This is a genomic window from Streptococcus ferus DSM 20646, from assembly GCF_000372425.1.
GTDB classification, from domain to species: Bacteria; Bacillota; Bacilli; order Lactobacillales; family Streptococcaceae; genus Streptococcus; species Streptococcus ferus.
On the sequence record NZ_AQVD01000002.1, the window covers coordinates 229,103 to 344,445 of the forward strand.

Below are 115,343 nucleotides of genomic sequence, written 5' to 3' on the forward strand. Positions count from 1 at the left end.
TTAGATGGTGTATTAAGGAGAAGCACCTTTGTTTTAGCTGTTCTGGCTTTTTCCAACTGGTCAACCGTAACCTTAAAGCTATTATCCTCGGTTGTTTGGACAAAAACAGACTGGCCTTCTGCCATTTTAATTTGGTCCGCATAAGAAACCCAATATGGCGTTGGGATAAGAACCTCATCACCAGGATTGAGCACAGCCATAAAAAAGGCAAATAAGATATATTTAGCACCTGAGCCCGCAACCACTTCCTTTGGGCCAATCTCATAACCATAAAAACGCTCAAAATAAGTTTTTACAGCTGCTTTTAATTCCGGCAGGCCACTTGCGACAGTATAAAAACTTGCCCTCCCATCTCTGATGGCAGCAATCGCTTTATTCTGGATATGCTCTGGTGTTACAAAATCGGGTTCTCCCAAGGTTAGGGCTAAAATATCGCGCCCTTGAGCGGTCAGTTCCTTAGCTCTAGCTCCCGCAGCCAGAGTAACAGATTCTTCCATTTCAAGCACACGTTTTGATAATTTGGTCATTTGGTCTCCTTTTAACTGACTTTACGATTGCTCAACAATAATAGTCCTCAATATTATATCAAAAATTTCGCTATTTCAGACATAATCTGGTCAAAATTTTGACTAGCTAAATGGGCTGTTTCTGACAGCGATTTGTAGATTATTTTACCGTAAGATTTTTTCATTAAGCGGCTGTCTAACATAACAACTGCTGACTTTTGGTTTTCTCGCCGTTTCGTCCTACCAATCGCCTGCTTGAGTCTGAGGATAGTCACAGGCAACGTATAGTCATAAAAAGGGCGTTTTCCTGATTTTTTTAAAAAGTGATTGATTTTTTTCACCATAAAATCTTCAGGATTGTCAAAGGGCAGACGCGTAATCACTTCAAGAATTTTATCCTGCTGGATAAAATCAACCCCTTCCCAAAAACTGCCTGTTCCAAGAAGAAAATGGCTTTCCTCACGGTCAAATCGCTTTTTAACATTAAAAGCTGTTCCGTTTTTATCCTGCGTCAGATGTGGCAGATGAAGCCGATCCAACCCGTCAGAAACAGCCAGCATCGTTTTTTTAGAATTAAATAAGACTAGCGTGGGCTGATGCAGTTTGTAAAGCTGAGAAAGGCGTTGGATAAGCTGTGTTTCATACTCTATCTCATCCAAATGATCTACTGGAGGCATGGATTGGTCTACCCAGATAGACTGACCTTGGCTTGGCTCTTTTTCTAAACTGTCAAAAGTAAATGCTTTAAACCCCAATAAGTCTGCCAGACTGACCTGTGAACTCATCTGCAGCGTTGCTGACACTAGAAAAGTTTTTCTAGTCTCCGGCAGAAAAGCTGAAAAATCCATGACATCCATACTAGCCGATTTTAAATAAATCTGCCGATGCTGCTCAAAGTAGTCTTCTTCAAACCAAAATAAAGAAAACCGCTCATCTAAGGCTTTTGCTAAATCCAGAAGCTGCTCGCAATCCAGCTCTTTCACATCTTGCCGTAGGCGTTGAACCAGATTGGCCTTAAGCTGAGGAGAAACTTGTTTATGAAACTGCTCCAGCAAGTGATTCAGCTCAAACTGCAGACTTTCAAGTAGCCTTCTTTGGAGAATGGGCGGGTCCTCATCTAAAAGGGAGCTAATCGTTTGCAAGGTCTCTCCCATATTAAGCTGCGAGCGCGTAAACTCTTCCCAAACCAAAAATAATTTCTGTGCTTCATCAAGCACCAGATACTTCCCTTTAACAAAGGCTTGGTCATCCTCAATGCGTGTCAGAAGATAGGCATGATTGGTAATTAAAAGGCGGCTCTGCTGAGCTCTTTGGTGAGATTTTTGCCAGAAATCCACGTCTTTGAAAAGCGAAGTCTGACTTAAGCTGCCATCATGCTTGAGCTTATCAAAATAAGCTGCGTAACGCTGTTTTTGCTGAATTTCATCTAGGTCACCCGTATCCGTCTCTGTCAACCAAACCAGAAGCTGCATCTTATAGCGATTGACGAGACGATTATCCTCATGATTCTTTAGAGAAGCGTAGAAGGTATCTAGTTTGAGGTAGTTACGGGGACTTTTTAGGCTATGTGCATTGATATGGAAAGTCTGGGCTAACTTTCGAGCCTCATTGGCCATAATCTGGTCCTGCAACACCTTGGTCGGTACAGAAAGGATGATTTGTTTTTCCCCCTCCTGTTGGGCTAAGAGCGGGAGGAGATAGCCAAAAGTTTTGCCAAGTCCAGCCTGAGCCTCAAGGAAACTGACCCGGCCGTCATCTATATGCTTTTCAAGAAAGCTGGCAAATGCCTCTTGTTTTTTCCGCCGGTCTAGACCCAAAAGAGCAATATTCGTCGCAAAATCAGCAGACAGGCGGCGCTCTTGCAAAAGCTGCTTGGGTTTTCGGAGAACGATGCCGCCTACCTCTTCAAAGCAGTCTTCTAACAACGGCTTGGCAGCTTCGAAAGCTTCCTCAATCACCAAGTGCGACTCAAACAGCAAATTATCAGACAAGGCTAATAGGTTTTCCAGAGTCAGCTTGGGAAGACGAGCCATTTTGTCTTGAAGTTTCAGAAAAAGCTGAGCCGTTGCCCTGGCGTCAGCTATGGCTGTATGGGCATCAGACAAGTCTAGTTCCAACTGTTCGGACAGACTGCTCAAACTGTATCTTTCAAACTGGGGATAAAAGACTTGCGTCAGCTCAACCGTATCAACCCTAGGCGTCAGCAGCTCATACCCCTCTAAAAAAAGATGCTCCGCCAAAAGATTGGCATCAAATTTGACATTATGAGCAACGAATACACAGTCTGAAATTAAACCAAAAATGTGAGCGGCAACCTGAGAAAAATCAGGAGCCTTCTCAAGCTGCTGGTCGGTAATCCCTGTTAAATCACTAATATGCTGAGAAAGCGGCTCATGTGGATTGACATCCGTTTCATAGCTTTCTATTACTCGGCCGTTCTCAAGAATGACAATCCCCACCTGAATAATAGAGGCTGTCTGATGCGCACCGGTCGCTTCCAAGTCAACGACAGCATATTTTCTAGTCTTTTTTTCCGTCATAACACTAAAATTATATCATATTTTATCAGAAAATTAAGGGCTTCTGCCGTGGACAAGTCCGTGGGGGAGACAGAAAATACTACCTTCGTCTTTTTTTCTGAGACTTCTATGTTATAATAAGATTATCCTATGACAAAAAGAGATACTGATGTGAAAAAGACGAAATTGAACAATTACTATCTTGATATGAAGGAACACTCGCTCTATATTCCTTACTACGACGAAGATCGCCGTATCCGTGTCCTACTTCCTAAAGATTATGACAAAGAAGACTGGGCCAGCTACCCCGTTCTCTATATGCATGATGGGCAAAATATTTTTTACAGTAAAGAATCCTTTTCGGGTTATTCTTGGAAGATTATCCCTACCATCAAAAAACACAAAGAGCTGCCGAAACTCATTATTGTCGGTATTGATAATGCCGGTGACAATCGGCTGAATGAGTACGCGCCATGGATGACTGATGTCGGAACCACCCCTGAAACGGCCAGCGTCGGCGGAGATGGCATGGCTTATGGTAAATGGGTCGTTGAGGTTGTCAAGCCTTTTATTGACAAAACCTATCGTACCAAGCCTCAAGCAGATGATACGCTTCTGGCAGGATCTTCTATGGGAGGCATTATTACAGCCTACATGGGAGCAGCCTATCCAGATGTCTTTGGCAACCTGGGTGTCTTTTCCTTAGCCTCTTGGTTCAGCGAACGTGATTTTCTTCGTTTTACGGATCATCATCCGCTCGCTAAAGACAGCAAGGTTTACATTCAGGTCGGTACCAAAGAAGGCGATGAAGTCGATGAAGAATTTGCACCTGATATGAACCAAGCTTATATCGACTGCAGCCTGCATTACTACCAGTCACTGCTCCGAACTGGGCATCCTATGGAACAAATTGATCTTCACATCATGGCTAATGAAATCCACCACGAAAAACATTGGGCAGATCATTTTGTAGAATTTCTGCAATTCTGTCTAAAAGATTGAAAAAACTGGGCTTAAGCCCAGTTTTTTAGATTATTAAAGCCTACCTTCTTCGGCTAGTTTTCCTAAGAAGTAAGGCATTTGTACACGCCACCAGTCCCAATCATGGGCCACATCATGTCCCCAATAATCAAACCAAGCCGGAATCGATTTAGCTTCAAACGCCTCCTGCAGACGGCGGGTATCAGCTATATGGGGTGCTTCCCAAGCCCCTTGACCGACAGCTACAATGAAACGGTTTTGACGGTAGCGATCCAAGAACCATGGATCCTCCTGATTCCAAAGGTAATCAATGGGAGAATTGTAATAAACAGCTTCATCTCCATAAAATTCTCCGGTAAAGAAACGTGCATCATAAACTCCTGAGAGAGCAATCGACACGTCAAATAAATCGGGATGGCGAAGAGCAAAATTGACCGCATGAAAGGCTCCCATTGAACAACCTGTTGCAATCATCGGACCTTGCCAGTTTGCTTCATAGCGAATCAGGGGAACTAATTCATGAATAATATAGCGATCATAGGCTTCATGAGCCAAGGCCATATCATGGCCTGACTTCCATTCCGCCAGCCAAGATTCTTTATCCAGCGAGTCTGGCGTATAAAATCTGACCCGACCTTGATCAATCCATTCCTGACAGCTGGCAATCATGCCGAAATCACCATACTCATCCTGGCTCCCTCCAGATGATGGAAAAACAATAACAGGTTTGCCAGCATGTCCATAGACATTAAAAGACATCTCGCGTCCTAATTCTCCGCTCCACTGGCTTCTTCTTTCAAAATGCATGACTCACTCCTCTATACTTTCTCATGTGCAAACTGGATAATGTCTCTCATCTGAGCCAGACTTTCTGTCCGTGCCAAAATCCCAACCTCGCCCATAATTTTCGCAAAGATTCCCGGAACAGAATCAATGCTGATGATCTCCTCTCCATACCTAGCTTCAACCTCTTCAATCGAATGGACGTAGTTTTGATTGGCTTTTCGGGAAATATAGACCACGTTATAGGGGTGGGTAATCTGGGTGTCAAAGCGATTATCCTTGACGATATGAGCATATTCATTGAAGACATCAAAGTCATTGGCGTAGTTCCACATATCAATGGTCAAGCCTCCCGGCGGACGGCAGTTGACTTCAAGCGCCATAAGTTCCTTGGTGCTTTTGATTCTGAAAAATTCAAAGTGGAAAAACCGTTCCTTGACATTAAAGGCTTCAACACATTTCTTGCCCAGTGCCACCAGTTCTGGGGCAATCTCACGGGGAACATAATAGAACATGTCCCCGTCTTTTTCAACGGTATCAAGAACAGCTTCTGAATATTCCAGACTAGCGTAGAAGACGATCTTACCATCATGATCCGTCAAACCGTCAAAGGTCACAATATCACCATCGATAAATTCCTCCATAATATACTCCACACCTGGAGTCTGATAAGTAAAGAAATCTTCTAGCTCTTTTGGCGATTTAATCTTATAGGTGTCTGATGCTCCGACACCCGAATTCGGTTTGATAATCACAGGAAAACCCAATTCCTGAGCTAGTTTTCTGGCCTGATCGTCTGAATGAAAGACCTGACCGCGGGCCACTTTCAGACCGGACTGGCGGAAAATTTCCTTCATCTTAGCCTTGGTTTTGATGGCCAGCATGTCTTCATTTTTGTAGCCGAAAACGTTAAAGTCTGTCCGCAGACGGGCATCCAGTTCCAGCCAATACTCATTGTGAGACTCAATTCGGTCGATTCTGCCGTATTTAGAGGCGAAATAAGCCACCGCACGATAAACCTGATCATAGTCTTCCATATTGTCCACACGGTAATACTCTGTCAGATGATCCTTCAGTCCCTGACTGAGCGCCTCATAGGGAGCATCCGCAATCCCTAAGGTATGGATACCATTTTCTGACAGCCGATGGGCAAAGGTCTCGAAATTTTCAGGAAAATGGGGCGATATCATTACAAAATTTAAAGGTCTAGCCATTGTCATCATTCCTATTCTTTAGTAATCATTACTAGTCTAGCACATTTTGGGGGAATATTCTATCTTATTGACTAAATTTTCTGATTATTCAAGCTATTAGGGACTTGCCCAGACTTTAAGCTTGTTCTCGGTTAAGAGCTCATTTCAAAAAAAGTGACTTTTTTCTTACCAGAAACCATCATTTTTGGTAAACTGATAACTATGGAAGTATTAAAAATTTTAAATGACATTGCTCGTGAAAATACCTATCTTATCAGCAACGATCAAGCTGTCCTTGTTGTGGATCCCGGATCAAACGGCCAGAATATCCTGGCCAAACTCCAAGATATCAATAAGCCGGTTGCCGCTATTCTCCTCACTCACGCGCACTACGATCATATTATGAGTGTTGATCTTGTTCGCCAAGCCTTCAACCATCCGCCTGTCTATATTGCTGAAAAAGAAGCCTCGTGGCTCGGTAGCCCTCTTGATAACCTATCCGGTCTCGATCGCCACAGAGATATGGAGGATGTCCTCGTGGCACCTGCTGATCATTATTTCAACTACCAGCAAGACTATGATATAGCTGGCTTTCAGTTTAAGGTGGTGGAAACCCCCGGCCATTCTTGGGGCGGTGTCTCCTTTATCTTTCCGGAAGAAGCCATGGTTTTTTCAGGAGATGCCCTATTCAAAGGAACTATCGGACGGACCGATCTGCCGACCAGCAACTATGAAGACTTAATCAGCGGCATTCGGAGACATCTGTTTTCCTTACCTAACCACTATACCGTCCATCCCGGCCACGGTCCCAATACGAGCATCGGACATGAAAAAAATAGCAACCCCTTTTTCCAGTAACATAAAAAAGCCTGTTAAGGCTTTTTTTATATCTTAAGGAAACGTCTCATTGACAGAATAGACCCCAGAGCTCCAATCAAAATACCGATGACAAACATTCCTCCGATTAAATAATAAACAAAAGGATGCGGTGAATAGATGCTTAAGTTTTGCGTCAGCAGATCCGGATTAAACTGCTTAAAGACGAAATCGTAAAGGAAATAAATGGCAAGCGCCGGCAGAATAGTCCCTAAGAAACCAACCCAAGCCCCTTCAAAGAAGAAAGGTGCTCTGATATAACCATTTTTAGCCCCTACCAGACGCATGATCTGAATTTCTGTACGACGGGACAGAATGGTGATGCGGATGGTATTAGAAATCAGGAAGATGGCTACAAATACCAACAAACCTGTCCCAACTAAGCCCCAAGTCCGAACAAAGCTAGCCAGATTGAAAATATTTTCAGACTCGGCACCGCCGTAGGTTACTGAATCAATACCGGCAATTTTTTCAATCTGCTTGGCAACACTTTTCACTTTGGACGGTGACGTCGTCTGAACGATGTAGACATCGTAAAGCGGATTGGCATCGCCGTCAAAAAGATTCCAGTCCTCGCCGTAGGTTTCTTTGAGTTTGGCTAACTGCTCATCCTTACTGGAAAAGGTGATACTCTTGACATTCGACAATTTTGCAATCTGATCATAAACCTTATGATAATCTGGATTGGCAATCGTCTTGCTGGCATCATTGGGATCAACATAAGACTCAACAGCATCTTTTGAATCAACCTGCAAATAGGTATTGATCTGAATATTCTTTTCGATTCCCGAGGCTAGTTTTTCAGTATTGAGCAAGAAAGCTGCAAAAATACCAACTAACGTTAAAGTAATAGTAACTGAGCTGACCGCAGCCAGTGTCATCCAGCCGTTACGTTTTAAATTTTTAAGAGACTGCCAAATATGACGGAAAAATCTTCTAATCATTATAACCGTATTCTCCTTCCTCTTCATCACGCACTAAACGACCATCTTCAATCGCAATGACACGATGACGAAGGGTGTTGACGATGTGACTGTTGTGAGTAGCCATCAGAACAGTTGTTCCCTGAAGGTTGATGCGTTCCAACAGCTGCATGATTTCCCAAGAAATTTCTGGGTCAAGGTTACCCGTTGGTTCATCCGCAATCAAAACCTTGGGATTATTAACGATAGCACGCGCAATCGCCACACGTTGCTGCTCACCTCCAGACAACTGATCCGGGAAAGAGCGCATCTTGTGCTTAAGTCCTACGAGGTCCAATACCTCTGCCACACGCTTTTTGATGACCCGTGGTTTTTCACCGATAACTTCCATCGCAAAGGCGACATTTTCAAAAACCGTTTTATTAGGAAGCAGTTTGTAGTCTTGGAAAACCACGCCAATACTGCGGCGAAGCAGGGGAATTTCCCGCTTCTTCAATTTGGCAAGGTTAAATTTACCAACTTTCAAAGATCCTTTGGTTAATTTTTCTTCACGGTAAAGGAGCTTGATAAAAGTTGATTTACCAGCCCCTGATGGTCCAACAATGTAGACAAACTCACCTTGGTCTACTGAAATAGACATATTTCTCAAGGCAGTTGTACTGCGGTGATATTTTTTATTAACACCTTTCATTTCAATTAGTGCCATTAAATTTTATTTCCTCTCTAATATCATTAAGTCATACGCCATTTAAGAAAGGCGTCAATAAAGCCATCCAGATCGCCATCCATCACCTTGTCAACCTGGGAAACTTCAAAATTGGTCCGATGGTCTTTGACCATAGTATAGGGTGTGAACACATAGGAACGAATCTGACTGCCCCAGGTGATTTCTTTTTTGTCTCCCTTAAGCGCGTCTACTTCCTGAGCTTTCTTGTCTTGCTCTAACTGGTAGAGCTTGGCCTGAAGCATCTTCATCGCGCGGTCACGATTGCCATATTGGGTTCTGTCTACGGTCGAGGAGACCACAATACCCGTTGGAAGGTGGGTCAGCCGAACACCGGTTGACACCTTGTTGACATTTTGTCCACCAGCTCCGCCAGATCGAAAAGTATCCATCTTGATATCATCATCTCGAATAGCTACCTCAATCGTGTCATCCAGTTCAGGCATGACTTCTACAGAGGCAAAAGAGGTATGTCGGCGTTTGGCTGAATCAAACGGAGAGATGCGCACCAGACGGTGAACCCCCATCTCAGACTTTAGAAGGCCATAAGCATTCGGTCCCTCAAAAGAAAGGGTGACACTCTTAATGCCCGCTTCATCTCCAGCCTGATAATCCAGAACTTCTACTTTAAAACCTTTGGCATTACCAAAGCGGGTGTACATCCGCAACAGCATGTCCCCCCAGTCCTGAGCCTCGGTACCACCTGACCCTGGGTGAATTTCCAAAATCGCATTGCTGGCATCGTAGGGCTCCGATAAAAGGAGAGTCATTTCATAACTGGTCATCAGCCGATCCAGTTTGGCCAGACTTTCCTCCAACTCAGCCTGCAAAGAGTCGTCTTCCTCCAGCATCTCAAATAGGAGCTCCGCTTCCTCTGCCAAGGCATCCATGTTATGGAAGGTATCGTATTTGACTTTCAGCTCGTTTAACTCCTGTGACGTTTTTTGAGCTGCATGGTTGTCATTCCAAAAGTCAGGCTCTGTCATCTGATTTTCCAACAGAGCAATATCTTCTTCCAGACGGTCTAAGTCAAAGAGACCTCCTGAAGCCAGTCAACTTCACTTTGTTTTCTTCTATTTTTTGGCGTATTTCTGCCAGATCCATATCTACTACCTCATTTCAATAGTCCACTTATTCTACCACAGATAGCTTAAAATTGCCATTTATTCAGAAGATTTCTCTTCTCTGTCAGAACATTGTCATCTTGGGAGTCAATTCCTTCAATAAACCGAACCAGGTCTTCCGTAGGCTGTTTGACTAGCTCCCCCAGTGACCAGAGAGCTGTCGCGGCGTGAATAGGATTTTGCCCTTTATCAATAATTTCCAGCAGTTTAGCAACAGCTGTCCTATCGTTCGCATTTGCCAGAGCAATAATCGCGTTACGCTGCAAGATATTTTTGCCCCGCCAAGAAGCCGCTATCAAGCCAAATTTTTCCTTGAATTGTCTATTAGACAGGTCTAAAAAGGGTAAGAGTTCCGGTTCAGCCAATTCTGGGTCAATCTGACTGGCCAAAGGATTGTTCAACCCCTTATTATAAGGGCAGCAAATCTGACAAATATCACAGCCATAAATCACTGTCTTGATTTTCTTGCGAAACTCTAGATCCATCATCCCTTTATCCTGCGTCTGAAAACTGAGACAGCGCCTAGCATTCATGCTGCCGTCACCCATCAGACAGGAGGTAGGGCAGGCATCCAGACATCTTCGGCAGTCCCCACAGTCGTAATCAACAGGACGATCGGGTTCAATTTCTAAATTGGTAATCAGCTCCCCCAGATACATATAAGAGCCAAATTCTTTTGAAATGACCAAGCCATTTTTTCCGATAAAACCAATTCCGGCTCTTCTGGCAACTGCCGTATCCACCAAGGCACCGGTATCCACCATAGCCTTATGTTCCAAAGGAAAATCCTGGCAAAGCTTTTCAATCCCCTCCGCCAGCTGTTTGAGCTTATCTTGAAGGACATGGTGGTAATCCAATCCCCAAGAATTAGGTGTGATTTTGCCCCGACGATAAGCTGTTTTGGGAGGTTTCACCGGCAATTTATGAGGGTAAGCAACTGCGATGGAAATAATGGTTTTGGCACTAGCAAGGGACAGTTTCGGTTTTAGTCGTTCTTCAATGACTTGATGTTCAAAGCCCGAAGAGCGGCCTTCCTCAAGAGAAGCCCGCAGTGTCTTTTCCAAATAAGCGAAATCATCAGCAGTTGTGAAGCCAATTTTTGAGATACCGATCTCAGCGGCTAATTTTTTAATGTCTCCCTTAATGTCCATGACCTTATTTTAATGAATTTTGTGTCGGTCTGCAAGTTTTTACGCATTAAGATTTGTAACGTTTATGTCAGCTTCTTTACAAAAAATCATGATAAAATAGGACTATGACAAAATTAGCCCTTATGAGTGATCTGCATATTGATTTAAATCACTTTTCTGATGTTGAAATTCAAACACTTAAGCAGGTCTTGAATGACGAAGGTATTGATCATCTTCATCTTGCCGGTGATATTTCCAATAATTTTAAAGATATTAGCCGCCCTTTTTTAGCGGATTTGGGTAAAGAGGTCAATCTCAGTTTTAATCTTGGAAATCACGATATGCTTAACCTCAGCGAAGACGACATCCGAAGACTGGATTTCCAGAGGATTGATTTGACCCCACAGACCAGCCTCCTTAGTTTTCATGGTTGGTATGACTACTCCTTCTCTAACCAAAGCTTAGAAAAAATCACTCAGCTCAAAAAAACCTTTTGGTTTGACCGCCGCCTAAACCGTTTGAAAAATGATCCGCAAATCTGTCAAGACAGCCAGGACCAACTAGAACACCATTTACAGGAGCTGAAAGAAAAAAGAGTGATTGTTGCCATGCACTTTGTCCCCCACAGCAACTTCACGATGACCCACCCCCGATTTACCCCTTTTAATGCTTTCTTGGGAAGCCAATCCTTCCATCATCTTTTTAGGCAGTATGGGGTTAAAGACGTTATCTTTGGCCATGCTCATAGATCTTATGGAGATGTTGCCATTGATGGTGTCAGTTATCATTCCAGACCTTTGGGCTATATTCGTGAGTGGGATTTGACCATAGACTTCGTCAATCAAAATCCCCGCTATAATCCCAGTGGCAGCTGGAATCTCAGTAAACGTTACAATGCTGTCCGACAGTTGCCTGATTTTCAAAGCCATAAGCAAGAAAAATTAGCAGATGAATTTCGACAGTCGATGACTGTCTTTGACCTATAAATAAGTAAAGGCTGGAAAGACCGTCGGATTCATCATCCTTACGGTTCTCCCAGCCTTTTTGACTGATAGCCTAAGCAAACACATCCTGCAAAACAGCCAGCGCCTGATCTATTTCTGACGGACTGACGGTTATAGGCGGCAGGAGCCTGATAACATCCTGACCAGCAGTCAGGATAATCAGCCCTCTGTCTCTTGCTGCCTGAACAGTCTCATCTAAATTTTTAGAGGTCTGAATTCCCAATAGAAAGCCCAGTCCTCTAATAGCTGATACATTGGTCAGACCGCCTAACTTTTGTTCTGATGCTTCCTTAAGGTAAAGGGCATTGGCCTGAACGGAGGACAAAAAGCCTTCTGCTGCCATCTGGTCAAGCACACAGGAGGCAGCTGATAAAACCAGTTTGTTGCCCCCAAAGGTTGTTCCATGACTGCCATAACCAAAGGCAGACGACAGCTTCCTTTTACCAATCATGGCGCCGATAGGCAGACCATTGGCTAACCCTTTAGCCAGCGTAAAGATGTCTGGTTCAATGTCATACTGCTCAAAAGCAAAGAGACTGCCTGTCCGACCAATTCCTGTCTGAACCTCATCGACAATCAGCAGGATATCCTTTTCCTGACAGAGCTGGGACAGGGCTTTAACAAACTGAACATCAGCAGGGACAACGCCGCCCTCCCCCTGGACTAATTCCAGCATGACAGCAGCTGTCTTATCTGATATTAACTCTTTGACAGAAGCTAAATCATTATAAACGGCATAAGAAAAACCTGGAAGCAAATGCTCAAAGCCCGCTTGAATTTTAGTCTGCCCCGTTGCTGACATCGCTCCATACGTTCTGCCATGAAAGGAATTCTGAAAGCTAATGATATCTGTCTTACCTGTGTATTTACGTGCTAGTTTAATAGCAGCCTCATTGCTTTCAGCTCCGCTGTTGCAAAAAAAGGCGAGATAGTCTCTATCCCCAATGAGCTTTTGTGCCACTTCTTCCTGGAGGCTGTTTTGATAGAGGTTGGGCGTATGCCAAATCTGCTGAAGCTGCTCCTGAACCTGATTTAAGACCGCCTGATTAAAACCTAGATTGGTCACACCGATGCCAGATGAAAAATCAAGATATTTCTTTCCCTGATTGTCGAAGAGATTATGGCCTTCTGCCTTGACAAATTCGATGCTACTGCGTTTGTAATTTTGAAACAGTTTACTCATGTATCAGTTATCCTTTCCCAATAACGGTGCCCGTCAGGAGATTGTCTCCGATTAAAATCTGATTGACACCTGCTAAAACAGTCTCTGCCGCGCTCTTTATTTTAGGAATCATGCCTCCTGTTATGACCTGATTCTCAATCTTATCAGCCACCTGGCTGACCAGAAGTTGTTCTATAACCTCGCCATTTTCCATGACTCCCTTGACATCAGTCATTAGAATGAGTTTTTCTGCCCCTAAAGCAATGGCAAGTGCTGTCGCCACATAATCTGCATTGACATTTAAGAGCTGACCGTCTGACGTATAGCCGACAGAAGCAATAATGGGGATAAAATTATCCTGAAAAAGCCGTTCCAGAGCAGCAACATGCACCTGCTTGATTTGACCGACATAGCCGTAGAGAGACCGGTCTAAGAAATCTGCTTCCAGAATATCCGGCAAGTGCGAACGCAACTGCAAGCTATCAAGACCTGCATTCAGCAATTTTTCCGTCATAGACTGACCGACAATCTCGAACAAGGCATAAGACACCAGCTTCATTGCTTCCTGACTGGTCACTCTAAGCCCATTAACTTTTTCAACAGGGATTTTGGCTTCATCCATCAGTTTCGTAATGGCAAAGCCACCCCCGTGTACGATAACAATTTTTTTCCCTAAAGTCTGCCATGCCTTCACCTGCTCAATAAAACTTTCTGATAGATCCTGACTGGCAATCCCACCAATTTTAATAACAATAACATCTTCCATATTTAAGTCCTATAAAGTGCGTTGATTTTAACATAATCATAAGACAGATCGCATCCCCAAGCCTTGGCTGAACTGCTGCCTGAATGGAGGTTGACCGAAATTCTAATTGTGTCTGCCTGCATCACATCAGCCATATCCTCTTCATCAAAATCGACTGGGGATGATGCCACCATGACAGGAATGTCCCCCAGAGAAATATCAATCTGATCCACAGAGATATCTGCTCCTGCATAACCGACAGCTGCAATGATCCGCCCCCAGTTAGGGTCTTCACCGAAAATAGCTGTTTTCACCAGGCTGGATCCCACGATGGTCTTGGCGATCATCCGCGCATCCAGCTCATTGGCCACGCCCTCGGCTTTGACTTCAATCAACTTCGTCGCCCCTTCGCCGTCTTGAGCAATCTTTTTGGCCAGGTCTGTCATCACAAAGGAAAGCATTTGGCAAAATTGATCAAAAGCTGGTGTCTCCGGTAAGATTTCTTTATTTTTAGTGCAGCCATTGGCCATGACCAATACCATATCATTGGTTGACGTATCACCGTCAATGGTAATCTGGTTAAAGGTGGTTTCCACATTTTTAGAAAGAGCTAGCTGCAGGGTTTCGCTAGAAATATTAGCATCGCAGGTGATGAAAGCTAGCATAGTGGCCATATTAGGGTGGATCATTCCTGATCCCTTAGCAACACCGGCCATAGTTACCTCATCCTTACCAAAATAGTCCGTGACTGCTATCGTCTTTTCCTTCGTATCTGTCGTTAAAATCGCCTTGGCAAAATCGTGGCTGTTGCCGTTGACGACTAGCTTAGAAAGCCCCTTTTTAAGCACAGCCATCGGCAGAAAATCACCAATGACACCCGTTGAAGCAATGCCGACCAAATCAGGAGCAATTCCCAATTTTGTTGCTGTCAGAGCCTGCATTTCCTTGGCATCTTCCAAGCCTTTTTGGCCCGTACAGGAGTTTGCTACCCCTGAATTGACCACGATAGCCTGCATTTTCCCTTCTTTTTGAACAGATGCCTTAGTCACCAGAAGAGGGGCTGCAATGACCTTATTAGTCGTGTAAACACCAGCCACACTAGCCGGAACTTCTGACACAATCCATCCAAAATCTAGTTTTTTCTTTTTAAAACCAGCATGCAGTCCGTCAGCTGAAAATCCTAAGGGGCTGGCAATATTACCTTCTACTACTTTCATTCTTTCACCTCACACATAAGCTGGTACAAGATTAAGACCAGCTGTCTCTTGAAACCCAAACATGAGATTCATATTCTGAACCGCCTGACCTGCGGCTCCCTTGACCAAGTTATCAATAACCGTAACAACTGTCAGCACCTGGGTTCGCTCATTGTAAACAAAACCAATATCAGTGATATTAGAGCCAATCACCTGATGAAGATTAGGAAGCTCATCTTGCAGACGGATAAAAGGTTTATCAGCATAACTTTTCTCATAAATAGCCCTAATATCCGACTCAGATAGAGTCGCTTTTAGTTTACAATAAAGAGTCGCGACAATCCCTCTGTTGACTGGCAAAAGAGAGGTTGAAAACTGGATATGATCCAAATGAGGATCCGCTTTTTTTAACTCCTGCATAATCTCAGGAATATGCTGATGCTGATTGAGCTTATAAGTGACATAGTTATCATGAACATTTACGAAATGGCTGGATTCCGCCAGCTTCTTCCCCGCTCCTGTCAAGCCTGATTTAGCATCGACAATAATTGAATCTCTGTCTACGGCACCAGCTTGCAGCAAGGGAATAAGCGCCAGTTCTGTTGCCGTTGCGTAGCAGCCCGGATTGGCGACAAAGGTCTTGCCTTTAAGACTTGCAAACTCCGACAAACCATATACAAATTGATCTAGAACGGACTGCGAGGCTGGTGATTGTTGATACCACTTCTCATAAAGGTCTGCTGGCAGACGGTGGTCTCCTGATAAATCAATGACCGGAAAACCCATTTTCACAAAGTCTGCTGACAGGTCTTTTGCGATACCACTCGGCGTTGCAAAGAAAACCAAGTCAGCCTTGCTCATAATGACTTGACTGTCAAAAGCCTCAATCGTCAGATCGCAAACACCTTTTAAATATGTATAAATATCAGATAATCGCTTCCCTATATCTTTAGTCGCATGAATGGAAACGACTTCTGCATTCGGATGTCGCTTTAAAATTTTAATCAATTCCAGTCCGCTGTAGCCTGTTACACCAACAATTGATACCCTCATCTTTTGTCCCCTTTTCCTAACTTGTCGACTATTTTATCGTATATTTATGCATTAGTCAAGTATAAATATAAAAAACATCTGAAAAACCAGATGTTTATCATAAAGAGGCAAACCATAAGTTATTGAAAAGCTAGCCATAAGAAGTAAAGAGCCGTCGGCAAATTATGCAGCACATGCAGTAAGATAGCATCTTTAATATTCCCCCGGCGCTGATAGGCTAAATAGAGGACAGCCCCCATAAGACTATACATGATAAATTCCGTAAGGTTGCTCGCATGGGGCAGCCCAAATAAAATAGAGGTCACCAGACCAGTTAATACCTTTAACTTCCCCTCAAAGAACAGTTCCGCCGGAAGAGCCCGATAGGCTAGCTCCTCCATAAACGGGGCAACAAAGGCAATAGCCAGTAAGTAAAGGATGGTGTAAAGCAGGAAGCCCCTATCAAACAGCGAAGTCATACTGGCCAAAGTGGCATCATTGGCACTTGTCGTTTGACCGGTGACGATGTGATTGGTCAAGCTTCCAACAACAGCTATCACTCGGGCAGCTAACCAAAACAAGAGACTAATGCCAAGGTCTCTCCATCCTATCTTTTGCCTTGACCTGTTCTGATGTTCTATTTTTTGATAATAGCGCCAGACCAAGCGCATGCTTAAAATCAGAAAGACGATGTAGAGACCTCCTGAAAGCCATTTAAATCCTAGGGACATATTTCCCTGTTGCCGCAAGAGAATCATTGGAATGACATTGCAAGCTAAAGCCAAACCAATAAAACCAGCTACTTTTAAACCATTAATCACATATTTCATATATCTCTCCCCTTTTCTTTACCTATAATAGGCCTTTGTTATTTTAAACTGCATCAGCATAATATAAAGATGAATAAAAGCTGCTACGAGCATCGCCGTCAGCTCCACACGGCCTGTCAGCAAGACGATAAAAAACAAAATCACATAAATGCTTGGCAAAATTGCGCCACTTAAATTCATCACAATCTCAAAAGCATTTTGGTGTTCAGCTTCTAATTCAGCCTCATCCATCTGCAAAATATTGGACTTCAGCTCCTTGAGATTAGGAAATAAGGGAACTTTAACACCTTTTATCCGTCCGTAAAGTTTCAATAAATAAGCCTGTAACATAATTACCAAAATCAGAACCGCAAAATCCAGAAAGGGTTGAGTGCTTTTAAAACTGAGCATGAGCAGTATGTTCAACATTGTGAGAACGGAAGCGACTCCTGTAAAAATAATGCCATAAGAGTACTTACGGTTTAGTGAACGATAGAGCTCCTCACTGTCATCAGACATATCCTTTTGGTAATGAGGGAGATACTTCCTGATATAAGCAATAACCATCAAGCTTAGAATAATTAATACTAAGACAAGGAAACGAGACACTACATGAATCCCTACGGCCACTTTTTCAGCACTAATAACTGCTGAACTATTTGATAATAAGCTGCTCTCTGATAAGAAACCTGCTACAAATCCAAGAACCCCTCCAAGAAGAGCTCCAATCAGTATCTGTTTCAAAAACCTTACAAAACTGTTTTTTCGTTTGGGTCTATTCTTCATTTTCTTCCTCCTTTAGGCAAAAAACTTTTTCCAGCGGTTCCTTAAAGATAGCCGCTATCCTCAGAGCGATAACAACTGACGGCGTGTATTCCCCACGCTCAATCAGACTGATGGTCTGCCTTGAGACATGGGCCAACCTTGCCAGCTCTGTCTGATTCAGACCTTCTCTCGCCCTTAATTCCTTTAGCCGATTTTTCAATTCTGACATGACTCACTCCTCCATTCGTCTCAAACCAACAAGATACAAGGTTAAATGAAGGCCCATAGCTAGGACACCGAATATAGAAAGGTAACCCAATCGATGAAGAGCGATTGTCAGGAGACCAAGTCCAAATTGAATAACTAGGAAGAAAACTAGTTTTTTCTTAAAACACTTTTCCATAGTCCTCTCTTCCTCCTTTATCATTATTTCCAAATATATTGTAACACTTCTTATTCATTTTGACAACAATAATTGTCAAAATGAATGATATTTTTGTCAAAACAATATAAAAAACCAATGCTAGGCATTGGTTTTCGAGAGATGTTAGACTTGATAAATTGTTGCCCCAAAAGGAAAGAGGCTAATACCTGCCATCTTTATACTCTGCATCGCAAAGGGGATGCCTATAATGGTCAGACACAAGATAAAGGCCGAGCAGAGATGCATGAGAGCCAGCTCCCAGCCCAAAAGCAAAATCCAAATAATATTAAGCAGAAGACTCCCCAATCCTTGGCCAATTTCAATCTGTTTCCCAAAGGGAAACAAGCCAAAGCGTCCAATTTTAAAGCACTGCAGACCGAAAGGAATACCGATAATTGTCAAACAGAGCACGAGCCCGGCAAGTGTCCAGCCAATCCAAGCCCAGAGCCCAGAGGCAAAAAACCAAATGATATTTCCCAATAATTTCATATGACCGCTCCTTCCAAAGTAAAACTAGTTTTATCTTATCATAAAAAGGGCAAAAAACCCAAGTTCAGCTGAACTTAGGTTCTTTTTTACAGGTTATTGGCAACCTCTTCTAAAAGACTGCTAATCTTGCTAGCATCCGAACCGCCTGCCATGGCCATGTCAGGCTTGCCGCCTCCTCGACCAGACACAATTGGCGCCAAAACTTTAATCAGATTGCCGGCATGTACATCTTTGCGCTTACTTGCCACAAGCACATTCACCTTATCCCCAATACTTGCCGCTAAAACAAGCAGATCTGAATAGTCTTTTTGTTTCCATTGGTCGGCAAATGTGCGCAGGGCACCTGCATCAGACACTTGGACTTGGCTGGCAATATAAGTGACACCGTTGGCCTCCTTGATCTCCTTAAAGATATCTCCGGCTGCTGCCGCTGCTGCTTTTTCTTTGAGCTCGGCATTTTCTTTTTGAAGATCGCGCAGCTGTTCTTGCAGGCTGGCCACTTTACTAGGAACCCCTTTTATCTGAGGAGCCTTTAAGATGGCAGCAATTTCTTTAAGTGCCTCTTCTTCCTCGCGGTAAGCTTCAAAAGCCTCTTTACTGGTCACCGCCAAAATACGACGGGTTCCTGAACCAATCCCTTCTTCCTTAACAATCTTGAAGAGACCGATCTCAGAAGTATTGGCTAAATGAGTCCCCCCACAGAGCTCCACAGAATAATCACCAATAGAAACGACACGAACCTCTTTACCATATTTTTCACCAAAGAGCGCCATAGCTCCCATTGATTTTGCCGTATCAATATCCGTTTCGATGGTAACGACTGGAATAGCCTCCCAAATTTTTTGATTGACTGCTTCTTCAATCTGACGCAGTTCCTCGGCTTTAACCGCTTCAAAATGGGTAAAATCAAAGCGCAAGAAACCTTCCTCATTAAGAGAACCCGCCTGAGTAGCATGGTCGCCAACCACATGGTGAAGAGCAGCGTGAAGCAGGTGAGTAGCGGTATGATTTTTCATCACACGGTTACGGCGACGGCTGTCAATTTCCAGCAGATACTTTGTGCCAACAGAGAGAGAAGCTAAGACATCGACCTGATGCAGAGGCTGACCATTCGGTGCCCTCTGAACATCGGTTACCCGTGCGACAATATCTCCCTGATCATTTTTCAAAACACCGTGGTCGGCAACTTGCCCACCCATTTCTGCATAAAACGGTGTCTCAGAAAATACAAGGAGAGCCTGACCTTCTGAGATGGCTTCTGTCCGCTCATTGTCCGCAATAATGACTTCTAAAGTAGATTCCAAAACATCTTTATCATAATTAAAGACAGATTTTTCAGTAATGGCAGACAGGGTTTCATTTTGCATTCCCATCGAACCGCCTTTGACAACACTGGCACGAGCACGCTCCTGCTGCTCCTTCATCGCTGCTTTGAAACCTTCATGGTCAATCTTGAAGCCAGCATCTTCTGCCAGTTCTTCTGTTAGTTCAACAGGGAAACCATAGGTATCATATAATTTAAAAATATCCTTGCCATCCAGCGTCTCTTTACCAGCCGCCTTTAAATCAGCCAGCAGCTGATCTAAGTGAACCGATCCAGCATCAATGGTACGGGCAAAGGTTTCTTCTTCCCGCTTAATAATTTTTTCAATAAATGCTTTCTTGTCAAGTACTTCTGGATAGTAGGAAGCCATAATCTGACCAACCGTCGGTACCAACTTGTACAAGAAAGTCTCTTGAATCCCTAGGCGACGGCCGTGCATAACTGCTCGGCGGAGAAGACGGCGAAGGACATAGCCACGTCCCTCATTACCTGGAAGTGCTCCGTCTCCAATCGCAAAGGCCAGTGAACGAATGTGATCCGCAATGACCTTAAAGCTCATGTTGTCTCCATCTTGGTCATAGGTCTTACCAGAAATCTTTTCGACCTCACGAATGATTGGTAAAAAGAGATCTGTTTCAAAGTTTGTTTTAGCGCCCTGCATAACAGCAACCAAGCGCTCCAAGCCAGCCCCCGTATCAATATTTTTATGAGGCAGTTCTTTATATTCTGAACGCGGCACTTCCGGATCAGCGTTAAACTGAGATAAAACAATATTCCAGACCTCAATGTAGCGGTCATTTTCAATATCTTCTGCCAAGAGACGGATCCCAATATTGTCTGGATCAAAATCCTCACCTCGGTCAAAGAAGATTTCCGTATCTGGTCCGGAAGGGCCTGCCCCAATTTCCCAGAAATTATCCTCAATCGGAATCAAATGACTGGGGTCAACCCCCACCTCAATCCAGCGATTGTAAGATTCTTTGTCTTCTGGATAATAGGTCATGTAAAGCTTATCCACCGGAAAATCAAACCATTCTGGGCTGGTCAACAGTTCAAAGCCCCACTTAATGGCATCATCACGGAAATAGTCGCCGACTGAAAAGTTCCCCAACATCTCAAACATGGTATGGTGGCGGGCAGTCTTTCCGACATTTTCAATATCGTTGGTCCGAATCGCTTTTTGGGCGTTAGCGATACGTGGATTCTCCGGAATCACAGAGCCATCAAAATATTTTTTCAGAGTCGCGACACCAGAATTGATCCATAGTAGGGTTGGGTCATTAACGGGAACCAAATTAGCCGAAGGCTCAATCGTGTGCCCTTTAGATTTCCAAAAATCCAGCCACATTTGGCGAACTTGTGCACTTGTTAATTGTTTCATAAGTATTCCTTTTCTATATCCTTTTAGTGTGAAGCCGAGGAGGCAGCGGCTGCCTGATCAGCTTTGACACAGTCAATCGCGATAACAAGCGAAATGACCAAATCGTTAAAAGCCTCATCATAGACCTCAACATGGTAGGTTGACGTCAGCTGCAGCCATTCCTGCGAGATGCGGGCAATTAACTGGGAACCCTGATAAAGGTCAAAGTTCATATCCCAAAAATCCCCCTGAACAGTCAGATTAAGGTTATCAATCCGATAACGCGCCTTGAAGAAAGTCAGCTCCTTGACAATCTGAAAATGCGTCCCATCAGCAAGTTCAACACTAAATTGAGGCAGCAGTGCCAAAAACTTCTTTGTTATCCGGCTGACGACCTTTCCTGACCTATCGGTCATTAGAAATTCCTTGGGAATTTGAAGGAAGCTGCCTTCTACATGGTATTGAGGGATACCAGACGTGTCTTTAATGGCAAACTTGCCTCCTAAGGAAAAGAAGCCTTGTTTAATCTCAAAAACCTGTGTCATATTGCCTCCTCAAAAAAGACAAGTTCAATCAAAAGAAGGGCGAAAAACCGCGGTACCACCTTCATTCAATGAACTTGTCATTCTTCATTTTTTTATTTAATTCACCTTGAGTAGCATGATTCTTACATCTACATGGCTTGCATCAACCGCCACTTTTCTAAAGTAAATGGGATAAGTATCAATTCTCAATGATTTCATTATACTGTCTTTTACTGCTTTCGTCAACAAAGACAGGTCTTACTCCGCACTGGTTGTCTCAGCATCAGTCGTTTGAGTGGCTGTTGTTGTGTCAGCACTTGCAGTAGTCGTTGTCGTTGTTGAACTGCTGTCTGCTGCAGCGGTAAAGGTAGCCAAGATATCGCTAAAGGTCTTGTCTTTAATCTTAACGTTGGCTTTCTTCAATTCATTGCCGATGACCTTGTTTTGGAAATTGGAGTCACTGGTTCTTGATGCCACAATGATTTCTTTCAAGCGAGACTTATAAGCTTTCCAATCAGCATTTTTCTCAGATTTCTTCGTCACTTTGACGATATAATAAGCGGTCTGTGTACCTGTTGAGTCAGTGGTCGAAATGACGTCTGAAATACCATTTTTATCCAAGGCCAGCGCTGCTGTTCTCACATCAGTTGGTAAATCTGTAGAGCCTGAGTCAAAGGTGTATTCTGTTTTGCTGCCTTTCGTTTTTTCCTTGGCGATTTTAGCAAAGTCTGCACCGTCTGCCTTCACCTCGCTGAGTACAGATTTTGCAGTGTCCTCACTGTCAAGTTGGATGACTTGTGCCGTGATTTCAGGGGTATAAGACTTGTAAGCACTCTTATAGTCACTCGTTGTGATATTCTTTTCAGCTTCTTTCTTAACTGCATATTCAACCAATTTTTGAGAACGAATTTGCGCTTTATAATCGTCCTTGGTATAGCCTTGTTGGGAAAGGACTGTTTCAAATGAATCACCATAATATTCAGCCGCTTTATTATACGCTTCTGTGACTTCCTTATCGGTCACCTTGTCTCCATAGGCTTTTTCAAACACCTGCTGGATAATCATTGAAAGCAGGGCTTGTTTTGAAGCACTGGAACTCTTAACCTTATCGTAGAAATCTCCAACGGTAATCGTATCACCTTTCATGGTCACAATCTTGGTATCAGAGCCGTTTTGAGAGCAGGCTGCCAGGGTAACAACTGACATCAATGTCACTACTCCTGTTAAAATCCGACGTTTTTTCATTACAAATAAACTCCTTTTTGTCATTAACTTAAATATTATACCACATTTTCTTAAAAATAGCTTAATCAGGCAGACGAACCTGGTTACGCTTCTTTCGAAGCATTAAGAGACCGTCTCCTAGCGGGACTAGACTAGCTGTCAAATCAGGGTTGGTCAGGGTTGCGTCAAAAAGTTTATGCAAACCCCGATAGATAGCCCTCTGTCCCCTTGAGATAGCTTCCAAGGGAAGGGTAATATCCCCGCCTTGAAAAACATCATCAATCAAAACCAAACCACCAAGTCGTAATCGTTTCAGCACTTCGGGGAGGAAAACAATGTACTTCGATTTTGCCGAGTCCATAAAGACTAAATCGAACTCTCCCTGAAGCTCTGATAGTTGATCCATGGCCTCTCCCTCTATAAGCCTAATTTGCTTTCTGACATCATATTTAGCAAAATTCTGCCTCGCCAGTGCAATCATTTCAGGATTGCGGTCTATGGTCGTAATACTGGCTTGGGGCGCATTATCTGCCATCAATAAAGCTGAAAAGCCGATAGCTGTCCCGATTTCAAGAATATTTTCAGGCTGCAGGCTCTGCAGCAGGAGACGAAAATAAGCAACCGTTTCGCGTGGAATAATCGGAATGTTTTCCTGGTGGGCAAATTCTTCCAATTCCTTTAAAAAACCAGTAGTTTGCAGCTGATTCTCTCGCATAAATGACAGGACATCTTCTTTGACAACCGGCCGCCGCATGTTGTGATTTGCATGTTTACTATATGATTCAACCATGCTTTCTATTATACAGGCTTGGCGGAAAAAATGCACCTCTTTCGTCATTAAAAATCAGCCAAAACAGGATATTCTTGTCTGACAATCCTTCCAACGCCTAAATCGTCTCACTCCTGAACAATTGGCTGGGATAACTATTATCACTTGTACAGCTAAAAACCAGAATGTTCACCCGCTGTGTCATACATTGACACCTTTTAAAAAGCGAAAGTGGCCGTTTTATCCTAATGTCGAAGTCTTTAAAAGCTAGAATGACTCCCTAGCTTGTACGTTTTACAAAGATCATCTTTGACCTAGCAATAGTCCCTTAATATCTCTCAAATTAGCGATTTTATGATTATCAGTTCCACCTTCTTGCGTGAGGTTAATGCTGCCAATGCCTGCTGATTTTGCCGCCTGCACATCCAGAGAACGATCCCCGATATAATAAGTCGTCTTCCTATCGAGATTATACTTAGCCATTAAGTAATGGAGGGCTTCTGGACTGGGCTTACGCTTAAAGCCACTTTGACTGGTTAAAACTTCTGTAAAATAATCAGCAATTCCTAAATTCTCTAACACCTGAGAGGCAGACGGGCCCTTATGTGTGTAGATAAAATTGCTAATAGCCTGCTCTTTCGTCCAGTCTAAAATAGCCTTCGCAAAAGGCATGAGCTGAATCTGATGATCTCGCTTGCCCTGCTCTTGTGAAAAAAGCATTTTGAGAGCAGATTCATCAAGACCTTCCTGTTCTGCCAGCCGACTCAGCAAAGCGCCTACCGATTCCTGAAGAATAAACTGGCGGATAGCTTCTGCCTTAAACTCAAGACGGTATCTTCGGTAAACCACCTCTAAGGCTGCCATGATGGCATCATAAGAGTCAATCAAAGTTCCGTCCAAATCCCATATAAATGCTGTCATAACTCCCTTTCCTTGCAGCTCTTGAAGCCCAATTCTATCAACCTTAGCCATCAGACTAATCAAAACATCTCCCTTAGAAAGATGTCTGATCTCCTCTCCTTTATACTAACTTAAAAAGTGAAAGACTGCCAGTAGTAATACGTTAAACGAATTAGTATCATTTTATACGAAAAAGGTTTACAATGACCTTATCAAGTAAGAAAAGAGGAATTCACTATGATTAACGTTACAAATGCAAAAGAATTATTCTCTGCCTTAGCCAACCAAGAAAAAGACATTGTCATTACCCGCAGCATGACATTAGCCCAGCCCGTCCTGCTGCCAAGTGGAATCCATCTAAGAGGTAAGGCTCAGGAGAATGGAACGCTTCCCTCCCTTTTCTTCAGTCATACAAATGGACTGATTCTAAGCGGTGCTTCTAAACTGACAGATCTTCAGATTATTTCTCTGCAAAACCAGAAAGCTATCAGTATTTCTTCACAAGCCAATCAAGCTGATATGGGAGAAATCTACCTAGAAAATCTCCAAACAGACGGACAAGTATCGCTCATTTACCGAAGCGGAGTGAAAAAAGCCAAAGTCTTTGCTAAGAATATCCACATCAACAGCAGTGATACAAGATCCTACTTAGAACAGCCTCAGAAATATGGTGTCAATGTCCTGCAAGGAGCTTTTACACTCTATAATTTCAATCCCGACAGTGATAGTCTGGTGACTGCCGAACTCCATAATCTGTCAATCGGAAGACCTAACCATCCTGCTATCGGTTCTGGGGTTTTCATTTCTGGTTTCGGCGATCATGGCGGGCAAGTTGACGTCAATTACCTCTCCACTGGAAATATTTATTCGAGTGGCCTGCTGCCACAAGGGGTTGCCACTCTCATTACTGGGGGCATGTTTATTGTCTTTGGAACTCATGTAAAAAAACTTGTTCAGCATGGTGAGACGGTCACCTATGGTGTCAACGATATGGTCTTAGACACTTGGGGAACCGTTGATGAGTGGATTGTTGAAAACGAAACTACCTCTTACGGACAATCAGGTGTCGGTTTTGTTAATTTCGGTCAAGTCAAACACTTTAAAGCTCAAAAGCCTGTCTCAACCTATGGGGTTGGTGCTCGTGCCTACAATCAATATGACGGCAGCTTGGAGAAAGGAGAGTTTACAGATCTAACAACTTATAATGACGGGGCAGTCGCTATTCAAATTTCTAAAAAAGTTGGCAGTTTAACCGTTTCTGGAAACATCCGCACCTACGGCAGTTTAGGCCAATCCCTTGTGAAAGGGGTTAATGTTGACTTGCCGGCCTACGCTGTTAGTCTCAAAGAGGGTGGGGCCCTTCAATCACTAAAGGTTTCAGGAAACATTGAAACACACGGTGATAAAGTGGTGACCATAACCATGGAAGAGGGTTCCAAACTTGATCAGATTGTCGTTAAAGGAGAGATTCTAGCTCATAGTCAGCAAGCACAAGTCTTTGACTCTGACAAAACCAAAGCATTATTTAAAAACTCATAAGTTTATTTAAATGACTAGAAAAACAAGGGGATATTATTCCCCCTTGTTTTTCATTTGTTATCAACTACCTCTATGAACCCCTTTAGCGACTAAGGCTTCTAGTTCGGTCAAACGTTCTTCAAAAACGGCGAAGGCTGCATCTAGGTAGTCCGTTTTGGTCATATCCACACCTGCTTTGGCAATAACATTGAGGGCATAGTCCGAGCTGCCTGCCTTAAGATAGTCCAGATAGCGATCCTTATCTTCCTGACTGCCGTGAACAATTTTATCAGCCAGATAACTAGCTGCCGCAAAGCCAGTTGCGTATTGGTAAACATAGAAATTGTAATAAAAATGCGGTATGCGGGCCCATTCATATTGAATGTCTGGATTATCTTCCTTGCTGAGGCCATAATATTTTTCATTCAGTTCCGCATAAAGCTGATTCAAGAATTGGCTAGTCAGAACTTCCCCTTCCTGATCTGCCTGATAGATGGCCTGTTCAAATTCTGCGAACTGGGTCTGACGAAAGACGGTGCCTTTAAAGCCATCTAAATAATGATTCAACACAGCAAATCGGGTCTTGTCATCGCTTACTTCCTTCAACAGGCTCTCCGTCAGGATATTTTCATTCGTTGTTGAAGCAATTTCTGCCAAAAAGATAGCGTAGTCACCATAAACATAAGGCTGATTTTCACGTGTAAAGGTCGAATGTAGCGAATGGCCCGTCTCATGCACAAGTGTAAAGAGATAATCAAGTGTATCCTGCCAATTTAAAAGCATAAAGGCATTGGTATCATAAGAGCCGCCGGAATAAGCACCTGAGCGTTTTCCCTTATTCTCACGAACATCAATCCAACGCTCCCTAAAAGCGCGTCTGACCCGTTCAGTATATTCCTGGCCAAAAACAGCTAAAACCGACTCAGCTTTTTCAAGCGCCTGCTCATAAGAGTAGCTCAAGTCAGCCGTTGACAAAGGCGTATAAAGGTCATACATTTTTAAATCATCCAGCCCTAAAATATCCTGGCGAAGCCTGATGTAACGATGCAACAGAGGCAGATGTTTGTTTACAGACACTAGCAAGGCATCGTAAACAGACTCTGGGATAAAATTTGCCGACAGCGCCGCCTGACGGGCACTTCTGTAATGACGCGTCCGAGCCTTAAAATTATTGACCTTGACGTTAGTTTGAAGCGTCTTCGCATAGGTATGCTGGTATTGTTGATAAATACTGTACATGGCTTCATAGGCTGCTTGTCGCACTTTTCTGTCCTTGGATTCCATCAAGGTTATAAAATTGCCGTGGGTGACCTCGACTGTATTGCCTTCTGCGTCTACAATACTTGGAAAAACAATATCAGCATTATCCAAAATGTCAAACGTTTCACTGGCCGCCCCAAATATTTCACTCGCACCAGCCAAGAGCTCTTCTTCTTTCTGCGACAGCACGTGTTCTTTTTGCTTAAAGAGTTTGTCGTAAAAATGAGCATAAGCTTTAAGTTCAGGGCTTTCGCTTAGAAAGGTCTGATAGAGGTCTTCAGACAGGTTTCTAAATTCAGGCTCAAAAAAGGCGAAAGTTTGACTAAACTTGGCATAAATAGCTGTTGCTTTTGCCTGCAATTCCTGATAATAACTGACAGTCGTGTCTTGGTCATTTTTCATAGAGGCGTAGACGTAAAGTTTTTCCAACCGGCGAGCAAGCGCCAGATACAGCTCTGTAATGGTCAGCAGAGAATGGCTGGACTCTAAAAGATGGCCGGCATTCGACGCTGCAAGGTCAAGTGCTTTTGACAGGTCTGACCATTCATTTTCCCATTCCTGATCAGTAGCAAATATAGTGGCCAAATCCCAAGTTTCTTCTTGCTTAAGATGGCTGCGGTTTTCTGACATTAGTTTTCCTCCTTATTCATTCTTATCTTTTCCATTTTATCATAAAATGCCGGCGGGTAGAGGATCTGTACCTTTTGGCTGCCTTGCCTTTGATAGTAGGCCATAAAATGAGCCTGATAGGAAGATAGGTCATGACTAATCTGAGCAAAACCATCCTTTGAAGCTACTGGTCTGACCTGCGGGTAAAAATAAGCCAGATCTTTGGTCAGTAAGTTGTCTCCCTTTCGGTAAGCTTCTGCCTGCAAATGATGCCAGCGAGGAGACTGATAGCCAATTTGCCGGCGAATGTAAGTCAGCAAGTCAGTATCCATCACAACGTCCAGACGGGCCATTTTTTGACTGCGATAAGGAAAATGCAGCAAAGACCATATATCCCCATCCAAACTCACCTGGCGGCTCAAATAATGAACCTGACCCTTCCAGTCCTCATGAATAAGGTAGTGCAGTCTCAGCTGATTCCTTTTCAAATCCAACTCCCAGAGGTGGAAGCCTAAATTTTTAGAAAAATACAGAAACTGCCTTTGCAATGCCGTCAGCCTTTTTTTCAGCCAGAGTTTTTCTCCCAGCAGCCAGAGCACAAAAATCCCTGACTGACGATAAGAATCGGTCCGCTCTTTAAGCCGCTCCTTTGACAGAGGACTGCACTGCACTTCTATGGCTAACTGTTGATTGATCAGCAAATCAGCAATCTGATGAATTTGCGGCAATACCCTTTCAATTTCAACCTGCTGAACAAGGGATAAATTCTGAAAGAGTTTGGCTTTCAGCCCTAAATGTTCGGCGCTCTCATTCTCCTGATAAAAATGACAATCGTCCAAGGTCAGGTGCGCAAAATGAGGTCTTTTAATTTTTCCATTTCGTAACCGCATAGGCTGCCGGCAAGCTGGACAATAAAACGACTGCTTTTGAGGAAGACCGTCCTTTACTAAATTAATCAGCTGACCTGAACCTGAAATCGCAGTTAACATAAACACTCCTTTTTCTAGTCTATTCGAAAAAGGCCGAGCATTTTGCTCAGCCTTAGTCTAAAAATGCTTTTAAGAGATTTTTTTCTTCCTCATTGAGTTGACGATAACTGCCAGGCAGCAGGGATTCTTCTAGAACAAAAGGGCCAAAGGCTACTCTCTTCAGATAAATCACCTTCACTCCGTAAGCCAGAAACATCTTTTTGACTTGATGAAATTTTCCTTCTGAAAGCGTTACATAGGCTGTACTTTTTACTGCAGCGCTTGAAATGAGTTTCAAATGGGCAGGTTGGCATTTATTCCCATCCAAAAAAGAAATTCCCTCTTTAAAAAAACGAACAGCATCTACACCCAATTTCCCATTTACCTCAACGTAGTAGGTTTTAGACACATGGTAGCGGGGATGGAGCATTCTAAACCCCAGAGGGCCATTATTCGTCAGCAGTACCAGCCCCTCCGTGTCACGATCCAGTCGACCAACCGGATAGGTGCCGGGCATTTTGTCATCATCCTCTAAGAGATCCAGAACTGTCGGATGCTTCTTATCCGACCTTGCTGTCACCACACCTTTAGGTTTATTCATGATCAGATAAAGGCTTTCTTGCCACCGGAGCTGCTCACCTCTTACCAAAATCTCCTGCAAACTGGGATCAACATTCATATTATCTCCAAAAGCGATACACCCATCAACAGTTACCAGACGGCTTCGGATTAGTTTTTTCACCTGATTTCGAGAACCAAAGCCCAGTTCTCCTAATAATTTATCTAACCGCATAAGCTCATTCTACCACATCAGTCTCAAAAGAAAAATAGACTGAGAAATTCTCAGTCTATCTCGTTGATTAAATTGCCTTTTTATCAAATCCCAGAGCACGTTGAATGGCTTTGACGATTTCAACAATAACAAACATCAGCAGACTTCCGATAACAACCACCAGCCATTGGGTAGAAGAAAGATGGCTGACATGGAAGAACTGATTGAAGCCTGGAATAACAATGGTTGCCATCAAGATAAGGAAGGCAAGCGGGATTGACCAGTTAAACAGTCTGTTTTTAAAGAGACCCACGGTAAAGATGGACTGGTAAACCGACTTCACATTGTAAGCATGGACTAACTGAATCAATCCTAAGGTCGCAAAGGCCATGGTCAGGGCATCTGCGTGAATCTCCTTGTAGGTCGCATGCTCAGGAGATACCAAAGCCCAAGCGTAGACACCAAGAACAAGGATGGTTTGAAGGATTCCCTGATACAGAATAGCTCCCATAACACCGCCTGAGAAGAAGCTTGATTTCCGTCCACGAGGTTTATGCGTCATAACGCCAGGCTCCGCAGGCTCTACTCCAAGAGCAATGGCTGGCAGGGTATCTGTAACCAGATTGATCCAAAGCAGATGGACAGGCTGGAGCACATCCCAACCAAACAAAGTGGCCAAGAAAATGGTAAAGACTTCTGCCATATTGGCTGAAAGCAGGTATTGGATTGATTTCTGGATGTTAGAGAAGACTTTGCGTCCTTCTTCCACAGCAACGATAATGGTAGCAAAATTATCATCCGCAAGAACCATATCAGAAGCCCCTTTAGAAACTTCTGTACCGGTAATCCCCATACCAATACCAATATCAGCCGTCTTAAGAGATGGGGCATCATTGACACCATCGCCTGTCATGGCAACGACCTTACCATCATTTTGCCAAGCCTTGACAATACGCACCTTGTGCTCAGGTGAAACACGGGCATAGACAGAGTATTGCTTGAAGACTTTTTGGAATTCCTCATCTGACAGTTCATTAAGTTCGGCACCGGTAAAGACATGGTCTTCAGTATCTCCCTCGTTGATAATGCCCAAACGTTTAGCGATGGCTTCTGCCGTATCCTGATGGTCACCTGTAATCATGATTGGACGGATACCCGCTTCCTTGGCAACACGAACCGCATCTGCTGCTTCAGGACGTTCTGGATCAATCATTCCGACCAAACCGGCAAAAACAAGGTTATTTTCAACGATGTCCGTCTCAAGCGTAGGAATTGTATCCTCATATTTATAGGCCATCATGAGAACACGGAGAGCCTGTTTAGCCAATGCCTTATTAGTCGCTAAAATAGTTTCCTTATCGGCATCTGTAATGGGACGAATCGCCCCGTTTTCTTCAATCTGTGTGACACGCTTCAGAAGCTGATCAGGCGCTCCTTTAACAGCCACAAGATAATTACCTGCTGCCAATTTATGGATGGTTGACATCAGCTTACGATCCGAATCAAAAGGCAGTTCTGCTACACGTGGCTCTTCTTTAAGGAAATCACGGACATCAAAACTATGATCAAAACCAAATTGAACAAGCGCTGTTTCCGTTGGATCCCCAATGAGTTTACCGCTAGCATCGACCTTGGTATCATTCGCATAATTCATGACCCGAAGCACTGTATTATCCGAAGCGATATCATCAGTTGCATCCTTAAGCTGACCATTATAATAAACTTTCTCAACAGTCATCTGGTTCATGGTTAGGGTACCAGTCTTATCCGATGCGATAATTTCTGTTGAGCCCAGTGTTTCAACCGCAGGTAGCTTGCGAACGATAGAATTACGCTTAGCAAGCGTCTGTGTTCCCAGAGAAAGCACTACGGTGACAATAGCAGGCAGTCCTTCCGGAATGGCCGCAACCGCCAAGGCTACGGCTGTCATAAGGCCTTCAAGCGGGTGTTCCCCACGAATAAAGACACCAACGACAAATGTAATGGCCGCAATGATAATAACCAGATAAGTCAAAAGCTTCGATAACTGATTTAGGTTTTGTTTAAGCGGTGTGTCTGTTTCGTCAGCATTTGCCAGCATTCCAGCAATATGACCAACCTCAGTAAACATGCCGGTATTGGTCACAACCCCCATACCGCGACCGTAGGTCACATTTGAGTTTTGATAAGCCATATTGACACGATCACCAATACCTGCATCCTCTGTAATCTCAGCAGAGGCATCTTTTTCAACCGGAACAGATTCCCCAGTCAGAGCAGCTTCTTCAATTTTAAGTGAAGCCGCTTCTAAAAGACGCATATCCGCAGGCACAACATCGCCGGCCTCCAACATAACGATATCTCCAGGAACCAGCTCTTTTGAATCTACTTCTGAGACATGACCGTCACGACGAACACGCGCTAACGGACTGGACATAGACTTTAAGGCTTCGATCGCTGCTTCTGCCTGCCCCTCTTGGTAAACACCAAAAGCCGCATTTAAAACAACAACGACCAAGATGATGATCGCATCTGTCAGACCGTGCATGCCTTCAGTAACGACTGACAGGCCTGCTGCAACGAGTAGGATGATAATCATCAAATCCTTGAATTGATCCAAGAATTTCTGAATGAGGGTCTTTTTCTCCCCCTCGTCCAATTCATTACGGCCAAATTCTGACAGGCGCTGGTTGGCCTGCTCAGTCGTCAAGCCCTTCTTGCTGGCTTCTACGGCCTCAAGAACGCTTTCTTTTGATTGCGTGTAAAATGCATCACGTTTTTGCTCTTTCGACAAAGTATTCTCCTCCTTGGTCTTTAAAAATGAAAAAAGACCTGTTTATATGACAAGTCTCGCTGTTTAAGACGAGGCCGGAAATTTCTTTCGTATTGACGGCCTTGTCACGGATAATCCGCTAGCTACTCCCTTAGTACTTTTTACATTATACCATATTCCTAACCCATTTCAAGAAACTGTTCTTTAAAATCTCAAGTTCCGAATCCTCAACCTCTTATCAGTCTTCTGTCCAAGCAATCTTGAGACGATAATCTGCTAAAACGGCTTCCGTCTGAGGGACAAGCAAGGCATAAGCTAAACAAATGGTCTGATTCTCTCTGTCAAGTTCATAAGTGCTGGTCCGAGATAGGAGCCTCTGTATTCCAAGAGGACTTGGGAGCTGAACCTCTGCATCACCTGCGGCTGTAAAGCGCATCACTGTTTTTGGATTTGAGAAACGTGTCATCATTAAGGATGTCGGCTGAGCTTTAATCAGGACGTTTTCCCCTTCCTCATTCGTGAAGGTTAAGTAAATGCTGTCCTGTTTAGCCGTTAACTGAAGCGGAAAGACTTGTTCTATAATCTCTGTTTCATCGCCAAGATTAATTTCATTTTTTAAATATATCTTCATACCAATTCCTCTCCTGCTGGTGTGGCAAGAATATCCGCCCGCCTCTTGCTTCATTCTACCAAAAAAGCCTTGACTTTGCTATAATGAAAACATGAATGAAAAAGTATTTCGAGACCCCGTTCACAATTATATTCCTGTTGATAATCCTATTATTTACGACCTTATCAACACAAAAGAATTTCAGCGTCTGCGTCGGATCAAGCAGCTTGGCTCATCCAGCTTTACCTTCCATGGAGCTGAACACAGCCGTTTTTCTCACTGCCTAGGTGTCTATCATTTGGCCAGACGTGTGATTGGTATTTTTGAAAAAAAATACCCCGACATCTGGAATCCCGAGGAGTCGCTGCTGACCATGGTAACAGCTCTCTTGCACGATATTGGTCACGGAGCCTATTCGCACACTTTTGAAAGTCTGTTTGGAACGGATCACGAGGAATTCACCCAAAAAATCATTACCGATTCCGAGACAGAAGTCAATGCTGTCTTAAAAAGGGTTTCCCCAGACTTTCCGCATCAGGTTGCCAGCGTCATCAATCACAGTTACCCTAATAAACAGGTCGTCCAGCTCATTTCCAGCCAGATTGATGTAGACCGAATGGACTATCTGCTGAGAGACTCCTATTTTTCTGGCGTTAAGTATGGTGAGTTTGACCTTAGCCGTATCTTACGTGTGATCAGACCACTTGAAAATGGGATTGCTTTCTCGAGCGATGGCATGCATGCAGTTGAAGATTATGTGCTCAGCCGCTACCAGATGTATATGCAGGTCTATTTCCACCCTGCCAGCCGAGCTATGGAAGTCCTCTTAAAGAATCTTCTAAAAAGAGCTCAGGAACTTTATTTAGACCACAAGGACTTTTTCCGTCAAAGTTCGCCCCATCTCGTCCCTTTCTTTGAGAATCAGATTAGCTTGGACGATTACCTTAGTCTGGATGATGGTGTCATGAATACCTATTTCCAGACTTGGATGACCGCTTCTGATAAGATTGATAAGATTCTGGCAGACCTTGCCAAACGATACACAAATCGTAAGGTGTTTAAATCCATTAGCTTCGAAGAAGACGATTCAGAAAAGCTGGCTGTCTTAAGAGATTTAGTCAAATCGGTAGGCTTTGAACCTGACTATTATACCGCGGTTCATAATAACTTTGATCTACCTTATGATGTCTATAAACCTGACAGTCAACAATCGCGGACCCAAATTGAAATGATCCAGGAAGACGGGACACTCATCGAACTCTCTCAATTATCTGATTTAGTCCGCACCTTATCTGGAACTATTCACGGTGACCGACGCTTTTATTTCCCAAGAGAGATGCTGACCTCAGGGGGACTCTTTGCCGACAGCAAGACTAACTTCCAGAGTTACATTAGCAACAAGCGCTTTAAAGACCCAAAAGAGGCTGGGCAATAAGTCCAACCCCTTTTTTGGAGTTCGTGATAACATCTTGACGCAGTGGTTGATTGGCAGATTTGTTCATGTTTCACACTCCAAATCTGATCTAATCAACTGTGCGGGGGTGGGAAGACGAACTCTTTTTCGACTTGTCGAGTTCTTTCCCACTCCCTTTTCGCATCATATCCACCATGACAAACCTACTATTTTTTAGTATGATAATAAGGAAAGAAATTACACATCACCCACTATTGGAGAATATTATGGCCATCAAATTAGTTACTGTTGATATTGACGGAACCCTACTAACCAACAAACGAGAGATCACGCCTCAGGTTTTTGAAGCTATTCAAGCTGCCAAAGCGGCTGGGGTTAAGATTGTCCTAGCAACTGGACGACCTATTATCGGTGTCGAAAATCTTCTGCAAGACCTTCAGCTCAAAGATCCTGGAGACCTTGTGATTACCTTTAACGGCGGACTGGTTCTTGACACTGCAACTGGACAAGAAATCATCAAAGAGACCCTCCCTTACGACGATTATTTAGATATTGAACTGCTCAGCCGTAAACTCGGCGTGCACTTTCATGCCATCACAAAAGAGGGCATCTATACGGCAAACCGCGATATTGGCAAATATACCGTACACGAGGCAACCTTAGTCAATATGCCTGTCTTTTACCGGACACCTGAAGAAATGACGGATAAAGAAATCATTAAGACCATGATGATTGATGAACCGGCTCTCTTAGATGCTGCCATTGCTAAAATTCCCCAGGAATTCTATGAGAGATTTACCATTGTGAAATCAACTCCCTTCTACCTAGAGATTATCCCTAAGGCCGTCAGCAAAGGGGAAGCCCTTCTGCATTTGGCCGAAACATTAGGGCTGTCAAAAGAAGAGACGATGGCTATCGGAGATGAAGAAAACGACCGTGCCATGTTAGAAGTTTCAGGAAATCCTGTTGTCATGGCAAACGGCAATCCAGAATTAAAGAAAATCGCCAAATATATCACCAAATCTAACGAAGAGAGCGGTGTTGCACACGCCATCAGAGAGTGGGTATTAAACTAATGTATTCTTATAAAATCGGTATTTCTAAAGAAGAACACGACAGCTTTGTCAAAAAGAGCCAGCAGACGAATCTCCTGCAGAGTGCCAACTGGGCACAGGTGAAAGATGACTGGGGAAATGAGAGAATTGGCTTTTATCAAGATCAAACCTTAGTCGCTTCTGCCTCTATCCTAATCCGTCCTCTCCCTCTAGGCATGACCATGTTTTATATCCCGCGCGGTCCCGTCATGGACTACCAAAATCGGGAACTGCTTACTTTCGTCCTCGACTCTTTAAAAACAGTAGCTAAAGCCAAGCGTGCCCTGTTTATCAAGTTTGATCCCTTCATCTTGTTTGAGCATTTTCAGATTGATGCGGAGCCTGTCTCCAACCCTGATGCACAAGAAATCATCGACACTCTTAAAGCGTATGGCTGCGAGTGGCTGGGCCGCACCAGCGACATGGCGGAGAATATTCAGCCTCGTTTTCAGGCTAATATCTATGCGCAAGACTTTTCAGAAGCTGGACTTTCTAAAAAAATGCGGCAAGCGATTCGAACAGCTAAAAATAAAGGCGTCTCTGTTCGCTTCGGAAGTCATGAACTTTTAGCTGATTTCTCAGACCTAATGAAAAAGACAGAAGACCGAAAAGCCATCCATCTCAGAGGTATCGATTACTACCGCAAACTTTTAGAAACCTACCCGAAACATTCCTACATCACCTTAGCTACCTTAAATCTAAAAGACCGTTTGGCAGATTTAGACCAACAATTAGAGCAAAAACAAAACCTTCTGTCATCCTATGATGATAAGGTCAAACCCGGTAAAATTGACAACACCAAAAATGACATTGGACGTTTAACAGACGAAATCAACTTTCTCAAAGAACAGCTTGCCAAGGGCAAACAAACGGTTCCCCTAGCTGGAACCTTAACCCTGGAGTTTGGCGGAACCTCCGAAAACATCTATGCTGGTATGGACGAGGAATTCCGACGCTATCAGGCTGCACTCTATACCTGGTTTGAAACGGCTAATCATGCCTTTGAAAGAGGCTGTCAATGGCAAAATCTGGGAGGCATTGAAAATGACCTCTCCGGCGGACTGTTCAACTTTAAATCAAAGTTCAAACCTGAAATTGAAGAATTTATCGGGGAGTTCAACCTACCGGTTAGCCCTCTCTATAAACTCTCCAACTACGCCTATACCCTGCGCAAGAAATTTAGGAGCAATCATTAATGTCTTTAACAAGCATCAGCAAGGAAGCCTTTTTAGCACACAGTCAAAAGGCCAGTCAGAAGTCATTTATGCAAACTGCGGAAATGGCGGACTTACTTTCAAAAAGAGGCTTTGATACCGATTATATCGCTCTTCTGGAAGATGATCAGATTCAGGTATCAGCCCTCTTGTTCAGCACTCCCATGACTGGCGGACGTTATTTGGAAATCAATTGTGGGCCGGTCGTTACCAATCCTGACTACCTAGCTCAGTTTTATTCAGAGCTCAAAGAGTATGCTCAGGCAAAGGGAGCTCTTGAATTAGTCGTGAAGCCGTATGATACTTACCAAACCTTTGATTCAGATGGGAAAGCGCAAGATCCTAAGCAGGATCAGCTGATTACCATGCTGACGGACTTAGCTTATGTCCATGACGGTCTTCAGTTTGGCTATCCCGGCGGTGAACCTAATTGGCTTTATGTTAAGGATTTGTCAAGCCTTAGTGACCAGACGCTGCTCAAATCTTTCAGTAAGAAAGGGCGTCCTTTGGTCAAAAAGGCCAAAACCTTCGGCACTAAGATTCGCCGGTTAAACCGTGATGACTTGCATCTTTTTAAAGAAATCACATCCGCAACTTCTAATCGTCGTGATTATAGTGACAAGAGTTTAGATTATTATCAAGATTTCTATGATGCCTTTGGGTCACAAGCAGAGTTCATGGTTGCCAGCCTTAATTTTCAGGACTACCGCAACCACCTAAAAAAAGATCAGGATAAACTAGCCACTAAAATCCAAAAATTACAGAAGGATTTGGAACAAAATCCCTCATCCGATAAGAAGCATAATCAGTTAAGAGAGCTCTCCAGTCAATTTGACACCTTTAGTGAACGGCTGAAAGAGGCTAAAGAACTGATTGCCAAATATGGAAATGACGATATTATTTTGGCAGGCAGTCTCTTCGTCTACACTCCCCAGGAAGCCGTTTACCTTTTCTCCGGTTCCTATCCTGAATTTAATAAATTCTACGCTCCAGCCCTGCTTCAGGAACATGTCATGCTGGAGGCCATCAAACGCGGCATTCCTTTTTATAATTTATTAGGGATTACGGGACATTTCGACGGCTCAGATGGTGTACTTCGCTTCAAACAGAACTTCAACGGCTATATTGTCCGTAAGATGGGAACCTTCCGCTACCACCCAAAACCATTGAAATATAAACTCATTCAAGCACTTAAAAAGATTTTAAGGCGCTAGTCCACTATCACCAAACAATGCAAAAAGAAGCCTCCAGATAAGGGACTTCTTTTTGCATTGTTTGCTAGATTCGACTGCCAAACCCTTCATAGAGGACAAACGAAATTGTTATCTATCCCCCCGATAATGCCATCTATTGTGAATCTACTCCTAATCACACCTCTTTTATTTAGAGAAAAACTTACTTAACAAATAGGGATATTTAGCACTATTCCGCCCGTCCGACCACAAGCATAAAGATCCATAACATGCCTGAAGGTACTCAGATAAGCATAGCTCCTTCTGCAACATGACCATTTAAAGCTGCATGCAAAGCCTGATAGATAAACTCATTTTTTGTCCATCTTCTTATATTCCCTTAACATACCAAATAAAAACAGCAACATACCAATGAAAGCAAATAGCATCTGCACAACATTATTTGAAGTAAAAAGAACCCTAACCCCTAAACATATAATAACCAATGTACAAGGAACGACTAGATATTTTTTCACAGCATTAACTCAGATAATACAATCAATGAACAGTATTGTAACAAAAAGCAGTACTGCCACCTGCAAAACCAGCAGCAGCACCACCTATACCAAAAAGTGTACCGCCCATAATAGTACCCCGACAGTACCTAAGATACATTGAGTACCGTAACCACTACCATTAATCTTGGATAGCGTTTTTACATCAATGACTTCAAATTGTTCTAAAATGTAGTTATTCATAACTTACCTCCATTCCATAGCTACTCTGTTTTCAACTATTCTTACTAAAAACAGAACGTTGCTGCCCCAACCATTGCACCACCAACTAACCCCCAGGACCACCGACTGCTCCAAGTCCACCTGTACTAAGAATTCCCAGTGCACAGTCCGACAATCCTCCTTTAACTGCAGAAAGGGATTCATTATCCATTACATCAAATCGTTCACATACTGTTGTCGTCATATCATACATCCCCCATTTTAATTCTTTGTCTGGCTGGCCAGCTGACAGATTGAGTATAACACTTTTATGCTCAAACCAAAATAAAAAGTCGCAAATGGTATGGATTTTATCCTAAACAGCAAGAAAAAAATTTCAATCTATTTTCGTATGTATTTTCAACATCCTTGCAACAGGTGAATCAGCAACAACAGCAAATGCTCTAATCCCCTTCAACAAAAGCGAGTAGGTAACTTCTGCTTAGTTTAAAATTGCAAGATGAAAAACACGGTTGATAAAATCAACCGTGTTTTTCATCTAAGCTGCTTGACTTATTTGACAAAATCAAGTAAAGCTAAGAAGCTCTCAGCTTCAAGTGAGGCACCACCAACGAGTGCGCCATCAACATCTGGACAAGCCATGTAATCAGCAACATTTTCAGGTTTAACAGAACCACCGTATTGAACGCGAACTTTATCAGCTACTTCTTGACCGAAATCTGCAGCCACAACATCACGAACCGCTTTACACATGTTTTGTGCATCATCTTGAGTCGCAGATTTACCTGTCCCGATTGCCCAAATTGGTTCATAAGCGATAACCAATGACGCAACTTGATCAGCAGACAAGCCTTTCAAGGCTGCAGAGACTTGAGCCCCTACAAACTCAACTGCTTTACCAGCTTCATAGGTTTCAAGTGACTCACCACAGCAAATGATTGGCAGCAAACCATTACGGAAGATAGCATGTGCTTTTTTATTGATGTCTTCATCTGTTTCATGGAAGTAATCGCGACGCTCTGAGTGACCGATAACAACATAATCAACACCCATTTCAGCCAATACTTTTGGAGACGTTTCACCAGTGAAGGCACCCGCATCTTCAAAGTAGCAGTTTTGAGCAGCAACTTTTAATTCAGAATCTTTCGCGAACCATAAGAGAGCATTTAAATCAACAGCTGGGGCTGCGATAGCTGCTTCAATTTTGTCGCCAGCAGGCAATTTACCTTCCAAAGCTGCAACAAATTCTTGTGCTTCTTGAGGGTTTTTGTTCATTTTCCAGTTTCCAGCAATAATTGGTTTACGTGACATTTCACATACCTCTTCTTCTTTTATTTTACAACCATCATTGTAGCACATTTCTAAGAAATATTAAAGACTATTTACTGCATTTTATAAGCGATTATGAAACAACCCATTCTATGTTTCACATCCCATACCATCACAAAAAATAAGTTATAAATACCTCACATTTTTCTTGACAAAGATCTTGTAAAGTGATATATTTATAACAGAAAGAGTTATAAATATATCACTTTGCGTGCATAAAAAAAGATCTTTCCTATAAAACGCGAACCTAAGATTCAATAGTAAGGAGGACGGTTCATGAATAAACAATCTAAATGGACATTCATTATCGGAATGGTTATAACAATTGGTATCTGGCTCTTCACGCCTAATTCACATCCTTTGTGGATAAAGCACACTATTTTAGGTATTTTAAGCCTCTATCAAATCATCATTTTTATCATTTTCGCAAAGATGAAAACACCACCGAAAGAAGAAGGCCATTTCGGTCTGACCGAAAAACTCTATACCCTAACTCTATTTTTAGCTATGGCTATTTACATCAAGGGGCTTTGGGCTATACTACCCTTCACTTGGATGACACATCTTATTTGTGGGAGTTGCCTTTTCACTATGGTTCTTTTCTTCCTCTACTTTGCTTTTAAGAAAGTAGAGGAAAGACCCGATGAGCGCTTCTACGCTGATTTGTCAAAGGCAGCCTGCCTCACACTGGTCGTCCTCTTACTTGGCTTTCTACTTCTCAGTGTCTTCACTTTCTTTATTCCCTTCACTCTGCAGGCTGGTATGATTTTGATTTTCAGTGCTGCTATGATTTTGATCTTTGACTTTGCCTTTTTCGTCTTCGAAAAGAGAGGTGACTAAAATGGCAAATATCATAACCAACCTCAAAGACTGGCGGAAAGAGAGAAAAATGAGCCAACAAGAACTAGCTCAATTAGTCGGTGTACGACGGGAAACCATTGTACATCTGGAAAATAACCGTTACAACCCCTCACTTGAAATGGCATTAAAGATTGCTGACATTTTTAATTGTCATGTCGAAGAACTCTTTCAACTTAAAAAGGAGGCAAAAAATGACTAAAACTATAACTTGCTCATACTGCGGGGCTTCCGATACCATCCTTTGCAAACAACCACACGGCTATGCTGGCGTAACTCCTGCAGACAAAAAAATGGCCTTTAACGGCCAAACCCTCTACCACGACATCTGCAAAACCTGTGGAACCGTGGTCCGCTCCTTTGTCAATGACCCTAAAAAATTGTAAACGATGCAAAAATCCCTAGAACTTCTGTTCTAGGGATTTCCTACTTTACCATCCCACTTCTGTTAGGTAATTCCAAACATAAAAAAACTCACTACCTTGCGGTAGTGAGCCAATTAAGAGTTGTCTGACTCTAATTGCTAGATGGGAACTTAATTTCTTAAGCTTCGATTTCTGAAACGATACCTGAACCAACAGTACGTCCACCTTCACGAATAGAGAAAGTAGTACCTTGTTCAACGGCGATTGGGTGGATCAATTCAACGTCGATAGTCACGTTATCACCAGGCATAACCATTTCAGTACCTGCTGGCAATTCGATTGAACCAGTTACGTCAGTTGTACGGAAGTAGAACTGTGGACGGTAGTTGTTGAAGAATGGTGTATGACGTCCACCTTCTTCTTTAGTAAGGATGTAAACTTCACCTTTAAATTTAGTGTGTGGGTTGATTGAACCTGGTTTAGCCAATACTTGACCACGTTCGATTTCATCACGTTGCACACCACGGAGAAGCACACCAACGTTATCACCAGCAAGACCTTCGTCCAATTGTTTACGGAACATTTCAACACCGGTAACAACTGCTTTAGTGATTTCGTCTTTGATACCAACGATTTCAACTTCATCGTTGACTCTTACAGTACCACGATCGATACGTCCTGAAGCTACAGTACCACGACCTGTGATTGAGAATACATCTTCGACTGGAAGAAGCAATGGTTTGTCAGTATCACGTTCTGGTTCTGGGATGTACTCATCAACGGTTTTCATCAATTCCATGATAACATCTTCTTGAGCAGTATCACCTTCAAGCGCTTTAAGAGCTGAACCTTGGATAACTGGAAGGTCATCACCTGGGAAATCATATTCTGAAAGCAGGTCACGGATTTCCATTTCAACCAATTCAAGCAATTCTTCATCGTCAACCAAGTCAACTTTGTTCATGAAGACGATAAGGTGTTTAACACCTACCTGACGTGAAAGAAGGATGTGCTCACGAGTTTGTGGCATTGGTCCATCTGTAGAAGCTACTACAAGGATTGCACCGTCCATTTGGGCAGCACCAGTGATCATGTTTTTAACATAGTCCGCGTGTCCTGGAGCGTCGATATGCGCATAGTGACGGTTCTCAGTTTCATACTCAACGTGTGCAGTGTTGATAGTGATACCGCGTTCGCGTTCTTCTGGAGCAGCATCGATGGATGCATAGTCTTTAGGCTGGTTAACAGCACTTGGAAGACGACGTGCAAGAACAGTTGTGATAGCTGCAGTCAAAGTAGTTTTACCGTGGTCAACGTGTCCAATGGTACCAATGTTAACGTGAGGTTTACTACGATCGTATTTTTCTTTTGCCATTTTGGGAAAAGCCTCCAATAAAATATATTTTATAGATAGACAGTAGGCAATACAGTCTAACTTTACCTTACTATTTTAACAAATTGTCCAAGAAATGCAAGTACTTTATGTCTTTTTTGAACATTCTTTATTTGGTCAGTCTGTGGTAGGGTAAGATAGCCACCGATTGACCAATATTTGTCGCATAAATCCATGTTTTGCCTTTGAGTTGCGCAAAGTTTTCCGCCTTTCCTGTCAATATTATCCCTGAAAACTTGGCTGTTTGGAAAGTCTTGTTTTCCTTTAAAAAAGTTTTGGCGTCATCTTTCAGTACCAAGTCGTCTCCAAAATTGACATCCAGATACTTTTGGGATACCGCTTTTTTCAAATTTCTCGAAAAGGTCTTGAAATCATAGTTGGATAAGAGACCCGAATCTGATGCTGCCAAGCCCAGCTGATCTTGAGGAGAAAGATAGGACGTATCAAACTTGCTGCTGGTGCCGATCCATAACCAATTCAGCAGTAAATTATCCGGCAGCCTTTCTTTTATTTCTTCATAGGTGTAAGGTTTATCGAAAGTGACTGCTACTTCTACGGCCTGATTTTTCATTTGAGCAAGACTATCAACATCTTGAGTGACTTTTGCGCTGTGCTCGGTCGATTGGTGATTGATATTATAAAAGATGGGTACTTTATATTTATTCTGCTGGGTATAAACCGATCGACGATCGCTGCTCAGATAAGTCCAGTCATTCATATCAACTCTGTCAGAATAAATCAGGGAATAACGCCCCTCCATACTTTCATAAGGAATTTCAATCCCATCAATATTCTTACTCCGATTAGATTCAAACTGACCGGTAAATAAGGAAGTGGGATTAAAATACCAATTTTGGTGGGAAATATTAGGATAAGCAACTTCCGACATCAAAAGGTAGCTGTCTTTGATACGGTTAGCATTGTGATTGGTTACTTCCCTTAAAACCTTGATACCCAGTCCTAAACTAAACATCACCACCAGGCTAGTCAAAACGACCGTTTTAATTAAGGTTCGGCGTTTACTTTTCTTGGCAATTTTTTCAAAATCATTGGAAATCTTCATTATGGTATCCTTCTTTCTCTAAAATTTCGCGCAACTGCCGGCGCCCCCTCATCAGGATGACTTTGACATTGCTGATCGATAAATGAAGCACTTGACTAATTTCATGAACTGACAGCTCTTGGAAATAATATAATTCAACAACCATACGATAGTTTTCCTTTAGGGAACGAACAGCTTGATAAAGTGGTTCATAATCCAAACCATCGATCCTCTGAACGGACTCTTTACCAAAGAATTCTTTTTGCAAAATCTCTTGATATTTCTTATCGCGGCGATATGTGTCAATATAAGTTCTAATAGCTGTTCGGTACATCCAGGCTCTCATTTTTTCAGGCGGGAGAACAATCTCGCTTTCTAGCATCTTGACAAGAATATCTTGGCTGATATCAAAAGCTGTCTCTGGGGCAACACCTGATTTTTTTAAGTAATAAACTATCTCCCTAGCAAAGCCCAGCAGTTCTTTTTCATAATCATCTAGCTTAATCATCCTCACCTCCTTTTCACTTATATAACGATTGAACAGCCTATCTGGTTACAAAAAAAATCGGATCATTCCGATTTTTAGTTATAGTTTGATTGATACCTTTCCTCAACAAAAACATCTTCTGGATCACGCTGAGCTTCATCAGCTTCCCGATAAATCTCTTCACGTTTTTCATTGGCATCAATATTCAGGACAAAACCGATGGCTACTGATAAAACTAAGAGGCTATTCCCACCTTGAGACAGGAAAGGAAAAGTCACCCCTGTCGAGGGAATTAAACCTGAGATACCACCAATATTAACAAAGACCTGCATGAGAAGCATCGCCCCAACACCTAGTGCAATCATGGCATTAAATGGATTCTTCGCTTTAACACCTACAAGGAGAATCCTTAAAATGAGAAAGAAGACCAGAGCTAAAATAAGGCCGGCTCCAATAAGGCCCAGTTCCTCAATGACGATTGAAAAAACAAAGTCCGTTTGCGCTTCTGGCAGATAACCACGTTTTTCAATAGAATTTCCAAGACCGCGACCAAACCAGCCGCCGTTACTCATCGCATAGTAAGAGTTGGCCAACTGGTGACCTGCATCTGTCACATCTTTAAAGGGATTGAAGAAAGCACTGAAACGCTTGGCAACATAGCCAAAGAAGGGAACTTTACTCATGGTTTCCACGCCAACAACACTAATAAGTCCTAGGAATAAAGCTGAGAGGGTCACGATACTGGTCAGTAAGGCTGAAAACCAGCGGTAACCAATCCCACTGATCGAATACATAATCACAGCCGTCAAAACAATAATGGTTGCATTTCCTAAGTCCGGCTGTGCGGCTACCAGAAGAATCAAGAATAGGGCATAGACACGCCAATCTTTCAGATCATCCATCCTTCTTGGAATCCATTTGCGTTTGGTGAGGGCCTGATAATCATACACTTCAATGTCATGCTGTTTCTTAGCAAAGGTATAGGCTAAAAACCAAACCATAATCAGCTTAAGATACTCTGCTGGCTGAAAACTAATGGGCCCTAAAACAATCCATCCGTGAGCCCCATTGACTTCTTTAGTGAAGAAACGGGCAACCAGCAAAAGGACAACTTCAACCAACATAGCAACGGTTAAAGTTGCTTTATTCTTTAAAAAATTTAATCTTAGGTGATATATAAACAGAATGGCTAAAATACTAATTATCCAAAAAACACCTTGGTTGATAACTGATCTGAAGGGATTCAACCCATATTGGATGAGGCTTGCGCTAGTGGTTGAGTAGACTACAATTAGTCCCAAAACAGACAGAATCAAATAAGGCAAGAGAATGGAATAATTGAGCAGGTGCCTTTTGTTAATCTTCATGGGAACCTCTTCACTATTTTCTTGTCAATAACATTAGCATTATATCATCTTTTAGAGGGAAACAAAAGCAAAAGAAAAACTAGGATTTCTCCTAGTTTTCTAACCTGAATTACGCAATCCTGTCGCAATCCCGTTAATTGTTGTATGGATAAGGCTGAGGTGATCCTCAGACAATTCTCCATTCCGCTGACGTTTAATTAACTCGATTTGGACATAATTCAATACATTGAAATAAGGCATACGGAAATCTAGGCTGGCTTTAAGAAATTTATTTTCCTCCAAGAAACTCTTTTGATTTTCAATGGCTAAAATAATATTCTTCGTCAGCTGCCATTCGTCCAAGATGATATTAAAGACTTCTCTGGTTTCCTCGTCCTGACAAAGTTTTGCATATTCAAAAGCAATATTCATATCTGCTTTTGACAGCACCATATCAACATTTGACAAGAGCGAGTGGAAGAAAGGCCAATTTTGATACATATCCTGCAATTTTGATAAATTAGCAGGATCCTTATCAATAAACTGCTTAAAAGCAGACCCTACTCCATACCAGCCTGGAAACATAATGCGGTTTTGTGACCAAGAGAAGACCCAAGGGATAGCGCGCAGCCCACTGATCTCAGTAATTGTTTTCCGAGCAGCTGGTCTGGAACCGATATTTAGACTGGAAATCTCACGAATTGGACTAGCCGAAAAGAAATAGTCATAGAAATGATCATTGCCAAAAACAAGATCCCTATAAATAATGTTACTATCTGCAACGATACCATCCATAATGTCACGGTAGCCAAATAGCTTTTCGCCGTCTACAACCCTCCGAGTAACGATACGATCCAAGGTAGCTGAAACCATCATTTCTAAATTATAATAAGCCACATCCTTGTTGCCATATTTATTTCCGATGACTTCCCCTTGTTCTGTCAGGCGAATACGATCATTGATGGAACCAAAAGGTTGCGAGGTAATTGCTTCATAAGAAGGACCACCACCACGTCCAACCGTTCCGCCGCGTCCGTGGAAGAAGGTAATCTTAACCCCTCGTTCTGCTCCAATGTCAGTCAATTCATTTTGGGCCTTATAAAGCGTCCAACCTGATGACAGATAGCCACCGTCTTTATTAGAGTCTGAATACCCTAGCATGATTTCCTGATAGTTATTCTTAGAGGCAATCCATCTCTTGACAAGGTCATAATCGAGGTATTCTCTCATAATCGCTCTCGAATTATCTAGATCTTCAATGGTTTCAAAGAGAGGAACAACCTGAATACGAGCACTTTGATCATTGAGGAGGCCAACTTCTTTTAACATGATAGCCAGTTCAAACATATCAGAAACACTCTCAGTATGAGAGATGATATGCTGTTTGATAACTTCATCTCCAAGTTTATCTTTCAGCTCACGCGCCGCCTGAAAAATAGCTAGCTCTTTTTGGAGCAATTCAGACTTATCAGCCTGAGATGACGACAGAGTTCTTGGATCCTCCAGCAACTCCTTCAGGAGAACCTGACATTTCTGCTCTTCTGAAAGACTGCTGTAATCTGCTTCAATGTTAGCTGATTTTAAAAGTTCAGCAACACAGGCTTCATGCACGCTTGAGTCCTGACGCATATCAATACTAGCCAGGTAAAAACCAAAAATATCCACGGCTTGCAAAATCTCTGTCAAATCACCTGTAATCAAAGCCTCATCATTATTTTCCAGCAAGGATGCTCGGATTGTTAGGAGATCTTCCTTGAAATCTGCCGCTTTTGCATAATAAGGCTCTACTAAAAGATCCTTTTTGATAAAAGCAAGTGTGTTTTCCAGTTTTTCCTCAATATAATAGAAAGCCTTGCGATAAGGTTCCTTTTCACGGTATTCTGATAAATCCCTCGACAGTTCTGCCATTTTGGATACTCTAGGACTGACCTGAGAAAGACTCGTTGACAGGGAAAATGTTCGATACAAAACAGCAATCTTTTCTAAGTAGTAAGTGAGAATGACTTCGCTTTGAACCGTCGCTGATAATTTAAGGGTCTCAGCTGTCACATAAGGATTACCGTCTCTGTCTCCCCCTATCCACATCCCCATAGTGATGGGTTTCGCATCTTTTAATGTGATTCCCTGATGAGAAGCCAATTCCTTGTATTCGGTGACAAATTTAGTAATCGCTTTAATCAGAGAAGGATTGTAGTATTCCATGACATTAGTGATTTCATTAGTGACCTTAAGCTTTTTCTCCCGAATAATGTCCGTCTGCATGATAATTTCAATATAACGGCGCATATCTTCATACCATTTTTTTCTATTGAAAGAACCCGATTTGACATCGCGATACTTTCGAAGAAGGTCGTGAATCTTATTGGTCAGATCAAGCATGGTCTTACGCTGCACCTGCGTCGGATGGGCCGTCAATACAGGGACAACATTGACATTTTCCAGCAGTTCTTGGGCTTTCTCCTGACCGGAAACCAACTCAATAGCTGATGATAATTTGCCAAGATAGTCTTGATCCGTATTATTCATATAGTTAATTTGATAAGCTAAATCCACATCTTCAGAAATATTGATGAGAAGCGGTAAAATAGAAAAGTATCTGGACACAACTTCCATTTCATCTGTTGAGAGTTTTGCAACCTCTGCTTCCAACTCCTGGTGTTTTCCCTGAACAGAAAGATCTTTCAAAAGATTGATTTTATCAAAGGTGGACGCTTTCACCATTGACTGCGTTGCTTGATTTAACAAATCCGTCAAAATAGTGATTTCTTCTCGGATAACTTCCTTATTTTTACTATTTTCTAAGCGATTGAAAGGCACAAGTTCACTCCTCTTTCTATTTTATTTCTTCTATCATATCACTTTTAAAATAAAAGTAAATGTTAAATAGGTGAGAAGCTTCTTTTACTTTGTCAATTTTCTGATTTTTGTGCATTTTCAATAAAAAAAGACTAGTTTGCCTAGTCTTCATCAGAATATACTTTTTGATAAAACTCAATTTTATCACCGTCTTTGGCTTTGATCTGGTTGGCAGCTTTAGAGGCCAGTTTCCCATTAACCTTAAACATCCAATAAAGCCCGGCCTTTTCATCCTGTTGCTTACCGTCAATAGAGGTAATAAAACCGTTGGTCTCCTTGACCTTGTAATTAGCCTTCAAGACATCCATGACGGTATCTCCTTTTTCAAAGGTAACGACCTCATCAGTTGTATTGGTACCAACAGTCACAATGAGCTGAACTTTAAGCTCTTTGCTGCTCCTGCTGCCAGTCGACTCGGATTGAGCACAGGCTGTCAGTAGCAAAAAAGAGAGAAATAACGTCAAAAAGCTAAAGATTTTCTTCATAAGTGGTAAATCTCCTAAAAATAGTTGTAATGAGGGGGTAAAACAAAACCGTTGATAAACAGTGGGCTAAATTAAAGTAAAGACCCGATATCAACATCGGCCACACCGGACTTCCAAAAAGCACAGCTGAATAGGTATCAATCATGATACCATAAATCAGTGCTGCAAGACCTGCTCCTAGACTCTCCAAAAGCTGCTTCTTTCCAGCCGCCTTAATCCGTCTCAAAGCAGGATGATAGAGGAAAAACCAAAAACACAGAGCAGCTGCATAACTGATGAATTGCCCCAGAACCCATGGGCCGAAACCTAGAACAAAACTAGTGATCAGCATAGTCATGACCATCACCAATAGGCCCTCTCCCAATCCATAAAACAGCGTATAGCTTAAAAAAATGGCTGTTATTGGCTTTATATTTGGAAATAACCCAAAGGCAAGGCGAAGAGCAATGCACAAGGCCGAAAATACGGCAATCCGGCTTATTTTTTTAAGTGTCATCTTATCTCCCAGATTTCTTTCACAATGTCTAATGTAGCCCATTGCTTTTCTTCTGTCAAGTATGACTTTATGACAGCCTCACGCTTGTCATTTTAGGCAGGAAAAAAGAAAAAGAAGGTCATTTAGGGCCGAAAAAGTGCCCTGCTTTGCTTTTTTGCAGACTTTAAGATAAAATAGGACTGATGAGAAGAAGAATTAAGCCTGTGTTTGTACTCGCTTTCTTTGCCCTAGTGCTTTCCTTCGTCATTATTGGTAAAATCAATTCTGACAAGATAAAAAGTAAAGAACTGGCTACTGCCCAAAAGGAGAAGCCTCTGACGGGCCAGACAAAAACGAAAATAACGACAAACTCAGATGACAACGAATTTGTGCTTAATCCGATTATCGATGTCTCCGGTTGGCAGCTGCCAAGTGAGATTGACTATGACACCTTATCCCAAAATATTTCAGGAGCTATTGTTCGTGTTCAGGGGGGCTCAGGGATTTCTAAAAAGAATAATGCTGCTCATAGTTCTGGTATCGATAAATCCTTTAAGACACACATTAAAGAATTCCAGAAACGCAATGTTCCTGTCGCGGTATATGCCTATGTCAGAGGTTCTAGCGTTAAGGAAATGAAAAAAGAGGCACAGACCTTCTATAAGAATGCGTCACCTTTTAATCCGACCTACTACTGGCTAGATGTGGAAGAAAAGACCATGTCTAACATGGACAAAGGGGTAAAAGCCTTTAGGGATGAACTGCGGCGTCTTGGTGCAGAAAATATCGGTATCTATATTGGAACCTACTTCATGGAAGAACACAGCATCTCAACTGATGGATTTGACGCCATTTGGATTCCGACTTATGGAACGGATTCTGGTTATTTTGAAGCCACTCCGAAGACGGAACTGGATTATGACCTACATCAGTACACCTCCCAAGGTTATCTCAATGGTTTCAGCCAGCCGCTGGATTTAAACCAGATTTCAGTCAATAAGGATACCAAAACAACCTTTGAGAAACTTTTCGGAAAAATCAGTAACTAGGCTTAACCAAGCTTGTTCCATTACTTATAATAAGAATATACATTAATATAAAAACACAAGGGAGTGCTTCTTGCTGAGATCGCTACGGCGAAATCCTAAGGACCTGATCTAGTTAAGACTAGCGTGGGGAATTGTGATGACAAGTGACTAAAACATCTAGGCTCCTTTGCTGAAAGGAGTCTTTTTATGTCAAAAAATCTCGTCATTCTTGTCGAAACTGCCCTTTTTGCTGCTTTAGCAATGGCCTTATCATTTATTCCGGACTTTGCCAGCTGGTTTACACCTTCTTTCGGAGCCATTCCACTAGTCCTCTTCTCACTCAGACGAGGCACGAAATATGGCCTGCTGGCCGGTCTGCTTTGGGGACTGCTGCACTTTGTCTTGGCAAAAGTTTACTACCTATCACTTTCTCAGGTTTTTATTGAATATGTGCTCGCCTTTGCTTCTATGGGATTAGCCGGGGTTATATCACCTTATCTGAAAAAGGCCTTGAAAAAAGATGAGATCGGCAGATCACTTGCCTATGCCAGTCTAGGGGCAGCATTCGCTGTCGGCCTTCGTTATTTTTGGCACTATGTTGCCGGCTTTATCTTTTGGGGTTCTTATGCTCCGAAAGGGATGTCTCCTTTTTGGTACTCTTTCACTGTCAATGGCAGCGCAGGTATCTTGACCTTTTTCGCTGTCCTCTTGGTCCTCCTTGTCCTTATTCCCAAACAAAAACAATTCTTTTTAGCTGATTAAGAAAACTCGCAGAATTCCAGTTTTTTTAGTCCAATCATGTTATGATAAAGTCATGGCTAAAAAATATCAAAGACGGAAGAAACGGAAAACTAAAAAACAGGCTATATCTCGAAAATACTGGATTTTTGCCAGTCTGGGCTTATTAGTGGCTGCTCTTTCAGCCTTTATTTATCATGAAAAAATTCACATTAAGACCAGCTACTCTGTCTCAGAAATCGCTACAGTAAATCCAGGGGAAGACACTCTTCTCTATCCTTATCTTTTCAAGGTGCAAACCAAAAAAATCGCGTCCGTCACCAATCTAGCTGTGGAAGGTTACCTTTTGACTTCCTATAAAGGGGAACAAATAACCTTTGCTAAGGTCAGATACGAGGACAAACTCTATTACATCAAGGCAAATCAGCTGAAGATTACTCAATCCAACAGCATCAATGCCTACATTGCCAGTCTTAATTACCCTCATGAACAGATTGACAATCAAATCAATAATGCGTTTGCAAAAAAAGCCTATGCGACTTCAAACGCTAAGCCAAAAGGTGTCCTTATTCATGATACGGATAACGACCGCTCTGATATCAATGATGAAATAAACTATATGGCAAAAAATTACCAGACACAAGGTATTTTTGTTCATGCCTTTATTGACAATACCAGAATTGTCCAAATTGCTGATAACCAATATATGGCACAGGGAGCGGGTCCCAAAGCCAATCCTTACTATATCCAATTTGAAATGACGCGGCTTACTGATGCAGACAGCTTCGCCAGACAGCTTGCTAATGCCGCCTACTACACTGCCTATATGCTCCATAAATATCAGCTCCCCGTCACACTTGCCAGCAAAGACGGCTCGGGCAGTCTTTGGACACATGCACTGGCTTCTGAATATCTTGGGGGAACCGATCATCAGGATCCTGAGGAGTATTGGTCGGCCGCCAGTCAAAATTACTTCGGCACAGACTATGGACTAGAGCAGTTTAGAGATTTAGTCCAAGTCTACTATAACCAATTTTAAAATGGTATAATAGTTTTGTTATACTATTTTTTTTGGAGGAAATTATGATTTCTTGGTTTACAAGACTCTTTAAGGGAGTCATTATTGCACTTGGCTTTATCCTGCCAGGTGTTTCCGGCGGTGTGCTAGCTTCTATCTTAGGACTTTATGAGCGCATCATCTCCTTTCTGGCCCACATGTCCAAAGACTTCGTCAAAAATGTTCTCTTCTTTATCCCTGTCGGCATTGGTGGTATTCTAGGAATTGCGCTTTTCTCTGCTCCTTTGGAATATCTCTTGCAACACTATCAGGTACCTGTCCTTTGGGCCTTTACAGGAGCTATCGTTGGGACTCTACCTTCTCTTTTAGCTGAATCTACCCAAAAATCCAAACGAGATAAGGTCGACCTAGCCTTTCTCGGCCTGACCTTTGTCCTTTCAGGTCTATTGCTTTACTTCTTAAATGATTTAGTCGGTACTATTCCAGCCAATTTTGCCAGCTTTGTTTTAGCGGGTGCTTTAATTGCACTCGGTGTTCTGGTGCCTGGTCTCAGCCCTTCCAACTTGCTGTTGATTATGGGGCTTTATACGCCTATGCTGACTGGCTTTAAGAACCTCGACTTAGTCGGTGTTTTCCTCCCTATTGCCATCGGTGGTGCTCTCACCATGCTACTTTTCTCAAAAGTTATGGACTATGCCTTAAGCCATTATCATTCCCGTGTTTACCACCTGATTATCGGTTTAGTCCTATCCAGCACACTTTTGATTATCCTTCCAAATCCGCGTAATGCCGAAAGTATTTCTTATGCTGGAACTGGGATCGGAACATGGTTAGCAACCCTGATTTTCTTTGTTCTGGGAATCCTGTTGGGAGCTTGGATGAGCAAGCTTGAGGAAAAATACAAATGAGTAAAAAAACAAGGCTGAAAAAAACCTTGGTGGACCAAATTTTGGATAAGGCGGACATTCCTCACGAGAGTCTGGCTTTAAATGCTTTGACCCAACAACTGCCCGAAGGAATTCAACAGGGAGATATTTTCAAAACACTAGCTCTGATAGGAGACAAGACTGGACCGATTATCGGAATTGTCCCTCTAACAGAACATCTGTCCGAAAAAAAACTGGCCAAGATTTCTGGCAATAAGAAGGTCCAGATGATTCCTCAAAAAGATCTGCAAAAAACGACAGGATACGTCCATGGTGCCAACAATCCCATTGGCATCCGGCAAAAGCACCCCTACCCTATCTATATCGACCAATCAGCTCTGGACAAGGGAGATATGATTGTTTCAGCTGGCGAACTCGGACGCTCTATCAAGATTAAAAGTCAAACTTTAGCAGATTTTGTGGGAGCCCGTTTCGCTGATATCTGCCAGCCATCCTAAGTTTGCCATTTAAGCTATTGGTTTGTTATAATAGAGTTAGGAACATGAGATTAAAAGCATTATATGAAGAGGTATTATGAAACTTTACTTTGTTCGTCACGGCAAAACCGAATGGAATTTGGAAGGGCGTTTTCAGGGGGCTAACGGTGATTCTCCTCTGCTTGAGTCCTCTATTAAGGAGACGGAAGAACTGGGACGCTACTTAAAAGCGATTCCATTTGATGCTGTCTATTCCAGTGACCTGGAGCGGGCCTATCGAACCGCAGACATCATCATGAATGAAAATGACTCCCCTGTCCAAATCACCTGCAGCAAAGCACTGCGTGAATGGGATTTAGGGAATTTAGAAGGACAGAAAATCAGTCTGGTCTGCGCTATCTATCCCAAACAAATGGAGGCTTTTCGCCACAATTTAGCACAATTTAACAACTCTATGTTCGAGGCAGAATCTGTTTATCAAGCTACCCAGCGTATCCTCAACTTTGTCAAATCTCTAAAGGATAAAAAAGAGGAAAATGTCCTTATTGTCGGCCACGGAGCTACGCTGACCGCAGCTATCCAACGATTGCTCGGTTTTGAATCGTCTCAGCTGAGACGCGGAGGAGGACTTGATAATTCAAGCCTGACTATTCTTGAAACAGATGATTTCTCTCACTTTAATCTCCTCAAATGGAATGATACGTCCTACCAGCTGACAGAAACCAATGAACCCGTCACAGTACCATAAAAGACCTAGGAAAGCCTAGGTCTTTTTTAATTGGCATATTTCATGCGTAAGATTTTTTCTTGGTGCTTATCAAGCCTTAGAAGAATAACCACCTTATCGATGCTCATATTACTTTCCAACAGCCGCTCAGCTGCCAGCATTAAGCCATTATTGAGACCCATTTGCAGGACTGGGTTCTGCTTGTCATTAGCATCAAAGATAAACTTATTGGTCGGCAGGTCAAACAGTACCTTAACCGCACCATAGAGCTGCTGAAAAGAATCAATCTCAAGATCAAAAACAGGCTTGATACCTGGTCTTAAGCTGCGGCCGCGATGGTTGAACCACATGGAATGCCAGCCGCTGCGAAAGGCTCCTATGATGTCATTATCATAAGAATCCCCAACATAAAGCGTTGTCGCCGGATTCATGTCAAACTGCTCAGCTGCCAGATTGAAAATCTCCTTTTGAGGTTTTTGAAATCCTGTCGCCTGACTGACCAGCACGCGTTTGGGTTCAACATAATCATACAGCCCTAATTTTTTTACCTTCTTGAGCTGATGCTCTGTCGGACCATTGGTAATCACCCCCATGGGAATCTGCTTCTGCTTTAGAAAGTCCAAGGTCAGACGCATCTCATCCAGCATGGTAATATTCTCAAGTTCTTTTTCATAAATATCTTGAAAATAGCGACCCTCTTCCTCATCAATCAGTCGATAGCCAAATTCGGCCAATGTCTGCTGACAGCGCCAAAAACGAAAATACTCGGTCGTCCACTCCCCCGCCATCACACGGGGGAAACCTGTATCCGAATAATGACGAAATCGGATGTAAGCCTGATTCATCTGGCTCATATCAAAATCAGGGAAACATTTTTCCATAGCGATGCGGTAAGGGGCTTGTTGATCATAAATCGTATCATCAACATCAAAAACGATTGCTGTAATCATGGCGCTTCTTTCTCTTTTTTAATCCTTGAAAATTATACTATTTTTTGATGATGATTTCAAATGTCCTCTTGGAAAATCACTAAAGAAATAAGTGCTATCTAGGGGATTTTATGATAAAATAGGAAGAACACGTTATTGGAGGAAAACATGTCAAACGAACATCTGGAAGAATTAAATGACCAAGAACTTGTCCGTCGCGAAAAAATGACGGTTCTGGCAGAAAAAGGGATTGATCCTTTTGGGAAGCGATTTGAACGCACAGCGACATCTGGTCAGTTAAAGCAAAAGTATTCCGATAAAAGCAAAGAAGAATTGCATGACCTAGACGAAAAAGCTACCATTGCCGGACGTATCATGACCAAACGCGGCAAAGGTAAGGTCGGCTTCGCTCATATTCAAGACCGAGAAGGACAGATTCAGATTTACGTCCGTAAAGATGCTGTCGGCGAAGATAATTACGAGATTTTTAAAAAAGCTGACCTCGGCGACTTTATCGGTGTTGAGGGAGATATTATGCGGACCGATATGGGGGAGCTGTCTATCAAGGCCAACCAATTAACCCATTTATCAAAAGCCCTCCGTCCGCTGCCTGAAAAATTCCATGGTCTCTCTGATGTTGAAACCATCTATCGCAAGCGCTATTTGGACCTGATTTCAAACCGCAGCAGTTTTGAAAAGTTTGTGACACGCAGCCGTGTCATTTCTGAAATCCGCCGTTACCTGGATGGTTTGGGCTATTTAGAAGTAGAGACTCCTGTCCTTCATAACGAAGCCGGCGGTGCCGCTGCCCGTCCTTTTAACACACATCATAATGCGCTTGACATGGACATGGTACTCCGCATTGCCCTTGAACTTCATCTGAAACGGCTCATTGTCGGAGGCATGGAAAAGGTTTATGAAATTGGCCGTGTCTTCCGTAATGAAGGAATCGACCAGACCCATAATCCTGAGTTCACCATGCTAGAACTCTATACAGCTTACCATGATTTCAGGGATGTGATGGATCTTACAGAAGGCATCATTCAGCATGTGGCTAAAGCTGTCAAAGGAGATGACAATTTGATCTTCCAAGATCAGGAGCTAGCCATTCATGAACCTTTTAAACGGGCCCACATGCTTGATTTGATTAAGGAAAAGACTGGACTTGATTTCTGGCAAGAACTGTCACTCGATGAAGCTAAGGCTTTGGCACAGGAACACAAGGTTCCGGTTGAAGCTCACTTCACAGTTGGTCACATCATCAACGCCTTCTTTGAAGCCTTTGTAGAAGAGACACTGATTCAACCGACCTTTGTCTATGGGCATCCCGTTGAGATTTCACCTTTAGCCAAGATGAATGATGAGGATAAGCGATTTACCGATCGTTTCGAACTCTTTATCGTCGGTAAAGAGTACGCCAATGCCTTCACCGAACTGAATGATCCAATCGATCAGCTCCAACGTTTTGAAGCTCAGGCCAAGGCAAAAGAACTGGGAGATGATGAAGCAACCGGCATTGACTATGACTATGTCGAAGCACTAGAGTACGGCATGCCGCCAACAGGCGGGCTGGGCATCGGTATTGACCGCCTCGTTATGCTCATGACCGACTCAACCTCTATCCGAGATATCCTCCTCTTCCCAACCATGAAATAATCAACCCCTTTTATTAGACCTTCTAATGGAAAGTATCTCCCCAAGGCCAATTTCTATAAACAAGCTGCAAAATATGATAAAATAAGTTTATCAAGAAATGCTGCTGAAGGAATGAACCCATGATGAAAAAACCGCTGATAACTTTTCTGTCTGCCCTTATTTTACTTAGTTACGGCTTTTTCAGTCACAAATATACCTTTATCGGGCTAGGAATAGTTTTTGTCATCATAGGGCTGGCTGATCTGCTGCAATCTAAAAAGTGAGGTCCGTTTTCTCTGGCCAAAAGAACGAACAGACTGACAACCGTCAGTCTGTTTCTTTATGCTATAATAACATCAGCTAAACTTAGAAACGAGATACCCTTGTGAAAAACCAAACTGACACATTATCGCAAAAATCTCTGCAAGATATTAATCAATCTATTAAGGTACCTAAGAAAGCTTCCTTTTGGAAGACATTGCTCATCTTCTCCGGTCCGGGAAGCCTAGTTGCCGTCGGTTATATGGATCCTGGGAACTGGATAACAAGTGTCGTCGGTGGAGCTCATTACCGCTACTTGCTCTTATCAGTCGTTTTGATCTCTTCCTTAATGGCCATGCAGCTTCAGCAGATGGCTGGGAAGTTAGGCATTGTCTGCCAGCAGGATTTGGCACAAGTCACTGCACGAAACCTTCCCAAATGGCTTCGGTATGGACTCTGGCTGATTGCCGAGCTAGCACTGATGGCGACTGACTTAGCAGAAGTCATCGGCTCAGGAATTGCCCTGCACCTGCTCTTTGGCTGGCCCCTGCTCTTTTCCATCCTCATAACGGTTTTGGATGTCTTTTTACTCTTAAGTCTGATGAAATTAGGCTTTCGTAAGATTGAGGCAGTAGTGTCCACTCTTATTATGACAATCCTCATTATCTTTGCCTATCTGGTTTTCCTGTCAAAACCTAGTCTTTCTGGTATTGTGAACGGCTTCTTCCCGCATAAGGAAGTGCTCGGTATCGGTCTCTCTAAAGGAAATCAGGCGCTGACACTGGCTTTAGGAATCATTGGTGCAACGGTAATGCCCCACAATCTCTATCTGCATAGTTCCATCTCCCAGACCAGACAGGTTAATTATCAAGATAAGGCTGATATTAAGCGAGCCGTCACCTTTATGACCTGGGATTCCAATATCCAGCTGTCACTGGCCTTTGTCGTCAATTCACTTTTGTTAATCTTGGGAGCCAGTCTCTTCTTTGGCCATGCTGATAAAATAGGTGCTTTCTCAAGCATGTACAAGGCGCTTCAGGATAATCAGATTGCCGGTGCCATCGCAAGTCCGCTCTTATCAACCTTATTTGCCGTGGCACTCCTAGCCAGCGGGCAAAATTCAACCATCACCGGTACTCTAACAGGCCAAATTGTGACCGAAGGTTTTCTTCACCTGAAACTCCCCCAATGGCTGATCCGCCTGCTGACTCGGCTGCTGGCTTTGCTGCCTGTCATCATTGTCGCTTTTTTATTCGGTGATCAGGAAAGTACTCTGGATGACCTTTTGGTCTATTCTCAGGTTTTTCTCTCCATTGCCCTGCCCTTCTCCATCTTTCCCTTAGTCTACTTTACATCTCATAAAAAAATGATGGGAGAGTTTGTCAATCGAAAATGGAACTCCATCTTAGCTTATGTGATTGCGGTTATCCTGACCCTCCTCAATCTCAAGTTAGTTCTTGACATTTTTCTAAAATAGGTTATCATTTAGTTACCTTTTTATTTTTTACGGATAACTAAATGATGATGAAAGGAGTTTCTATGTCTAGAAAAAATTTATACCCAATCATTTTGCCAGCCATTGGCGCTGCTATTTTGGCTGTCTTATCACAAATTAGCCTTCCAATCGGCCCCGTTCCAGTAACTTTGCAAACATTTGCCGTAGCTCTTATAGCAACCTTGCTAAAACCTCGCGAAGCTGTCCTAAGTACCCTTCTTTATCTTTTATTAGGTGCTCTGGGGCTGCCCGTTTTTGCTGGTGGGTCAGGAGGTTTTCAAGCCTTATTCGGCCCTACTGCAGGCTATCTATGGGGTTACATTCCCTTTGCCATCATCACCTCTCTATTGACTGACAAAGAGTCCTCTTATTTAAAAACTTTTTTGGCAAATCTTTTAGGAGACTGCTGCCCATTTTTACTGGGAGTTGTCAGCCTCCATCTGGTAGCTGGCATGACTTGGTCACAAGCTCTGGCTGTTGGAGTCCTTCCTTTTATCATCCCTGATTTGATCAAGCTCATTCTTGTCACACTAATCAGCAAACCCCTTTTTCAAGCACTTAAAAATGAGCCTTATTTTAAATAAGACTCATTTTTTAAAAGCTGTCACCAGAACGTCAAACTCTTCATTCGTGAGCGTAATTCCTTTGCCCATCTTACTATGATCAGGGCTCCAAGAACGCAGGTCATACTTGGCCGGCGCACCATTAAAGCTCACTCGGTTAAGCTCCTTGGTCCATCCCTTTTCATTTTCAGACAAAACCAATAATTTCTCTTCGATGTCAAATGTAAATTCTGCCATGATAGCACCTCCTCTTTCTTTATTCGTTAAAAATCAGCTTTTCATTTCCTTGAAAATAAGGTATAATCATTCTATCAATTTTTGAAAGAAAATACCATGAAAAAATTCCTGCAGATTATACTGGGACATCTCACATCCTTTATTGAGTCCAGTCCCAGGCCGCCTATCGTCAACCATAAAATCAAACAGCACCACCGCCTCATTTCTGAGGCTTTGAAGAAACACGAAGCTGTCCATGTCATCTACCAAGAGAAAAGCTTTACAGGGGATATTGTCAAGTATGACAAAGAAGCCGGGAAATTAATTTTAAAGAATTTTAAAAAGAATATGTCTGTGATTATTGCCATCTCAGACATTGATAAACTGACGCTTGTCCCGCCAACCATCAAGCAATCTCAAAAATGGACTTAAAAAGACCAAGTTTTACTTGGTCTTTTTTTGGATTTCTAACACTTTAGAAGCAATCTTTTCCTTACTGTCTGATGAGGTAGTCAAAAGCACCTAAGGCTGCTGTTGCCCCTGATCCCATCGAAATAATAATTTGCTTATAAGCGCTGTCGGTACAGTCTCCAGCTGCGAAAATACCTGGAAGATTAGTCGCTCCGTCTTTGGCAACCTTAATTTCACCTCGCTGATTGAGATCAATTCCTGAATCTTTAAGCCAGTCCGTGCTTGGAACCAGACCAATCTGCACAAAAACACCTTCTAAATCAAGATGATGTTCCTGATTGCTTTCACGGTCAATATAATTAAGCCCTCGGACATGATCATCTCCAACGATATCCTTGGTGGCAACATTGGTCAAGATGGTTATATTTGACAGCTTGGCTGCCCGGTCTTGTAGAATCTGGTCCGCTTTTAAATCAGGCAGAAACTCGAGTACGTAGACATGACTGGCCAGTCCAGCCAAATCAATAGCTGCTTCCAGACCGGAATTACCGCCGCCGATAACAGCCACTTTCTGATTTTCAAAAAGCGGGCCATCACAGTGCGGACAATAAGTCACTCCCTTGGTTAAAAATTCTTTTTCTCCAGGCACATTGATATTGCGCCATTTGGCACCTAGAGCCAGAATAGCTGATTTGGCTTTCAAAATAGCGCCATTGGTCAGCTCAACCTCAACCAAATCTTTTTTCTGAATGGATTTGGCTTTTTGCGCTTTCATAATATCCACATCATATTCTTTGGTATGCTGTTCCACCTGAGCCATCAGTTGGGGACCTTCTGTATAAGGTGTTCCAATCATATTTTCAATGCCGACCGTTTCCATGACCTGCCCACCAAAGGTTTCTGCGACAAGACCTGTCTTAATACCTTTACGAGCAGCATAGATGGCTGCACTGTTACCTGCCGGACCGCCCCCGATAACCAGAACGTCAAAGACGCCTTTATCCGCAAAAGCCTCTTCAGACTGAGGACCTGCCACAAGCTCTAAGAGTTGCTCCAAACTGGAACGGCCTGAGGTCAATGCTTGTCCATCCTTATAGGTTGTTGGAACTGACATGATCCCCTTTTCTTTGACCTCATCCTGAAACATTCCTCCCTCAACCATGGTGTGGGAAATTTTAGGATTTAAGACGGACATGATATTGAAAGCCTGCACCACATCGGGGCAGTTATGGCAGGTCAGGCTGACATAGGTTTCAAAATGCATTGGGGTCTGAATCGCCTTGATACGCTCTGATAGCTCAGAATCAATCTTAGGCGGACGGCCAGACACCTGTAAAAGCGCCAGTATAAATGAGGTAAATTCGTGCCCCAGAGGGAGACCCGCAAATTCAACACCAGATTCTTGACCCTTTTGGGCGACTTGAAAGCTAGGTGTTCGGCTTAAGACTTTGTCTTCCAAGGACAGACGATCAGACATGGCCACAATCTCTTCAAGGAAATTTCTGACTTTTTGAGAATTAGCATCGTCTGCTAAATGCGCCTGCAAGACAATATCAGATTCCAGCAAGGCTAGATATTGTTCTAATTGAGCTTTTATCTCTGCATCTAATGCCATTTGTCTCCTCCTTAAATTTTACCAACGAGATCAAGACTAGGTTTTAAGGTCTCTGCTCCTTCTTTCCATTTTGCTGGGCAAACTTCACCTGGATGCTGACGCACATATTGGGCAGCGTGCACCTTATCAATCAATGTGCTGGCATCACGTCCGATACCATCCGCATTGATTTCCATCATTTGGATAATACCGTCTGGATCCACAATGAAGGTGCCGCGTTGCGCCAAACCATCTTCGCCAAGAACATCAAACCCTTGTGAGATAGCGTGTGATGGGTCGCCAATCATGGTGTAAGTAATGGTTCCCACAACGTCTGAATCATCGTGCCATGCCTTGTGAACGAAGTGGGTATCTGTTGATACCGAATAAACTTCTACTCCCAGAGACTGCAACTCAGCATACTGCTCCTGCAAATCTCCCAATTCTGTTGGGCAGACAAATGAAAAGTCTGCGGGATAGAAACAAAAGACAGCCCATTTCCCTTTGACATCCTCACTGGTTACCTTGATAAATTCACCATTGCGGTAAGCATCCGCTGAAAATGCAATCATTTCTTTTCCGACTAAAGACATATACTATCCTCCTTCTTTAATGTGCCTCCATTATATGAAAACTCTTTCCAAAAGTCCAATTATTTAATTATCAAACAATCTCAGGATATCAAAAGAGCCTAGTATTCTAGGCTCTAATCGTTTCGCTGGACCCATCTTTCTGGTAGAGGTTAATTAAGCCTTCCTTGCAGGCACGAATCATATCACCAGGTTTTACCTCCTGAGGTACTGTGATGGTCAATATCTCCATAGGGTTTGGTGCTCGGTCAATTTTATGGCCTTCCGCATCATGGAGATCTTTGATGAAGGTTTCAAAATGACGGAAACCTGGGCCGTAAAATTCAACCCTGTCCCCTTCCAAGATGACATTCCGCTGACGAATTGTTGCTGTCATATGATCCGGATCAAAGGCCAGTACTTCTCCAACAAATTTATACTGAGGAATTTTCCGGCGTGCGCCAAAGAGCTGTTCGTTTTCACTTGGCGTGCCGTAGTAAAAGCCAGTTGCCAACTCACGCTGGGCCACTTTCCATAATTCATTAATCAGGTCTTCCTTGATTGATTCAAATTTGGCTGGACTCTCCATATAAGCATCAACCGCAGCTTTATAGCAGTTTGTAACGGTAGACACGTAGTGAATGGATTTCATCCGCCCTTCGATTTTTAAGCTGTCTACACCATTGTCAATCATATCCGGTATATGATCAATCATAGACATATCTACCGCAGACATGGAAAACTCTTCTGGGATGCTGCCGGTAATGCTCTGCCGCTCCTGACCAAAAGGCATATCGTAAAGGTCGTATTTCCAACGGCAGGACTGGGAACAGCCACCTCGATTAGCATCGCGCATACTCATATGGTTGGACAGAGTACAGCGGCCTGAGTAAGAAATACACATTGCCCCATGAACAAAGGCTTCAATCTCAACATCTGTCCGACGACGAATCTCAGCTACTTCCTCCATGGAAACTTCTCTTGCCAGAACAACCCTAGTCAAACCATAATTTTTCCAAAACTGGAAGGTCTCCACATTCGTAGCGGAAGCCTGCGTCGACAGGTGAATTTCCAGACCTGGCGCTTCAGTGGCACAAATTTCAATCAGAGCAGGATCTGAAACGATGACGGCATCGATTCCCATATCGCGGAGATTGCAAAACCAAGTGCCAGCCCCCTCTTCATTTCCTTCATGCATCACCATATTAGCGGCTACATAAACTTTTGAACCTCTGGCATGCGCATAGGCCACACCTTCACGCATTTCTTCTTCTGAGAAGTTTCCTGCCCGACTGCGGAGACCATAGGCTTGTCCGCCAATGAAGACAGCATCTGCACCATAATCAACAGCAACCTTCAATTTTTCCAAAGTTCCGGCAGGTGACAGGACCTCCGGACGTTTTTTTACAGTCGTCATTTGTATTTTCTCCTATTTGCAAGATAGTCGATGAACAGTGCCACCCACCGGTTCCTTATTTAACCATGTCGGCATCGTATTCATAAAAACCTGTATCCAATCCACGATTCTGAGGATGAAGCTTACGGATTTCCTGATCGAAAAGAAAGGCTTGATCGCTGGTAAATTCCCCTTTTTCGACTAAATCACGCGCTTTGACAAAATATTGGGCAATCTTTACAAAATGTTCACCCGGCGTGTAGATACCTTCTAATTTCCAATGGTTAAAGCCATGCTGATAGAGCTCCATTAATTTGGTCATCAGATTTAAGTCATTGTTGGCAAAAATATGGGTCCCATGGTTATCCTCAAAGATTGAATAATGGGTTTGCGCATCGTTAGGATCTGCTAAAAACAAATCCCGTTCCCGCGATTTCGCTTCCTCTGTTTGGATAAAATTATAATAATTTTGTAAAAGCGGACGTTTCGAATGGTGGATAACGCTGGCACCGTAAACTAAAACTTCAGCTGGAATTTCCAAAATCTCAGCCATCGTAAAGAGTTCTTCTGAAGGGATTTCACGCGCCAGAACAGCCTCAGAAGCCCCGGCAGTCCGCCCCCAAAAGTTGACCTGACGGCCTGATGTCACCATCGTTGATGCATCATAAATCGTCTTAAAGGAACGCTGATCTCTTTGACAAATATAGAAAACCCCGGCATCTCCTACCGTAATATAGTCTGCCTTTATCTCCTCTAAAAAGTCCAGATAAGCAGGAAGTGCGTCCATCATATCCTGATGCATCAGCGCATTAACTGCTACGGTTAGTGTCTTCCCATAGCGATGAACAAGCTCAGCCATTTCTTTTAACTGATCAAGATTTAAGGCATGCGGCAGACGCAGACCAAAATTCTTTTCTCCGGCATAAATACGATCCACACCAAGTTCTAAGAGCTCCTGAGCCTGCTCCAAGCTCTCCGCTGTGGCAGTAATAACAATTTTTTCCATAGCTTTTATTGTACCAAATTTAGCTGTAAAAATCTCTTAATTTTTGAAAAAGACCTTGTTTTAACATTTTTTAGACAAAAAAATGAGATTTATCGTGACAAATGCTTTGAATTGTGATACTATTAGGTGGAATGTATAGAGGTGTATGAGATGAATAGTAATTTAAAGCGGCAGCTTGAGGAAGATGACCTCGTCTACTCCCAAGAAACTGCTCAACCCAAATATCAAGATTATCAAGTCTATGACGATACGAAAGAAAAAGTTAAAGAACTCATTTTCTTTGCCAAGCTCGCTTTCTTCTGCGTCGTGACCGTTTTAACAGCTTTTGTTCTGCTGTCAGCCAAGCTTTCTCCCGTATTTGCTTTCCCGCTTGCCATGCTGATTAGCTTTGGAGCTACAAACTTAGTTGGTCACTGGGTCAGAAAGAGACAAAACTGAACAGACACGCCGAAACTGAAAAAACAACCTAATCAATAGGTTCTTTTTTGCGTTTGCAAATTCTACCATCATCGATCAGCAATAAAAAACGAGCAGTTAATTAACTGCTCGTTTTTTATTTTTCATCTTCTGTCAGAAAATCTTGCTGGTAGTCAATCACGATGTCATCTACCTGAGCCGAGGATTCACTTGGGAAAAAGGAGGCTGATTTGTTGGCATTTGACTGCAAGGTTCCCTGTTCAAAACCTTGCTTGAATTCAGACAATTTGCTGCTGGCATAGTCTGCCGCCTGATCTGTTTTTTCTTTAACAGCAGTCACAATATCATCCTTTGTGAGTTCGCCTGAGTCAAATCTTTCCTTATAGTCATTGAACGTCTGAACAGCCAAATCTTTATAGGCGTTGGCCTTATCACTGGCATACTGATGATATTCTTCAGGATTTTCCTTATAGTCATCATAGAGATCTTTGGTTTTTTGGACCACTTCCTTACCTTTTTCCGTTGAGAGAAAATAGGCCGCAGCTGCTCCTGCCGCTGCCCCGATAATGGCTGTTTTTAATAATTTACTCATTTTTCTTTCCTTTCTTTTTGCCAAATAATTTTGAAGCTACCTTACCAACTGTATAGGCCGTTCCTGCTTTTCCGGCACTGGCACTGAAGCTGGCTGCTTTTTGTCCAAATTCGCGTGCCTGATAGTTGAGGTCTGAGACACTGGTGGATAAGTCAGCCACAGCCGTAAACAAAGGATCAATGGTTGCTACTTTACCATTGATGTCCTCGACCAGCACATTGGTCTTTGCGAGGAGCTCGTTGGCCTGATAAAGAGTCACATTGACATCGCTGGTCAATAATTTTATCGTCTGGCGCGATTCATCAACCGTATCAGATATTTTTCGCAATAAAAGAACCAGATAAACGACCAAAACTGCAAAGGCAACTGCAATAATTAAAACACTAATCTGCCACATAATAATCTCCTTTATAATTCCTTAACTTTCTTGATAAAAAGGCAGCTGCCCTTTTCTTCGACGGTAAATGATTGCTGCTAAACCGATAAGAACTAAGACGGCCGACAGCCATTGAGAAACACGCAGCCCCATAAACAGCAGGCTATCCGTTCTCATCCCTTCAATGACAAAACGGCCGCTACCATACCAGATGAGGTAAAAGAAGGTTATGTCCCCCTCTTTTAGGAAATGCGGTTTATGACGGACACTCATAATCAGGATAAACCCCAACAGATTCCAAACTGACTCATATAAAAAGGTCGGTATCCGATAATGCCCGTCAATATACATCTGCTCTTGGATAAAACGTGGCAGATAAGCCAAATCCTTCACCGCTTTACCATAGGCTTCCTGATTAAAGAAGTTGCCCCAGCGACCGATAGCCTGGGCAATTAGAACACCTGGAACAGCAATGTCCAGAAAATCGATGGGCTTAATGAAGCGATAATAGGAGAAGACAAGAAGGGTGGCCAGTCCGGTCAGAAGACCCCCATAGATGGCCAAACCGCCATTCCAAACTGCAAATATTTCATTCAGGTGCTGACGATAATAGGACCATTCAAAAATGACGTAATAGAGTCGTGCTCCTAAAATAGATAAGGGAAAGGCAATCAAAATAAAGTCAAGCACATCGTCCGCCTTGATTTTCTTGCGCGGTGCTTCTTTCATCGCAAGGTACACCGCCAAGATAAGACCTGATACAATACAAAGGGCGTACCAGCGAATGGCCAGAGGACCCAGTTTAAAAGCTACGGGACTAATCATTTTCTTCCTCATTTCTATTGATGAGGTCGGTCAGTCTATCTTGGAAAGTTTGAGTGGCATCGTAGCCCATCTGCTTGGCTCTGTAATTCATCGCCGCTGCTTCAATAACCACGGAAACATTTCGACCAGTTGTTACAGGAATGCGAATGCGAGGAATCTTGACCTCAGCCAATTCAATTTCTTCATTGCCATTGCCCAGACGGTCAAAAATTTTACCCTTTTCATAATTTTCAAGGTAAATGGAAAGCTGAACTTGTGAAGAATCCTTGACGGCACTTGCCCCATACAGACTCATGATATCAATGATGCCAACACCTCGAATTTCCAAAAGATGGCGTAAAATTTCGGCCGGTTCTCCCCAGAGCGTCTCTTCATCTTTTGCGAAAACATCTACACGGTCATCAGCAACCATCCGGTGGCCTCTTTTCACCAATTCCAGAGCGGTCTCACTCTTACCAATGCCGGAGTCTCCCTGGATGAGGACGCCCATCCCATAAATATCCATCAGAACCCCGTGAACGGTCGTTCTTTCTGCCAGACAGGAGTCTAGATACCAGGACATTTCTCCTGATAAACGGCTAGTTGGAATATGGCTCTGCAAGATAGCAATGCCTTCTTTTTTAGCAGCATTAAGCATTTCATAAGGAATCGCTAAATCACGGGCCACGATAATAGCCGGTGTTTCCTTTTTGAACATGGCTCTCAAAACCGAGTAACGGTTATGAGAGGTCATCTGAGTCAGATAGGACCATTCTTTCATCCCGACTAACTGGATACGCTCGGGTGAGTAGTAATCAAAATAACCCGTCATTTCAAGACCAGGCCTTGAAATATCAGATGTCGTAATTTCTTTTTGCAAAAGTTCTTCATCGCCGTAGATCACCTCTAATTTGATGCGCTCTACCAACATTTGTACGGTAACTTTCATGCCCCCTCCTTTTAAGGATTATTATATCATAAAAGACTGTAAAAGTAAGCGGACAGTCTTAGGGGCAAAAAGGAAATAAAAGACCCCAAAAAACTCCGCCAAAGCAGAGGTTAGTCTATAATCTGACGGAGGTATTTATCTTTTTTTGGCAATCGATTTGTTTATCTATGATACTACCATTAAATTTGAAACTAAATACTTTACCATCAATTATAATAAAAGGGTTAAGACCCGTCTGGTTCACATAAGCCACATAGTCCTGCATAAAGGTCGGACTGCGCTCACTGACAGGCTCTTTCGCCAGCAGCTCATAGTAGCGGTTGATGACATAGAGTTCCTTTTGCCGCTCTGTCTCACTCTGGAAGTAACCCTCAATAGACAGCTGATGCCCTGGGACAGGGTACCATAAGTAAGGAAATGCCTGTTTTAGTTCCTTGAGATTAAGGCCGTCAACTTCTTTTATACTTTATCTAATAAAAAGTTAGCAATAGTCGTTGTTAAGGTAGAGATCTTTTCATTAACACGTTTACGCAATTCAAAATCATTGTGCCAATAATTAATATCTGATAATCCGCCACGAGGTGGAAAAAGGGACTGATAAATAGATAATTTATTTCTGTCAGTCAATTGAATATCATTGAGTATTTGATTTTTTAAATAATGCAATTCATTTATTTGAGTTTGAACATCACTAATCTGGTAATCTTTAATTAAAGTTAATAGTTCATCTATCGCTTTTAAAATATCTGCTTTCACATTGTCACTCCTTATTGTATAATTGGCCATGAGTCCACAACTTCCACTCCATCTATATTCCACGGAGAATCAATAAAAATTTGGTTTTTATTGAGACCACCTTGATAGATACCTCCTTGACTTCCCACTGGTCCATCATAGATGGTTGTTCCTTTTGGCATCTTAATCTTGTATACTTTGTCAATCGGTGATTGTCCACTATAAGAACCATCAGGATTGGTCCAAATATCTTTGACAGCTGTATCAATTCTAACTTGGGTTCTAGATGTTGGAGCTTCAATTGTAAACCACTGTCCCATAGGGTTATCAGCACTTCCAGCTCTATAAAATATTGTATCTTCAGTTAAAACATGACTGTTATAGCGTCCGCCATAGAAATTACGATTTGGTGTAGAAGGAAGTTCTGCCAGAGGGCCGGGATGCGTTGTACCATTGAACTCATAATCATATAAATCATTATATTTAGAAACGGTCAGACTCGCCTTAGAAACCATCTTCTTGGAAGAACTCAGCTGACTGTTAATCTCCCCCACATCATCAGAGACAGCAGCTGCGCTGACTCCGGATTTCAGACCGACATAGTCCATGTAGCCACCCGTCAGGGTGAGGCCAAAGGCGCTCACTGCCTGAACCGTATGGTAGTGCTTAGCCATAAACATGACATCGTCCGAGGCTTTCTTGCCGGTGAAAGGGTTAAGACCCGTCTGGTTCACATAAGCCACATAGTCCTGCATAAAGGTCGGACTGCGCTCACTGACAGGCTCTTTCGCCAGCAGCTCATAGTAGCGGTTGATGACATAGAGTTCCTTTTGCCGCTCCGTCTCACTCTGGAAATACCCCTCAATAGACAGCTGATTCCCTGGGACAGGGTGCCATAAGTAAGGAAATGCCTGTTTCAGTTCCTTGAGGCTAAGGCCGTCAACTTCTTTTTTGAAGGCCTTTGAGACCTTGGGCTCTGGTATCGCTTGGTATTCAGGGGTATTCTTGATCTTTTTATAACGCTCGATGACATAGAGGTCATTGGCATCCAGACCCATATAGTCATGGCTGTCGTATTTTCGGATAACTTCTTTATAAGTCTTCTTGAACGTCTGCGGATCCATCTGGTCGACCTTGCGCTTAAAGTCAGCCAGCTTTTTGAGCCGCAGCACATCCGCATCAAGCTTAGCCTTGGGGTAGGCTTTTTGATAGGCCTCAATGGCCTTGATGTCTTTGGCAGTAAGGGTCTTGCCGTCTTTGACCTTGGCAACGACAGCCTTGTAGTTCTTTTTGAGCCGATAAACCTTTTGCGCTTCCTCGACTGTTTTATCCAGCTTGACATTGGGGTGCTTCTTCTGGTAGCGCTCAATGGCCTTGACGTCCTTGGCCTTAAGGGCTTTTCCTTTCTTAACCTTATCAACCACTTCCAGATAAGCTTCCCGATCTTCCCACTGGCTGTTAACGGTCTTGGTCCAGGCGAGGTCCTTCTTGCTGGGCAGGGTGAAGNTGCCGTTAAAGCTGGTCACCCCTGCCTGGAGCTGGGAAATCCCCGTCGTCACCGCACTCTCCAAACTCGCAATGTCACTGAAGAAGCCTGACGACTGGGCGTTATATTCTAGGAGCTTGCGGAGCTTTTCCTCCAACTCTGCCTTNGCGGCTGTATCGCTAGCAACTGCGTCATTGAGGCTGTTAATGCTTGCTTGAACGACGTCCGTCATGGGCTCTGTCTTTCCCAGACTGGTTGCTGACGTTTGGTTGGCTTCTATGGTTGTCGCATAGGCCGAAATCTGAGCGGTCAGCGTCTCCTCATCTAGGTCTTCACCGCCGACCTGGGCACGGTATTCGTCCGGCAGTTTCTGAACATCGGCCTTNGCGGCGTCTGCCAGAAGGATAAAGGCTTTNACCAAGGGAGCCACAACGCTGCTCCCATAGCTTTTGATATTGGTATAGGCACTGCCTGAGAGCTTGTCTTCATTGGCTAGGTTGTCAAAGGCACTGATGAGACTTTCAAAAGCAGCCGTATAGTTGTCAGCCAGTGCCGCTACCGAGGTCGCCTGACTGTCAGAACTTCCTAAAACCATTTTAACCATTCCTAAAATCCTCTCTTGTTTCAATTTATCTATTATAGCATAAATGAAAGGGCTTCGGTAGGTGTTATTCGTGCTTAAAAGTAAAATCTGTAACAAGGATTAGCGAGACTTTTGATTAATCAACTGCCAAACAAACGAAAAGGTATGGCTGTCATTAGGTTCAGACAGCCATACCTTTCGGATAAATAACTATTTTTTCTTTTTGAGGTCACAAGTCGCTTAAATAAATAGAGATACTACCAAAACCAACCATCTTTGGTTTGAGCGTCTTCTTCGTCAATGACTTCAGCATCCTTACGCTGCCTCGGTCCGTAGTGTCTCTGGTAATCATTGGTTGTCGTGTTTTCCTGCTCTAGATCCTCTTTAAAGGGGAGAAAGATAGCAAGTATGATATAAAGAATGATTCCCATACCTGAAAAATACATGAATAAGGCTGCCAGGACACGCGCAATCGTGATATCCCAGCCAAATTTATCTGAAAGACCTGCCATAACGCCACAGACCAGTCTATTCTTTCGTTGTTTGTAAAAAGTAGCTTTCATCGCAGCACCCATTCACTTTCTGACTTTATAATACCATTATAAGAAAAATTCCACAAAAGAAAATCAGCCTTACGACTGATTTTTTTCTATGAGCTTGCCGTAGCAGCTGCCGCAGACAAACTTCTGCAGGTTGACCCGCCTTTGGCGCTGAAATTCCAGATGACAGGAAGAACAAATATAGGTGTAACAAGCTTGGGTTTTAGCCATTTTAGGGGCATAACGCAAGCCGCCAACAGCAGCTAGAAGCTCTTTAAAATCCCTATCCTGATGCCGATAGCCTTTCTGGGCAAAATAAAGATGATAATGGCAGAGTTCATGGCGGACAATTTTCCGAAAGACATCCAGACCGTAGGCTTCATACAGGTGAGGATTAAAATCCAAATGACCGTCTTTAGGGAAAAAGCGGCCACCGGAACTTTTCAGCCGTTTATTCCAGACAGCCTTGTGCTTAAAGCTCAGGCCAAAATCTTCCCAAGAGACCCTTTTCACATACTCAGTTAAGTTCATTGAGATCTACCAGAGAAAGATTTACTTTATGGCGTTCAGTGTCAATTTTGGAAACCCAGACAGTCACCACATCACCAACAGCCACAAGCTGACTAGGGTGTTTGACAAAGTTTTTGCTCATCTGCGAGATATGAATCAAGCCATCTTCATGCAGGCCGATGTCAACGAATGCTCCAAAATCAACAACATTGCGAACAGTACCTTCCAGTTTTTGACCAATTTCAAGATCTGATAGATCAAGGACATCCTGTCGAAGCTGCGGCGCTTCAAAATCATCCCGCAGATCACGGCCTGGCTTTAGCAGATCAGCAATGATGTCTTTTAAAGTCTCCCGACCCAGTCCGACTTCTTGGGCGTATTTTCCAATATCAAGTGATCTGAGTTTATCTTGGGCTTCCTGATCCAAATGGGTAATGGACAGTTTAGCAAAAAGCTGTTCGACCGCAGCGTAGGACTCGGGGTGAACTCCGGTATTGTCTAGAAAATGGTCTCCGTTTGGAATACGCAGGAAACCAGCCGCCTGCTCATAGGCCTTATCCCCCAGCCGGGGAACCTTTTTCATCTCCTGACGGCTTGTGATCCTGCCCTTTTCATCACGGTATTTGACAATATTTTCTGAAATGGTTTTATTAAGACCGGACACATGGGCCAGAAGGGCTGGACTGGCCGTATTGACATTCACACCGACTTGATTGACAACTGTATCCACTACAAAGTCAAGATTATCAGCTAATTTTTTTTGGCTGACGTCGTGCTGGTATTGGCCTACACCGATTGATTTGGGATCAATTTTAACCAGTTCTGCCAAAGGATCCTGAAGGCGTCTTGCAATGGAAATGGCTGAGCGTTTCTCCACAGTTAAATCAGGGAACTCACGGCGGGCTAAATCTGAGGCGGAATAGACTGAGGCGCCGCTCTCATTGACGATAACATAAGAGAGGTCTGGGAAATCTTTGAGAACTTCTGCGACAAAGGCCTCGCTTTCTCGACTGGCAGTCCCATTGCCGATGGCAATAATCTCGACCCCATGAGCTTTCAAAAGAGCAGACAAATCAGCTTTAGCCTGTTCTATTTTGGCCCGATTGGCTGGCGGAACTGGGTAAATCACCTGAGTTGCTAAGAGTTTACCGGTCTGATCAACCACTGCCAACTTAGCACCTGTTCGAAAGGCTGGGTCAAAACCAAGCACCACCTTGCCTTTAAGTGGTGGAATCAAAAGGAGGTTGCGTAGGTTTTCTGAAAAAAGATTGATTGCTCCGTCTTCAGCACTTTCGGTGAGCTCTGTCCGAATGCGTCGCTCCATAGCTGGCAGAATTTTTTTCTTCAAGGCTGCTTGAATGATCTGTTTAATGTAGTCATTTTTATCTTTAAAGCGTGCTTCCGTAAAACGCAGCATCTTATCCAGCTGATGTTCAAAAGACACTTTGAGGACACCTAACTTTTCACCTCGATTAAGAGCCAGCACGCGATAGCCTTGAATTTTAGACACTTTCTCTGAAAAATCATAATATATTTGGAAGACCTGTTTGTCATCGGCTTCTTGATTTTTGAGATCAGAACGGATACGGCTATTAGACCAGATATCATTGTAGAGCCATGAACGCAGCTTAGCATCATCAGCTAAGGCCTCAATCAGAATGTCCATAGCTCCTGCTAAAGCTTGCTCCCCAGTGTCAAAGCCGTCTGTGATAAAACTTTCCGCTTCTGTCTCCAAATTAGGCGTATTTTGCAGGATTAAGCGTGCCAGAGGAAAAAGACCTGCTTGACGGGCAATCGTCCCCTTTGTACGGCGTTTTTCCTTATAAGGCAGATAGAGTTCCTCAACGTCAGCTAGTTTTGTGGCTTCCTCGATGGCCTTTTTGAGGTCAGCTGTCAGCTTACCTTGCGCTTCAATCTTAGCTAAGACACTTGCCTTACGCTCGGCCAAAGCTGTTAGACTTTTATCCAAATCAATAATGGACTTGATCGCCACCTCGTCCAAATTTCCGGTCATTTCTTTCCGGTAGCGGGCAATAAAAGGAATGGTATTGCCTTCTGCGGTTAAACTCAAAACCTGGGCAATTTGTTTTTCTGTGATACCCAAGTTCTGGGCAATTGTCGTCATATTTTCCATAGGTTCTATTATAGCATATTGATGGATGGAGTGAGATTAAGTACAGCTCTTATCCACCTTAGAAAACGCAAAAATAACCTCAGCCGAGGTTATTTGATTTTTATTTGGCTTCAAAATGTTTTCGGACAATAGGAGCAACTTCCTGCCCATAGAGCCTAATCGCATTAAGAGTGGCCTCGTGCGGCATAGACCCAATAGGCAAATGGAGCATAAAACGATCCAACTCTAAATCTTCAATAATCTTAATGATTTTTTGGGCAACTGTCTGAGGATCTCCGACAAAGATCGCGCCTTCTGGGCCGACAGACTGCAGATATTGTTCCTTTGTCATCTCTTGCCAATGAGGACGATCCTTGGCAATATTGTCAACTGTCTGTTTGGTCGCAAAGAAATAGTGATCAACAGCAGCCTGCCTATCCTCTTCAATCCAGCCCCAAGAATGGGCGGCCACCTTCATTTTATTAAGGTCGTGGCCGTGTCTGCGTCCAATTTCCTTATAAATACGGACCAGCTGACGAAAAGCCTTCGGATTGCCGCCTATGGTCGCATAAACGATAGGGAGTCCCTGTTCAGCAATTCGAACGGTCGAATCAACATTACCACCTGTTGCCACCCAGATTGGGAAATCTTCTTGGACTGCCCGAGGATAGACAGGTCGATTGTCAACAGACTGGGTCAGCTGACCATGCCACCTAAGCATCGTGTTGTCTTTAATCCTTAAAAGCATGTCTAGTTTTTCATTGAAAAGTTCTTCATAGTCTTTCAAGTCATATCCAAACAAAGGAAAAGATTCAATAAAGGATCCGCGACCTGCCATGATTTCAGCTCTGCCATTTGACAAAGCATCAATGGTGGCATATTGTTGGTAAACCCGCACGGGATCAATAGATGACAGAATGGTTACCGCACTGGAAAGTCGGATATGCTTCGTGTTGACGGCACCTGCGGCTAGGACGATTTCAGGTGCAGAGACTGCAAAATCTTCCCGATGGTGTTCTCCAATCGCATAGATATCCAAGCCAAGCTGGTCTGCTAGTTCGATCTCTTCTACCAGATGGCGAATACGCTGGTCATGGGAAATCGGCTGTCCGGTACTTTCAAGAGCTGTTGTTTCTCCAAAGGTGGAAATTCCAAGTTCTACCATAATACTTACCTCACTTCTGATGATACCTGTATAATATCACTAATTAGTATTATTATCAAAAACAATGCTCATTTCCCAAAAAATGGAAAATTAAGCTATAATAGAAGTAAAATCTTGAAAAGAGGTACCAAAATGGCGATAACATTTAAACGCAATGATGAACTGGAAAAAATGATGGAGAACTTTGCCAAGCTGCCTGAGCTGGAAAAAGTCGAGTTTCCTGACCCTAAATCGGACAAAACAAAGCCTAAGAAAGCCGATAAGTAAACCATGGCCATTTTCAAACAGCTGCCTGACAGCCTTCTGCAATGTCTGGCCATCTTCTTGTCTATTATCATTGAAGCACTCCCGTTTATTCTCCTGGGAGCTATCTTATCAGGCTTTATTGAAGTTTTCTTAACACCGGAGCTTGTTCAGAAACACCTGCCTAAACGCAAATTCCCAAGAATTCTTTTTGGAACTTTTGTAGGCTTCGTCTTCCCATCCTGCGAGTGTGGAATTGTTCCCATTATCAACCGGTTCTTGGAGAAAAAAGTCCCCAGTTACACGGCTGTTCCTTTTTTAGCAACGGCTCCGATTATCAATCCTATCGTTCTTTTTGCAACTTACTCGGCTTTTGGCAATTCGGTGCGTTTTGTCCTCCTACGGCTGCTGGGGGCTGTCTTAGTCGCCATAGCCCTTGGTATCATGCTGGGCTTTGTTGTTGACGAGAACATCCTCAAAGCCAATGCTAAGCCAATGCACCAGCATGATTACTCTGAAACGCCTCTGCTCAAAAAAACCTTTTACGCCTTTGCCCATGCAATTGACGAATTTTTTGACACCGGCCGCTATCTCATCTTCGGCAGCCTGGTTGCCGCTGCCATGCAGATTTATGTGCCAACTAGAGTGTTAACAACTGTTGGCCACAATCCCTTGATGGCCATACTGGTCATGATGCTGATGGCTTTTATTCTCTCTCTTTGCAGCGAAGCCGATGCTTTTATTGGGGCTTCTCTGTTATCCACCTTTGGAGTCGCTCCGATTATGGCCTTTCTTTTAATCGGTCCGATGGTCGATATTAAAAATCTGATGATGATGGCCAAATCCTTTAAAAAAGCCTTTATTTTACAGTTTGTTTCGCTTTCTAGTCTTATCATCATTATCTACTGTTTGATACTGGGGGTGATCTGATGTTTCGTTTTTTAGTTCTAGCCGGTTATTTTGAATTGACCATGTACTTAAAGCTCTCAGGAAAATTGGATCAGTATATCAACAGCCACTACTCCTATCTGGCTTATATTTCTATGGTTTTGTCCTTCTTATTAGCTATTATTCAGCTGACCATTTGGATGAAGAATCTGAAATTGGACAGCCATTTGACTGGAAAAGTGGCCAGACTGTTCAGCCCTCTTATCTTACTCTTTCCTGTCCTTGTGGGATTGTTTGTTCCAACCGTATCTCTAGACTCGACGACAGTATCGGCCAAGGGCTATCATTTTCCCCTGGCTGCTGAAAGCGCCAGTTCTGGGCAAAGTTCCGACGGTACACGGGTACAGTACTTAAAACCGGATACCAGCCTCTATTTCACCAAGGCTGCCTACACTAAGGAAATGAAAGCCAGCCTAAAACGGTATCAAGGTAGCGACCCCTTGAAAATCACCACTCAAAATTACATGGAGCTTATGGAAATCATCTACCTGTATCCTGATGAATTCCGAAACCGGACCATTGAGTACGTTGGATTTGTGTACAATGACCCAGCCCACAAGGGATATCAGTTCCTCTTTCGTTTTGGCGTTATCCACTGTATTGCCGACTCTGGAGTTTATGGATTGCTGACGACGGGCAATCAGACAAGCTATGCTAACAATACCTGGGTTCTTGCCAAAGGTCAGATCAGCGTTGAATATAATCAGGATCTGAAACAAACCCTTCCTGTGCTTCATGTCACCAGCTTCAGGGAAACCAGCAAGCCCGACAACCCTTACGTCTATCGTGTTTTCTAACCGCCTCTTCTTTTGGCGGTTCTTTTTGTGCTATAATAAAAAAAGCAACTAGAAAGGAAATGTTATGCCAAGCCCTCAAATGAATGAACAGGTCTCTCTTAAAACAAAGCTGGCTATTGTTGCAACTGCCTTGGTTGGTTTTTGCGGCATCTTATCAGAAACCAGTATGAATGTGACCTTCTCCAAGTTATCACTGGTTTTTAACCTGCCCCTTGCTAGCCTGCAATGGATTACGACCGTCTACTTGCTGTCAGTGGCAATTAGTATGACGCTGAGTGCTACCCTACAGCAGAATCTTAAAGAGCGCCTGCAATTTTTAATGGCTGTCTTGCTTTTTCTGGCCGGAACCTTGACCTGTGTTGTCAGCAATCATTTTGCCGTGATGATTGTAGGACGTATCCTTCAGGGATTGGGAACTGGGATTGCCATGCCTTTGATGTTTAACCTAATTATCGAACGCATCCCTGTAAGCCGAATTGGGACTTACATGGGCATCGGCGGTTTGATTATGAGTCTGGCGCCTGCTTTTGGCCCTACCTATGGCGGCTTCATGATTGCGCATTTTCCTTGGCAATGGATTTTTCTCTTAATTCTGCCGGTTACTCTTACAGCTCTTTTTATTGGCCTCTATGCTCTTGAGAATGCTCCCAAAATCAATAAACGCCCCTTTGATTGGCTGGCTTTTGTACTCCTGTCCGCCAGTTTGACTTCTTTTCTGATAACCGTTGCTGAATTAGAGTCTGGTCACTTGAATTGGCTGGCTTTCGGTCTTTTTCTAACCAGTCTCATAGCCATTATTGCCAAGTCTTTAACCAATGTCAATCCGTTTCTGGATATCCGAATTTTGGGATTCGCCCCCATTCTGTTAGGGGTTATTCCATTCTTTATCTACCAATTTACCAACCTGGCAGCTAACTTTGTGATTCCTAATTTTTTGGTTCAGGTGCAGCAAACCTCAACGACACTAGCTGGCTTTGTCCTTTTACCCGGAACACTTTTGGGTGGTCTGTTGGCACCCTTTTTCGGCAGGCTTTATGATGTCAAAGGTCCTAAACTGTCGCTTTATTTAGGCAATACCCTTTTTGCCATTAGCCTGTTATTACTCAGTTTGTGGACTAAATCGTTAACAGCTCTGCCCATCTTGCTGATTTATATTATCTTTACCTTTGGCCGGAATATGTCCTTTAACAATACGATGGCCGTCTCCATTTCCAAACTTCCTAAAGAAAAAACAGCCGATGCGACTGCTATTTTTCAAATGCTGCAACAGTTTGCCGGTGCCTTAGGAACGGCTCTTTCTTCAGTTATTCTAGAAAGCTCGCCCTCCATGGCAAGCGGCACGCAAATCATTTTTACAGGGCTGTTTCTTCTGGTGATGCTTATTTTTATCTTCTTTAGACAATTGTTTAAACGGATAGCAAATTAAAAAAAGGCCGAAGCCTTTTTTTATTATACCAGTCCTTCCAGCAGACCTTGCATAAAGTTTTCAGAATGAAATTCACCAATATCATCAATTTTTTCTCCGAAACCAATGAATTTAACGGGGATATCCAGTTCCTGACGAATTGCCAAAACAACACCGCCACGAGCTGTTCCGTCTATTTTGGTCAGCACCAGCCCGGTCAGAGGGGTAATTTTTGAAAACTCTTTAGCCTGAACCAGAGCATTTTGTCCCGTAGAGGCATCCAGTGCCAAGAGGGTTTCATGGGGAGCTTCTGGGATGACCCTTTTGATGATACGCCCAATTTTTTCAAGCTCTGCCATCAGATTGTCTTTATTTTGCAGACGGCCTGCTGTATCAATCATGAGGATATCCACATTTTCAGCCAGAGCTTTTTCAACACCATCAAAGACAACACTGGCTGGATCAGCCTTCTCAGGTCCTGTAATCACCGGTACCTCCACACGGCGTCCCCACTCAACTAGCTGGGCAACAGCTCCGGCACGGAAGGTATCGGCTGCTACCAGCATAACTTTCTTGCCTTGATTTTTGTACTTATAGGCTAATTTCCCTATGGAAGTGGTTTTTCCGACACCGTTAACACCCACAAAGAGCATAACGGTCACACCCTCCTGAATGGCAATCTCTTCGTTAAAGCTGCCATCTTTCTCATAGATGTCCACCAGTTTTTCAATAATCAGACGGCGCAGCACATCGGGTTTTTTAGCATTTTCTAACTTGGCTTCCTGTCGAAGTTCCTCCGTCAGCTGGGAAGCCACACTGACACCGACGTCAGATAAAATCAGGGTCTCTTCCAGATCTTCAAAAAATTCTTCATCAACCGTTCGAAAATTAGCTAAAAACGCATTGAGACGGGCACCAAAGCCTGTCCGTGTTTTTTTCAGACTGCGATTATATTTGTCTTCCTGCGACTCTTGGGAAGAAGCCTCAGCTTCTTGTAATGGTAGGACATCTTCCTCTGATACAGAGGTTTGAGTTGGCTCAGAGGAGCTGCCGTCTTCAGTATCCTCCAGAGAAGCCGTTTTCTCTTCTAGCTCCTTAGCCATTTGGGCCTTGAGAGCATAGTATTTCGCCATAGGGTCTGCTGGCGTATCTGCAAGGGGAGACCCTTGAGCTGCTTCTTGGAAAGATTCCCCTGGCTCTTGGCCTGAGGCCGACAGCACTTGATCATCCTCTTTTCCTTCTAAGATTGTTTCGCTTTGAGGCTGAGAAACAACTGTCTCTTCTCCCTCAATCGGCTGCTGTTCCTGATCTTCTGAGATGCGGTCAAGATCTGCTGTGGTTCTTTCTTCTGGTTTTCCAAATAATCGGTCAAATAATCCCATCCTAATCCTCACTTAAAATATATTTTTCAATTGCCCAGGCTACTCCGGAGTCATTATTGTCCTTTTCGGTAACAGCATCGGCCACCTGCTTGATTTTGTCGGAAGCATTTTTCATGGCAATTCCTAGGCCGGCCCACTCAAGCATGGTTAGGTCATTTTCTTCATCTCCCATAGCCATGACCTGACTGCGGCTGATTCCTAAATGTTGGCACAGTAAGTTGAGGCCTACAGCTTTGTGAACACCTTTAGGCATAACTTCTAAAATCAATTCTCTTGATTTGAAAATCTCAAACTGTCGGTGAAGGCTGGCTGGTATTTTAGGGATCTGCTGATCAAGAAAGTCAGGTTCAAAGACAATCACGGCCTTATTATAGACAATATCCTGAGGCAGATCAGACAGGTCACTAATTTCCCGAAAATGCAGCCTTGGATTGGCCTGATGATAAAGGGAGTGATTGCCTCTGCTAGAAAGACTGTAAACCGTGCCGTCACTGAGAATATCCACAGGTAAAGACAGTTTTTCCATTTCCTCTCGAATCAGGCTCACTTCCTGACGTGTCAGCGCGCTCTTATCAATGACCTGACCGTTGGTTTTTTGGACTAGGCCACCATTAAAGGTAATCAGGTAATTGTCTTCCCCCAAAAGATCCAGCTCTTTTAAAAGGTAATCAATGGCTTTTAACGGACGCCCAGTGGTCAAAACAACCTTTATCCCTTTATCACGCGCTGCAAAAAGGGCTTTTTTATTCTCAAGGCTAACCCTTTTTTGGCTGTCAAAGAGCGTATTGTCTAAGTCAAGAGCTAATAGCTTAAAGCGCGTCATCTCACCAATTCCTCCATATAGGCCATAACGGACTCTTGGCTGTGATCAGCAATAACCAGATCAGCAATTTCTTTAATCTGACTTCTGGCATTTGCCGGTGCAATAGCTGTTCCTGCAAAGGTCATCATTTCAAAATCATTGAGGTTATCTCCAAAAACCAAAACCTCATCCGGAGACAAACCTAGTTCTTGACAGAGTTTTTTGAGCGCCTGACCTTTATTCACCCCTCTCAGGATGACATCGATAGATGCAAACCCCGTCGTCACGGCATGGATATAGGGAAGCTGATCATTGAGCCAAGCTTCTCCCTGAAAAATATGCTCTGCCGGGAAATTCGTAGTCACTTTCATAATACGGTCGTCAATAGCCTCTAAATCATCAATAATCTGAACATCCGGATAATAATGCCTAATAAAATCAACATAGTCTCTCGGCGTTTCTTTAAGAACATAAGACTGCCTCTCCCCTGAAAAAAGGAGCTCATGTCCCTGATTATAAGGATTCTCCAAAACCTTCTGATAAATTTCACGATATTGGTTTGGATCCATAAAAGACTCGAAGAGCGTTCTTCCCTGATACTGCACCATCCCGCCGTTTTCTGAAACAAAGGCCATCTGATGCTTAAAATGGCTAAAAAGGCTGCTTAAGCTACCGTGACTGCGCCCGCTGGCAGCAACAAAAAGGATTTGCTTGTCCTGAAATCTCTCCAAGACAGCTTCCAAACGCTTTCTGTCAAAATTACCCTGAGCATCCAGAAAGGTACCGTCCATATCGGTTGCTACCAATTTAATCTTCTTTGTCATGTCAACTCCTACCTTGTTACTCACTTCCTTTATTCTACCAAAATTTAAGGGTTTTGGGGAGATTATTAAGCGTTGGCAATCAGTTCTTTAAAGGCCTTGGCCGCTTGCTTGACAGCCTTATACTTACTGAGACCTGTCTGCGCATAGAAACCTTGTTTATTGAAATAACTGGTTTGCCAGTCAGAAGGAGCTTTTTTCAAGATGGGTCTTGGTACCAACTTAGGCGCTAAAAAGCCTTGTTTCAGGACAGTTTTGCGAAACTGCGGGTCATGACGGCTAACCGGAGATATATCTAGCTGTCTATGGCGATGGTCATTCTTAGAAGCATAATTGAAGCTAGCCCCGTTAATAATCCCATTTTGCAAACGCAGCTCAGGATCGATCTCATTCAGAAAACGGCCCTGATGGTCAAGGATAAATTCCGTATGAAAGCCCATGACGATTTTGAGATTAGCTCCCTCCTGATTGTCAGGATGAATGATTTCCCCCTCATGAAAGGCCAATTTATTGTGCAGGCGGGCAGACTCGCTTAAATCAAAGTCATAAGCCCTTCGGTACCATGTTTTCCTCTTTTTCAGTTTAAAATACTTGGCCAAAGCCTGAGCATCTGTCATCCCTCTTTTTTTATAATAGTCCCGGACCCACTGAGCCTGTTGGCAAGAAATGACATAGCGAAATTGGTGAAGTCTTTTTTCCAAATCACCTTTGGCACTCAGCCTCTCTCCGAGAAATGTCACCTGTACTAAACCAGCAAATTCCTTCCAGAAACTACTGTCAGGAGACAAGTTGGGAGAAAATTTTGCTAAGATTTCCTGAACCTCCCCTTTGCTGCCAGACAGTTCTTTGGGCATCTCAGCCATAGCCAGTACTATCTGGAGCAGTTGACGCGGTTCTTTTAAGGCATAAAGACTTTGCCATAGATCCATAAAAGCCTGCGAGCCTATGAGAAAGTCTGACGATTGCAAAGCTTTATTCGTCATCAGACTCAAATCGCTCTTAGTCCACCCTGCTTTTTCCCATAAAAGCAGCTGTTCTGCCTGCCGATAACGTCTTTGCAGACCTGCCTGAGAAAAAGACTCGTTTTCCAATAAACGCCACATCAACTGTCTCCTTTCAAATTCTTATTATAACAAAAAAGACGGTCAAGCCAACAATAGACCTCTTATAGAACACCAAAAGAAGCCCAAATGGGCTTCTTTTTTACTTATTCGACCTTAGCCAATCTTGATTTGCTGGCAATATCGGCGAGGATATTAGCCGTAAATGCTTCTAGGCTTTCAGTATGAGTTTCCTTAATGCCATAGCGGCGAACGTTGACAGATTTGGACTCCATTTCCTTGTCCCCAACGATGAGCTGGTAAGGGATTTTTTGGGTTTGGCTGGCCCGAATCTTGTACTGCATCTTCTCATTGCGCTCGTCCACGTCAGCACGGATGCCCTTATCTTTGAGGGCTTTGGCCACTTCCCAAGCGTAGTCGATGTGGGCTTCGTTGGAAATCGGGATGACCGTCACTTGATGAGGCGCTAGCCAAGTCGGGAAGGCACCCTTGTAGTTTTCAATCAGGATGGCTGTGAAGCGTTCCATGGTGGAGATGACACCACGGTGAATCATAACGGGACGGTGTTCCTCACCATCTGCGCCGACATAAGAGAGGTCAAAGCGTTCTGGCAAGAGGAAGTCCAGCTGGATAGTCGAGAGGGTCTCTTCGTTGCCAAGGGCTGTCTTGACCTGGATGTCCAGTTTTGGTCCGTAGAAGGCTGCTTCACCTTCGGCTTCAAAATACTCAACACCCATTTCATCCAGAGCAGCTTTCAGCATGCTTTGAGCATTTTCCCACATCTCGTCGTTGTCGTAGTATTTTTCCTTGTCTTCGGGGTCACGGTAGGATAGACGGAAACGGTAATCCGTCAGGTTGAAATCCTCATAGACATCGATGATCAGCTGGAGGGCTTTTTGGAACTCTTCCTGAATCTGCTCCGGCATGACAAAGAGATGGCCATCGTTGAGCGACATTTCACGCACACGCTGGAGGCCTGAGAGGGCACCTGATTTTTCATAGCGGTGCATCATGCCAATCTCTGCAATACGGATTGGCAGCTCACGGTAGGAATGCACATGGTGCTTGTAGACCTGAATGTGGTGCGGACAGTTCATTGGACGAAGGACAAATTCCTCCCCGTCCCCCATGTCCATGACAGGAAACATATCTTCTTGATAGTGGTCCCAGTGGCCTGAGGTTTTGTAGAGTTCCACAGAAGCCATCGGCGGGGTATAGACATGGAGGTAGCCAGATGCCAGCTCCTTGTCGACAATGTAGCGTTCCAATTCACGACGGATGGTGGCCCCATTTGGCAGCCAGAAAGGCAGACCTTGTCCCACTTCTTGGGAAATCATGAAGAGGTCTAGCTCTTTTCCGAGTTTACGGTGATCCCGCTCCTTAGCTTCTTCTAAACGTTTTAGATAGGCCTTAAGATCTTTCTTATCGAACCAGGCCGTACCGTAAATCCGCTGCATCATGGGATTTTCGCTCTTGCCCCGCCAGTAAGCACCAGCCACGTTCAGAAGCTGGAAGACCTGGATGCGGCCAGTTGATGGTACGTGTGGGCCACGGCAGAGGTCCACATATTCCCCTTGCGTGTAGATGGTCAAGCCACCCTCATCGTCCGAATGCTCCTGAATCAGCTCCAGCTTGTAAGGGTCGTCCTTGAAGATTTCCAGGGCTTCTTCCTTGGTCACCTCACGGCGCTCAGATGGGAAGTTTTCCTTGACAATCTTTCTCATCTCCTCTTCAATCTTGGCCAAATCTTCATTGGAAATCTGACCTGCCGCATTGTCCGTGTCGTAGTAAAAACCATCTTGGATAGCAGGACCAACCCCCAGTTTAATGTCTGGGAAATGGCGTTTGGCGGCTTGGGCAAAGAGGTGGGCAGCTGAATGACGCAGAATGTCAAGGGCATCCTCATGGTCAGGGGTCACAATTTCAAGCGTTCCATCTTCTGTGATGGCCCGCGTAGTATCAATCAATTTTCCATTGAACTTACCAGCCAAGGCTTTTTTTGCCAGCGAGTTGCTGATGGATTGGGCAATGTCAAAGGTTGTGCTGCCAGATTCGTACTCCCGAACAGCACCATCTGGGAAAGTAATGTTAATCATAGTATAAGATATAAAGGGCGTTAAGCGGACACAGCTAAAAATGTAGTCTTTTAGTTTACTTTTAGTACTAGGCAACGAGCTGCAGGCTGTACTGGGGTACGGCAAAGCGAGTTAACGCAGTAATAAAAGAAAAAACTAAATGACGATAGGAAACAGAACGACGACGCAAGCGTCTAGTTCTCGTTTATCTTTTTGGCCCAGTCCGTAGCCCGTATTCAGTTCAACCAAATACGAAAAGCCCTAGTCCTTTCTGTTTTTTTATTTTTTAATCCCCAATAACTCTTCTTTTTGAGCTAAAAAGGTTTCCATTTCTTTTTGAATATCAATATCCAGGCGGTCAGCCAATTCGATTAACCACCAGATATTTTCAGCCAGTTTCTGCTCCAGCTGATAGGGTGTTTCATCATAATAACGCCCCTGCTTAGTCATAATGAGGCGGTTCATGTTACCAATATCATTGGTCAAGGCCAAGAGGTCTTCTTCAATGGACCACTCTTTCTCATGGTGTTTGATTTCCAGCTCTCTGTAAGCCTTGCGAATGGCTCGGCAGCGTTTCAATAAATCATCTGGTAACATACTTACTCCTTACTAAATCGAAAATAGGAGTAAGCAGTTGTATTTAATAAAGCCTGAAACTCCTCTGCATGCCATTTAGTACCCAGTATTCCTTTGTTTACATGCAATTTATGGATTCCTTCTGCCGTTTCAAAACAAAACTGATAACCGAAAAGTAGTTTTTTCTTCAATTCCGCTGACAAAATTTCCTCTGCAGGATAAATTCTACCAATTCCTGCAATTTTTCCCATAGCTGTAATATCTAAAACGACTAGATTATCAAGTGTGAAGGCCAGTATAAAGTAGGCATTACTTGTTCCTCCAGTTCGTATAGTTGCCCAAATGACGTGCGTATGGTCATCATAAAGGCTATTCTCCTTAAGAAAGTCGTGTACCTCTTCCAACTTTAAAAACATAACTTCCTCCCACAAAATAAATACGACGCCCTCTCAAAAGGACGTCGCAACGTGGTTCCACCTTCATTTATCAAGCACGAAAAAGACGTCCTTGACCTCGAATTGGCGATAAGGGAACCACCCTTTTATGTTTGCATAAAATCATAGCGAGTAGTGTCAATCCTATCCTCTGTGTGCTTGCACCGACCGCCCACTCTCTCAAAGATTTCCTAGGATTGATAAGTCTCTAAGGCTTATTATAGCATAGGATGAGCAGATTTCAAGTCTTTGTCCGTCTTTTTTTCAAGCTGTAAAAGCCATGTCCTATCAGACAGCCCACAAGACTGATGAGGGCATAAGGAAGCACATAAGCCTCGGCTCCTTCTGCATTGGGATAGACTAAAACATCGACTGGCCAAAAAAGGAGACCCACCACAATTGGCATAAGCCAGTAGAAACCGTGCTTCCCTGAATAAAGCATTGATAGGAACAGAATAAGAAGAGGTTGATAGATAAGCAGGTGGCTAATCGATAAACTTTTCAAGGTCAAATCATCTAAAGGAAGGATGGGAAAAAGGAGAGGACAGATGTAATAGAGAAAGATAAGAACCAGTATATAAGGCCATGTGGCTTGCCATTTTTTCATACTAAACTCCTTTTCTGAACACAGTTGGTTTTCTACCCCTAACCCCTCATGAAGCCACATTTACAGGCTCATCCGAAAGAACCACAAGCTCTATCCGATAAGGTCTCGGCAACAGCTTTTAATCTAGAAAATCACGAATGGCATTGACCATACGCACAGGTGCTTTGACAACCTTGACGGAGGTTTTAGCTGTTATTTTGATAGCTCTGACAGGAAGCTGAGCAGTTGTTTTGACAATTCGGATTGACGTATCCGCTCTATTGCCTTCAACAGCCAAAGAGAGTTTGTCTTTCTTTTTATTTTGTCTAGAGATGATGACGTCCATGTAAAATGCATAGACTGACTTGCCAAAGTTTTGAGCAGAAATCTCATACATTTTGGCTGCTAGTGATTGGCGGTCCATAGCTGGTGTCAGGATGACCGCATCTAAAATAGCAATGGCCAAGTCACTTTCTCTCTGGTAGAGTCTGCCAAACATATCATCTGTAATCAAATCATCTAGATAAGGATTGGAGTGGGCAATAACAGGAGTTCCGCTGGCTAAGCTTTCAATATAGGTCAGCCCCTGTGTCTCACTCGTTGACGCTGAAATAAAGAAATTGGCTGCTTTGTAATAATAGGCCGTCTCTTCATGGTCAACCATACCTGTAAAAATCACGTGATCCAGAATTCCCAGCTGATCGGCCTGAGCTTTCAAATCATCCAAATAAGGACCATCTCCAACGACCACTAATTTGATTTTCGAATTTTCAGCCAAAACCGCAGGCATATTAGCCAGAATCGCCTGAATATTTTTCTCATAAGAGATACGCGACAGGCTGAGCAACATGACCTCATCGGAGCCAATCCCTAGCCTTTCTCTCAGACGGACCAGGTCTTCCTGACTGATGTCCGAACGAACATAACGGTCAACTTCAATACCGGTTGGAATAATCTGCTTAGGGATTTTAACCTCATAATCTGCCAGAAGATTATAGACAATACGGCTGGGACAGATAACCCCGTCCAAATCATTGAGATAACCCCGCATAATATACTTCACCATGCTGGGGCGGATAATTCTCCCCTTCGCAATATAGTGCAGGTAATCTTCATATTGGGTGTGATAGGTGTGAATGACAGGCAACCTTAAGGCTTTACCAATCATCTTGCCTAGATTTCCAACACCAAACTCCGTCTGAGTGTGAATGATATCCAATTGGTAGCCCTTGGCAATCTTATAGGCCGCAAATAAGCCCCGATAAACAATACGGCGGTCACTGAAGGAAATAAAGGGAACGCTGGGGAGGCGAATAATAGTCGGATCTTCAAAACGATTAACATCTCGGTCAGTTGTCGTGAAAATATAAACCTCATGTCCAAGCTTCTCCAACTCCTGCTTGAGGGTCTGAGTGCTTGTTGCAACACCTGAAATCTGTGGTAAATAAGTATCTGTGAAAAGTCCTACTCGCATCCTATAACTCCATTACTTTTTGATAAACATCCGCCAGTTGTTCTGAAACTTTTTCAATACTCTTTGATTGAGCTACTAGGTAACCTGCCTCTTTTTTGAAACTGCGGCCATCCAGAATCCTTTGAATGGCGGCAACAAAGCCATCCACCGTTGTCGCCAATTCTGCCGCCTCATCATCTATCCAGCCATGATACACTGGAATATCCCTCAAGACAACATTCTGGCGGCTGGCTAGAGCTTCCAAAACAACGATCCCTTCGGTTTCTTCTAAGCTAGGAAAGAAAAAAGCATCGGCACCGCTCATAGCCCCTTCAAAAACAGCCCCCTTAATATAACCTGCAAACGTCACATTAGCAGGGTGGTTTTTGCTGACTATCTTATTGACATCGGCCGGAATGATCCATCGATTGGTTTCGCCAAACCAAATAAAGCGGACATGAGGCATCTTTTCAGCCACTTTAACAAAGTCTTCAATCCCTTTGCGTTTAAAATAAAGACCTGCACAGATAACCACCGGATCCTTCTGACTGAGGGAAAAATAGTGGCGGAAGGTCTCCTCCTTGGTTTTATCAGGTACATAACGGCTGAGATCAATACCGTTTGACACCACAAAAATCGGTGTGTCAACACCATAGGTCTGAATCAGCTGTTTTGAATAATCCGTTGGTGTAATCAGGGCATCGGCCTGCTGGTAAAAACGGCAGAGATACTCTTTAAAAAGGGGCGCCGCCTGATTGGAGCCGATAAAGGAATTACGGAAATCCTCTTCTGTCGAATGACCATGCATGATCACTTTTTTACCGGCTTTCTGCGCCTTTTTCATCAGCTGCCAGCTTTTTAAGCCATAAGTATTGATATGAACCAAGTCATAATCATCTTCCGGATCGGTTGTGTAATCAATGCCGGCTAATTTCAGTGCCCTTTCCTGATGCTTAATGGCACGGCCAATACCAGATTTGCTCAGGTATTTTTCGCCCTCCAAGTAAAGTAATACTTTCATATTTTCCATTATAGCATTAAACACAAGGACTTTCCAATGCGGACCCAAAGCAAAAGCAAAAGAAGACTGACGGCTTCTTAAAATCAGAAAAGCAAGCTTTCCTTATCAATCCATGCGGAAAGCGAGCCTCCTTGGACAGGAAAACTGGCCCAACCGTCCTGACCGATGACAACTTCTTCTGAACAATTGCCCAGATAGTCGATAAATACTTTTCCTGAATTGAGGCTGCCCATGGACATCTCTTTCCAACCAGCCTCACTATTGGACAGCACCACTGCCACACCTGCTGGGTGCTCATTATTACCCAGACAGGTCCAGCCAATGCAATTTCCATGATCAAAGTAATCAACTTGCTCTCCATAAACATGGTGCTTACGGATATAGCATAATTGATCTAGGACCTCCTGAAAGGCTGCCTGGGCAAAGTCCCCCTTGACGCCATAATAGTCGCCATAGAAGATGCAGGGAAGCCCTTCCTGGCGCAGCAAGATAAGGCCATAGGCCAACGGCTTGAACCATTCTGCCACTGTAGATTCCAGGGCCTGCCCCTTTTGAGAATCGTGGTTTTCCACAAAGGTTACTGCAAATTGAGGATTCGAAGCCATCAGAGAGTCGTCAAAAATAGTCCGCAAATCAAAGTCTCGCCCTTTTTGGCCAGCCTCATAAAAATTCATGTGGAGCATAACATCAATCAAATCATACTGAAGCTCAATATCATTCAGGTAATCAGTCATATCATAGTTGCTGTCCTTCCAATACTCCCCAAAAACATAAAGATCTGGCCTAATATGCTGGCGAATGTAGCGGATAAAACCGGCCATGAACTCCCGATCAATATGCTTAACCGCATCGAGGCGAAAACCACCTATGGCCACCGTTTCAAGAAACCAGTGAGCCCATTCTTTTAGATGAGCAGCAACTTCAGGATGTTTAAAATCAATGTCGTCAAACATAAGATAGTCATAATTGCCTTTTTCAAGGTCAATGCTCTCATTCTTTGCCCAGCCCTTATTGTCCCCAAGAATCATATAGATGCCCGTTTCATGATGCAGAGCATCATAGTCCAAGCCTGTAAAATGATACCAATGCCAGTGAAAATCGCTGTAGGTGTCCTGCCGTCCAGGAAAATGAAAATGCGTCCAGCCTTCAATCTCATAAGGTTCTGAGATTTTCTCCTGACGGTTGTCCGGATTGACACGAATGACTTGGAACCTTTCTTTATCATCTCCGCCCGACTTATGATTTAGCACAATATCTGCGATTGGCATAATCCCTCGTTCCTTCAAAGCATTGATAGCGGCCTGATAATCCTCTTTTGTTCCATACTTGGTTCGGACAGTTCCCTTTTGATGAAATTCCCCTAAATCATATAGGTCATAAATGCCATAGCCAACGTCATTAGAGCCTGTCCCCTTAAAGGCAGGCGGCATCCAGACCTTACTGATCCCCAGTTCTTTTAAATGATCAGCATCCTCTGCCAAATGCTGCCAGTGCTTACCGTCATCTGGCAGATACCATTCAAAATACTGAATCATGGTTTCATTTATCATTCTTCCCTCTTTCTAAGGAAAAAAGTCTTGGAGACTGTCCAGACTTTCTTCACTATGGTAACTGTTTCCTTTATATAAAGGCCTGCTTACTTGGTCGAACCACGTTTGGTAATGCCATGATTAAGGATAATTTCTTTTTCGTCCAATTCTTCCTTATTCATGATTTTGGTCAGCATCCTCATCCCAACCGCTCCCAAATCATAAACTGGCTGACTGATAGAGCTAAGATTAGGTCTCGTAAACTGCGTAATCGCAGAGTCATTACTGGTGATAATTTCAAAGTCCTCAGGCACTTTCTTACCTGCTGCGAAAAGACCATTTAAAAGGCCCGCAGCCAGCTCATCTTCCGCCACAAAAGCAGCTGTCGCTCCAGAGTTGATGACCCTCTGAGCTAAATCAAAGCCCTCTTGGTAACGATAGTTCGCTTCAAAAACAAGACCTTCCTTGAAAGGCAGTTTATTTTTCTTGAGACCTGCCTTATAGCCGGCAAAGCGAACCTGACCATTGATATCATCAATGAGGGGACCGGATACCAAAGCAATCTTATCATGTGATTTGGCAAAAAGGTCAACGACGTCTTCAACAGCCTTAGCATTATCAATATTCACACTTGGCAGCTGATGTTCCAAATCAACCGTACCCGCAAGAACAATCGGTGTCCTCGAGCGCGAAAACTCGGCACGAATTTTCTCTGTCAGATGATGTCCCATAAAGATAATGCCATCCACCTGTTTTGCGAACAAGGTATTGACCACATTCACTTCCTTGTCATCATCTTCATCACTAGACGCCAGAACGATATTGTACTTATACATGGTAGCAATATCATCAATCCCCTTAGCCAGATTTGAGAAGTAGGCATTGGCGATATTAGGAATCACTACCCCTACTGTCGTCGTTTTTTTACTGGCCAAACCGCGGGCAACAGCATTAGGACGGTAGTCAAGGCGCTCAATAACTTCCAGAACTTTTTTCCGAGTATTTTCTTTAACATTTTTATTACCATTTACAACGCGGCTGACGGTAGCCATGGAAACCCCGGCCTCACGCGCAACATCGTAGATTGTAATCGTATCATCAGTGTTCATTTTGCATCTTCCTTTCTATTTGAAAATTACGCTTTCAGAGTTATTTTAGCACGTTTTGAAAACACTTTCAAGCAATAAGCTGTTACTTTTTGGAAAAATGAGAAAAAGACTTGCTTTTTCTTTCTTTTTTTGAAAAAATATTAGCGAAAGAAGGTAAACGCATGTCCAAAATATCAAAACTCATTCAGAAACTGCAGGATCGCCACATCCCTGCTGCCGTAGTCTCTGATCCTATTTCCATTAACTATCTGACGGGCTATTACAGTGATCCGCACGAACGCCTCATGTTACTCTTTCTTTTTCATAATCAAGAACCTCTGCTTTTTCTGCCAGAGCTAGATGCTGCAAGAGCCAAAGCCAGTCTGTCATTTCCAGTTGTCGGTTATATTGATGCTGAAAACCCTTGGGAAAAAATAAAGGCAGCCCTGCCTCAGCGCAATTATCAACAGCTGGCCCTTGAATTTGACAACCTCAATGTCACCAAGTTTAAGGGATTAGAAAGTCTTTTTTCGGCAGATTTCACTGATTTGACGCCCTATCTGAATGAGATGAGATTGCTTAAATCAGCTGATGAGATTCAAAAAATGCTGATTGCTGGAAACTTTGCAGATCAGGCTGTTCAAGTTGGATTCGAACATATTGCATTGGATGTAACGGAAACAGACATCATTGCCCAAATTGAATTTGCGATGAAAAAGCAGGGTGTTGATAAGATGAGCTTTGACACCATGGTACTGACTGGCAGCAATGCGGCCAACCCTCATGGGATTCCATCAACCAATAAAATTGAGAACAACAGCCTCCTGCTCTTTGATTTGGGCGTTGAGACACTTGGCTATGTCAGCGACATGACAAGAACCGTCGCAGTCGGTCAGCCTAATCAATTCCAAAAAGATGTCTATCATGTCTGTCTGGAAGCCCAGCTGACGGCTCTTGATTTCATTAAGCCAGGGGTTACAGCTGCTCAAGTTGATGCCGCAGCCCGCCGTGTGATTGAAAAGGCTGGTTTTGGCGATTATTTCAACCATCGACTGGGGCATGGGATTGGGATGAGCGTTCATGAGTTTCCATCTATCATGGCCGGAAATGACTTGGTCATTCAGGAAGGAATGTGCTTCTCCGTTGAGCCTGGTATCTATATCCCCGAAAAAGTCGGTGTTCGCATTGAAGACTGTGGCTATGTGACCAAAGATGGCTTTGAGGTTTTCACGCAAACACCAAAAGAATTACTCTACTTTTAAGAAGTAAAAAAGACTGGGGCCAGTCTTTTTTAGTTTATTTTCATGTGATAAAGGGCATAAACCGTTGTTTTTTCTTGAAGTGAGGGAACATAGCCCTGAGTCAGTTTGCCCTGATGAATAAGGGCAGCTACTGTCCTTGCTCCGCGCTTGCGGATAGACTGATAAATCGGGTAGGTCAGAGCTTTCCCCAAACCAGGATAAGCTGGGTCAATTCCTAGATAAAGGATAATATAGCGGTTAGCTCTAAAGCGGGTTTTCAAAAAACGGCATTTCTCCCAAAAAGACATCGAGCCGTAAACACTGCTGCCGTAATCTGGGAGAGCAATCAAAAAACCAATCAGTCTGTCTTCGTCATACGCTAACTGAACCATGGAAAAATCCAAGGCCTGCTCAAAAGGGGCAAAGAGCTGGCTAAACTCCTTAGCCGAAATCGCTTTATAGAGCGGAAAACGTTGATAAACCTTGCTCAACAAGGAAAAAACTGACGTCACATCTGTTTGCCAATGCGACCTCTTGGGCGGCCCAATCTGATAACCTTTTTCCTTGAACAAGCGGAAACGTTGGGCTAATTTCTCCTGATGATCTTCTTTCGCAATCTTCTGGTAAAAATTGGATCGGTAATATTCCTGAACCACAAAGCCACACGCCTCCCATAGGCGGGGGTAGTAAGAAAGCTGATGCGGTTCACCCGTAAAAGGTGCCCTGTCAAAATCCGATAATTTCATCCGGTAGCCTAACCAAAAACTGGCATTAACGGGACCAAGTATCCCCTCTTTGCCAGCTAAGGCGGCCTCGCTTTTGACGGTAGCAATTAAAGTCTGAACAGCTTCTAGGTCATCGTAAGCTTCGAAATAACCTAAATAAGCAGACTTATCCTCAGGATAAAGCGTTAAGACACCTCTGGCCCTAACCATCTCATCCCGATAAACAACAAAGGCCTTGAGGTCATAATAATGAGATAAAACGTGCTGACCACTAATTTGTTCCTTCTCTTCGCGGCGATTTTGCAGCAGCTGCTTTTTGGCATATAGTTTGCCAGGAAGGCGTAAAAAATCTGCTTCTTCCTGACTGTCTGGACTAACCAAACGTACTTCAATCATGAGCCTTCTCTTTTCTAATAATCTGACCGCTGTCACCATTCATCCAAATAACCTCTCCATTTTGGAGGTCGCTGGTAACGTGGGGAACATTAACGACGGCAGGAATGCCCAGTTCCCTTGAGATAATAGCAGTATGAGATAAGAGCGATCCTTGCTCTGCAATAACCCCCTTGGCCTGCATCAATGCATACACCCAGCCTGGAACTGTCATTTTGGTCACTAAAATTTTTCCAGAGACATCCCCTAGGTTTTTGATATCGTCAACCAGCAAAACTCGGCCTTCGACCTCTCCCTTTGAACAGCCTATTCCCTGCAGGGAGTGACTGGTCGTTTTCTGACGGTCTGCCATCTGCTGGCTGGGGTATTTCTCCCTAATCTGACCTAAAAATAGCAAGCGCCGCGGCAAGGTTAGCTGACAATCCTGCTGCTCTTTATGTCTCGCTGCTTCAATAAGCGGCCTCAAATCGGTCTGCTCTTTATCTTGAAAAATGACCTCCATGGGCAGAAAGAAAACATCTTCTACGTTATCTAACCGCTTGCTTTCCACCAAACGCTGACCCGCTGTCCGAACAATAGTCCTCACCATGCCATAAATACGAGTTCGGTTAAGACGCGAACTCTCTCTGTGAGCAATCCCTAAAAAAGCCCGTTTTTTCAAAAACCTTGCCACAAAGCCTAAGGGTTTCTGACGGCCTATTTCCGGCTTCAAAGGACTGATGGTGGGCTGTTTTTGCTGTAGGAGCAAGAGAAAGCTGTGGGGATGGCTCCTAAAAGTCTGTGTTTCTAACTTAAGTTCCTCAGGAGCCCGATCGCCATAACAATTGATGAAAGCTGCTATTTTGTTCTGCAAATCAGTCTGAGGAGCCTGCAGCCGCTCTTCTAAATCTTTGGCAGTCAAGGTCATTAGCCGGTCTAATTCCTCCTGCCAATCCGCTCTTTGTCTGAGAGCCTGCTGTAAGTCTGATAAGGCCAAAGCTGGCTTCATGCTTTCAATAGCCTCAATACCTGCAATCTCAGCCTGAAGCTCCTCTTTAGCAAGCCTCTTTTTAAGTAAACCAAGATAGACAAAAGCATATAGGTCATTGATTAAGGTCAAATCCCAATTCGTTAAGATAGCCTCGTGCAGGGTCTGGTAAAGACGCTTCAGGTCCGCTAGACTGGCCGTAGAGTGATAGTGTTCCTCAAAGAAAACCTCAATCGCCTGAAATTCTTTATTCAGTTCAGCCATAGCCTTAGGTGACTGCCAGAAAGCTGCCACAATCCGCCAAGAGATCTTCATATGGCTAAACCAAGACACCTTGGGTGCAGAAACCGGAATTTCTAAATCCTGAATCCCCAGCATTTCCTGCCAAATTGGAATCAGACGCTTTGAAAACGGTAAAAGATGAAGCAGCTGATACCAATTCTGCAGCTGATAATAAAGACGACTGTTCATAGGAGCTACCATATCTTGGAAAATTGGCTCAAATGAAGCCAGCAGATGCTTATCCTTTCCCACCAGACGCTTAGCCAGACTGGTGAAAATACTGCGGTAGGCCTCTTTTACAAAACTAATGGTCAATGGACTGTTGAGACCTGGGTAACTTTCAACGATATTGCTGTTATCCAGAATAATCAGCGGTCCCTGAGGCAGGGTTGTGATAGGTCTGACTTGAAGTAAATAGATGGTCTGATTGACAAGGGCAAACTCCATATCCAAGTAAGGACCAAAGGCGCCGATAGCCTTTTGGGCCAAGTTGTAAAGATCTAAAACGGTGGCGCGGTCAACCTCAGGTCCTCGGCTTCCGGCTTCTCGTTCCATGCGATCTTCGCTTGGAAGATAGGTGATTGTCGTTGTCGGCACCTTATCTTCCACAATACCGTCTCCTCGTCCCTCTCCAAATACCAGCAGATGCTCACTGATGATACCTTTGGGGTTGGCTGTAAAGTAAATTCCAGACAGTTGACTAGGCACCATGTCCTGCACAATGACCAGCATTCTCGCCTGAGTCAGGTCAATCTGTTGCTGCTCAAAATAATGCAAGACAGATAGGTCATATAAGGAAAGCAGACACGCTTTAACAGCCTCTTTTAAATCTTGCTGTCTGACATCTAAACATGTCTCAAATTGACCAGCAAAGGAGTGCTGCCGGCCATCTTCAACCGTAGCTGATGACCGAACGGAATAGCATTTATCCTTGGCAAATGTATCCAGCAAATCCCAATTCTTCTGTTCAAAACATGCCTTGAGCTGTTCTTGCATCACCTGGCTGAGCTTTGCCATATCGTTTGTTTTCGGAAAAGACAGCTGCTCCCAGAACGAAAAAGAGAGAATCTTAAAAGATGGCACTGGCAGACCGGCCTCCGTCATTTTGGTCAGATGATAGGCTTTTCCGCCTAAGTCCTGAACACTGCCCTTGTCAATAACTTTCATCCCAACATCCTCATGAGAAGGTAAGTAGCAACGGATACAACCATGGTCAACTCCGTAATATAGGTATAGCGTTCCACTCTCTCCTTGATGTTAAAGCGGGTGGGGTCCTTGATATATTGTCCAAACTGTACCATCATCCAGAGGACATTTGCTATTAAAACCAGCACTCCAAGCAGAGAAATTTTCCAAAGCAGCAAGATATTGGTCACAATATCAACTAAGGTAATGACGGCCACAAAGCGAGTTACTTTTTGATAGCCAAATAATTTAGAATAGGTGACATAGGCCGTCTCGTCTTTAGGAGCCCTAATTTTTCGGCTGATTTCCCAAATTAGGCTCGGGAAATACATGGTAAAGGCCAATAAAATCGTCGGTAGGGATAAGAGTGGCAGCTGGTATTTATAGCAGACAAAAGTAATGGTATAGATATTCAGAATCATCATAACCGGATTGTGCGTTACCAAGGCTAGGGGTAAGGAATTCTGGATTTTGTCTTTCTTGAAAAACCAAAAAGACATAAGAGTTCCGTAGATGTACAAAAAGAGAAACCAACCTTGGTTGTTCATGAAAAAGAGGTTGAGCAAGACAGAAATGCTAACAATAGTCGCCAGTGCCATCGCTAAATCTTTTTTATGAACCCGTCCCGAAGGCAGTGCTCGCTCTGGAAAGAGGCGCTGATCTGTCTCGTAGTCCTTAAAGTCATCGGCAATCCGCAAAATCATTAGAAAGACAAAGATGGTAAAAACGCCGATAGCCTCCTGAAAACCAATACGGAAATCTCTGACACCGGTATTGAGCAGTAAGACAAAGTAAATCTCAAAAAACATAATAGCTGCTAATCCCAAACGTGGTAACAGCGGGTACATTTCCCTAAAATAAATATTAAGTCGACCGAACATACTTTACTCCTATTTTTTCTCCTAATGACACTTGAGTCTCAATCCCCTGCCGGCTGTAGGACAGAATATCTTGATCAAGGCTGACAGCACCTTTGGGGTAAAGCACCAGAATACTGGAGCCACCTAGTCCAAAGTATCCCTTCTCCTGTCCTCTCAGCAGATTTGTCAGATGATGATTGTAAATCTTGCCTACCAAAAGTGCCCCGATTTCCATTTGCAAAACCTTGCCCACATCCACAGTGTCAATCAGACAGTAGTGTCGGTAATTTTCTTTAAAAACAGGGTAGACTTGTTGGGCTACTTCTCTAATGGTATGAAGCCGTCCCTTAATGGTCTGACGCTGCAAAATTTTGCCGGATTCAGCTGCTAAATAACGGTGATAATCTTCTACTCCTAGGCGATAAAGACAGGCTGTCCCTCCTGAAAAAAGTTGAGCCAGAGCCTTGTCTTGCAGTAAATCTCCCAGAGAATAGCGCTGACCTTTTATCGACAAGACCAAATCATCAGAAATGGGATAAACAGTCAGCTTGGCCTCTGCCACTGCTAAAATGGCTGGATCCTCAGCGATCTTTCTGGCCCCCTCTCTAAACCGACGGGTAAAAAACGCTGCAAAATGAGGATAATCGGATGCCGTCAAATGACTGGTATCAATATCATATTCTTCAATAAATCGCCGGATCTTTGGACGAGACAAAAAGCTGTAATCAGCTAAGGATAAAAAAGCTGACACCATTGGGGCCGTTAAGGCAGGCAGGAAAAACCGTCCCAAACGTGACCCGTAAAGCCAGTCTAAAATCCCCTGCTGATAGTCTTTCTGAGTGACAAGACGCTTCTGACAGCGCTGATAAACCCTTACCATAGTAGTTTTACCAGCAAGTAGGCCGTCGTTAACAGAGCCAGAATGAGAAATATTTGATAAGCCTTCTTGTCTGGCTTTGGAATCTGACGATTCCAAACAAAGGCCAAACTAAGCAAAACGACGAGATAAGGCAAACTTAAGCCGAACAAGTCCTGATGAATGATGGAACAGATGACATACCAGACGGGAAAAACCAAGGCACTATAGGTCACAGGAAGGCCGATAAAATATGGCGCTCGTTCTTCTGCCCCTTTGGCATTCCGATTAAAATAAGCCAAACGCGTAATAGCGGCAAGAGCATATAAAATCGCTATAACCTGTGTCAGCCAGCCTTGGTAAGCTACCTGAATCAGCAAAACCAAAGGCAGCGCAACAAAATTGATCATATCACAGAGAGAGTCCAACTCAATCCCAAAGGCCTGCTCAGCAACGCTTCGCTTGAAAAGACGCGCAAAGCGACCGTCAAACAAGTCACATAGGCCCGCCAAAATGAAAAAAATCATGGCTAAGTCCAAATCATAGCTCCAAACGTATGTCATACTGACAACTGACAAGGCTGCCCCTAAATAAGAAAGCAGATTTGACAACTTGTATTCCCCAATAAACATCTCCTACTCCTCCTCAATAATCAATCTGCCTTGGTCGCTGTCAATGGTGACCAGCATACCTGTCCGTAGCCGCTGGCAAGCATTCTCTACACAAACCAAGGTTGGAATACCATACTCTCTAGCAACAATCGAAGCATGACAGAGGACACCCCCCGTTTCCGTCACTAAGCCAGACAAACGACTGAAAATCGGGCTCCAGCCCGTATCAGTAAAGGGCGTTACCAGAATCTCACCTGCTTCGATTTGACCTAAATCATTCATATCCGTCAGCACCCGAACTCTTGCCGTCACAAAGCCGCCGCTGGCAGCCAAACCTTGCAGTTCGGTCTCCGACTCTTTCTCTTGAATACGGCCCCTCCTAGTTTCAAATAAATCTCCAGGAACCACTGCTTTATCATAAATCCTGCAGTATTGGCGGTTCTTGGCTGCTTTTTCGGTTAAATGGTCTGAGCCTAGCTTGCCATCCATAAAAGCGAGGATATCTTGCCAAGAAAGGTAAAAAAGATCTTCTGCACAGCTGATAAGCCCCTGCTCCTCGTAGCATTTTCCTAGAGATAAGGTCCACTGGCGAATCAAATGGTAATAGCGCGTTGAGATATCCTTAAACTCTTCCCGCCACCAGAGCAGATCTCGCAAAAAACGGATATCCTTATAAAGTCTCCGATAGTGAAAAGAGCCCACTTCCTCACGAATCAGTTCTTGCCGGTGGCGTAAATCACTCTTTTCAAAACTAGGCTGCTGCGGTTTCAGCACCATCTGCTGGATACTGTCAAAGATAAAGGAACTGTCTTCCGAAAAACTCGGCTCCAGTAAATAAAGCTCACGTTTTGAGTGGTAGCCATAGTCTGCTAAAAACTGACGAATAAGAGTCATGTCCAGCCTCTCCTCTGAGGACTTCACAAGAAGCTGATCGATACTGAGACTCTCCCATTCTTTGCGTAACAATTGATTGCTGAGAATGGTCTGGGCAATCTGATATAATGCTCTGTCAACTTGTGTATGGGACAAGTTGCCCAGCGCAGAAATCAAATCAAAGAAATCCTCTTGACTGATGCGCTTTAAAAGCCGATTTTTCTTGAGTGACAGCTGGACCGTATTGATAAAAACCTGTTTAAAATAAGTGGTTTCACTCCTCAGATAGGCTTTGGTCACTAGATCACGCCAAATCATCTCTAAACCAGCTTGATCTTGGGCCTGGTTCAAGGCAACTTCCAAGTTATGATAAAGGCTCAAAAGCTTGTCTTTTCGTGTCTGAGCCGTTTCCAGCCAGTTTTTACTCGTTCGGTTTAATGCAAAAGCTACCTTTATCAGGTGGACAACCGACTTAAGACTAAATTTAGACACGACCCCCTTGCCTTCATAATCCTTAGCCACTCCCAATTCGCTATCAAATTCACTCTCGACATAGCCTGGAATTTGTTCCATGGCGGTTTTGACAATGCCTAAATTCCAGTAGGGCCGACCGTAGTGCAGCAGCATGAGCTCCTCCACCTGATCAGCTGAGAGCAACTGATGATGGGTTAAAAAGTCTCCTAAGGCCAGCTGCCAAGAATGCTGATAAAGACTGGCCATCAGGGCCGGGCAGGATTGGGCCGCCACACCGCCGTCTCGGAAGTTGGCCGTCGTCCATCTGCCCTTTGAGACTCTTGGATTGAACCGAGTAATGGGTCTTGCCTGCACGTAATATAAGTCCTGCCCAACCAGACAAAACTCAATATCCATCGGGCATTGCATAATTTCCGAAATCAGAAGCGTATCTGCCCGTAGCCTGTTTAATAGCGCCGCATCCAACAACTGCCCTTCTAGATCCACCGGAGCATCCCAAGAGGAAGATACAGCAAATGGCTGATGATGACCGCTGACCAGCGGATCACCCCCACCTTGGACATATTCTAATGACCATAATCTGTCCTTCTGAGAGACTGGATTGACCCCAAAGCTGACACCTGAAAAATCCGCGCCGACCTCCTCTTGAATAAGCAGCGCCAAATTATTCACATGGTGGCTGGAAACTTGGTTTTTCTGATAGGCTTTAACCTTGTGACTGCCAGCTGTCATTAAGCATTGTTCAATCGCCTGCAGGACCTGATCGACCGTCTGACAGCCATTAATTGACTCATACTGACCCGCAAAAGAAGAATCCTGACCATCTTCTAAAAAACTGCTGCTTCTGACGATATAGCTCTTGCCCTCATCCATAAAGGATTCTAAGCTTTGAATCATCTCCTTGAGTAAAAAACGATGGCGACTGTCTGTCAGATGCTGACTAGCATCCAGCCTTAGCAATTCCAGCAGTTTCAGGTTAATCTCAGCAGATAAAATAAGCCCCCTAGGCACAAGAAAACCAGCCTGAATCAGATGAATCAGACCGTTTACCTTGCCTCCATAGGAAGCCTTGACTTTTGCTTGATGTAATTCAAGTAATTCCATGCCTAAAAACGACTCTCTCTCACTTTCAAATGATGCAGCAGGCCATTGACAGCTAGGTGGGTTAAGCCTCCCAAAATCAGATAACCCAAGAACTGCAGAAGAGACATCGGAGCAAAAATAGCTAGGATGAGAGTGCAGCCAATGAGCGAATCTATTTGATCCACTACAAGAAAGACCCATTTCAAGTACCCTTTCCCCGATTTTCCTGGCGGGATGGACAAGCGCCGCTTGATAAAACTATTGGGTAACTCGCATAGGGCATAGGCCGTTCCTAGCAGAAAACCCATAAAAAAATTAAAGAAAATGTCATTGCCATAACCGGCTAAATAAGAAAGACTGAGAAAATTAGGAATAAGACCTAAAATCAGCCCCCAAACGGCCTGAGCAAGGACTGTACAGGCAATCATGCCCCAGAACCCCTTCCAAGTCTTGTTGTCTCCTAAAAAACGTTTCCCACGTAACGAGTAGCCACCATCAATAGGAACAGCTGCCCAGGCCAGTAAATCTGATTTGCAAAAGTACATATTTGCAACGCCAGCAATAATAACAGGCATCATGGTCACGTACATCATGACGATTGTTTTCAAACCGCAATCTCCTCATACTATCAGTTGTCTCTATTATAGCATAATAAAAGGCTTTAAACCTAGAAACAACGCTTAAAATGAGAATTTTTCTTAATCTACGACAAACATAAAAAGCAAAAACCATTGTGTTTTTGCTTTTTCTCTATTAAGACAATCCTTGTTCTTCATTAACGAGTTTTTTATCGTACAATCGAATGAAAGGATAGTAAACCAAGAAAGCTGCGATTGCACATACCAGAGCAAGAATAATACCTTTCCAGTCGCCAGTTCCTAGGAAAGCTCCAATTCCTACAGGCGTTGGCCATGGTACCTGAGCAAAGACTGCTTTAACTAACTCTAATTTCATGGCCAAGTAATAAATCGTTGCCGAAGTCATAGGAGCCAGCATAAACGGAATAGCCAAAGAAGGATTATAAATAATTGGAATACCGAAAATCAAAGGTTCATTGATATTGAAAATACCTGGAACAATAGAAGCCTTACCGATAGCACTTAATTGCTCTGATTTTGCTCGTGTTGCCAACCAGATACACAGACCCAAAGTGGCACCAGAACCACCTGCAATAACAAACATATTTGAGAATTCACCTGCAACAATATAGCGCGTTCCTTCAGATGCATTTTGAGCCATATTCGCCAAAGCAATCGGATTGACAAGTGCAAAGATGATATTAGCACCATGAATACCTACAATCCAAAGAGCTTGTGTCAACAAGTAAATAATCATTAGACCAATCCATGAATCTGTTAATTTGGTAACAAATCCAAATGGAATTGCAATCACTTTGAAAATATCAGTTCCTAGAAAAACAAGAGCTCCATTGACAAATATAATCACGAAAGCAATAACGAAACTAGGTACTAAAGCCGTAAACCCTCGAGAAACACCTTCCGGAACCGCATCAGGCATTTTAATCACCCATTGTCTCTTAACACACATCCGATAGAGAAGAACAGATATAACTGCCATGATAATGGAAGTGAAAATACCTGTTGTACCAAAACGAGTGACACCATTAGACATTTCCCAACCTTCTGCAATAATCGTTCCTTTCTTAAGGCTGTGATTGATGACTTGCATCATTTGACCATCTTTGAATATAAGCTGAGGAACTGTCATAATGAAAGCCATCAAAGAAAGAAGGGCTCCATTTAAAGGATTTAAATCTAAATCTTCTTCTTCAGCATAAATTTTTGTTAATTCATAACCAATGGCTAACACAAAGTAAAGAGATAAAGAGCCCATTGTTGCATAATTCGCAACCATATAAAGATTGGTAAATTTGTCAAAAGATGCTTCAAAAAGATCAGCTACTACTGGCCAAAATGAGAAGGACAGCGGCAAAACACTAAATACCAAGAACATCGATCCGACAATTGTAAAAGGAACGGCTGCCATACCAGCTGCTGTGATGGCGCGTACCACTTTATATTGGGCAATCTTTCCCATTGGACCCATTAGATATCTCTCTAAGACCCCAAAAAAACCTTTTTGTTCTTCCATGAGAACCTCCTTTATAATGAAATATATTTTTCAATAGTTTGAAAACGATAATAAAATTTATCCGTATTTGTTGAAATCTGTTTTATCCGCCGAAGACTGAACAACACAATCAATAGGCCAAGCAACTGAATTCCCAGCAAGAAAAATCTAGCACTGCTGCCATTTGAAAAAACAGGAAACAGCCATGTTATTCTTGGACTGAAAATCAAAAACAGCAAAAGGAAAATCTGAACCACCAGCTGCGATAAAAAAGCTAACTTGCTCCATTTTAAAACAGGCTGTCGGCTGCCATACAGCAGAAATTGTTCAGCACAGGCTCTAGTCACCAGTATCAACAAGACAAGAGGTAAGAGCATATAAGGCATATTCCAAAGTCCTACAATAAGAAGCCAATATAAATTTGCAAAAAACAATAATGCCAGTGAATACCTTAAGAGCATATAGCGACTGAACAAATTATTTTTCAAGGCTGTTTCTTTTTTTAAGTCTCGAATTGGCTCCGAAGCCTTTTTGGTTGAATGTCTCGATCTTCCGCTCATTTCTAGCCAACTTTCTTATACAGCTCCAGCATCTCCAGCGCAACCTCTCTCAGGGTCATGGTTGTCATGAGATGGTCTTGTGCGTGTACCATGATAATTTCAATTTTGATTTCGGTACCGCTAGCGTACTCCTGTAAGAGATCTGTTTGCGCTTTATGAGCTAAGAGCAATTCATTGTTGGCATCCTCAAGCTTTTGCGCTGCCGCGTCGTAATTGCCAGAGCGCATTTCTGCAAAGGCTTCGTGCACAATGGTTCTGGCATTGCCGCTATTTAAAATAATTTCAAAAGCTGCAATCTGTAATTCCTCAGTATTCATAAGTTCCTACCCCTTTTCTTCTAAAAATATCTGTTTAAATGTCTCAAAATCCGGACTGGCTATGAGTCTTTCCGTCCATTCAGGATCTTCTGTCAATGCAACGATTCTTGCCGTCAGCAAGTCTAAGCCGTCATTGCCGCAGGTTGAAGGTGATACTAAGAAGACCAATTTGATGGTTGAATAGGTCTCATCCCAAACTAGACCGTCTCTGACAATGGCAAGGCCGATACGGTGCGTCTTGTCAATAGCTTTTATGGGATGTGGAACAGCAATGCGTTCGTCAAAGATGACGGTACTCATTCCTTCTCGCTGCTCCAGCAGATTTAGCATGGCAGCCACATACGCTTCATCGTCATTAAACTGATGAACCATACTTTCTAGAAGCTTTGCCTTGTCTGTTCCCTCAACAATTTGAAAGTAATCTTCCGAGAAAAATTGGTCGAAAACTTGCTCTAAGGGTAAGGCACCGTCCCATTTTGCCATCCGGCTGGCCGAGGGACGAAGATTAACAATCTTTTTCTTAATCTCTGCCACCTCATCGTCCTTAAGAAAGACACTGACCGTAAAGACTGGCACCGTAAAGACCAGATTGGACAGATCAATTGACGATATGATGACATCAATCCCTTGAAGTTTATCGTCGTCAATGTCATAGTAACCAATCAAATCAACCACATTTAGAAGATGGTTCAGTTCATTGTTAATCCGATTCTTCAGCATCTGAGCACTGCCATAACCCGTCGCACAAATCACTAAGACATTTAGTTTATGGTCTTCTTTATGCCTTTCTATGGCCGCCATGATGTGAAGAGCAACATAGGCAATTTCGTCATCTGAAAGCTGGTAAGCCGCAAAAACAGGCATTTGTCCTAAGACATCTTTGGTCAGCTCAAACGCATCGGCATAATGGCTAGTAATGTCTTCCAGCAGAGGGTTGTCCAAATGGACATGATTTCTAAGTCGTTCTTCTAAAACCTCCAAATGAACCAGAAGCCCCTCGATTAGCGTAAAATCACTGGAAAAATGATAACCATACTGGCTGTCAAACTTTTCTAAAACATTAAGCAAGTCCTGTCTGATTAAATCTGCCTTGTCTGGGCTGTTTTGCCGGTCTTGCTTAACCCCTTTGGCAATTAAATGAAGAGCGATATAGTTCGTTTCAGATTCTGGAAAAGCAATACCCGTTATCTTCTGGACCCGATTGAGGATATTTCTGGCAATCACCAGTTCAGTCTGTCCCTTTTCTAAATCCAAATCAATGGGTGAGATATCAAAACCGTCCTTGACACGTTTAATGGCAAGCGCGATATGGACCACCAAATTTTGAATCACAAAGTCTGATAGTTTCAGGTCTGCTGTCCGGCACTCATCTAAAACCACAATGGTCAATTCTTCAAAACTAATCGGCAGATTGAAAAAATCATCGCCGACATATTGGTGTAAGTTTTTTAAAAAGTGACCACTGAAGAAATAGTCCATGATAAAACGTCGCTTATCATGCTCGCTTCCCTCAACAAAGATGCCTCGATTAGAGCGACTTTCGACCGACAGGTCATACTTCAGCAAATCTCTGCGAATCTTTTTCAAGTCAGCGGACAAGGTCGAACGACTGACATAGAGCTGATCCATCAAATCATCAAACAAAATCTTATTTTGTTCGAAAATCAGTTTATTGAGAATATAATTGTGCCGATCACTGATATCAATGCTTTCCCGGGTACTGGCTAGAGCATTATCTGAAACGAAATCAAGAAACTGCTGGTCATCCAGAACCTCAAAACGATAACCATATCCCTGTTTTGAAATCAGCTCAGCCCCCACAGTTTGTGGAGAAAGAGCCAAGATTGATTTGATATAGGTTCTGACTGTTCTGTCCGAGCAAGATAAGTATCCCGCTAATTCGCTGCTGGTCACATACCGATCTCTGTGTTGAGATAGGTACTGAACAATCCTTTTTTCTTTTTGACTGAGCATAAGTCTCCTTGATGAAGATCTTGAGATAATGACAAGGTTTTATAAGTTATCCTTAACCAGCTGAGCCATTTTTTCAATGCCCATAGGAATGGGGATATAGGCCTGCGGCGGAATCTGTACGATAGGCTTGTTGACCTTCTTCGCCGCTTCCTCAAACTGCTTGTAGTGCATCTTGGTCTGCGGACTGATCAGGTAAAGGTCGTATTCCGCATTGGCGATTTTCTTGCCGCCTTCCGGGACACCGACCGCATTCATTTCAATAGCGAAACCTTGTTCGTTTAATAAAGTAGCGGTTTTCTTAGCAATCAGAGATGATGACATCCCGCCTGCACAGATGATAAGAGCCTTTGGCATAAATATTTCCTCCAACTAATTGTTTTGATGTTAAAACTATTATAACTGTATCCGCTTTCACTTGCAATGCTTTTTCTTTCCTTAGTGATACGGAAAAGATACGGTTGACATCGGGAAATTGCCGTATTAAAAAAGAGAGCTCTAAGCCAAAAATCCCCCTTATGTGACTAGTACCAAAAGCGAGTGATACCAAGCACATAAGGGGGATTCTTATCGTAACGAATAGGGTGTGCATTCACCCGCTAAATCTCATCAAAATCTGCCGAATGCGTCTTCAAGGCACTGTTAATGGCTTTGCCGCCAAGACCTTCAATCGCTGTATCTAATTGATGGGTCAAGGCCAGTACAGACGATTTTGTACTGGCTGCCACAGTGGTGTTGCGCTCGTCGTATTTTGAAACGATTGATCGGCGATCTGATAGGATAGGCGGTGCGCAAAAGGCCTTTATCGCTTCCTTTTCAAGCTGCTTCCGAATTTCCCGAAAATCGGTCTCCCCTGTCAAAACACTCCCAACCGTGTCATAAATATCCATCTCAGTAAAACCTACACCTTTCCTCTTCCATGTCTAATGCCATCTTCCGTCTCTCATGATAAGAGACCGCTAGCTGATCCTCCATGTCGCTGCGTTGCCGGTGATAGGCTGCCGTGAACGCGTCTTCCTTTTCATTCATCAGGTTTAACTGCTTGTGAAAGGCATATTCCGTAACCTCCGTATAGGTATCTAATAAGCCTATAAAATGACGGTAAGTTTGGCTATCACAATCATCTCTTCTGGAGAAATCGTAGCATAGGCTGCCAAATTCATCATAAAGATGGCTTAAAGCCATGCGCTGCGCCTCCAGCGCATGGAAATCCTCTTCTAAGGTTCTCTTGTCACTATAAAACGCAGCCTCTAAGGCTTCTAAGGCCAATTCTTGTTGGTGAATATCCGACTGAATTACATCGAACTGGTCCATTGATTGATATCTCCTGCTAAACTCTCATCAGCCGCAACGGCCTCCTCAATCCCAGTTTGAATGCGACTCTCTAGGTTTGAAAAAGCGGTCTCGATAGCTGACATTTTCGTTACGGTTTTGTCAAAATGTTTCTGGGTCTTGGTGACGATACTGTCATAGGTCACGCCAGCCTCTTCATAAGCAGCCTGAACTTCTTCTGCACTAAGCTCTGTGACAAACCATGGAATCGTCTTGGTTTTTTGATAGAGTGCTTCTGCCTCATCAACGGCTTTTTCCGAATTGGCTGTTATCTCATCATTGCCAGCTGACACAGCTGAGGTCATGGCGGAGGCAATCGTACTGGCCTGCAGACTGTCCAGATAAAAGCGTTCATGGCTGTTTAAACTGCCGTCAGCCATAAAGCTTTCTTTCAAAGCAGCCACGGACAGCAGAGAGGTCTGAGCCGATTGTAAAATCGCCAGCTGTTTCTGCTCAAAGGCTGTCATCTTTTCAGGACGCTTCGTTGACAGAATCGTATCCAGCTGAGCAAGCTGAGCCTTATCTCCTGTAATTGCCGGGTCAAGCCCATGTCCGCCTGATGCGTCTAAGGTGTATTCTTTCCCGAGGTAGACTCCTCCGAAGCGGTTTGCCCATTTGTTAAGCGGATCTTTTTCGGTTCGGATACGGGTGACCTGACCGGTAAAACGTTTTTGTTCCTTGAGGATTTTTTCACGGACCGATTCGTCCGGCAGGAGATAATCTAAGATTTTATCTCTGGAGCTGATAAGGCCCTCCAGATAGAGTGGGGCAGCATTATAGACCACCGTATTTTGAACATTGTATTTGAGGGCGACACGCTGCGCTAGATTCCCTCCCAAGGAATGCCCTGTCAGCGTGATGCGACTGCCATATTTCTTTTCGATCTTTTCATAAAAATCAAAGGCGGGCTGATAATGGTCTCCGCTGGCTGTCACAATACCAAAGAAATCCGATTCAACCACGTCATTTAGGCCATCTGATTCCACATTGGTTCCGGTGTAGGCAATGATAATTTCTCCCGTTTGCTTGTCCTGAAAAGCCGTCGCACTAGTACCGGTCGCTTTATCATAGGTATCCTCAAGGTAGACGAGGTTGGAGGGGATGGATTTGTTATTTTTTCGTGCTTTCTGTACAATATTAGAATCAGTCGCTCCATCAATTCTAGCCTTTTCAAATTCATAGGATAAATTAGAGGCATCTAAAGTTGCTATATTGCTATTCGGCATTTTTTAACGCCCCCTCATTTATTTTTTGACTGACTATTGTTTCTGTGTAATCTGATTTTGCCCCCTTAAATGAGACGGCAAAACCAAATTGATAACCAATCAGTGCGTCCCTATTAAAGTCAATCCATAGAGTAACTTCTTGATTTGTATCCTCGTGTAAATACTCGTTTATCACAGAATCCGTTATATAATAGCTGATATCGACATCTCCTGTTTCCCAACTATAAGCCTTACTTTCTAATTTTAAATTGGCTAAAACGTCCTTATTTAAACTTAATTTTTGAAATAAGAAACCACTAAATTTCATATCTTTGGCAGATACGTCAGGATTCGAAAAGGTCAAACCTGTCTCTGTATAAGTCACATTACTTTCAAGCAGAATCGTTTCTCTATACGGATCTGCTTCTGATTTCACATTTTTTACTGTTCCTGTAATAGTTTTTTTACTAGCATCACCAGTTAACTCTACTTGCTGACTATAGGAAGCTGTCGACGTTTCTTTATACCAGTTCGTACTCCTAATCTCAAACCCTTCTGGGAATTCTTTAAACAAGTCAAAAAGGTCTTCTGTCGGATAGACCCGTGAAACCGCTGAAACCTTGTTTTCAATCCATTGGCGGCTATTTTTATTTTCTCGACATCCTGTCATGATGACTATTCCTCCCAAAAATAAGACAAGCAAAAGGCTTAATCTCTTCCTCATAAGGCACTCCTTCTTTTTCACGGATTAAAACGAATCGTCTAATATCTTCATAGTATACCATAAATGACAAGCTGATTCCAAATTAGTTTCGGTTGTTTTATCCTAGCCTTTTCAAATTCATAGGATAAATTAGAGGCATCTAAAGTAGGAATATTACTGTTTCCCATATCGTCCACCGCCATTCTCAGTACTCACTACTGCTTCTGAATAATAGAGATCACCACTATGAAATGTAAAAGCATAGCTATAATACTTTCCTAGCAAAGTTGCACTTCTCGCACCGATATGCATTTTTACCTCACTACTCTTATTTATATTGAAGTAATCATTAACCGTTTTATTTTGGACAATATATTCAATAGAAGCGTCGCCTGTATCTCGGTCATATGACTTTTCGCTTAACTGCAATTGAGATAATGTCTCCTTATCCAAAGTCCACTTTTGAAATAAAAAGCCATTAAGTTTCATATCTTTAGCAGATACGTCAGGATTCGAAAAGGTCAAACCTGCCTCTGTATAAGTCACATTACTTTCAAGCAGAATCATTTCTCTATACGGATCTGCTTCTGATTTCACATTTTTTACTGTTCCTGTAATAGTCTTAGTACTGGCAGCACCTATTAACTCTATTTCTTGACTATAAGAGGCTTTGCTAGTACGGTCGTATCGAATTCTACTCCTAATCTCAAACCCTTCTGGAAATTCTTTAAACAAGTCAAAAAGGTCTTCTGTCGGATAAACCCGTGAAACCGCTGAAACCTTGTTTTCAATCCATTGACGGCTATTTTTATTTTCTTGACACCCTGTCATGATGACTATCCCTCCCAAAAATAAGACAAGCAAAAGGCTTAATCTCTTCCTCATAAGGCACTCCTTCTTTTTCACGGATTAAAACGAATCGTCTAATATCTTCATAGTATACCATAAATGACAAGCTGATTCCAGATTGGTTTCGGTTGTTTTATCCTAGCCTTTTCAAATTCATAAGTTAGATTAGAAGCATCTAAAGTAGGAATATTGCTATTCGGAATTTTTTAACGCCTCCTCATTTATTTTTTGACTATAAAATTTCTCTGTGTGTGTCACTCCGTTTCCTTCGACACTCAATACAAAGCCATATTGGTAGCCAATCAGCATTGAATTTGTAACATCTATCCCCAGTTTCAATTTTGCATTTTGATTTAATCCGAAGTATTTATTGATTACACTATCCACTACTGTATATTCTATGAAAGCATCCCCCGTCTCCCAACTATAGCTTTTATTATTCAACGGAAACTTTGCTAGGCGTTCTTTATTGAGAGATAGCTTTTCAATAAGGATTTCTTTGTGAATTATATCATCAGACGATAGTTCCGAGTTACTGAGAATAAATCCCTGTTCTATATAAGTCATATCGCTGGAAGCTAAAACTATTTCATCGCCAGAAGATTCTCTTTTTATTCTTTTTAAAGTCCCAGTTATTCCTTTTGTCTTAGGATTCCCAGTAAGCTCCATTTCCTGTAAATATGTAGTGTCAGATGTCTTCTTATACACATCTCCAATCCTAATCTCAAACCCCTCTGGAAATTCTTTAAACAAGTCAAAAAGGTCTTCTGTCGGATAGACTCTTGAAACCGCTGAAACCTTATTTTCAATCCATTGACGGCTATTTTTATTTTCTCGACATCCTGTCATGATGACTATTCCTCCCAAACACAAGACAAGCAAAAGGCTTAATCTCTTCCTCATAAGGCACTCCTTCTTTTTCACGGATTAAAACGAATCGTCTAATATCTTTATAGTATACCATAAACGACAAGCGGTCATATAGCTTTTTTGGCTCTTACAATGCCAAAAAAATCCGATTTAGTCATATCATTTAAGGTATCCGACTGATAACTTCAGAATAACTAAAAAAGGCATGGCTCCCTTAGAATAGGGAGAATCATACCTCTTGAATAACAGATTTATAGTAGAATTTGCTCTAAGCTCTCCTACATCATGCCATAGGCTCCTGACAGTTGGGTTGGCTGCACGTAAACCTGGTTGCCTTGCAGCTGATAGGTTTTCATTAAATAGTCTTTTAATGTTGCATCGTTTAATTTAGACTGCACGGAATACATATCATCTGTATGCGCCACAATCCGAAGGTTCTTGCGCAGCTCCCGATCGCTTTCAAGCTCTGGAAAGTCGGTCATATTCTTGAATACAATATTGTAATTATAGCCGAAAGCCTTAGTGACCGATATTTTAGACCTAAATATAAGATAGATCACCCCTGCAATCAGAAGTGTTATCCCTAACCCCAAAAGATTTTCTAACATCATGTTCTCCTCCCAAGGATGAGACGACCGAGGTCTGTCTCTTTTTTTATGCTGATGAGCGATTACAGGTTATCCTTAACCAGCTGAGCCATTTTTTCAATGCCCATAGGAATGGGGATATAGGCCTGCGGCGGAATCTGTACGATAGGCTTGTTGACCTTCTTCGCCGCTTCCTCAAACTGCTTGTAGTGCATCTTGGTCTGCGGACTGATCAGGTAAAGGTCGTATTCCGCATTGGCGATTTTCTTGCCGCCTTCCGGGACACCGACCGCATTCATTTCAATAGCGAAACCTTGTTCGTTCAATAAAGTAGCGGTTTTCTTAGCAATCAGAGATGATGACATCCCGCCTGCACAGATGATAAGAGCCTTTGGCATAACATTTCCTCCTTTGGCCATTTGATTGATTCTATTATACCTGTATCCGCTTTCATTTGCAACTTTTTTCTCGCTGCCAGTCAATATTAAGATTACCCTCTTAAAGCTAAGGAGCCCCTTTACTTGTCATACCCTTTCTCTAAAAGATGAGCGCCTCAATCAAGCCTAGGCCTCGCCCGACAGATCCTCGCCATTAGAAGCAATCACTTTTTTATACCAATGGTAAGATAATTTAGGGGAGCGCTCGTAACTTCCCTTGCCCTCATCGTCTTTGTCAACGTAGATAAAGCCATACCGCTTGCGCATCTCTCCAGTGCCGGCAGAGACTAGATCAATACAGCCCCAAGGGGTGTAACCCATCAGATCAACACCGTCTTCATCAACAGCCTTAATCATTTCCCTAATGTGGGCACCTAAATAATCAATCCGATAATCGTCATGAACCATACCATCTTCTTCCACTTGGTCAATGGCACCGAAACCATTTTCAACGATAAAGAGCGGCAAATGGTACATATCCGTAAACCAATTCAGTGAATAACGAAGTCCTTCTGGATCAATCTGCCAATCCCAATCAGAGGCCTCGACATAAGGGTTTTTCACCAAATCCTCGGTCTCAAGGTAATCATAGTGAGGATTATTTTTCCGATGTGCATCAATGGCAAAGGACATATAATAAGAAAAGCCAATGTAATCAACCTTCCCTGCCAGTAAATCAGCCTGATCCGCTTCTGTAACATCAACCTCAATGCCTTTACGCTCCCAGTACTTCAGAATATGATTGGGATAGTAGCCATGAACATGGACATCAGCAAAATAATAGCGCTTCTGCATGGCTTTTTGTGCCATCAGAATATCAGCTGGTTTGCAGGTCGCTGGATAGATTGGACACATGGCAATCATACAGCCAATTTGAAAATCAGGGTTAATGGCGTGACCAATCTTAACCGCACGCGCAGAAGCCACCAGTTCATAATGCGCCGCCCGATACATAATGGCTTCTCGGTCATCTCCTTCTTGATAAACAATACCAGAATTGGTAAAAGGAGCAAAATCCTCCTGATAATTGGCCTGATTGTTAATCTCATTAAAGGTCATCCAGTATTTTACCTTATCCTTATAGCGTTTAAAGCAGGTTTTTGCAAAACGCACAAAGAAATCGATCACCTTGCGATTGGTGAATCCGCCATACTCTGTGACTAAATGGTAAGGAAGCTCAAAGTGAGATAGCGTCACAACTGGTTCAATCCCGTATTTGAGACACTCGTCAAAGAGGTCATCATAGAACTGAAGTCCCGCTTCATTTGGAGTATCCTCATCTCCCTTAGGGAAAATCCGCGTCCAAGCAATCGAGGTCCGGAAACACTTGAAGCCCATATCCGCAAACAGAGCAATGTCCTCCTTATAACGGTGATAAAAATCAATCGCCTCATGGTTAGGATAATAGTTCCCTGCTACAACGCCTGCCGTAATTTTACGGGCAACCCCATGCCTGCCGGCAGTCATGACATCAGCAACGCTGACCCCTTTGCCGCCTTCCTGCCAACCACCTTCCAGCTGATGAGCTGCAACAGCACCGCCCCATAAGAAATTTTCAGGTAATTTCGACATATCTTCTTCCTCCCAGTCTTGTGATACTATCATTTTAGCAAAGCTTGCCAGCGTTTAAAATCGAGAAAATTTCCTTATAGACTAAGGAAAGTCTCAATCGAATGAGTGATAGCAGTAAGGTAGTTTCCTGCCACTCAATTCCTTATTTATTTTAAAATTTGTGCTATGATTAAGATAACAACATAAATAAGGAGTTGCCTATGACAGATGACACATTAAAAAAACAGATTCGTCAGGGAATCGATCACCGCTTGGCCGTCCGCGTTTACAGTGATCGAAAAATCAGCAAAGAAGATGTGGACTTTATTTTAGATGCGGCCTGGCTCAGTCCTTCGTCTATCGGCCTAGAGGCTTGGCGTTTTATCGTTTTAGAAGACGACTCCATCAAAGAGGCCCTTAAGGAGATCGCCTGGGGAGCCCAATACCAGCTGGAAACAGCCAGCCATTTTGTCTTGCTCATCGCAGGCAAGGATGTCAGGTATGACTCCGACAATGTTTATCAGAGTTTAGTCAGACGGGGACTGACCGATGAAGCTGATCTCAAGGCTAGACTGGCACGCTACCGGTCTTTCCAAGAAAGCGATATGCACTTGGACAGCCCAAGAGCCCTTTTTGACTGGGCTGCCAAGCAAACCTACATTGCTTTGGGCAATATGATGATGACAGCCAGCTTGATGGGCATTGATTCCTGCCCAATCGAGGGCTTTGATTATGACAAGGTCAACCAACTCTTAAGCAAGGCAGGGCTCATTGACCCCCAAAAAGAGGGGATTGCCTCCATGCTGTCCTTAGGTTATCGCTTGCGCGATCCTAAGCATCCCCGCAGCCGCAAACCTCGGGAAGACGTTGTTTTTTGGAAATAAGTTCAAAAAGAAGCTGGGTCAAAAGTCCCCAGCTTTTTTAATCTTGTCTCTGCACAGATCAGGCCTAAGGCGTTAGCAGCACTTATCTTCCAGCCTTACGACAGTTATCTCGCATTAAACACTTTCATCTGTCGTGCAATGTCACGGTTTTGTTCCCGACGTTTGATGGACTCCCGCTTGTCATAATCATGCTTCCCTTTAGCCAGTCCAAGCAAAACTTTGGCAAAACCATCCTTAAGGTAAACCTTGAGGGGAACTAAAGTCATGCCCGTTCCTTTTAGCTCGTTGGCCAATTTAGCAATTTCTTTTTTCTTCAGCAGCAGTTTACGCGTCCGGTCTGGATCCTGATTCCAGATATTGCCTTGATCATAAGGGGTGATGTGAACATTATTAAGCCAAACCTCACCATTTTTAACTTGAGCAAAACCATCTTTGAGCGTGATTCTAGCGGCACGGACACTCTTGATTTCTGTTCCTGTCAGAACAATACCAGCTTCGTAGGTTTCAACGATTGTGTAGTCGTGATGGGCCTTTTTATTTTGCGCGACGACCTTTCCCTGACCCTTTGCCATGCTGACCTCCTTTTTTAGCTACTTTTTTATAGAAAGGCTTCTTACCTTTAGGTTTGTCCTTTGATGAAAAAGCTGACAACTGTCCCTTAGCTTTTTTGGAACTCTTGTCGCTACTGCGACGCGAACCTCGCTTCTTAGACGTCTTGGACGAGCTGTTTTTTTCAATGACATCAAAATCACTTGGCAAGTATTCAAAATCAATATCACCGGTCTCTTTATCAGCCTTGATGAGCTTAACTCTAATAGGCTGACCGATACGAAAGACCTTACCAGTTTTTTCACCCTGAAGACTCAGCGTTCGCTCATTGAAGTGATAATATTCTGGCAGGTTTGTGATATGGATAAGCCCCTCAATCGTATTGGGCAGTTCGATAAACATCCCAAATTTGACCACACTGGCAACCACTCCTTCAAATTCCTGCCCGACAAAAGCTTCCATGTACTCAGCCTTCTTCATCGCCTCTACGGTCCGCTCAGCATCAATAGCCCGACGCTCCAGACTCGATGTTTCCTTAGCGATTTCAGGGATTAGCTGACTGAAATGCTCTTGTTTCTCAGCAGTCACCTGATCATACTCACGAATGAGACGATGAACCAGAAGGTCTGGGTAACGCCGAATAGGACTGGTGAAATGGGTGTAGTAATCCGCCGCTAAACCGTAGTGGCCGTGATTATGCTCCGAATAGCGTGCCTGTTGCATCGATCGCAGTAACATCATTGACAGGACTTCTGCACCTGGCTGATTCTTGATTGTCACCATGAAATCCTGCAAGGCTTCCTGCGTGATTTTAGTCGCAGTGCCGCGAATTTTGACACCAAAAACACCCGCGTAATCAATGAATTTTTGCAATTTTTCAGCTTTAGGCTCTTCGTGGATACGATAAATAAAGGGAAGATTTTTGCGGGCGAAATGTTCTGCCACACACTCGTTAGCAGCCAACATAAAGGACTCAATCATCCGCTCTGCCAGCCCTCGCTGACGCAGGATAATGTCCTGAGGAACCCCTTTATCATTGACCAAAATTTTGGCTTCTGAGGTGTCAAAATTAAGTGCACCGCGTTTTTCCCGCATTTTCTCTAAAATATGATGCAGGCTTGCCATATAACGGACCGAAGCAAGAATCGGCTGATAGGTTTCCATCAGCTCCTGATCGCCTGCCAGCATCTTATTGACATTATCATA

General features: G+C 43.2%; 117 protein-coding genes and 1 riboswitch (2 of these 118 running past the window's edge). Of the genes, 29 read left to right on the top strand and 88 right to left on the bottom strand.

The annotated features are described in order from the left end of the window. Positions 1–527, bottom strand: the start of a protein-coding gene (locus A3GY_RS0104075) for a pyridoxal phosphate-dependent aminotransferase (RefSeq protein ID WP_018030135.1). Its footprint begins 655 nt before the window's first position; the window shows 527 of its 1,182 coding nt (coding positions 1–527); it begins with the start codon at positions 525–527; the stop codon falls past the left edge of the window. A gap of 53 nt (positions 528–580) precedes the next feature. Beyond that, on the bottom strand, positions 581–3,046 hold the full coding sequence (locus tag A3GY_RS0104080) for a bifunctional DnaQ family exonuclease/ATP-dependent helicase (protein ID WP_018030136.1): 2,466 nt from the start codon (positions 3,044–3,046) through the stop codon (positions 581–583). Between the two features lie 129 nt (positions 3,047–3,175). On the opposite strand from A3GY_RS0104080, the gene A3GY_RS0104085 reads away from it, so the two are divergent. Continuing rightward, entirely contained in the window at positions 3,176–4,027 is an 852-nt protein-coding gene (locus A3GY_RS0104085; RefSeq protein ID WP_018030137.1) for an alpha/beta hydrolase, read from the top strand. Between the two features lie 33 nt (positions 4,028–4,060). Here the strand turns inward: A3GY_RS0104085 and A3GY_RS0104090 are convergent, their stop codons facing one another. Together A3GY_RS0104090 and A3GY_RS0104095 are read right to left on the bottom strand one after the other, a co-directional pair. After that, positions 4,061–4,813, bottom strand: a complete 753-nt coding sequence (locus A3GY_RS0104090; protein WP_018030138.1) for an esterase family protein — start codon at positions 4,811–4,813, stop codon at positions 4,061–4,063. 11 nt (positions 4,814–4,824) lie between these two features. Next, a complete protein-coding gene (locus tag A3GY_RS0104095) occupies positions 4,825–6,003 on the bottom strand; it encodes an ATP-grasp domain-containing protein (RefSeq protein ID WP_018030139.1) in 1,179 nt (392 codons plus the stop codon). Between the two features lie 201 nt (positions 6,004–6,204). On the opposite strand from A3GY_RS0104095, the gene A3GY_RS0104100 reads away from it, so the two are divergent. Further along, positions 6,205–6,840, top strand: coding sequence for an MBL fold metallo-hydrolase (locus tag A3GY_RS0104100; RefSeq protein ID WP_026161923.1), 636 nt, complete (start codon positions 6,205–6,207; stop codon positions 6,838–6,840). 26 nt (positions 6,841–6,866) lie between these two features. Here A3GY_RS0104100 and ftsX read toward each other — a convergent pair whose 3' ends face one another. From ftsX to queG, 4 genes are all read right to left on the bottom strand, one after another. Beyond that, positions 6,867–7,802, bottom strand: a complete 936-nt coding sequence (gene ftsX / locus A3GY_RS0104105; RefSeq protein WP_018030141.1) for a permease-like cell division protein FtsX — start codon at positions 7,800–7,802, stop codon at positions 6,867–6,869. Beyond that, positions 7,795–8,487: a cell division ATP-binding protein FtsE gene (gene ftsE, locus A3GY_RS0104110; RefSeq protein ID WP_018030142.1), complete on the bottom strand. Its 693-nt coding sequence runs from the start codon at positions 8,485–8,487 to the stop codon at positions 7,795–7,797. Before ftsE ends, ftsX begins: the two co-directional genes overlap by 8 nt. Before the next feature lie 26 nt (positions 8,488–8,513). Then, positions 8,514–9,609, bottom strand: a protein-coding gene (gene prfB / locus A3GY_RS0104115) for a peptide chain release factor 2 (protein WP_111703019.1) whose coding sequence is annotated in 2 segments (ribosomal slippage) — positions 8,514–9,536 and positions 9,538–9,609 — 1,095 coding nt in all. Because the reading frame shifts where the segments join, the coding sequence is not laid out codon by codon here. Positions 9,610–9,655: 46 nt separating this feature from the next. Then, positions 9,656–10,780, bottom strand: coding sequence for a tRNA epoxyqueuosine(34) reductase QueG (gene queG, locus A3GY_RS0104120; RefSeq protein ID WP_018030144.1), 1,125 nt, complete (start codon positions 10,778–10,780; stop codon positions 9,656–9,658). 104 nt (positions 10,781–10,884) lie between these two features. Here queG and A3GY_RS0104125 point away from each other — a divergent pair, with 104 nt between their 5' ends. Next, the gene (locus A3GY_RS0104125; RefSeq protein ID WP_018030145.1) at positions 10,885–11,745 is read left to right on the top strand and encodes a metallophosphoesterase; all 861 of its coding nucleotides are present in this window, start codon (positions 10,885–10,887) and stop codon (positions 11,743–11,745) included. Positions 11,746–11,815: 70 nt separating this feature from the next. Here the strand turns inward: A3GY_RS0104125 and A3GY_RS0104130 are convergent, their stop codons facing one another. The 14 genes from A3GY_RS0104130 to A3GY_RS0104195 all read right to left on the bottom strand — a co-directional run bounded on the left by A3GY_RS0104130 (position 11,816) and on the right by A3GY_RS0104195 (position 24,507). Then, a complete protein-coding gene (locus tag A3GY_RS0104130; protein ID WP_018030146.1) occupies positions 11,816–12,946 on the bottom strand; it encodes an acetylornithine transaminase in 1,131 nt (376 codons plus the stop codon). Positions 12,947–12,953: 7 nt separating this feature from the next. Next, on the bottom strand, positions 12,954–13,691 hold the full coding sequence (gene argB / locus A3GY_RS0104135) for an acetylglutamate kinase (RefSeq protein WP_018030147.1): 738 nt from the start codon (positions 13,689–13,691) through the stop codon (positions 12,954–12,956). Positions 13,692–13,693: 2 nt separating this feature from the next. After that, on the bottom strand, positions 13,694–14,887 hold the full coding sequence (gene argJ, locus A3GY_RS0104140; protein WP_018030148.1) for a bifunctional glutamate N-acetyltransferase/amino-acid acetyltransferase ArgJ: 1,194 nt from the start codon (positions 14,885–14,887) through the stop codon (positions 13,694–13,696). Positions 14,888–14,896: 9 nt separating this feature from the next. Continuing rightward, on the bottom strand, positions 14,897–15,919 hold the full coding sequence (gene argC / locus A3GY_RS0104145) for an N-acetyl-gamma-glutamyl-phosphate reductase (RefSeq protein WP_018030149.1): 1,023 nt from the start codon (positions 15,917–15,919) through the stop codon (positions 14,897–14,899). 119 nt (positions 15,920–16,038) lie between these two features. Beyond that, positions 16,039–16,728 carry a CPBP family intramembrane glutamic endopeptidase gene (locus A3GY_RS0104150; protein WP_018030150.1) on the bottom strand — a complete coding sequence of 230 codons (690 nt, stop codon included), beginning with the start codon at positions 16,726–16,728 and terminating at the stop codon, positions 16,039–16,041. Between the two features lie 18 nt (positions 16,729–16,746). Further along, positions 16,747–17,493, bottom strand: a complete 747-nt coding sequence (locus A3GY_RS0104155; RefSeq protein ID WP_018030151.1) for a DUF3169 family protein — start codon at positions 17,491–17,493, stop codon at positions 16,747–16,749. Next, positions 17,483–17,701 carry a helix-turn-helix transcriptional regulator gene (locus A3GY_RS0104160; protein WP_018030152.1) on the bottom strand — a complete coding sequence of 73 codons (219 nt, stop codon included), beginning with the start codon at positions 17,699–17,701 and terminating at the stop codon, positions 17,483–17,485. The genes A3GY_RS0104155 and A3GY_RS0104160 overlap by 11 nt, the downstream gene beginning before the upstream one ends. A gap of 3 nt (positions 17,702–17,704) precedes the next feature. Next, positions 17,705–17,875: a hypothetical protein gene (locus tag A3GY_RS10260; protein WP_018030153.1), complete on the bottom strand. Its 171-nt coding sequence runs from the start codon at positions 17,873–17,875 to the stop codon at positions 17,705–17,707. A 144-nt stretch (positions 17,876–18,019) separates the two neighbouring features. Beyond that, entirely contained in the window at positions 18,020–18,385 is a 366-nt protein-coding gene (locus A3GY_RS0104170) for a YccF domain-containing protein (protein WP_018030154.1), read from the bottom strand. An 86-nt stretch (positions 18,386–18,471) separates the two neighbouring features. Further along, positions 18,472–21,090: an alanine--tRNA ligase gene (gene alaS, locus A3GY_RS0104175; protein ID WP_018030155.1), complete on the bottom strand. Its 2,619-nt coding sequence runs from the start codon at positions 21,088–21,090 to the stop codon at positions 18,472–18,474. A 23-nt stretch (positions 21,091–21,113) separates the two neighbouring features. Continuing rightward, positions 21,114–21,614, bottom strand: a complete 501-nt coding sequence (locus tag A3GY_RS0104180; protein ID WP_018030156.1) for an LURP-one-related/scramblase family protein — start codon at positions 21,612–21,614, stop codon at positions 21,114–21,116. A gap of 237 nt (positions 21,615–21,851) precedes the next feature. After that, positions 21,852–22,838, bottom strand: coding sequence for a peptidylprolyl isomerase PrsA (gene prsA, locus A3GY_RS0104185; protein WP_018030157.1), 987 nt, complete (start codon positions 22,836–22,838; stop codon positions 21,852–21,854). Between the two features lie 61 nt (positions 22,839–22,899). Then, complete coding sequence (locus tag A3GY_RS0104190; protein ID WP_018030158.1) at positions 22,900–23,607, bottom strand: O-methyltransferase; 708 nt, start codon at positions 23,605–23,607, stop codon at positions 22,900–22,902. 282 nt (positions 23,608–23,889) lie between these two features. Then, a complete protein-coding gene (locus A3GY_RS0104195; RefSeq protein WP_026161925.1) occupies positions 23,890–24,507 on the bottom strand; it encodes an HAD-IA family hydrolase in 618 nt (205 codons plus the stop codon). Between the two features lie 216 nt (positions 24,508–24,723). On the opposite strand from A3GY_RS0104195, the gene A3GY_RS0104200 reads away from it, so the two are divergent. Beyond that, positions 24,724–26,025 (top strand): hypothetical protein, encoded by a 1,302-nt coding sequence (locus A3GY_RS0104200; RefSeq protein ID WP_018030160.1) that lies wholly within the window; start codon positions 24,724–24,726, stop codon positions 26,023–26,025. A 60-nt stretch (positions 26,026–26,085) separates the two neighbouring features. Here A3GY_RS0104200 and pepF read toward each other — a convergent pair whose 3' ends face one another. The 5 genes from pepF to A3GY_RS0104225 all read right to left on the bottom strand — a co-directional run bounded on the left by pepF (position 26,086) and on the right by A3GY_RS0104225 (position 32,996). Continuing rightward, positions 26,086–27,894, bottom strand: coding sequence for an oligoendopeptidase F (pepF, locus tag A3GY_RS0104205; RefSeq protein WP_018030161.1), 1,809 nt, complete (start codon positions 27,892–27,894; stop codon positions 26,086–26,088). After that, positions 27,894–28,862, bottom strand: a complete 969-nt coding sequence (locus A3GY_RS0104210; RefSeq protein ID WP_018030162.1) for a competence protein CoiA — start codon at positions 28,860–28,862, stop codon at positions 27,894–27,896. The genes pepF and A3GY_RS0104210 overlap by 1 nt, the downstream gene beginning before the upstream one ends. A 52-nt stretch (positions 28,863–28,914) precedes the next feature. Then, positions 28,915–29,634 (bottom strand): pseudouridine synthase, encoded by a 720-nt coding sequence (locus tag A3GY_RS0104215; RefSeq protein ID WP_018030163.1) that lies wholly within the window; start codon positions 29,632–29,634, stop codon positions 28,915–28,917. A gap of 67 nt (positions 29,635–29,701) precedes the next feature. Further along, a complete protein-coding gene (locus A3GY_RS0104220) occupies positions 29,702–32,386 on the bottom strand; it encodes a cation-translocating P-type ATPase (protein ID WP_018030164.1) in 2,685 nt (894 codons plus the stop codon). Positions 32,387–32,603: 217 nt separating this feature from the next. Continuing rightward, positions 32,604–32,996 carry a YwiB family protein gene (locus A3GY_RS0104225; protein WP_018030165.1) on the bottom strand — a complete coding sequence of 131 codons (393 nt, stop codon included), beginning with the start codon at positions 32,994–32,996 and terminating at the stop codon, positions 32,604–32,606. 91 nt (positions 32,997–33,087) lie between these two features. On the opposite strand from A3GY_RS0104225, the gene A3GY_RS0104230 reads away from it, so the two are divergent. From A3GY_RS0104230 to A3GY_RS0104245, 4 genes are all read left to right on the top strand, one after another. After that, the gene (locus A3GY_RS0104230) at positions 33,088–34,410 is read left to right on the top strand and encodes an HD domain-containing protein (RefSeq protein ID WP_018030166.1); all 1,323 of its coding nucleotides are present in this window, start codon (positions 33,088–33,090) and stop codon (positions 34,408–34,410) included. A 245-nt stretch (positions 34,411–34,655) separates the two neighbouring features. Then, the gene (gene yidA, locus A3GY_RS0104235) at positions 34,656–35,465 is read left to right on the top strand and encodes a sugar-phosphatase (protein WP_018030167.1); all 810 of its coding nucleotides are present in this window, start codon (positions 34,656–34,658) and stop codon (positions 35,463–35,465) included. Next, positions 35,465–36,679: an aminoacyltransferase gene (locus tag A3GY_RS0104240; protein ID WP_018030168.1), complete on the top strand. Its 1,215-nt coding sequence runs from the start codon at positions 35,465–35,467 to the stop codon at positions 36,677–36,679. Before yidA ends, A3GY_RS0104240 begins: the two co-directional genes overlap by 1 nt. Beyond that, entirely contained in the window at positions 36,679–37,911 is a 1,233-nt protein-coding gene (locus tag A3GY_RS0104245) for an aminoacyltransferase (RefSeq protein ID WP_018030169.1), read from the top strand. Before A3GY_RS0104240 ends, A3GY_RS0104245 begins: the two co-directional genes overlap by 1 nt. Positions 37,912–38,489: 578 nt before the next feature. On the opposite strand, the gene A3GY_RS09685 is transcribed toward A3GY_RS0104245, so the two are convergent. From A3GY_RS09685 to tpiA, 3 genes are all read right to left on the bottom strand, one after another. Then, positions 38,490–38,627, bottom strand: coding sequence for a hypothetical protein (locus A3GY_RS09685; RefSeq protein WP_018030170.1), 138 nt, complete (start codon positions 38,625–38,627; stop codon positions 38,490–38,492). 85 nt (positions 38,628–38,712) lie between these two features. Next, positions 38,713–38,859 carry a Blp family class II bacteriocin gene (locus A3GY_RS10055; RefSeq protein WP_331852231.1) on the bottom strand — a complete coding sequence of 49 codons (147 nt, stop codon included), beginning with the start codon at positions 38,857–38,859 and terminating at the stop codon, positions 38,713–38,715. A gap of 299 nt (positions 38,860–39,158) precedes the next feature. After that, positions 39,159–39,917, bottom strand: a complete 759-nt coding sequence (gene tpiA, locus A3GY_RS0104260; protein WP_018030172.1) for a triose-phosphate isomerase — start codon at positions 39,915–39,917, stop codon at positions 39,159–39,161. A gap of 294 nt (positions 39,918–40,211) precedes the next feature. Here tpiA and A3GY_RS0104265 point away from each other — a divergent pair, with 294 nt between their 5' ends. Genes A3GY_RS0104265 through A3GY_RS0104275 form a run of 3 tightly spaced genes read left to right on the top strand, consistent with a single transcriptional unit; the run spans position 40,212 to position 41,179 of the window. Beyond that, positions 40,212–40,775, top strand: a complete 564-nt coding sequence (locus tag A3GY_RS0104265; protein ID WP_018030173.1) for a hypothetical protein — start codon at positions 40,212–40,214, stop codon at positions 40,773–40,775. Between the two features lies 1 nt (position 40,776). Continuing rightward, a complete protein-coding gene (locus A3GY_RS0104270; RefSeq protein ID WP_018030174.1) occupies positions 40,777–40,995 on the top strand; it encodes a helix-turn-helix transcriptional regulator in 219 nt (72 codons plus the stop codon). Beyond that, on the top strand, positions 40,988–41,179 hold the full coding sequence (locus A3GY_RS0104275) for a hypothetical protein (protein ID WP_018030175.1): 192 nt from the start codon (positions 40,988–40,990) through the stop codon (positions 41,177–41,179). Before A3GY_RS0104270 ends, A3GY_RS0104275 begins: the two co-directional genes overlap by 8 nt. 157 nt (positions 41,180–41,336) lie before the next feature. On the opposite strand, the gene tuf is transcribed toward A3GY_RS0104275, so the two are convergent. The 7 genes from tuf to A3GY_RS0104315 all read right to left on the bottom strand — a co-directional run bounded on the left by tuf (position 41,337) and on the right by A3GY_RS0104315 (position 49,263). Continuing rightward, positions 41,337–42,533 carry an elongation factor Tu gene (tuf, locus tag A3GY_RS0104280; RefSeq protein ID WP_018030176.1) on the bottom strand — a complete coding sequence of 399 codons (1,197 nt, stop codon included), beginning with the start codon at positions 42,531–42,533 and terminating at the stop codon, positions 41,337–41,339. A 127-nt stretch (positions 42,534–42,660) separates the two neighbouring features. Next, entirely contained in the window at positions 42,661–43,614 is a 954-nt protein-coding gene (locus tag A3GY_RS0104285; RefSeq protein WP_018030177.1) for an anti sigma factor C-terminal domain-containing protein, read from the bottom strand. Next, a complete protein-coding gene (locus tag A3GY_RS0104290) occupies positions 43,598–44,101 on the bottom strand; it encodes an RNA polymerase sigma factor (RefSeq protein ID WP_018030178.1) in 504 nt (167 codons plus the stop codon). Before A3GY_RS0104290 ends, A3GY_RS0104285 begins: the two co-directional genes overlap by 17 nt. A 74-nt stretch (positions 44,102–44,175) precedes the next feature. After that, positions 44,176–45,447, bottom strand: a complete 1,272-nt coding sequence (gene ftsW / locus A3GY_RS0104295) for a cell division peptidoglycan polymerase FtsW (protein WP_018030179.1) — start codon at positions 45,445–45,447, stop codon at positions 44,176–44,178. Between the two features lie 99 nt (positions 45,448–45,546). Further along, the gene (ppc, locus tag A3GY_RS0104300) at positions 45,547–48,243 is read right to left on the bottom strand and encodes a phosphoenolpyruvate carboxylase (RefSeq protein ID WP_018030180.1); all 2,697 of its coding nucleotides are present in this window, start codon (positions 48,241–48,243) and stop codon (positions 45,547–45,549) included. A 140-nt stretch (positions 48,244–48,383) separates the two neighbouring features. Next, positions 48,384–48,767 carry a DUF4430 domain-containing protein gene (locus A3GY_RS0104310; RefSeq protein WP_018030182.1) on the bottom strand — a complete coding sequence of 128 codons (384 nt, stop codon included), beginning with the start codon at positions 48,765–48,767 and terminating at the stop codon, positions 48,384–48,386. Continuing rightward, positions 48,751–49,263 carry a hypothetical protein gene (locus tag A3GY_RS0104315; protein WP_026161928.1) on the bottom strand — a complete coding sequence of 171 codons (513 nt, stop codon included), beginning with the start codon at positions 49,261–49,263 and terminating at the stop codon, positions 48,751–48,753. The genes A3GY_RS0104310 and A3GY_RS0104315 overlap by 17 nt, the downstream gene beginning before the upstream one ends. Positions 49,264–49,445: 182 nt before the next feature. On the opposite strand from A3GY_RS0104315, the gene A3GY_RS0104320 reads away from it, so the two are divergent. The 6 genes from A3GY_RS0104320 (at position 49,446) to A3GY_RS0104345 (ending at position 54,137) form a co-directional block, all read left to right on the top strand. After that, complete coding sequence (locus A3GY_RS0104320) at positions 49,446–50,291, top strand: glycoside hydrolase family 25 protein (protein WP_026161929.1); 846 nt, start codon at positions 49,446–49,448, stop codon at positions 50,289–50,291. 49 nt (positions 50,292–50,340) lie between these two features. Beyond that, positions 50,341–50,439, top strand: a riboswitch (TPP riboswitch). 38 nt (positions 50,440–50,477) lie between these two features. Further along, positions 50,478–51,032 carry an energy-coupled thiamine transporter ThiT gene (gene thiT, locus A3GY_RS0104325; RefSeq protein ID WP_018030185.1) on the top strand — a complete coding sequence of 185 codons (555 nt, stop codon included), beginning with the start codon at positions 50,478–50,480 and terminating at the stop codon, positions 51,030–51,032. A gap of 52 nt (positions 51,033–51,084) precedes the next feature. Further along, a complete protein-coding gene (locus A3GY_RS0104330) occupies positions 51,085–52,047 on the top strand; it encodes an N-acetylmuramoyl-L-alanine amidase (RefSeq protein ID WP_018030186.1) in 963 nt (320 codons plus the stop codon). 44 nt (positions 52,048–52,091) lie between these two features. Then, positions 52,092–52,934 carry a DUF368 domain-containing protein gene (locus tag A3GY_RS0104335; protein ID WP_018030187.1) on the top strand — a complete coding sequence of 281 codons (843 nt, stop codon included), beginning with the start codon at positions 52,092–52,094 and terminating at the stop codon, positions 52,932–52,934. Next, entirely contained in the window at positions 52,931–53,410 is a 480-nt protein-coding gene (locus tag A3GY_RS0104340) for an aminoacyl-tRNA deacylase (protein WP_018030188.1), read from the top strand. Before A3GY_RS0104335 ends, A3GY_RS0104340 begins: the two co-directional genes overlap by 4 nt. Before the next feature lie 76 nt (positions 53,411–53,486). Further along, positions 53,487–54,137, top strand: a complete 651-nt coding sequence (locus tag A3GY_RS0104345; protein ID WP_018030189.1) for a histidine phosphatase family protein — start codon at positions 53,487–53,489, stop codon at positions 54,135–54,137. Positions 54,138–54,163: 26 nt separating this feature from the next. On the opposite strand, the gene A3GY_RS0104350 is transcribed toward A3GY_RS0104345, so the two are convergent. After that, entirely contained in the window at positions 54,164–55,066 is a 903-nt protein-coding gene (locus A3GY_RS0104350; protein ID WP_018030190.1) for an HAD family hydrolase, read from the bottom strand. A gap of 147 nt (positions 55,067–55,213) precedes the next feature. Here A3GY_RS0104350 and lysS point away from each other — a divergent pair, with 147 nt between their 5' ends. From lysS to A3GY_RS0104370, 3 genes are all read left to right on the top strand, one after another. Continuing rightward, a complete protein-coding gene (gene lysS, locus A3GY_RS0104355; protein WP_018030191.1) occupies positions 55,214–56,701 on the top strand; it encodes a lysine--tRNA ligase in 1,488 nt (495 codons plus the stop codon). A gap of 364 nt (positions 56,702–57,065) precedes the next feature. After that, entirely contained in the window at positions 57,066–58,418 is a 1,353-nt protein-coding gene (locus A3GY_RS0104365; RefSeq protein ID WP_018030193.1) for an Nramp family divalent metal transporter, read from the top strand. 62 nt (positions 58,419–58,480) lie between these two features. After that, complete coding sequence (locus A3GY_RS0104370) at positions 58,481–59,020, top strand: biotin transporter BioY (RefSeq protein WP_018030194.1); 540 nt, start codon at positions 58,481–58,483, stop codon at positions 59,018–59,020. Between the two features lie 3 nt (positions 59,021–59,023). On the opposite strand, the gene A3GY_RS0104375 is transcribed toward A3GY_RS0104370, so the two are convergent. Continuing rightward, entirely contained in the window at positions 59,024–59,236 is a 213-nt protein-coding gene (locus tag A3GY_RS0104375; protein WP_018030195.1) for a YdbC family protein, read from the bottom strand. A gap of 96 nt (positions 59,237–59,332) precedes the next feature. Here A3GY_RS0104375 and A3GY_RS0104380 point away from each other — a divergent pair, with 96 nt between their 5' ends. Then, positions 59,333–59,647: a hypothetical protein gene (locus tag A3GY_RS0104380; protein WP_018030196.1), complete on the top strand. Its 315-nt coding sequence runs from the start codon at positions 59,333–59,335 to the stop codon at positions 59,645–59,647. A 61-nt stretch (positions 59,648–59,708) separates the two neighbouring features. On the opposite strand, the gene ahpF is transcribed toward A3GY_RS0104380, so the two are convergent. The 4 genes from ahpF to A3GY_RS0104400 all read right to left on the bottom strand — a co-directional run bounded on the left by ahpF (position 59,709) and on the right by A3GY_RS0104400 (position 64,191). Continuing rightward, a complete protein-coding gene (ahpF, locus tag A3GY_RS0104385) occupies positions 59,709–61,241 on the bottom strand; it encodes an alkyl hydroperoxide reductase subunit F (protein WP_018030197.1) in 1,533 nt (510 codons plus the stop codon). A gap of 11 nt (positions 61,242–61,252) precedes the next feature. Continuing rightward, entirely contained in the window at positions 61,253–61,813 is a 561-nt protein-coding gene (gene ahpC / locus A3GY_RS0104390) for an alkyl hydroperoxide reductase subunit C (RefSeq protein WP_006532738.1), read from the bottom strand. Positions 61,814–61,919: 106 nt separating this feature from the next. After that, the gene (locus tag A3GY_RS0104395; protein WP_018030198.1) at positions 61,920–63,206 is read right to left on the bottom strand and encodes a peptidase U32 family protein; all 1,287 of its coding nucleotides are present in this window, start codon (positions 63,204–63,206) and stop codon (positions 61,920–61,922) included. Between the two features lie 55 nt (positions 63,207–63,261). Further along, on the bottom strand, positions 63,262–64,191 hold the full coding sequence (locus A3GY_RS0104400; RefSeq protein WP_018030199.1) for a peptidase U32 family protein: 930 nt from the start codon (positions 64,189–64,191) through the stop codon (positions 63,262–63,264). A gap of 150 nt (positions 64,192–64,341) precedes the next feature. Between A3GY_RS0104400 and A3GY_RS0104405 the strand changes: the two genes are divergently transcribed. After that, complete coding sequence (locus tag A3GY_RS0104405) at positions 64,342–64,629, top strand: DUF3270 domain-containing protein (RefSeq protein WP_018030200.1); 288 nt, start codon at positions 64,342–64,344, stop codon at positions 64,627–64,629. A 115-nt stretch (positions 64,630–64,744) separates the two neighbouring features. Here A3GY_RS0104405 and A3GY_RS0104410 read toward each other — a convergent pair whose 3' ends face one another. Genes A3GY_RS0104410 through hprK form a run of 4 tightly spaced genes read right to left on the bottom strand, consistent with a single transcriptional unit; the run spans position 64,745 to position 67,329 of the window. Continuing rightward, on the bottom strand, positions 64,745–65,200 hold the full coding sequence (locus A3GY_RS0104410; RefSeq protein ID WP_018030201.1) for a YtxH domain-containing protein: 456 nt from the start codon (positions 65,198–65,200) through the stop codon (positions 64,745–64,747). Next, complete coding sequence (locus A3GY_RS0104415) at positions 65,193–65,597, bottom strand: DUF948 domain-containing protein (protein ID WP_018030202.1); 405 nt, start codon at positions 65,595–65,597, stop codon at positions 65,193–65,195. The genes A3GY_RS0104410 and A3GY_RS0104415 overlap by 8 nt, the downstream gene beginning before the upstream one ends. A gap of 21 nt (positions 65,598–65,618) precedes the next feature. After that, positions 65,619–66,401, bottom strand: coding sequence for a prolipoprotein diacylglyceryl transferase (lgt, locus tag A3GY_RS0104420; RefSeq protein ID WP_018030203.1), 783 nt, complete (start codon positions 66,399–66,401; stop codon positions 65,619–65,621). Next, the gene (hprK, locus tag A3GY_RS0104425) at positions 66,394–67,329 is read right to left on the bottom strand and encodes an HPr(Ser) kinase/phosphatase (RefSeq protein WP_018030204.1); all 936 of its coding nucleotides are present in this window, start codon (positions 67,327–67,329) and stop codon (positions 66,394–66,396) included. The genes lgt and hprK overlap by 8 nt, the downstream gene beginning before the upstream one ends. A gap of 145 nt (positions 67,330–67,474) precedes the next feature. Here hprK and A3GY_RS0104430 point away from each other — a divergent pair, with 145 nt between their 5' ends. Continuing rightward, a complete protein-coding gene (locus A3GY_RS0104430; RefSeq protein ID WP_018030205.1) occupies positions 67,475–67,738 on the top strand; it encodes a hypothetical protein in 264 nt (87 codons plus the stop codon). A gap of 50 nt (positions 67,739–67,788) precedes the next feature. Here the strand turns inward: A3GY_RS0104430 and A3GY_RS0104435 are convergent, their stop codons facing one another. From A3GY_RS0104435 to A3GY_RS0104465, 6 genes are all read right to left on the bottom strand, one after another. After that, on the bottom strand, positions 67,789–68,085 hold the full coding sequence (locus A3GY_RS0104435; protein WP_018030206.1) for a hypothetical protein: 297 nt from the start codon (positions 68,083–68,085) through the stop codon (positions 67,789–67,791). A gap of 11 nt (positions 68,086–68,096) precedes the next feature. Continuing rightward, on the bottom strand, positions 68,097–70,154 hold the full coding sequence (locus A3GY_RS10265; RefSeq protein WP_018030207.1) for a T7SS effector LXG polymorphic toxin: 2,058 nt from the start codon (positions 70,152–70,154) through the stop codon (positions 68,097–68,099). A 236-nt stretch (positions 70,155–70,390) separates the two neighbouring features. Next, entirely contained in the window at positions 70,391–70,696 is a 306-nt protein-coding gene (locus A3GY_RS0104450; protein WP_026161931.1) for a PspC domain-containing protein, read from the bottom strand. A 69-nt stretch (positions 70,697–70,765) separates the two neighbouring features. Further along, positions 70,766–71,203 carry a SprT family protein gene (locus tag A3GY_RS0104455; protein ID WP_018030209.1) on the bottom strand — a complete coding sequence of 146 codons (438 nt, stop codon included), beginning with the start codon at positions 71,201–71,203 and terminating at the stop codon, positions 70,766–70,768. Next, on the bottom strand, positions 71,190–73,316 hold the full coding sequence (locus A3GY_RS0104460) for a Tex family protein (RefSeq protein WP_018030210.1): 2,127 nt from the start codon (positions 73,314–73,316) through the stop codon (positions 71,190–71,192). The genes A3GY_RS0104455 and A3GY_RS0104460 overlap by 14 nt, the downstream gene beginning before the upstream one ends. A 100-nt stretch (positions 73,317–73,416) precedes the next feature. Beyond that, positions 73,417–74,460: an LLM class flavin-dependent oxidoreductase gene (locus A3GY_RS0104465; protein WP_018030211.1), complete on the bottom strand. Its 1,044-nt coding sequence runs from the start codon at positions 74,458–74,460 to the stop codon at positions 73,417–73,419. Positions 74,461–74,592: 132 nt separating this feature from the next. Here A3GY_RS0104465 and A3GY_RS10485 point away from each other — a divergent pair, with 132 nt between their 5' ends. The 4 genes from A3GY_RS10485 to A3GY_RS0104485 all read left to right on the top strand — a co-directional run bounded on the left by A3GY_RS10485 (position 74,593) and on the right by A3GY_RS0104485 (position 77,874). Continuing rightward, positions 74,593–74,727 (top strand): SPJ_0845 family protein, encoded by a 135-nt coding sequence (locus A3GY_RS10485; RefSeq protein ID WP_018030212.1) that lies wholly within the window; start codon positions 74,593–74,595, stop codon positions 74,725–74,727. A 3-nt stretch (positions 74,728–74,730) separates the two neighbouring features. Beyond that, positions 74,731–75,633 carry a permease gene (locus A3GY_RS0104475; protein ID WP_018030213.1) on the top strand — a complete coding sequence of 301 codons (903 nt, stop codon included), beginning with the start codon at positions 74,731–74,733 and terminating at the stop codon, positions 75,631–75,633. Further along, positions 75,633–76,448: a TIGR03943 family putative permease subunit gene (locus tag A3GY_RS0104480; protein WP_018030214.1), complete on the top strand. Its 816-nt coding sequence runs from the start codon at positions 75,633–75,635 to the stop codon at positions 76,446–76,448. The genes A3GY_RS0104475 and A3GY_RS0104480 overlap by 1 nt, the downstream gene beginning before the upstream one ends. 64 nt (positions 76,449–76,512) lie before the next feature. Further along, positions 76,513–77,874 (top strand): MFS transporter, encoded by a 1,362-nt coding sequence (locus tag A3GY_RS0104485; protein ID WP_018030215.1) that lies wholly within the window; start codon positions 76,513–76,515, stop codon positions 77,872–77,874. A gap of 23 nt (positions 77,875–77,897) precedes the next feature. On the opposite strand, the gene ftsY is transcribed toward A3GY_RS0104485, so the two are convergent. From ftsY to ccpA, 12 genes are all read right to left on the bottom strand, one after another. Further along, positions 77,898–79,235, bottom strand: coding sequence for a signal recognition particle-docking protein FtsY (gene ftsY, locus A3GY_RS0104490; protein WP_018030216.1), 1,338 nt, complete (start codon positions 79,233–79,235; stop codon positions 77,898–77,900). A 1-nt stretch (position 79,236) separates the two neighbouring features. Further along, positions 79,237–80,058: a Cof-type HAD-IIB family hydrolase gene (locus A3GY_RS0104495; RefSeq protein ID WP_018030217.1), complete on the bottom strand. Its 822-nt coding sequence runs from the start codon at positions 80,056–80,058 to the stop codon at positions 79,237–79,239. Further along, positions 80,055–80,861: a Cof-type HAD-IIB family hydrolase gene (locus A3GY_RS0104500; protein WP_018030218.1), complete on the bottom strand. Its 807-nt coding sequence runs from the start codon at positions 80,859–80,861 to the stop codon at positions 80,055–80,057. The genes A3GY_RS0104495 and A3GY_RS0104500 overlap by 4 nt, the downstream gene beginning before the upstream one ends. Before the next feature lie 65 nt (positions 80,862–80,926). After that, entirely contained in the window at positions 80,927–81,961 is a 1,035-nt protein-coding gene (locus A3GY_RS0104505; RefSeq protein ID WP_018030219.1) for a DUF3114 domain-containing protein, read from the bottom strand. Positions 81,962–82,065: 104 nt separating this feature from the next. Continuing rightward, entirely contained in the window at positions 82,066–84,015 is a 1,950-nt protein-coding gene (thrS, locus tag A3GY_RS0104510) for a threonine--tRNA ligase (RefSeq protein WP_018030220.1), read from the bottom strand. Positions 84,016–84,273: 258 nt separating this feature from the next. Beyond that, complete coding sequence (locus A3GY_RS0104515; RefSeq protein ID WP_018030221.1) at positions 84,274–84,591, bottom strand: MazG-like protein; 318 nt, start codon at positions 84,589–84,591, stop codon at positions 84,274–84,276. A gap of 2 nt (positions 84,592–84,593) precedes the next feature. Further along, entirely contained in the window at positions 84,594–84,986 is a 393-nt protein-coding gene (locus tag A3GY_RS0104520; RefSeq protein ID WP_018030222.1) for a hypothetical protein, read from the bottom strand. A 259-nt stretch (positions 84,987–85,245) separates the two neighbouring features. Continuing rightward, positions 85,246–85,611 (bottom strand): hypothetical protein, encoded by a 366-nt coding sequence (locus tag A3GY_RS0104525; protein ID WP_018030223.1) that lies wholly within the window; start codon positions 85,609–85,611, stop codon positions 85,246–85,248. Positions 85,612–85,729: 118 nt separating this feature from the next. Further along, on the bottom strand, positions 85,730–87,064 hold the full coding sequence (locus tag A3GY_RS0104530; RefSeq protein WP_018030224.1) for a glycosyltransferase family 4 protein: 1,335 nt from the start codon (positions 87,062–87,064) through the stop codon (positions 85,730–85,732). 1 nt (position 87,065) lies between these two features. Next, a complete protein-coding gene (locus A3GY_RS0104535) occupies positions 87,066–88,064 on the bottom strand; it encodes an LTA glycolipid anchor biosynthesis glycosyltransferase, IagA/BgsA family (protein WP_026161932.1) in 999 nt (332 codons plus the stop codon). A gap of 83 nt (positions 88,065–88,147) precedes the next feature. After that, positions 88,148–89,614 carry an alpha-amylase gene (locus A3GY_RS0104540; RefSeq protein WP_018030226.1) on the bottom strand — a complete coding sequence of 489 codons (1,467 nt, stop codon included), beginning with the start codon at positions 89,612–89,614 and terminating at the stop codon, positions 88,148–88,150. Between the two features lie 86 nt (positions 89,615–89,700). Next, positions 89,701–90,702, bottom strand: a complete 1,002-nt coding sequence (gene ccpA / locus A3GY_RS0104545) for a catabolite control protein A (RefSeq protein ID WP_018030227.1) — start codon at positions 90,700–90,702, stop codon at positions 89,701–89,703. Between the two features lie 161 nt (positions 90,703–90,863). Here ccpA and A3GY_RS0104550 point away from each other — a divergent pair, with 161 nt between their 5' ends. After that, positions 90,864–91,943: a M24 family metallopeptidase gene (locus A3GY_RS0104550; RefSeq protein ID WP_026161933.1), complete on the top strand. Its 1,080-nt coding sequence runs from the start codon at positions 90,864–90,866 to the stop codon at positions 91,941–91,943. Positions 91,944–91,972: 29 nt separating this feature from the next. On the opposite strand, the gene A3GY_RS0104555 is transcribed toward A3GY_RS0104550, so the two are convergent. The 21 genes from A3GY_RS0104555 to A3GY_RS0104655 all read right to left on the bottom strand — a co-directional run bounded on the left by A3GY_RS0104555 (position 91,973) and on the right by A3GY_RS0104655 (position 112,725). After that, positions 91,973–93,043 carry a hypothetical protein gene (locus A3GY_RS0104555; protein ID WP_018030229.1) on the bottom strand — a complete coding sequence of 357 codons (1,071 nt, stop codon included), beginning with the start codon at positions 93,041–93,043 and terminating at the stop codon, positions 91,973–91,975. Next, entirely contained in the window at positions 93,036–95,456 is a 2,421-nt protein-coding gene (locus tag A3GY_RS0104560; protein WP_018030230.1) for a phosphoenolpyruvate synthase, read from the bottom strand. Before A3GY_RS0104560 ends, A3GY_RS0104555 begins: the two co-directional genes overlap by 8 nt. Beyond that, positions 95,453–96,355 (bottom strand): UbiA prenyltransferase family protein, encoded by a 903-nt coding sequence (locus tag A3GY_RS0104565; RefSeq protein ID WP_018030231.1) that lies wholly within the window; start codon positions 96,353–96,355, stop codon positions 95,453–95,455. Before A3GY_RS0104565 ends, A3GY_RS0104560 begins: the two co-directional genes overlap by 4 nt. Beyond that, positions 96,339–97,214, bottom strand: coding sequence for a phosphatidylserine decarboxylase (locus A3GY_RS0104570; RefSeq protein WP_018030232.1), 876 nt, complete (start codon positions 97,212–97,214; stop codon positions 96,339–96,341). The genes A3GY_RS0104565 and A3GY_RS0104570 overlap by 17 nt, the downstream gene beginning before the upstream one ends. Next, entirely contained in the window at positions 97,208–97,822 is a 615-nt protein-coding gene (locus A3GY_RS10275) for a CDP-alcohol phosphatidyltransferase family protein (RefSeq protein WP_018030233.1), read from the bottom strand. The genes A3GY_RS0104570 and A3GY_RS10275 overlap by 7 nt, the downstream gene beginning before the upstream one ends. A 3-nt stretch (positions 97,823–97,825) precedes the next feature. Further along, positions 97,826–100,252, bottom strand: coding sequence for a PEP/pyruvate-binding domain-containing protein (locus A3GY_RS10280; RefSeq protein WP_018030234.1), 2,427 nt, complete (start codon positions 100,250–100,252; stop codon positions 97,826–97,828). A gap of 2 nt (positions 100,253–100,254) precedes the next feature. Further along, a complete protein-coding gene (locus A3GY_RS0104585; protein ID WP_018030235.1) occupies positions 100,255–100,839 on the bottom strand; it encodes a CDP-archaeol synthase in 585 nt (194 codons plus the stop codon). A gap of 145 nt (positions 100,840–100,984) precedes the next feature. Then, complete coding sequence (gene celB / locus A3GY_RS0104590; RefSeq protein ID WP_018030236.1) at positions 100,985–102,343, bottom strand: PTS cellobiose transporter subunit IIC; 1,359 nt, start codon at positions 102,341–102,343, stop codon at positions 100,985–100,987. Between the two features lie 11 nt (positions 102,344–102,354). After that, complete coding sequence (locus A3GY_RS0104595; protein WP_018030237.1) at positions 102,355–102,882, bottom strand: hypothetical protein; 528 nt, start codon at positions 102,880–102,882, stop codon at positions 102,355–102,357. A 2-nt stretch (positions 102,883–102,884) separates the two neighbouring features. Beyond that, positions 102,885–103,199, bottom strand: a complete 315-nt coding sequence (locus tag A3GY_RS0104600) for a PTS cellobiose transporter subunit IIA (protein WP_018030238.1) — start codon at positions 103,197–103,199, stop codon at positions 102,885–102,887. 6 nt (positions 103,200–103,205) lie between these two features. Beyond that, a complete protein-coding gene (locus A3GY_RS0104605; RefSeq protein ID WP_018030239.1) occupies positions 103,206–105,173 on the bottom strand; it encodes a BglG family transcription antiterminator in 1,968 nt (655 codons plus the stop codon). A 39-nt stretch (positions 105,174–105,212) separates the two neighbouring features. Beyond that, entirely contained in the window at positions 105,213–105,527 is a 315-nt protein-coding gene (locus tag A3GY_RS0104610; protein ID WP_018030240.1) for a PTS cellobiose transporter subunit IIB, read from the bottom strand. A gap of 242 nt (positions 105,528–105,769) precedes the next feature. Continuing rightward, positions 105,770–106,060 carry a hypothetical protein gene (locus A3GY_RS0104615; RefSeq protein ID WP_018030241.1) on the bottom strand — a complete coding sequence of 97 codons (291 nt, stop codon included), beginning with the start codon at positions 106,058–106,060 and terminating at the stop codon, positions 105,770–105,772. A 1-nt stretch (position 106,061) separates the two neighbouring features. Further along, positions 106,062–106,484, bottom strand: a complete 423-nt coding sequence (locus tag A3GY_RS0104620; protein WP_018030242.1) for a hypothetical protein — start codon at positions 106,482–106,484, stop codon at positions 106,062–106,064. Next, the gene (locus A3GY_RS0104625; protein ID WP_018030243.1) at positions 106,466–107,728 is read right to left on the bottom strand and encodes a Tle-like phospholipase domain-containing protein; all 1,263 of its coding nucleotides are present in this window, start codon (positions 107,726–107,728) and stop codon (positions 106,466–106,468) included. Before A3GY_RS0104625 ends, A3GY_RS0104620 begins: the two co-directional genes overlap by 19 nt. After that, positions 107,718–108,431, bottom strand: a complete 714-nt coding sequence (locus A3GY_RS0104630) for a hypothetical protein (RefSeq protein WP_018030244.1) — start codon at positions 108,429–108,431, stop codon at positions 107,718–107,720. Before A3GY_RS0104630 ends, A3GY_RS0104625 begins: the two co-directional genes overlap by 11 nt. Positions 108,432–108,584: 153 nt before the next feature. Beyond that, complete coding sequence (locus A3GY_RS0104635) at positions 108,585–109,295, bottom strand: hypothetical protein (RefSeq protein ID WP_018030245.1); 711 nt, start codon at positions 109,293–109,295, stop codon at positions 108,585–108,587. Positions 109,296–109,451: 156 nt separating this feature from the next. Next, positions 109,452–110,108, bottom strand: coding sequence for a hypothetical protein (locus A3GY_RS0104640; RefSeq protein ID WP_231871630.1), 657 nt, complete (start codon positions 110,106–110,108; stop codon positions 109,452–109,454). Positions 110,109–110,407: 299 nt separating this feature from the next. Beyond that, positions 110,408–110,740 carry a hypothetical protein gene (locus tag A3GY_RS0104645; protein WP_156092926.1) on the bottom strand — a complete coding sequence of 111 codons (333 nt, stop codon included), beginning with the start codon at positions 110,738–110,740 and terminating at the stop codon, positions 110,408–110,410. A 59-nt stretch (positions 110,741–110,799) separates the two neighbouring features. Continuing rightward, positions 110,800–111,114: a PTS cellobiose transporter subunit IIB gene (locus A3GY_RS0104650; RefSeq protein ID WP_018030240.1), complete on the bottom strand. Its 315-nt coding sequence runs from the start codon at positions 111,112–111,114 to the stop codon at positions 110,800–110,802. 165 nt (positions 111,115–111,279) lie between these two features. After that, on the bottom strand, positions 111,280–112,725 hold the full coding sequence (locus A3GY_RS0104655; protein WP_018030248.1) for a 6-phospho-beta-glucosidase: 1,446 nt from the start codon (positions 112,723–112,725) through the stop codon (positions 111,280–111,282). Between the two features lie 200 nt (positions 112,726–112,925). Here A3GY_RS0104655 and A3GY_RS0104660 point away from each other — a divergent pair, with 200 nt between their 5' ends. Continuing rightward, the gene (locus A3GY_RS0104660) at positions 112,926–113,588 is read left to right on the top strand and encodes an NAD(P)H-dependent oxidoreductase (protein ID WP_018030249.1); all 663 of its coding nucleotides are present in this window, start codon (positions 112,926–112,928) and stop codon (positions 113,586–113,588) included. A gap of 104 nt (positions 113,589–113,692) precedes the next feature. Here A3GY_RS0104660 and smpB read toward each other — a convergent pair whose 3' ends face one another. Beyond that, entirely contained in the window at positions 113,693–114,160 is a 468-nt protein-coding gene (smpB, locus tag A3GY_RS0104665; RefSeq protein WP_018030250.1) for an SsrA-binding protein SmpB, read from the bottom strand. Next, on the bottom strand, positions 114,123–115,343 hold the 3' portion of the coding sequence (gene rnr, locus A3GY_RS0104670) for a ribonuclease R (protein ID WP_018030251.1). 1,122 nt of this gene lie beyond the right edge of the window; only the last 1,221 of its 2,343 coding nucleotides appear in the window; its start codon lies beyond the right edge, outside the window — the gene reads right to left on this strand; its stop codon occupies positions 114,123–114,125. The genes smpB and rnr overlap by 38 nt, the downstream gene beginning before the upstream one ends.

Bases quoted from the DNA above. Each gene is read 5' to 3' on its own strand.
- A3GY_RS0104565 (WP_018030231.1), bottom strand. From the start codon at position 96,355: ATGTTCGGTCGACTTAATATTTATTTTAGGGAAATGTACCCGCTGTTA.
- A3GY_RS0104570 (WP_018030232.1), bottom strand. From the start codon at position 97,214: ATGGTAAGGGTTTATCAGCGCTGTCAGAAGCGTCTTGTCACTCAGAAA.
- A3GY_RS0104380 (WP_018030196.1), top strand. From the start codon at position 59,333: ATGAAAAAATTCCTGCAGATTATACTGGGACATCTCACATCCTTTATT.
- thiT (WP_018030185.1), top strand. From the start codon at position 50,478: ATGTCAAAAAATCTCGTCATTCTTGTCGAAACTGCCCTTTTTGCTGCT.
- A3GY_RS0104180 (WP_018030156.1), bottom strand. From the start codon at position 21,614: ATGACACAGGTTTTTGAGATTAAACAAGGCTTCTTTTCCTTAGGAGGC.
- A3GY_RS0104500 (WP_018030218.1), bottom strand. From the start codon at position 80,861: ATGACAAAGAAGATTAAATTGGTAGCAACCGATATGGACGGTACCTTT.
- A3GY_RS0104415 (WP_018030202.1), bottom strand. From the start codon at position 65,597: ATGTGGCAGATTAGTGTTTTAATTATTGCAGTTGCCTTTGCAGTTTTG.
- A3GY_RS0104555 (WP_018030229.1), bottom strand. From the start codon at position 93,043: ATGATTGAAGTACGTTTGGTTAGTCCAGACAGTCAGGAAGAAGCAGAT.
- alaS (WP_018030155.1), bottom strand. From the start codon at position 21,090: ATGAAACAATTAACAAGTGCACAAGTTCGCCAAATGTGGCTGGATTTT.
- ftsX (WP_018030141.1), bottom strand. From the start codon at position 7,802: ATGATTAGAAGATTTTTCCGTCATATTTGGCAGTCTCTTAAAAATTTA.
- A3GY_RS0104320 (WP_026161929.1), top strand. From the start codon at position 49,446: ATGAGAAGAAGAATTAAGCCTGTGTTTGTACTCGCTTTCTTTGCCCTA.
- A3GY_RS0104660 (WP_018030249.1), top strand. From the start codon at position 112,926: ATGACAGATGACACATTAAAAAAACAGATTCGTCAGGGAATCGATCAC.
- A3GY_RS0104495 (WP_018030217.1), bottom strand. From the start codon at position 80,058: ATGACGCGCTTTAAGCTATTAGCTCTTGACTTAGACAATACGCTCTTT.
- A3GY_RS0104170 (WP_018030154.1), bottom strand. From the start codon at position 18,385: ATGAAATTATTGGGAAATATCATTTGGTTTTTTGCCTCTGGGCTCTGG.
- A3GY_RS10280 (WP_018030234.1), bottom strand. From the start codon at position 100,252: ATGGAATTACTTGAATTACATCAAGCAAAAGTCAAGGCTTCCTATGGA.
- A3GY_RS0104485 (WP_018030215.1), top strand. From the start codon at position 76,513: ATGCCAAGCCCTCAAATGAATGAACAGGTCTCTCTTAAAACAAAGCTG.
- A3GY_RS0104370 (WP_018030194.1), top strand. From the start codon at position 58,481: ATGTCTAGAAAAAATTTATACCCAATCATTTTGCCAGCCATTGGCGCT.
- A3GY_RS0104150 (WP_018030150.1), bottom strand. From the start codon at position 16,728: ATGAAATATGTGATTAATGGTTTAAAAGTAGCTGGTTTTATTGGTTTG.
- prsA (WP_018030157.1), bottom strand. From the start codon at position 22,838: ATGAAAAAACGTCGGATTTTAACAGGAGTAGTGACATTGATGTCAGTT.
- A3GY_RS0104085 (WP_018030137.1), top strand. From the start codon at position 3,176: ATGACAAAAAGAGATACTGATGTGAAAAAGACGAAATTGAACAATTAC.
- argB (WP_018030147.1), bottom strand. From the start codon at position 13,691: ATGGAAGATGTTATTGTTATTAAAATTGGTGGGATTGCCAGTCAGGAT.
- A3GY_RS0104645 (WP_156092926.1), bottom strand. From the start codon at position 110,740: ATGATGTTAGAAAATCTTTTGGGGTTAGGGATAACACTTCTGATTGCA.
- A3GY_RS0104630 (WP_018030244.1), bottom strand. From the start codon at position 108,431: ATGAGGAAGAGATTAAGCCTTTTGCTTGTCTTATTTTTGGGAGGAATA.
- A3GY_RS0104595 (WP_018030237.1), bottom strand. From the start codon at position 102,882: ATGAGCGGAAGATCGAGACATTCAACCAAAAAGGCTTCGGAGCCAATT.
- A3GY_RS0104190 (WP_018030158.1), bottom strand. From the start codon at position 23,607: ATGGTTGAATCATATAGTAAACATGCAAATCACAACATGCGGCGGCCG.
- A3GY_RS0104625 (WP_018030243.1), bottom strand. From the start codon at position 107,728: ATGCCGAATAGCAATATAGCAACTTTAGATGCCTCTAATTTATCCTAT.
- A3GY_RS0104285 (WP_018030177.1), bottom strand. From the start codon at position 43,614: ATGAAGATTTCCAATGATTTTGAAAAAATTGCCAAGAAAAGTAAACGC.
- A3GY_RS0104330 (WP_018030186.1), top strand. From the start codon at position 51,085: ATGGCTAAAAAATATCAAAGACGGAAGAAACGGAAAACTAAAAAACAG.
- A3GY_RS0104455 (WP_018030209.1), bottom strand. From the start codon at position 71,203: ATGAACTTAACTGAGTATGTGAAAAGGGTCTCTTGGGAAGATTTTGGC.
- A3GY_RS0104600 (WP_018030238.1), bottom strand. From the start codon at position 103,199: ATGAATACTGAGGAATTACAGATTGCAGCTTTTGAAATTATTTTAAAT.
- A3GY_RS0104340 (WP_018030188.1), top strand. From the start codon at position 52,931: ATGAGTAAAAAAACAAGGCTGAAAAAAACCTTGGTGGACCAAATTTTG.
- A3GY_RS0104605 (WP_018030239.1), bottom strand. From the start codon at position 105,173: ATGCTCAGTCAAAAAGAAAAAAGGATTGTTCAGTACCTATCTCAACAC.
- A3GY_RS0104200 (WP_018030160.1), top strand. From the start codon at position 24,724: ATGATTAACGTTACAAATGCAAAAGAATTATTCTCTGCCTTAGCCAAC.
- tuf (WP_018030176.1), bottom strand. From the start codon at position 42,533: ATGGCAAAAGAAAAATACGATCGTAGTAAACCTCACGTTAACATTGGT.
- hprK (WP_018030204.1), bottom strand. From the start codon at position 67,329: ATGAAAGTTACCGTACAAATGTTGGTAGAGCGCATCAAATTAGAGGTG.
- A3GY_RS0104080 (WP_018030136.1), bottom strand. From the start codon at position 3,046: ATGACGGAAAAAAAGACTAGAAAATATGCTGTCGTTGACTTGGAAGCG.
- A3GY_RS10055 (WP_331852231.1), bottom strand. From the start codon at position 38,859: ATGTATGATATGACGACAACAGTATGTGAACGATTTGATGTAATGGAT.
- A3GY_RS0104465 (WP_018030211.1), bottom strand. From the start codon at position 74,460: ATGGTAGAACTTGGAATTTCCACCTTTGGAGAAACAACAGCTCTTGAA.
- A3GY_RS10275 (WP_018030233.1), bottom strand. From the start codon at position 97,822: ATGTTTATTGGGGAATACAAGTTGTCAAATCTGCTTTCTTATTTAGGG.
- A3GY_RS0104475 (WP_018030213.1), top strand. From the start codon at position 74,731: ATGGCCATTTTCAAACAGCTGCCTGACAGCCTTCTGCAATGTCTGGCC.
- A3GY_RS0104410 (WP_018030201.1), bottom strand. From the start codon at position 65,200: ATGAGTAAATTATTAAAAACAGCCATTATCGGGGCAGCGGCAGGAGCA.
- A3GY_RS0104245 (WP_018030169.1), top strand. From the start codon at position 36,679: ATGTCTTTAACAAGCATCAGCAAGGAAGCCTTTTTAGCACACAGTCAA.
- A3GY_RS0104090 (WP_018030138.1), bottom strand. From the start codon at position 4,813: ATGCATTTTGAAAGAAGAAGCCAGTGGAGCGGAGAATTAGGACGCGAG.
- tpiA (WP_018030172.1), bottom strand. From the start codon at position 39,917: ATGTCACGTAAACCAATTATTGCTGGAAACTGGAAAATGAACAAAAAC.
- A3GY_RS0104290 (WP_018030178.1), bottom strand. From the start codon at position 44,101: ATGATTAAGCTAGATGATTATGAAAAAGAACTGCTGGGCTTTGCTAGG.
- A3GY_RS0104655 (WP_018030248.1), bottom strand. From the start codon at position 112,725: ATGTCGAAATTACCTGAAAATTTCTTATGGGGCGGTGCTGTTGCAGCT.
- queG (WP_018030144.1), bottom strand. From the start codon at position 10,780: ATGGACATTAAGGGAGACATTAAAAAATTAGCCGCTGAGATCGGTATC.
- A3GY_RS0104310 (WP_018030182.1), bottom strand. From the start codon at position 48,767: ATGAAGAAAATCTTTAGCTTTTTGACGTTATTTCTCTCTTTTTTGCTA.
- argJ (WP_018030148.1), bottom strand. From the start codon at position 14,887: ATGAAAGTAGTAGAAGGTAATATTGCCAGCCCCTTAGGATTTTCAGCT.
- A3GY_RS0104620 (WP_018030242.1), bottom strand. From the start codon at position 106,484: ATGGACCAGTTCGATGTAATTCAGTCGGATATTCACCAACAAGAATTG.
- ftsY (WP_018030216.1), bottom strand. From the start codon at position 79,235: ATGGGATTATTTGACCGATTATTTGGAAAACCAGAAGAAAGAACCACA.
- A3GY_RS0104100 (WP_026161923.1), top strand. From the start codon at position 6,205: ATGGAAGTATTAAAAATTTTAAATGACATTGCTCGTGAAAATACCTAT.
- A3GY_RS0104335 (WP_018030187.1), top strand. From the start codon at position 52,092: ATGATTTCTTGGTTTACAAGACTCTTTAAGGGAGTCATTATTGCACTT.
- ftsE (WP_018030142.1), bottom strand. From the start codon at position 8,487: ATGGCACTAATTGAAATGAAAGGTGTTAATAAAAAATATCACCGCAGT.
- A3GY_RS0104095 (WP_018030139.1), bottom strand. From the start codon at position 6,003: ATGGCTAGACCTTTAAATTTTGTAATGATATCGCCCCATTTTCCTGAA.
- A3GY_RS0104560 (WP_018030230.1), bottom strand. From the start codon at position 95,456: ATGAAAGTTATTGACAAGGGCAGTGTTCAGGACTTAGGCGGAAAAGCC.
- A3GY_RS0104650 (WP_018030240.1), bottom strand. From the start codon at position 111,114: ATGCCAAAGGCTCTTATCATCTGTGCAGGCGGGATGTCATCATCTCTG.
- A3GY_RS0104375 (WP_018030195.1), bottom strand. From the start codon at position 59,236: ATGGCAGAATTTACATTTGACATCGAAGAGAAATTATTGGTTTTGTCT.
- A3GY_RS0104225 (WP_018030165.1), bottom strand. From the start codon at position 32,996: ATGAAGATATATTTAAAAAATGAAATTAATCTTGGCGATGAAACAGAG.
- lgt (WP_018030203.1), bottom strand. From the start codon at position 66,401: ATGATTAGTCCCGTAGCTTTTAAACTGGGTCCTCTGGCCATTCGCTGG.
- ahpF (WP_018030197.1), bottom strand. From the start codon at position 61,241: ATGGCATTAGATGCAGAGATAAAAGCTCAATTAGAACAATATCTAGCC.
- lysS (WP_018030191.1), top strand. From the start codon at position 55,214: ATGTCAAACGAACATCTGGAAGAATTAAATGACCAAGAACTTGTCCGT.
- A3GY_RS0104505 (WP_018030219.1), bottom strand. From the start codon at position 81,961: ATGTGGCGTTTATTGGAAAACGAGTCTTTTTCTCAGGCAGGTCTGCAA.
- pepF (WP_018030161.1), bottom strand. From the start codon at position 27,894: ATGTCAGAAAACCGCAGCCATCTTAAGCAAGAAGAAACTTGGGATTTG.
- A3GY_RS0104350 (WP_018030190.1), bottom strand. From the start codon at position 55,066: ATGATTACAGCAATCGTTTTTGATGTTGATGATACGATTTATGATCAA.
- smpB (WP_018030250.1), bottom strand. From the start codon at position 114,160: ATGGCAAAGGGTCAGGGAAAGGTCGTCGCGCAAAATAAAAAGGCCCAT.
- A3GY_RS0104315 (WP_026161928.1), bottom strand. From the start codon at position 49,263: ATGACACTTAAAAAAATAAGCCGGATTGCCGTATTTTCGGCCTTGTGC.
- A3GY_RS0104615 (WP_018030241.1), bottom strand. From the start codon at position 106,060: ATGGATATTTATGACACGGTTGGGAGTGTTTTGACAGGGGAGACCGAT.
- A3GY_RS0104520 (WP_018030222.1), bottom strand. From the start codon at position 84,986: ATGTTTTTAAAGTTGGAAGAGGTACACGACTTTCTTAAGGAGAATAGC.
- A3GY_RS0104540 (WP_018030226.1), bottom strand. From the start codon at position 89,614: ATGATAAATGAAACCATGATTCAGTATTTTGAATGGTATCTGCCAGAT.
- A3GY_RS0104130 (WP_018030146.1), bottom strand. From the start codon at position 12,946: ATGAGTAAACTGTTTCAAAATTACAAACGCAGTAGCATCGAATTTGTC.
- A3GY_RS0104195 (WP_026161925.1), bottom strand. From the start codon at position 24,507: ATGACAGCATTTATATGGGATTTGGACGGAACTTTGATTGACTCTTAT.
- A3GY_RS0104525 (WP_018030223.1), bottom strand. From the start codon at position 85,611: ATGAAAAAATGGCAAGCCACATGGCCTTATATACTGGTTCTTATCTTT.
- A3GY_RS0104480 (WP_018030214.1), top strand. From the start codon at position 75,633: ATGTTTCGTTTTTTAGTTCTAGCCGGTTATTTTGAATTGACCATGTAC.
- ftsW (WP_018030179.1), bottom strand. From the start codon at position 45,447: ATGAAGATTAACAAAAGGCACCTGCTCAATTATTCCATTCTCTTGCCT.
- A3GY_RS0104125 (WP_018030145.1), top strand. From the start codon at position 10,885: ATGACAAAATTAGCCCTTATGAGTGATCTGCATATTGATTTAAATCAC.
- A3GY_RS09685 (WP_018030170.1), bottom strand. From the start codon at position 38,627: ATGAATAACTACATTTTAGAACAATTTGAAGTCATTGATGTAAAAACG.
- A3GY_RS0104515 (WP_018030221.1), bottom strand. From the start codon at position 84,591: ATGTTACCAGATGATTTATTGAAACGCTGCCGAGCCATTCGCAAGGCT.
- thrS (WP_018030220.1), bottom strand. From the start codon at position 84,015: ATGATTAACATTACTTTCCCAGATGGTGCTGTTCGGGAGTACGAATCT.
- A3GY_RS0104240 (WP_018030168.1), top strand. From the start codon at position 35,465: ATGTATTCTTATAAAATCGGTATTTCTAAAGAAGAACACGACAGCTTT.
- A3GY_RS0104640 (WP_231871630.1), bottom strand. From the start codon at position 110,108: ATGACAGGATGTCGAGAAAATAAAAATAGCCGTCAATGGATTGAAAAT.
- A3GY_RS0104155 (WP_018030151.1), bottom strand. From the start codon at position 17,493: ATGAAGAATAGACCCAAACGAAAAAACAGTTTTGTAAGGTTTTTGAAA.
- A3GY_RS0104230 (WP_018030166.1), top strand. From the start codon at position 33,088: ATGAATGAAAAAGTATTTCGAGACCCCGTTCACAATTATATTCCTGTT.
- ahpC (WP_006532738.1), bottom strand. From the start codon at position 61,813: ATGTCTTTAGTCGGAAAAGAAATGATTGCATTTTCAGCGGATGCTTAC.
- A3GY_RS0104450 (WP_026161931.1), bottom strand. From the start codon at position 70,696: ATGAAAGCTACTTTTTACAAACAACGAAAGAATAGACTGGTCTGTGGC.
- A3GY_RS0104270 (WP_018030174.1), top strand. From the start codon at position 40,777: ATGGCAAATATCATAACCAACCTCAAAGACTGGCGGAAAGAGAGAAAA.
- A3GY_RS0104275 (WP_018030175.1), top strand. From the start codon at position 40,988: ATGACTAAAACTATAACTTGCTCATACTGCGGGGCTTCCGATACCATC.
- A3GY_RS0104405 (WP_018030200.1), top strand. From the start codon at position 64,342: ATGAATAGTAATTTAAAGCGGCAGCTTGAGGAAGATGACCTCGTCTAC.
- A3GY_RS0104535 (WP_026161932.1), bottom strand. From the start codon at position 88,064: ATGAAAGTATTACTTTACTTGGAGGGCGAAAAATACCTGAGCAAATCT.
- A3GY_RS0104550 (WP_026161933.1), top strand. From the start codon at position 90,864: ATGTCCAAAATATCAAAACTCATTCAGAAACTGCAGGATCGCCACATC.
- A3GY_RS0104395 (WP_018030198.1), bottom strand. From the start codon at position 63,206: ATGACGACTGTAAAAAAACGTCCGGAGGTCCTGTCACCTGCCGGAACT.
- celB (WP_018030236.1), bottom strand. From the start codon at position 102,343: ATGGAAGAACAAAAAGGTTTTTTTGGGGTCTTAGAGAGATATCTAATG.
- A3GY_RS0104635 (WP_018030245.1), bottom strand. From the start codon at position 109,295: ATGAGGAAGAGATTAAGCCTTTTGCTTGTCTTATTTTTGGGAGGGATA.
- A3GY_RS0104215 (WP_018030163.1), bottom strand. From the start codon at position 29,634: ATGCGGTTAGATAAATTATTAGGAGAACTGGGCTTTGGTTCTCGAAAT.
- ccpA (WP_018030227.1), bottom strand. From the start codon at position 90,702: ATGAACACTGATGATACGATTACAATCTACGATGTTGCGCGTGAGGCC.
- A3GY_RS10485 (WP_018030212.1), top strand. From the start codon at position 74,593: ATGGCGATAACATTTAAACGCAATGATGAACTGGAAAAAATGATGGAG.
- A3GY_RS0104460 (WP_018030210.1), bottom strand. From the start codon at position 73,316: ATGGAAAATATGACGACAATTGCCCAGAACTTGGGTATCACAGAAAAA.
- yidA (WP_018030167.1), top strand. From the start codon at position 34,656: ATGGCCATCAAATTAGTTACTGTTGATATTGACGGAACCCTACTAACC.
- A3GY_RS0104265 (WP_018030173.1), top strand. From the start codon at position 40,212: ATGAATAAACAATCTAAATGGACATTCATTATCGGAATGGTTATAACA.
- A3GY_RS0104210 (WP_018030162.1), bottom strand. From the start codon at position 28,862: ATGTTAACTGCGATTTCAGGTTCAGGTCAGCTGATTAATTTAGTAAAG.
- A3GY_RS0104530 (WP_018030224.1), bottom strand. From the start codon at position 87,064: ATGCGAGTAGGACTTTTCACAGATACTTATTTACCACAGATTTCAGGT.
- A3GY_RS0104400 (WP_018030199.1), bottom strand. From the start codon at position 64,191: ATGGAAAAAATTGTTATTACTGCCACAGCGGAGAGCTTGGAGCAGGCT.
- A3GY_RS0104160 (WP_018030152.1), bottom strand. From the start codon at position 17,701: ATGTCAGAATTGAAAAATCGGCTAAAGGAATTAAGGGCGAGAGAAGGT.
- A3GY_RS0104610 (WP_018030240.1), bottom strand. From the start codon at position 105,527: ATGCCAAAGGCTCTTATCATCTGTGCAGGCGGGATGTCATCATCTCTG.
- A3GY_RS10260 (WP_018030153.1), bottom strand. From the start codon at position 17,875: ATGGAAAAGTGTTTTAAGAAAAAACTAGTTTTCTTCCTAGTTATTCAA.
- argC (WP_018030149.1), bottom strand. From the start codon at position 15,919: ATGAGGGTATCAATTGTTGGTGTAACAGGCTACAGCGGACTGGAATTG.
- A3GY_RS0104345 (WP_018030189.1), top strand. From the start codon at position 53,487: ATGAAACTTTACTTTGTTCGTCACGGCAAAACCGAATGGAATTTGGAA.